Source organism: Candidatus Poriferisodalis sp. (assembly GCF_965237655.1).
Classification (GTDB): domain Bacteria; phylum Actinomycetota; class Acidimicrobiia; order Acidimicrobiales; family Poriferisodalaceae; genus Poriferisodalis.
This window is the reverse complement of sequence record NZ_CBDEGB010000002.1, coordinates 970703-1084416: the sequence shown is the minus strand read 5'-3', so window position 1 is coordinate 1084416 and position 113714 is coordinate 970703. Positions and strand designations below refer to the sequence as shown.

Annotated in this window: 115 protein-coding genes, 2 pseudogenes and 1 riboswitch (2 of these 118 running past the window's edge); of the genes and pseudogenes, 28 read left to right on the top strand and 89 right to left on the bottom strand. The window is 66.6% G+C overall.

Annotated features, from left to right (window positions below; genetic code table 11):
• The 34 genes from ACPXYO_RS13165 to ACPXYO_RS13000 form a co-directional block, all read right to left on the bottom strand.
• A protein-coding gene (locus tag ACPXYO_RS13165) for a dihydroorotate dehydrogenase (RefSeq protein WP_423921249.1) crosses the window boundary here: on the bottom strand, positions 1 to 264 show its start. Its footprint begins 714 nt before the window's first position; only the first 264 of its 978 coding nucleotides appear in the window; it begins with the start codon at positions 262 to 264; the stop codon falls past the left edge of the window.
• A gap of 7 nt (positions 265 to 271) precedes the next feature.
• Positions 272 to 3640: a carbamoyl-phosphate synthase large subunit gene (gene carB, locus ACPXYO_RS13160; RefSeq protein ID WP_423921246.1), complete on the bottom strand. Its 3369-nt coding sequence runs from the start codon at positions 3638 to 3640 to the stop codon at positions 272 to 274.
• On the bottom strand, positions 3640 to 4794 hold the full coding sequence (gene carA, locus ACPXYO_RS13155; protein ID WP_423921243.1) for a glutamine-hydrolyzing carbamoyl-phosphate synthase small subunit: 1155 nt from the start codon (positions 4792 to 4794) through the stop codon (positions 3640 to 3642). Before carA ends, carB begins: the two co-directional genes overlap by 1 nt.
• The gene (locus ACPXYO_RS13150) at positions 4791 to 6152 is read right to left on the bottom strand and encodes a dihydroorotase (RefSeq protein WP_423921240.1); all 1362 of its coding nucleotides are present in this window, start codon (positions 6150 to 6152) and stop codon (positions 4791 to 4793) included. Before ACPXYO_RS13150 ends, carA begins: the two co-directional genes overlap by 4 nt.
• Positions 6145 to 7206 carry an aspartate carbamoyltransferase catalytic subunit gene (locus ACPXYO_RS13145; RefSeq protein ID WP_423921237.1) on the bottom strand — a complete coding sequence of 354 codons (1062 nt, stop codon included), beginning with the start codon at positions 7204 to 7206 and terminating at the stop codon, positions 6145 to 6147. Before ACPXYO_RS13145 ends, ACPXYO_RS13150 begins: the two co-directional genes overlap by 8 nt.
• Positions 7203 to 7748, bottom strand: coding sequence for a bifunctional pyr operon transcriptional regulator/uracil phosphoribosyltransferase PyrR (pyrR, locus tag ACPXYO_RS13140; RefSeq protein ID WP_423923856.1), 546 nt, complete (start codon positions 7746 to 7748; stop codon positions 7203 to 7205). Before pyrR ends, ACPXYO_RS13145 begins: the two co-directional genes overlap by 4 nt.
• 199 nt (positions 7749 to 7947) lie before the next feature.
• Positions 7948 to 8319, bottom strand: a complete 372-nt coding sequence (locus ACPXYO_RS13135; protein WP_423921235.1) for a hypothetical protein — start codon at positions 8317 to 8319, stop codon at positions 7948 to 7950.
• Positions 8316 to 8738 (bottom strand): hypothetical protein, encoded by a 423-nt coding sequence (locus ACPXYO_RS13130; RefSeq protein ID WP_423921232.1) that lies wholly within the window; start codon positions 8736 to 8738, stop codon positions 8316 to 8318. The genes ACPXYO_RS13135 and ACPXYO_RS13130 overlap by 4 nt, the downstream gene beginning before the upstream one ends.
• A 47-nt stretch (positions 8739 to 8785) precedes the next feature.
• Positions 8786 to 9202: a hypothetical protein gene (locus tag ACPXYO_RS13125; RefSeq protein WP_423921230.1), complete on the bottom strand. Its 417-nt coding sequence runs from the start codon at positions 9200 to 9202 to the stop codon at positions 8786 to 8788.
• 51 nt (positions 9203 to 9253) lie between these two features.
• On the bottom strand, positions 9254 to 9457 hold the full coding sequence (locus ACPXYO_RS13120; protein ID WP_420626215.1) for a hypothetical protein: 204 nt from the start codon (positions 9455 to 9457) through the stop codon (positions 9254 to 9256).
• A 66-nt stretch (positions 9458 to 9523) separates the two neighbouring features.
• On the bottom strand, positions 9524 to 10291 hold the full coding sequence (locus ACPXYO_RS13115) for a type II secretion system F family protein (protein ID WP_423921226.1): 768 nt from the start codon (positions 10289 to 10291) through the stop codon (positions 9524 to 9526).
• Entirely contained in the window at positions 10288 to 11061 is a 774-nt protein-coding gene (locus ACPXYO_RS13110; protein ID WP_423921223.1) for a hypothetical protein, read from the bottom strand. Before ACPXYO_RS13110 ends, ACPXYO_RS13115 begins: the two co-directional genes overlap by 4 nt.
• The gene (locus tag ACPXYO_RS13105) at positions 11055 to 13127 is read right to left on the bottom strand and encodes an ATPase, T2SS/T4P/T4SS family (protein ID WP_423921220.1); all 2073 of its coding nucleotides are present in this window, start codon (positions 13125 to 13127) and stop codon (positions 11055 to 11057) included. The genes ACPXYO_RS13110 and ACPXYO_RS13105 overlap by 7 nt, the downstream gene beginning before the upstream one ends.
• 3 nt (positions 13128 to 13130) lie before the next feature.
• Positions 13131 to 13838, bottom strand: a complete 708-nt coding sequence (locus ACPXYO_RS13100; protein ID WP_423921218.1) for a hypothetical protein — start codon at positions 13836 to 13838, stop codon at positions 13131 to 13133.
• Positions 13835 to 16558, bottom strand: a complete 2724-nt coding sequence (locus ACPXYO_RS13095; RefSeq protein ID WP_423921215.1) for a hypothetical protein — start codon at positions 16556 to 16558, stop codon at positions 13835 to 13837. The genes ACPXYO_RS13100 and ACPXYO_RS13095 overlap by 4 nt, the downstream gene beginning before the upstream one ends.
• Positions 16477 to 18408, bottom strand: coding sequence for a hypothetical protein (locus ACPXYO_RS13090; RefSeq protein WP_423921213.1), 1932 nt, complete (start codon positions 18406 to 18408; stop codon positions 16477 to 16479). The genes ACPXYO_RS13095 and ACPXYO_RS13090 overlap by 82 nt, the downstream gene beginning before the upstream one ends.
• A 186-nt stretch (positions 18409 to 18594) precedes the next feature.
• The gene (locus ACPXYO_RS13085; RefSeq protein WP_423921210.1) at positions 18595 to 19047 is read right to left on the bottom strand and encodes a hypothetical protein; all 453 of its coding nucleotides are present in this window, start codon (positions 19045 to 19047) and stop codon (positions 18595 to 18597) included.
• Positions 19044 to 19835 carry an MFS transporter gene (locus ACPXYO_RS13080; RefSeq protein WP_423921207.1) on the bottom strand — a complete coding sequence of 264 codons (792 nt, stop codon included), beginning with the start codon at positions 19833 to 19835 and terminating at the stop codon, positions 19044 to 19046. The genes ACPXYO_RS13085 and ACPXYO_RS13080 overlap by 4 nt, the downstream gene beginning before the upstream one ends.
• On the bottom strand, positions 19832 to 20257 hold the full coding sequence (locus ACPXYO_RS13075) for a transcription antitermination factor NusB (protein ID WP_423921204.1): 426 nt from the start codon (positions 20255 to 20257) through the stop codon (positions 19832 to 19834). The genes ACPXYO_RS13080 and ACPXYO_RS13075 overlap by 4 nt, the downstream gene beginning before the upstream one ends.
• 38 nt (positions 20258 to 20295) lie before the next feature.
• A complete protein-coding gene (gene efp, locus ACPXYO_RS13070) occupies positions 20296 to 20862 on the bottom strand; it encodes an elongation factor P (protein ID WP_423921201.1) in 567 nt (188 codons plus the stop codon).
• 70 nt (positions 20863 to 20932) lie between these two features.
• Positions 20933 to 21421 (bottom strand): type II 3-dehydroquinate dehydratase, encoded by a 489-nt coding sequence (locus ACPXYO_RS13065; protein WP_423921199.1) that lies wholly within the window; start codon positions 21419 to 21421, stop codon positions 20933 to 20935.
• An 8-nt stretch (positions 21422 to 21429) separates the two neighbouring features.
• Positions 21430 to 22587 (bottom strand): 3-dehydroquinate synthase family protein, encoded by a 1158-nt coding sequence (locus tag ACPXYO_RS13060; RefSeq protein WP_423921196.1) that lies wholly within the window; start codon positions 22585 to 22587, stop codon positions 21430 to 21432.
• Between the two features lie 121 nt (positions 22588 to 22708).
• Complete coding sequence (locus tag ACPXYO_RS13055) at positions 22709 to 23380, bottom strand: prepilin peptidase (protein ID WP_423921193.1); 672 nt, start codon at positions 23378 to 23380, stop codon at positions 22709 to 22711.
• A gap of 54 nt (positions 23381 to 23434) precedes the next feature.
• Positions 23435 to 24373 (bottom strand): shikimate dehydrogenase, encoded by a 939-nt coding sequence (aroE, locus tag ACPXYO_RS13050; RefSeq protein ID WP_423921190.1) that lies wholly within the window; start codon positions 24371 to 24373, stop codon positions 23435 to 23437.
• A gap of 23 nt (positions 24374 to 24396) precedes the next feature.
• On the bottom strand, positions 24397 to 25746 hold the full coding sequence (gene mltG / locus ACPXYO_RS13045) for an endolytic transglycosylase MltG (protein WP_423921188.1): 1350 nt from the start codon (positions 25744 to 25746) through the stop codon (positions 24397 to 24399).
• Positions 25733 to 26149, bottom strand: a complete 417-nt coding sequence (gene ruvX / locus ACPXYO_RS13040; protein ID WP_423921185.1) for a Holliday junction resolvase RuvX — start codon at positions 26147 to 26149, stop codon at positions 25733 to 25735. The genes mltG and ruvX overlap by 14 nt, the downstream gene beginning before the upstream one ends.
• 46 nt (positions 26150 to 26195) lie before the next feature.
• Positions 26196 to 28829, bottom strand: a complete 2634-nt coding sequence (gene alaS / locus ACPXYO_RS13035) for an alanine--tRNA ligase (protein WP_423921183.1) — start codon at positions 28827 to 28829, stop codon at positions 26196 to 26198.
• A gap of 72 nt (positions 28830 to 28901) precedes the next feature.
• Positions 28902 to 29171, bottom strand: coding sequence for a hypothetical protein (locus ACPXYO_RS13030; RefSeq protein WP_423921180.1), 270 nt, complete (start codon positions 29169 to 29171; stop codon positions 28902 to 28904).
• Position 29172: 1 nt separating this feature from the next.
• Positions 29173 to 29586 carry a hypothetical protein gene (locus ACPXYO_RS13025; RefSeq protein ID WP_423921177.1) on the bottom strand — a complete coding sequence of 138 codons (414 nt, stop codon included), beginning with the start codon at positions 29584 to 29586 and terminating at the stop codon, positions 29173 to 29175.
• Complete coding sequence (gene aspS, locus ACPXYO_RS13020) at positions 29583 to 31397, bottom strand: aspartate--tRNA ligase (protein WP_423923854.1); 1815 nt, start codon at positions 31395 to 31397, stop codon at positions 29583 to 29585. The genes ACPXYO_RS13025 and aspS overlap by 4 nt, the downstream gene beginning before the upstream one ends.
• Before the next feature lie 31 nt (positions 31398 to 31428).
• On the bottom strand, positions 31429 to 32805 hold the full coding sequence (hisS, locus tag ACPXYO_RS13015) for a histidine--tRNA ligase (protein WP_423921174.1): 1377 nt from the start codon (positions 32803 to 32805) through the stop codon (positions 31429 to 31431).
• A gap of 128 nt (positions 32806 to 32933) precedes the next feature.
• The gene (locus ACPXYO_RS13010; protein ID WP_423921171.1) at positions 32934 to 33344 is read right to left on the bottom strand and encodes a type II toxin-antitoxin system VapC family toxin; all 411 of its coding nucleotides are present in this window, start codon (positions 33342 to 33344) and stop codon (positions 32934 to 32936) included.
• A 5-nt stretch (positions 33345 to 33349) separates the two neighbouring features.
• Positions 33350 to 33664: a type II toxin-antitoxin system Phd/YefM family antitoxin gene (locus tag ACPXYO_RS13005; RefSeq protein ID WP_423921169.1), complete on the bottom strand. Its 315-nt coding sequence runs from the start codon at positions 33662 to 33664 to the stop codon at positions 33350 to 33352.
• A gap of 112 nt (positions 33665 to 33776) precedes the next feature.
• On the bottom strand, positions 33777 to 36014 hold the full coding sequence (locus tag ACPXYO_RS13000; RefSeq protein ID WP_423921166.1) for a RelA/SpoT family protein: 2238 nt from the start codon (positions 36012 to 36014) through the stop codon (positions 33777 to 33779).
• Positions 36015 to 36270: 256 nt separating this feature from the next.
• On the opposite strand from ACPXYO_RS13000, the gene ACPXYO_RS12995 reads away from it, so the two are divergent.
• Positions 36271 to 36759: a DUF4143 domain-containing protein gene (locus ACPXYO_RS12995; protein WP_423921164.1), complete on the top strand. Its 489-nt coding sequence runs from the start codon at positions 36271 to 36273 to the stop codon at positions 36757 to 36759.
• Between the two features lie 228 nt (positions 36760 to 36987).
• On the opposite strand, the gene ACPXYO_RS12990 is transcribed toward ACPXYO_RS12995, so the two are convergent.
• Genes ACPXYO_RS12990 through ACPXYO_RS12980 form a run of 3 tightly spaced genes read right to left on the bottom strand, consistent with a single transcriptional unit; the run spans position 36988 to position 38367 of the window.
• Positions 36988 to 37380, bottom strand: coding sequence for a type II toxin-antitoxin system VapC family toxin (locus tag ACPXYO_RS12990; protein WP_423921162.1), 393 nt, complete (start codon positions 37378 to 37380; stop codon positions 36988 to 36990).
• A 20-nt stretch (positions 37381 to 37400) separates the two neighbouring features.
• Positions 37401 to 38009, bottom strand: a complete 609-nt coding sequence (locus tag ACPXYO_RS12985) for an HD domain-containing protein (protein ID WP_423921159.1) — start codon at positions 38007 to 38009, stop codon at positions 37401 to 37403.
• A gap of 31 nt (positions 38010 to 38040) precedes the next feature.
• A complete protein-coding gene (locus ACPXYO_RS12980; protein ID WP_423921156.1) occupies positions 38041 to 38367 on the bottom strand; it encodes a hypothetical protein in 327 nt (108 codons plus the stop codon).
• A 29-nt stretch (positions 38368 to 38396) separates the two neighbouring features.
• Here ACPXYO_RS12980 and ACPXYO_RS12975 point away from each other — a divergent pair, with 29 nt between their 5' ends.
• From ACPXYO_RS12975 to ACPXYO_RS12945, 7 genes are all read left to right on the top strand, one after another.
• A complete protein-coding gene (locus tag ACPXYO_RS12975; RefSeq protein ID WP_423921153.1) occupies positions 38397 to 39230 on the top strand; it encodes an IS5 family transposase in 834 nt (277 codons plus the stop codon).
• Between the two features lie 118 nt (positions 39231 to 39348).
• Entirely contained in the window at positions 39349 to 39471 is a 123-nt protein-coding gene (locus tag ACPXYO_RS12970; RefSeq protein ID WP_423921150.1) for a hypothetical protein, read from the top strand.
• The gene (locus ACPXYO_RS12965; protein WP_423921147.1) at positions 39468 to 39911 is read left to right on the top strand and encodes a hypothetical protein; all 444 of its coding nucleotides are present in this window, start codon (positions 39468 to 39470) and stop codon (positions 39909 to 39911) included. Before ACPXYO_RS12970 ends, ACPXYO_RS12965 begins: the two co-directional genes overlap by 4 nt.
• Positions 39912 to 40129: 218 nt before the next feature.
• A complete protein-coding gene (locus ACPXYO_RS12960; protein WP_423921145.1) occupies positions 40130 to 40405 on the top strand; it encodes a DUF1778 domain-containing protein in 276 nt (91 codons plus the stop codon).
• Positions 40402 to 40914 (top strand): GNAT family N-acetyltransferase, encoded by a 513-nt coding sequence (locus ACPXYO_RS12955; RefSeq protein ID WP_423921142.1) that lies wholly within the window; start codon positions 40402 to 40404, stop codon positions 40912 to 40914. Before ACPXYO_RS12960 ends, ACPXYO_RS12955 begins: the two co-directional genes overlap by 4 nt.
• A gap of 86 nt (positions 40915 to 41000) precedes the next feature.
• On the top strand, positions 41001 to 41291 hold the full coding sequence (locus ACPXYO_RS12950; RefSeq protein WP_423921140.1) for a nucleotidyltransferase family protein: 291 nt from the start codon (positions 41001 to 41003) through the stop codon (positions 41289 to 41291).
• 112 nt (positions 41292 to 41403) lie between these two features.
• Positions 41404 to 41622 carry a hypothetical protein gene (locus ACPXYO_RS12945; protein WP_423921137.1) on the top strand — a complete coding sequence of 73 codons (219 nt, stop codon included), beginning with the start codon at positions 41404 to 41406 and terminating at the stop codon, positions 41620 to 41622.
• Between the two features lie 73 nt (positions 41623 to 41695).
• Here the strand turns inward: ACPXYO_RS12945 and ACPXYO_RS12940 are convergent.
• Positions 41696 to 42655: pseudogene (locus ACPXYO_RS12940) on the bottom strand (IS3 family transposase).
• 111 nt (positions 42656 to 42766) lie between these two features.
• On the bottom strand, positions 42767 to 43084 hold the full coding sequence (locus ACPXYO_RS12935; protein ID WP_423921134.1) for a type II toxin-antitoxin system VapC family toxin: 318 nt from the start codon (positions 43082 to 43084) through the stop codon (positions 42767 to 42769).
• Positions 43085 to 43237: 153 nt separating this feature from the next.
• Here ACPXYO_RS12935 and ACPXYO_RS12930 point away from each other — a divergent pair, with 153 nt between their 5' ends.
• From ACPXYO_RS12930 to ACPXYO_RS12915, 4 genes are all read left to right on the top strand, one after another.
• Positions 43238 to 43528, top strand: a complete 291-nt coding sequence (locus ACPXYO_RS12930; protein WP_423921131.1) for a nucleotidyltransferase family protein — start codon at positions 43238 to 43240, stop codon at positions 43526 to 43528.
• Positions 43455 to 43889 carry a DUF86 domain-containing protein gene (locus ACPXYO_RS12925; RefSeq protein WP_423921129.1) on the top strand — a complete coding sequence of 145 codons (435 nt, stop codon included), beginning with the start codon at positions 43455 to 43457 and terminating at the stop codon, positions 43887 to 43889. The genes ACPXYO_RS12930 and ACPXYO_RS12925 overlap by 74 nt, the downstream gene beginning before the upstream one ends.
• Positions 43890 to 44208: 319 nt before the next feature.
• Complete coding sequence (locus ACPXYO_RS12920; RefSeq protein WP_423921126.1) at positions 44209 to 44616, top strand: prevent-host-death protein; 408 nt, start codon at positions 44209 to 44211, stop codon at positions 44614 to 44616.
• Positions 44613 to 45038, top strand: coding sequence for a cytotoxic translational repressor of toxin-antitoxin stability system (locus tag ACPXYO_RS12915; protein WP_423921124.1), 426 nt, complete (start codon positions 44613 to 44615; stop codon positions 45036 to 45038). Before ACPXYO_RS12920 ends, ACPXYO_RS12915 begins: the two co-directional genes overlap by 4 nt.
• A gap of 25 nt (positions 45039 to 45063) precedes the next feature.
• Here ACPXYO_RS12915 and secF read toward each other — a convergent pair whose 3' ends face one another.
• From secF to pdxS, 11 genes and pseudogenes are all read right to left on the bottom strand, one after another.
• Complete coding sequence (gene secF / locus ACPXYO_RS12910; RefSeq protein ID WP_423921121.1) at positions 45064 to 46185, bottom strand: protein translocase subunit SecF; 1122 nt, start codon at positions 46183 to 46185, stop codon at positions 45064 to 45066.
• On the bottom strand, positions 46182 to 47645 hold the full coding sequence (gene secD / locus ACPXYO_RS12905) for a protein translocase subunit SecD (protein ID WP_423921118.1): 1464 nt from the start codon (positions 47643 to 47645) through the stop codon (positions 46182 to 46184). The genes secF and secD overlap by 4 nt, the downstream gene beginning before the upstream one ends.
• A 119-nt stretch (positions 47646 to 47764) precedes the next feature.
• Complete coding sequence (gene yajC / locus ACPXYO_RS12900; protein WP_423921115.1) at positions 47765 to 48079, bottom strand: preprotein translocase subunit YajC; 315 nt, start codon at positions 48077 to 48079, stop codon at positions 47765 to 47767.
• Positions 48080 to 48246: 167 nt separating this feature from the next.
• Positions 48247 to 49482 (bottom strand): tRNA guanosine(34) transglycosylase Tgt, encoded by a 1236-nt coding sequence (tgt, locus tag ACPXYO_RS12895; protein ID WP_423921112.1) that lies wholly within the window; start codon positions 49480 to 49482, stop codon positions 48247 to 48249.
• Positions 49479 to 50669 carry a tRNA preQ1(34) S-adenosylmethionine ribosyltransferase-isomerase QueA gene (queA, locus tag ACPXYO_RS12890; protein WP_423921110.1) on the bottom strand — a complete coding sequence of 397 codons (1191 nt, stop codon included), beginning with the start codon at positions 50667 to 50669 and terminating at the stop codon, positions 49479 to 49481. The genes tgt and queA overlap by 4 nt, the downstream gene beginning before the upstream one ends.
• A gap of 276 nt (positions 50670 to 50945) precedes the next feature.
• Positions 50946 to 52022, bottom strand: a pseudogene (gene ruvB, locus ACPXYO_RS12885) (Holliday junction branch migration DNA helicase RuvB); the annotation flags it as partial.
• Positions 52019 to 52633, bottom strand: coding sequence for a Holliday junction branch migration protein RuvA (ruvA, locus tag ACPXYO_RS12880; protein ID WP_423921107.1), 615 nt, complete (start codon positions 52631 to 52633; stop codon positions 52019 to 52021). The gene ruvA and the pseudogene ruvB, both read right to left, overlap by 4 nt.
• Before the next feature lie 50 nt (positions 52634 to 52683).
• The gene (ruvC, locus tag ACPXYO_RS12875) at positions 52684 to 53250 is read right to left on the bottom strand and encodes a crossover junction endodeoxyribonuclease RuvC (RefSeq protein ID WP_423921104.1); all 567 of its coding nucleotides are present in this window, start codon (positions 53248 to 53250) and stop codon (positions 52684 to 52686) included.
• 94 nt (positions 53251 to 53344) lie between these two features.
• Complete coding sequence (locus ACPXYO_RS12870) at positions 53345 to 54118, bottom strand: YebC/PmpR family DNA-binding transcriptional regulator (protein WP_423921102.1); 774 nt, start codon at positions 54116 to 54118, stop codon at positions 53345 to 53347.
• 82 nt (positions 54119 to 54200) lie between these two features.
• Complete coding sequence (gene pdxT, locus ACPXYO_RS12865; RefSeq protein ID WP_423923852.1) at positions 54201 to 54824, bottom strand: pyridoxal 5'-phosphate synthase glutaminase subunit PdxT; 624 nt, start codon at positions 54822 to 54824, stop codon at positions 54201 to 54203.
• A 39-nt stretch (positions 54825 to 54863) separates the two neighbouring features.
• Positions 54864 to 55769 carry a pyridoxal 5'-phosphate synthase lyase subunit PdxS gene (gene pdxS / locus ACPXYO_RS12860; protein ID WP_423923850.1) on the bottom strand — a complete coding sequence of 302 codons (906 nt, stop codon included), beginning with the start codon at positions 55767 to 55769 and terminating at the stop codon, positions 54864 to 54866.
• Positions 55770 to 55970: 201 nt separating this feature from the next.
• Here pdxS and ACPXYO_RS12855 point away from each other — a divergent pair, with 201 nt between their 5' ends.
• The 3 genes from ACPXYO_RS12855 (at position 55971) to ACPXYO_RS12845 (ending at position 57420) form a co-directional block, all read left to right on the top strand.
• Complete coding sequence (locus ACPXYO_RS12855; protein ID WP_423921099.1) at positions 55971 to 56285, top strand: hypothetical protein; 315 nt, start codon at positions 55971 to 55973, stop codon at positions 56283 to 56285.
• A complete protein-coding gene (locus ACPXYO_RS12850; RefSeq protein WP_423921096.1) occupies positions 56285 to 56599 on the top strand; it encodes a hypothetical protein in 315 nt (104 codons plus the stop codon). The genes ACPXYO_RS12855 and ACPXYO_RS12850 overlap by 1 nt, the downstream gene beginning before the upstream one ends.
• Before the next feature lie 77 nt (positions 56600 to 56676).
• Positions 56677 to 57420, top strand: a complete 744-nt coding sequence (locus ACPXYO_RS12845) for a metallophosphoesterase family protein (protein ID WP_423921094.1) — start codon at positions 56677 to 56679, stop codon at positions 57418 to 57420.
• On the opposite strand, the gene ACPXYO_RS12840 is transcribed toward ACPXYO_RS12845, so the two are convergent.
• The 4 genes from ACPXYO_RS12840 to ACPXYO_RS12825 all read right to left on the bottom strand — a co-directional run bounded on the left by ACPXYO_RS12840 (position 57411) and on the right by ACPXYO_RS12825 (position 61034).
• Positions 57411 to 59102 carry a hypothetical protein gene (locus ACPXYO_RS12840; protein WP_423921091.1) on the bottom strand — a complete coding sequence of 564 codons (1692 nt, stop codon included), beginning with the start codon at positions 59100 to 59102 and terminating at the stop codon, positions 57411 to 57413. The two genes, ACPXYO_RS12845 and ACPXYO_RS12840, sit on opposite strands and share 10 nt — an antisense overlap.
• Positions 59099 to 59509: an IS607 family transposase gene (locus tag ACPXYO_RS12835; RefSeq protein ID WP_423921089.1), complete on the bottom strand. Its 411-nt coding sequence runs from the start codon at positions 59507 to 59509 to the stop codon at positions 59099 to 59101. Before ACPXYO_RS12835 ends, ACPXYO_RS12840 begins: the two co-directional genes overlap by 4 nt.
• A gap of 137 nt (positions 59510 to 59646) precedes the next feature.
• Complete coding sequence (locus ACPXYO_RS12830; RefSeq protein WP_423916777.1) at positions 59647 to 60708, bottom strand: integrase core domain-containing protein; 1062 nt, start codon at positions 60706 to 60708, stop codon at positions 59647 to 59649.
• Complete coding sequence (locus ACPXYO_RS12825; protein WP_423916776.1) at positions 60705 to 61034, bottom strand: helix-turn-helix domain-containing protein; 330 nt, start codon at positions 61032 to 61034, stop codon at positions 60705 to 60707. Before ACPXYO_RS12825 ends, ACPXYO_RS12830 begins: the two co-directional genes overlap by 4 nt.
• Positions 61035 to 61141: 107 nt before the next feature.
• Between ACPXYO_RS12825 and ACPXYO_RS12820 the strand changes: the two genes are divergently transcribed.
• From ACPXYO_RS12820 to ACPXYO_RS12800, 5 genes are read left to right on the top strand one after another with little or no spacing between them, the layout of a single operon-like run.
• Positions 61142 to 61432, top strand: a complete 291-nt coding sequence (locus tag ACPXYO_RS12820) for a hypothetical protein (protein WP_423921086.1) — start codon at positions 61142 to 61144, stop codon at positions 61430 to 61432.
• 20 nt (positions 61433 to 61452) lie between these two features.
• Positions 61453 to 62499 carry an integrase core domain-containing protein gene (locus tag ACPXYO_RS12815; protein WP_423921083.1) on the top strand — a complete coding sequence of 349 codons (1047 nt, stop codon included), beginning with the start codon at positions 61453 to 61455 and terminating at the stop codon, positions 62497 to 62499.
• A gap of 60 nt (positions 62500 to 62559) precedes the next feature.
• Complete coding sequence (locus tag ACPXYO_RS12810; protein ID WP_423921080.1) at positions 62560 to 62961, top strand: exonuclease SbcCD subunit D C-terminal domain-containing protein; 402 nt, start codon at positions 62560 to 62562, stop codon at positions 62959 to 62961.
• Positions 62958 to 64478 carry an AAA family ATPase gene (locus ACPXYO_RS12805; protein ID WP_423921077.1) on the top strand — a complete coding sequence of 507 codons (1521 nt, stop codon included), beginning with the start codon at positions 62958 to 62960 and terminating at the stop codon, positions 64476 to 64478. Before ACPXYO_RS12810 ends, ACPXYO_RS12805 begins: the two co-directional genes overlap by 4 nt.
• A 51-nt stretch (positions 64479 to 64529) precedes the next feature.
• Positions 64530 to 66011 carry an SbcC/MukB-like Walker B domain-containing protein gene (locus ACPXYO_RS12800; protein WP_423921075.1) on the top strand — a complete coding sequence of 494 codons (1482 nt, stop codon included), beginning with the start codon at positions 64530 to 64532 and terminating at the stop codon, positions 66009 to 66011.
• 138 nt (positions 66012 to 66149) lie between these two features.
• Here the strand turns inward: ACPXYO_RS12800 and ACPXYO_RS12795 are convergent, their stop codons facing one another.
• From ACPXYO_RS12795 to npdG, 7 genes are all read right to left on the bottom strand, one after another.
• Entirely contained in the window at positions 66150 to 66956 is an 807-nt protein-coding gene (locus ACPXYO_RS12795; protein WP_423921072.1) for a M48 family metalloprotease, read from the bottom strand.
• Between the two features lie 67 nt (positions 66957 to 67023).
• Positions 67024 to 68103 (bottom strand): glycosyltransferase family 4 protein, encoded by a 1080-nt coding sequence (locus tag ACPXYO_RS12790; protein ID WP_423921069.1) that lies wholly within the window; start codon positions 68101 to 68103, stop codon positions 67024 to 67026.
• Positions 68104 to 68216: 113 nt separating this feature from the next.
• Complete coding sequence (locus tag ACPXYO_RS12785) at positions 68217 to 69275, bottom strand: phosphatidylinositol mannoside acyltransferase (protein ID WP_423921066.1); 1059 nt, start codon at positions 69273 to 69275, stop codon at positions 68217 to 68219.
• Positions 69272 to 69865, bottom strand: a complete 594-nt coding sequence (locus tag ACPXYO_RS12780) for a CDP-alcohol phosphatidyltransferase family protein (protein WP_423921063.1) — start codon at positions 69863 to 69865, stop codon at positions 69272 to 69274. The genes ACPXYO_RS12785 and ACPXYO_RS12780 overlap by 4 nt, the downstream gene beginning before the upstream one ends.
• A 2-nt stretch (positions 69866 to 69867) precedes the next feature.
• Positions 69868 to 70443 carry a hypothetical protein gene (locus tag ACPXYO_RS12775; protein WP_423921060.1) on the bottom strand — a complete coding sequence of 192 codons (576 nt, stop codon included), beginning with the start codon at positions 70441 to 70443 and terminating at the stop codon, positions 69868 to 69870.
• 61 nt (positions 70444 to 70504) lie between these two features.
• Positions 70505 to 71623, bottom strand: coding sequence for a cysteine--tRNA ligase (locus tag ACPXYO_RS12770; protein WP_423921057.1), 1119 nt, complete (start codon positions 71621 to 71623; stop codon positions 70505 to 70507).
• Between the two features lie 30 nt (positions 71624 to 71653).
• The gene (gene npdG, locus ACPXYO_RS12765; RefSeq protein WP_423921054.1) at positions 71654 to 72460 is read right to left on the bottom strand and encodes an NADPH-dependent F420 reductase; all 807 of its coding nucleotides are present in this window, start codon (positions 72458 to 72460) and stop codon (positions 71654 to 71656) included.
• 142 nt (positions 72461 to 72602) lie between these two features.
• Here npdG and fabI point away from each other — a divergent pair, with 142 nt between their 5' ends.
• Complete coding sequence (gene fabI / locus ACPXYO_RS12760; RefSeq protein WP_423923848.1) at positions 72603 to 73382, top strand: enoyl-ACP reductase FabI; 780 nt, start codon at positions 72603 to 72605, stop codon at positions 73380 to 73382.
• A gap of 40 nt (positions 73383 to 73422) precedes the next feature.
• Here the strand turns inward: fabI and lysS are convergent, their stop codons facing one another.
• The 3 genes from lysS to ACPXYO_RS12745 are packed head-to-tail and all read right to left on the bottom strand — an operon-like array spanning position 73423 to position 77502.
• Positions 73423 to 74988 (bottom strand): lysine--tRNA ligase, encoded by a 1566-nt coding sequence (gene lysS / locus ACPXYO_RS12755; protein ID WP_423921051.1) that lies wholly within the window; start codon positions 74986 to 74988, stop codon positions 73423 to 73425.
• A 58-nt stretch (positions 74989 to 75046) separates the two neighbouring features.
• On the bottom strand, positions 75047 to 76156 hold the full coding sequence (locus ACPXYO_RS12750) for a hemolysin family protein (protein WP_423921050.1): 1110 nt from the start codon (positions 76154 to 76156) through the stop codon (positions 75047 to 75049).
• Positions 76153 to 77502, bottom strand: coding sequence for a hemolysin family protein (locus ACPXYO_RS12745; protein WP_423921047.1), 1350 nt, complete (start codon positions 77500 to 77502; stop codon positions 76153 to 76155). Before ACPXYO_RS12745 ends, ACPXYO_RS12750 begins: the two co-directional genes overlap by 4 nt.
• An 80-nt stretch (positions 77503 to 77582) precedes the next feature.
• Between ACPXYO_RS12745 and ACPXYO_RS12740 the strand changes: the two genes are divergently transcribed.
• From ACPXYO_RS12740 to ACPXYO_RS12720, 5 genes are all read left to right on the top strand, one after another.
• Positions 77583 to 79556, top strand: a complete 1974-nt coding sequence (locus ACPXYO_RS12740) for an ABC transporter ATP-binding protein (protein WP_423921044.1) — start codon at positions 77583 to 77585, stop codon at positions 79554 to 79556.
• Entirely contained in the window at positions 79550 to 81670 is a 2121-nt protein-coding gene (locus ACPXYO_RS12735; RefSeq protein WP_423921041.1) for an ABC transporter transmembrane domain-containing protein, read from the top strand. The genes ACPXYO_RS12740 and ACPXYO_RS12735 overlap by 7 nt, the downstream gene beginning before the upstream one ends.
• Complete coding sequence (locus ACPXYO_RS12730) at positions 81667 to 82494, top strand: ABC transporter ATP-binding protein (RefSeq protein WP_423921038.1); 828 nt, start codon at positions 81667 to 81669, stop codon at positions 82492 to 82494. The genes ACPXYO_RS12735 and ACPXYO_RS12730 overlap by 4 nt, the downstream gene beginning before the upstream one ends.
• A gap of 101 nt (positions 82495 to 82595) precedes the next feature.
• Positions 82596 to 83084, top strand: a complete 489-nt coding sequence (locus ACPXYO_RS12725) for a nuclear transport factor 2 family protein (protein WP_423921035.1) — start codon at positions 82596 to 82598, stop codon at positions 83082 to 83084.
• 7 nt (positions 83085 to 83091) lie between these two features.
• Positions 83092 to 83796: a PaaI family thioesterase gene (locus ACPXYO_RS12720; RefSeq protein WP_423921032.1), complete on the top strand. Its 705-nt coding sequence runs from the start codon at positions 83092 to 83094 to the stop codon at positions 83794 to 83796.
• Here ACPXYO_RS12720 and ACPXYO_RS12715 read toward each other — a convergent pair.
• The 11 genes from ACPXYO_RS12715 to ACPXYO_RS12665 form a co-directional block, all read right to left on the bottom strand.
• On the bottom strand, positions 83781 to 85172 hold the full coding sequence (locus tag ACPXYO_RS12715) for a hypothetical protein (RefSeq protein ID WP_423921029.1): 1392 nt from the start codon (positions 85170 to 85172) through the stop codon (positions 83781 to 83783). The two genes, ACPXYO_RS12720 and ACPXYO_RS12715, sit on opposite strands and share 16 nt — an antisense overlap.
• Positions 85173 to 85238: 66 nt before the next feature.
• On the bottom strand, positions 85239 to 86516 hold the full coding sequence (locus tag ACPXYO_RS12710; protein ID WP_423921026.1) for an acyl-CoA dehydrogenase family protein: 1278 nt from the start codon (positions 86514 to 86516) through the stop codon (positions 85239 to 85241).
• Positions 86517 to 86585: 69 nt separating this feature from the next.
• A complete protein-coding gene (locus ACPXYO_RS12705; protein WP_423921023.1) occupies positions 86586 to 87785 on the bottom strand; it encodes an ATP-binding protein in 1200 nt (399 codons plus the stop codon).
• 164 nt (positions 87786 to 87949) lie between these two features.
• Entirely contained in the window at positions 87950 to 88471 is a 522-nt protein-coding gene (locus tag ACPXYO_RS12700; protein ID WP_423921021.1) for a hypothetical protein, read from the bottom strand.
• Positions 88464 to 89393 (bottom strand): HAD family hydrolase, encoded by a 930-nt coding sequence (locus ACPXYO_RS12695; RefSeq protein ID WP_423921018.1) that lies wholly within the window; start codon positions 89391 to 89393, stop codon positions 88464 to 88466. The genes ACPXYO_RS12700 and ACPXYO_RS12695 overlap by 8 nt, the downstream gene beginning before the upstream one ends.
• A gap of 105 nt (positions 89394 to 89498) precedes the next feature.
• Positions 89499 to 89795 carry a DUF86 domain-containing protein gene (locus ACPXYO_RS12690; protein WP_423923846.1) on the bottom strand — a complete coding sequence of 99 codons (297 nt, stop codon included), beginning with the start codon at positions 89793 to 89795 and terminating at the stop codon, positions 89499 to 89501.
• A 47-nt stretch (positions 89796 to 89842) separates the two neighbouring features.
• Positions 89843 to 90133, bottom strand: a complete 291-nt coding sequence (locus tag ACPXYO_RS12685; RefSeq protein ID WP_423921016.1) for a nucleotidyltransferase family protein — start codon at positions 90131 to 90133, stop codon at positions 89843 to 89845.
• Positions 90134 to 90356: 223 nt separating this feature from the next.
• Positions 90357 to 91685 carry an HNH endonuclease signature motif containing protein gene (locus ACPXYO_RS12680; protein WP_423921013.1) on the bottom strand — a complete coding sequence of 443 codons (1329 nt, stop codon included), beginning with the start codon at positions 91683 to 91685 and terminating at the stop codon, positions 90357 to 90359.
• 1506 nt (positions 91686 to 93191) lie between these two features.
• Positions 93192 to 94136, bottom strand: coding sequence for a hypothetical protein (locus tag ACPXYO_RS12675; RefSeq protein WP_423921010.1), 945 nt, complete (start codon positions 94134 to 94136; stop codon positions 93192 to 93194).
• The gene (gene coaE / locus ACPXYO_RS12670) at positions 94133 to 94759 is read right to left on the bottom strand and encodes a dephospho-CoA kinase (protein WP_423921007.1); all 627 of its coding nucleotides are present in this window, start codon (positions 94757 to 94759) and stop codon (positions 94133 to 94135) included. The genes ACPXYO_RS12675 and coaE overlap by 4 nt, the downstream gene beginning before the upstream one ends.
• A 104-nt stretch (positions 94760 to 94863) precedes the next feature.
• Complete coding sequence (locus ACPXYO_RS12665) at positions 94864 to 95643, bottom strand: TIGR03084 family metal-binding protein (protein WP_423921004.1); 780 nt, start codon at positions 95641 to 95643, stop codon at positions 94864 to 94866.
• Between the two features lie 96 nt (positions 95644 to 95739).
• On the opposite strand from ACPXYO_RS12665, the gene ACPXYO_RS12660 reads away from it, so the two are divergent.
• The gene (locus ACPXYO_RS12660) at positions 95740 to 97815 is read left to right on the top strand and encodes an acetoacetate--CoA ligase (protein ID WP_423921003.1); all 2076 of its coding nucleotides are present in this window, start codon (positions 95740 to 95742) and stop codon (positions 97813 to 97815) included.
• 92 nt (positions 97816 to 97907) lie between these two features.
• Here the strand turns inward: ACPXYO_RS12660 and ACPXYO_RS12655 are convergent, their stop codons facing one another.
• From ACPXYO_RS12655 to ACPXYO_RS12640, 4 genes are all read right to left on the bottom strand, one after another.
• A complete protein-coding gene (locus tag ACPXYO_RS12655) occupies positions 97908 to 99470 on the bottom strand; it encodes an ABC transporter permease (RefSeq protein ID WP_423921001.1) in 1563 nt (520 codons plus the stop codon).
• A 113-nt stretch (positions 99471 to 99583) separates the two neighbouring features.
• A complete protein-coding gene (locus ACPXYO_RS12650; RefSeq protein WP_423920998.1) occupies positions 99584 to 100720 on the bottom strand; it encodes a thiamine ABC transporter substrate-binding protein in 1137 nt (378 codons plus the stop codon).
• Positions 100708 to 100816, bottom strand: a riboswitch (TPP riboswitch). (Overlaps the previous gene by 13 nt.)
• A gap of 82 nt (positions 100817 to 100898) precedes the next feature.
• Positions 100899 to 101966 (bottom strand): 6-phosphofructokinase, encoded by a 1068-nt coding sequence (locus ACPXYO_RS12645; RefSeq protein ID WP_423920995.1) that lies wholly within the window; start codon positions 101964 to 101966, stop codon positions 100899 to 100901.
• Positions 101967 to 102032: 66 nt separating this feature from the next.
• Complete coding sequence (locus tag ACPXYO_RS12640; RefSeq protein ID WP_423920992.1) at positions 102033 to 103235, bottom strand: CaiB/BaiF CoA transferase family protein; 1203 nt, start codon at positions 103233 to 103235, stop codon at positions 102033 to 102035.
• Between the two features lie 126 nt (positions 103236 to 103361).
• Between ACPXYO_RS12640 and ACPXYO_RS12635 the strand changes: the two genes are divergently transcribed.
• A complete protein-coding gene (locus tag ACPXYO_RS12635) occupies positions 103362 to 103802 on the top strand; it encodes a hypothetical protein (RefSeq protein ID WP_423920989.1) in 441 nt (146 codons plus the stop codon).
• Here the strand turns inward: ACPXYO_RS12635 and ACPXYO_RS12630 are convergent.
• From ACPXYO_RS12630 to ACPXYO_RS12585, 10 genes are all read right to left on the bottom strand, one after another.
• On the bottom strand, positions 103795 to 104658 hold the full coding sequence (locus tag ACPXYO_RS12630; protein ID WP_423920986.1) for an endonuclease/exonuclease/phosphatase family protein: 864 nt from the start codon (positions 104656 to 104658) through the stop codon (positions 103795 to 103797). The genes ACPXYO_RS12635 and ACPXYO_RS12630 overlap by 8 nt on opposite strands.
• On the bottom strand, positions 104658 to 105719 hold the full coding sequence (locus ACPXYO_RS12625; protein WP_423923844.1) for an ABC transporter ATP-binding protein: 1062 nt from the start codon (positions 105717 to 105719) through the stop codon (positions 104658 to 104660). The genes ACPXYO_RS12630 and ACPXYO_RS12625 overlap by 1 nt, the downstream gene beginning before the upstream one ends.
• Positions 105720 to 105813: 94 nt before the next feature.
• Positions 105814 to 106821: an ABC transporter ATP-binding protein gene (locus ACPXYO_RS12620; RefSeq protein WP_423920984.1), complete on the bottom strand. Its 1008-nt coding sequence runs from the start codon at positions 106819 to 106821 to the stop codon at positions 105814 to 105816.
• Positions 106818 to 107777 carry an ABC transporter permease gene (locus ACPXYO_RS12615; protein WP_423920981.1) on the bottom strand — a complete coding sequence of 320 codons (960 nt, stop codon included), beginning with the start codon at positions 107775 to 107777 and terminating at the stop codon, positions 106818 to 106820. The genes ACPXYO_RS12620 and ACPXYO_RS12615 overlap by 4 nt, the downstream gene beginning before the upstream one ends.
• Entirely contained in the window at positions 107774 to 108808 is a 1035-nt protein-coding gene (locus ACPXYO_RS12610; protein WP_423920979.1) for an ABC transporter permease, read from the bottom strand. Before ACPXYO_RS12610 ends, ACPXYO_RS12615 begins: the two co-directional genes overlap by 4 nt.
• Positions 108809 to 108909: 101 nt before the next feature.
• The gene (locus tag ACPXYO_RS12605) at positions 108910 to 110595 is read right to left on the bottom strand and encodes an ABC transporter substrate-binding protein (RefSeq protein ID WP_423920976.1); all 1686 of its coding nucleotides are present in this window, start codon (positions 110593 to 110595) and stop codon (positions 108910 to 108912) included.
• Between the two features lie 112 nt (positions 110596 to 110707).
• Positions 110708 to 111298, bottom strand: coding sequence for an integrase core domain-containing protein (locus tag ACPXYO_RS12600; RefSeq protein WP_423920973.1), 591 nt, complete (start codon positions 111296 to 111298; stop codon positions 110708 to 110710).
• Positions 111299 to 111375: 77 nt separating this feature from the next.
• Complete coding sequence (locus ACPXYO_RS12595; protein ID WP_423923842.1) at positions 111376 to 112026, bottom strand: hypothetical protein; 651 nt, start codon at positions 112024 to 112026, stop codon at positions 111376 to 111378.
• Between the two features lie 953 nt (positions 112027 to 112979).
• Positions 112980 to 113195: a hypothetical protein gene (locus ACPXYO_RS12590; RefSeq protein ID WP_423920970.1), complete on the bottom strand. Its 216-nt coding sequence runs from the start codon at positions 113193 to 113195 to the stop codon at positions 112980 to 112982.
• Positions 113196 to 113524: 329 nt separating this feature from the next.
• A protein-coding gene (locus tag ACPXYO_RS12585; protein ID WP_423920967.1) for a hypothetical protein crosses the window boundary here: on the bottom strand, positions 113525 to 113714 show its 3' end. 389 nt of this gene lie beyond the right edge of the window; the window shows 190 of its 579 coding nt (coding positions 390–579); its start codon lies beyond the right edge, outside the window; the stop codon is at positions 113525 to 113527.

Genomic DNA, 113714 nt, shown 5'->3' with positions numbered 1-113714 from the left:
CCACGCCTCGGCGCCGGGGTTCTGCAAACCCACCGCGTTGAGCATCCCGGCGGGCGTGCCCACAACCCGGGGCGCTGGATTCCCGGCCCAGGCGAACGGCGACAGCGACTTGGTCACCACAGCACCCAGTTCGGCAAGGTCGAAGTACGCGCGGAGTTCGGTGCCGTAGCCAGCGGTTCCCGATGCGGTCATCACGGGATTGGGCAGCTCGACGCTGCCGATCCGTACTGCCATATCGATTGGCGGGTCGCCCGAAGTACTCATTGGGGCCTCAGGCATGTTCGCGTCGCATCGACGCATCGAGGCTCGCGTGGAACTCCTGCAGCGGTCGCACTTGCAGGTCGCTCGCGAGCCATTCCCGCATGCCCGTCGCCACGGCTCGTGCGGCGGCGACCGTCGTGAAGCAGGGAATGTGATGGGAGCGGGCGGCCGCGCGAATGTGGCGGCCGTCGAGTTGGGCGCCACGGCCCCGCGGCGTGTTGACGACCAGGTCCACCCGGCCCGCTGCGATGAGCTGCACAGCGTCCTCGCCGGGCGAGGTCTCCTCGCCGTCGGCCGACAGCTTCGCCACCTCGACATCAACGGGCACGCCGTGGCTCCGCAAGAAGCTTGCCGTGCCGGCGGTGGCCGCTATGTCGAAGCCGATCTCAGCGAGCACCCGAGCCGCTTCCAGCCCCTCGGGTTTGTCTCGGTCCGCCAAGGTCAGCAGCACCGTGCCTTCGGAGGGCAGCACGTCGCCTGCGGCAATCTGGCTCTTCGCGAACGCCAGCCCGAATGTGGCGTCGATGCCCATGACCTCGCCGGTGGAGCGCATTTCGGGACCCAGCACGGTGTCCACCGAGGGGAACCGTCCGAACGGCAGCACTGCTTCCTTCACGGCCACGTGGCGCGGCGCTGCGTCAGCGTCGGCCTCACCGGCCAATGACACCCCACGGTGCAGCTGCCCGTCGCGAGCCCAGTCAGGCAGCATCCCGGCGGCCACGAGCTCGTCGAGTGTTTCTCCCGCCATCACCCGGGCCGCCGCCTTCGCCAGCGACACCCCGGTGGCCTTCGCTACGAACGGAACCGTGCGAGACGCCCGTGGGTTGGCCTCGATCACGAACACCTCGCCGGCTTTCACGGCGAACTGCACGTTCAGCAGCCCGACCACTCCCAGCGCTTCGGCCAACCGCTGCGTGTGCGACACGATGACCTGCTGGACCTCGCCGCTGAGGCTCGGCGGCGGTATTGCGCAGGCGCTGTCGCCCGAGTGCACCCCGGCCTGCTCGACGTGCTCCATGATGCCGCCGAGCATCCACGCCCCGGTGCGGTCGCGCAGCGAGTCCACGTCGACCTCGATGGCGTCTTCGAGGAACTGGTCCACGAGCACGGGCCGCTCGGCCGACAGCCCGCCTTCGCGTCCCAACGAGGAGAACAGGGCGAGCTCGGCCATGGTGGCGGCCAGCTCAGAGTGGTCATATACGACCGTCATGGCTCGGCCACCCAGCACGTAGCTGGGGCGCACCAACGCTGGAAAGCCGATCTGCTCGCAGATTGCGGCCGCCTCGGCCGGTCCGGCCGCAGTGCCGCCGGGCGGCTGGGGGATGGCGAGCTCTGTGCACAGCGCGTTCCAGCGCTCTCGGTCCTCGGCGAGGTCGATGGAGTCTGCGGGAGTGCCGCACACAAGCTCAGCCGGCAACTCGGAGGCCAGCTTGAGCGGCGTCTGCCCGCCCAGGCTCACGATGACGCCGACCGGCTCCTCGGCTTCGATGATGTTGTAGACGTCCTCGACGGTCAGCGGTTCGAAGTAGAGCCGGTCGGAGGTGTCGTAGTCGGTGGAGACCGTCTCGGGGTTGCAGTTCACCATCACGGTCTCGTAGCCGGCCTCGCGCAAGGCGAAGCTGGCATGCACGCAGCAGTAGTCGAACTCGATGCCCTGGCCGATGCGGTTGGGTCCCGAGCCCAAGATGATCATCCGGGGGCGGGTGCCGGGTCGGATCTCGTCCTCGTCTTCGTAGGTGGAGTAGTGGTACGGCGTGCGAGCGTCGAACTCGGCCGCGCAGGTATCCACCGTCTTGAACGTGGCGCGCACGCCCGCTTCGAGGCGCGCGGCCCGAACCTCGGCTTCGCTCACCCCCCACAACCACGCCAGTTGCGCATCGGCGAAGCCGAACTGCTTGGCGCGCCGCCAAGCGCGACGGTCCATCGAGGCCATTCCCCCGACGGCCTCCAGTACCTCGCGCTCATCGATGATGGCGAGCATCTGGTCCACGAACCAGGGGTCCACGCCAGTGTTGGCGCTGATGGCATCGGGGTCGGTGCCTCGTCGCAGCAACTCGCCCATCTCGAAGATGCGTTCGGGCGTGGGCGTCTCGATGGCCTCGAGCAGCTCAGCGGTGGAGCGTTCGGCGTACTGCGTCTCGCCCGCGTCGGCGTTCAGACCGAACCGGCCCTGCTCGAGGCTGCGCAGCGCCTTCTGCAGGCTTTCGGGGAAGGTGCGGCCGATGGCCATCACCTCGCCCACGGACTGCATCTGCGGGCCGAGCACGGGTGCCGCGCCGGGCAGCTTCTCGAACGCCCAGCGGGGGATCTTGGTCACCACGTAGTCGATGGTGGGCTCGAAGCTGGCGGGGGTCTCACCGGTGATGTCGTTGCGGATCTCGTCGAGCGTGTAGCCGACGGCGAGGCGGGCTGCGATCTTGGCGATCGGGAAGCCGGTGGCCTTCGAAGCCAGCGCCGAGCTGCGGCTGACCCGCGGGTTCATCTCGATGATGATTCGCTCGCCGTTGGCGGGATTCACCGCGAACTGCACGTTCGAGCCGCCGGTCTCGACGCCGATGCGGCGGATGCAGGCGAACGCTGCGTCGCGCATTTCCTGGTACTCGACATCGGAGAGGGTCTGTGTGGGAGCGACCGTGATGGAGTCGCCGGTGTGCACGCCCATCGCGTCGAAGTTCTCGATGGAGCAGATCACCACGCAGTTGTCGGCGCGGTCGCGCATCACCTCGAGCTCGAATTCCTTCCAGCCCCGCACCGACTGCTCAATGAGGATCTCGCTGATCGGGCTGGCATCGAGGCCTGCCGCTGCGGCAGCCTCGAACTCGTCGGGCGTGGTGGCGAAGCCCGTCCCCGCGCCTCCCAGGATGTAGGCAGGCCGGATGATGACCGGCAGGCCGATCTCGTCGATCGCTTGGCGGGCATCGTCCATGGAGTGCGCGATGGCCGAGCGAGCGCATTTCAGTCCGATCTCGGTCATGGCCTGACGGAAACGGTCGCGGTCCTCGGCAGTGGCGATGGCCTGCTCGGAGGCTCCGATCATCTCGACGCCGTAGCGATCCAGCACGCCGCTGTGGCTCAGCTCGGTGGCCAGGTTCAACGCCGTCTGGCCGCCGAGCGTGGGCAGCAGCGCGTCGGGGCGTTCACGGGCGATGATCGCTTCGAGCACGGCGGCGTCGAGCGGTTCGACGTAGGTGGCGTCGGCGAATTCCGGGTCGGTCATGATCGTGGCGGGATTCGAGTTCGCCAGGATCACCCGGTAGCCCTCCTCGCGCAGCACCCGGCAGGCCTGGGTGCCCGAGTAGTCGAACTCGCAGGCTTGGCCAATGACGATGGGTCCCGAGCCGATGATCAGGATCGAGGAGATGTCATCACGGCGGCCCATCAGCTGCTCCCCCGCAGGGAGCTGCCGGAGCCGTTGCGCGTGCCGACCCAGAACGTTGACATGAGGTCCGCGAAGCGATCGAAGAGGTAGTGCGAGTCGTGCGGTCCGGGGCTGGCTTCGGGGTGGTACTGGACGCAGAACGCGGGCAGGTCGCGGCAGGCGAAACCCTCGAGCGCTCCGTCGTTCAGGCAGACGTGCGTCTCGTCGACTCCCGGCACGGAGCCCGATTCGATGGCGAAGTTGTGGTTCTGGCTGGTGATCTCGATGCGGCCGGTGGCCTCGTCGCGCACGGGCACGTTGCCGCCGTGGTGGCCGAAGGGAAGCTTGTAGGAGCGGCCGCCGAGGGCAAGGCCGAGCACCTGCTGGCCCAGGCAGATGCCGAAGATCGGAACCTCTCCCAGCAGGTCACGCAGCGCCGTGGTGACGCCGCCGGCCATCTGGGGGTCGCCGGGACCGTTGGAGAGGAAGATCCCATCGGGTTCTCGGGCGAGCACCTCGGCCGCGGTGGTCCCCGCCGGCACGATGTCGACGGTGGCGATGCGGCCCAGCTTCGTGGCGATGGCGCGCTTGATGCCCAAGTCGTAGGCGACGACCCGCCACGGCCCGTCGCCCGCGGTGTACGGCTCGGCGGTGGTGACCTCGCTGACGAGGTCGACGCCTGCAGTGCCGGGCTCGGCGCGGGCGGCGGCTGCGAGACGTTCCAGCGCGTCGTCGTTGGGGGCAGGGCCGAACGCGCCACCCATGGCGCCGTAGTCCCGGACGTGGCGAGTCAGCCGGCGCGTGTCCACGCCGGCGATGCCGGCGACACCGTGGCGGACGAGGTACGAGTTGAGGTCTCCCTCGGAGCGCCAATTCGATCGACGCCTGGCCAGGTCGCGGATGATGACGCCACGGCAGAAGGGCCGGCTCGACTCGGCATCGGCGGCGGTGATGCCGTAGTTGCCGATGTGGGGGTAGGTGAAGGCGATGATCTGGCCCGCATAGGAGGGATCGGTGATGACCTCCTGGTAGCCGGTCATCACCGTGTTGAATACGACCTCACCGGAGGCCACCCCACCAGATGCTGTTGGGGGCGCGCCGATCATCTCGCCCTCGAAGACGGTGCCGTCGGTAAGCACGAGGGCGCTACGTGCGGGAGCGCTTGGCTGGTTCATAGTCCTGCCCCCGCGCTTCGGGCCGCGAACATCACGGCGGGCTCGCACGGCTGTCCATTGGCCACGACGAGGTGTCCGGCGACGACCGTCGCGGTCACCATGGCGCTCATCGACCGGCCTCGGTGCGGGGTATTTCGCGCCATCGACACTGAGCCTCGCTCAGCCAGCGTCCAGGTCCGGTCGAGATCAAGCACCACGAGGTTTGCCGGTTGGCCCGGCTCGATGAGCCCACCGCCGAGGTGTGCGGCGCCGGCCAGCTCAGCCGGTCGCCACGACAGCGCGTCCAGCGCTGCCTCAAGACCGATCTCGGGATGACCGAGAGTGAGTGCGGCGCAGGTTTCGAGCGAGGCAATGCCAGGCGGCGCTTCATCGAAGGGCAGATCCTTGGCTTGGGGCGGCACTGGCGAATGGCCGCTGACGATGGCGTCGATGGTGCGGTCGTTGACGCCGGCGATCAGCGCGTCCCGGTCGGCCGCAGTGCGGTACGGCGGCTCGGCGCGCATCAGGGTGTCGTAGCCGTCGGCGTGGGCATCAATGAACAGCAGGTGCTCCGCCGCAACCGAGACCGAGACGTCGAGCCCTTCGGCCTTGGCGGCGCGCACCAGCTCGACGGTACGGGCGGCGCTGATGCGGTCGAGGTGCAGGCGGCCGCCGGTGAGCCGTGCAACGCCGATGACGACGGCAGCTGCCAACTCCTCGGAGGCAGCGGGCTCGCCCGCCAGCCCCATCCGCGCCGAAACTGCGCCTTCAGCCATGGCGGCAGCGCCGGCGAGGTGAGCGGTGGCAGGGCGCACGGACACGACAGCGTCGAGGGGTCCTGCGTACTGCAGGGCGCGTCGCAGGAGGCCGACGTCATCGGGGGGCCCGACGTCGGTGAACCATCGAACACCGGCGTCAGCCAGCTCGGCCATCGGCGAGAGGCGGCACCCGGCCCGCTCGGCCGTGATCGTGGCGGCGGGAATGATGTGGCCGCGGGCGTGCGCCGCATTGCGGCGGAGCTCGGCTAGCTGTCCCAGACGGTCGAGCGGGGGTTCGGTGTCGGGCTGGGCCATCACGGCGGTGAAGCCGCCCCGCACGGCCGCCGCGCTGGCTGTGGCGACGGTCTCGGCTTCCTCGTTGCCCGGCTCGCCCAGGCGTGCGAACAGGTCCACGAAACCCGAGACGACCACGCAGCCTGAGGCGTCGATCAGGCGTGCCTCGCCATCGACGGTCACGCCCGGCGGATTCACTGCCGCTATCTGGCCGTCAACCACGGTGATGTCGGCACGGCGCCGCCCGGCACGCTCGACGATCTCACCGCCCGTGATGACCAGGGCCGCTTCGGCAGCCGGCATCGGGAGCGTCTGGGTCTCAGGCATCGCTCGCTCCCGAGGTGTCGGTCCCTGCCGATTCGGCTCCTGGCAGCGCAGTGCCCGATCCGATGAGACGGAACAGCACCGCCATGCGGGCCGCCACGCCGTGGGACACCTGCTGGGAGACCAGCAACCGGCTGGCAGCCAAGTCTTCGAACACGGCGCCCGCTATCTCGATGCCACGGTTCATCGGACCCGGGTGGGTGATGACGGCATCGGGGCGCAGACGCTTGGCTCGTTCGGCGGTGAGGCCGTAGTGGGCCACGTACTCGGTGACCGAGCCGATCAGCCCGTCGGCCATGCGCTCGCGCTGGCAGCGCAGCAGCCCCACCACGTCGAGCCCGCCGAGCACGTCGTCGAGGCTGTGGGTGATCTCGACACGCTGTGCGGCATCAGGCGGCAGCCAGCAGTCGATCCAGTCGCGGGGCTGTGCTGGGAGCAGCGTCGGCGGTGCGACCAGCACGATGCTGGCGCCGAGCGCGGCATAGGCCTCGATGTCGCTGCGGGCGACTCGACTGTGGACGATGTCGCCGACGATGCCGATGCGTCGCCCTGCCAGCGTGGGCTGTTCAGCCGCCTCGGTTCCTGGCGGGCTGTCAGAGGCGGGGCTGAAGTGCCGCCACAAGGTGTAAGCGTCCTGCAGACCCTGGGTGGGGTGGGCATGCCAGCCGTCGCCGCCGTTGAGGATGGAGACGCCTTCGTCAGCCCAGCGCGCGATCTGGGCGGGCACTCCGGCGCTGCGATGTCGCACCACGGCAGCGTCGATGCCCATGGCCTGGATGGTCTCGAAGGTGTCGCGAATCGACTCGCCCTTGGACAGCGACGACGAGGCCGCCGAGAACGTCATCACGTCCGCCGACAGGCGCTTGGCAGCGGTTTCGAACGCGAGACGGGTGCGGGTGGATTCCTCGAAGAACAGCGTGGCCACGGTGCGGCCGCGCAGGGCGGGCACCCTGGGGATGGGCCGGCGGCCGACCTCCACGAAGCGGTCGGTGAGCGCCAGCAGTTCGGAGATGCCTTCGGTGCCGAGCTCGCCCAGCGTCAGCAGGTGCCCGTTCACTTGCGCATCTCCCCCAATAAGACGCCCTCGAGCGACACGTCCACCATTTCCTCGCGGCTGGTGGGCAGGTTCTTGCCGACGAAGTCGGGGCGGATCGGCAGCTCGCGGTGGCCGCGGTCGATGACCACGGCCAATTGCACGGCGCGGGGCCGTCCGAAGTCGTTTACGGCGTCGAGCGCGGCCCGGATGGTGCGGCCGGTGAACAGCACGTCGTCGACCAGCACGACAGTCATGCCGTCCAGGTCGAAGGGGATGTCGGTGACGGCTTCAGCCATGACGGGACGCAGGCCGATGTCGTCGCGATGCAAGACGACGTCGAGCGTTCCGAAGGGCACGTCGGTGCCGTCGATCTCGAACAGCAGGCGCACGATGCGCAGCGCAATCTGCACGCCGCCGGTCTGGAGGCCCACCACCACGACGTTGTCGAGGCCCTGGTTGCGCTCGAGGATCTCGTGGCTGACCCGGGTGAGCGCCCGATGGACCCCGCTGGAATCGAGAACGGTGGTCCGGGCAACAAAAACGCCCCCATAGGGGGGCGTCATACGTCGCTCGCGGTCTGCCACGCGCAAGTCCTTCCTGTCCGTACGGGCCTCACAGGACCCGCTTCACGGTCAGATCCGCACCCTAGCGCGGGCATGTCGCGAAACAGCGCGCATTTATTGTCCCGAACGTGCCTGTGCACGCGGCGCGTCAGGGTGGCGGCGCCGTGAGCGCGCTGCTGGATGCAGTAGGGCAACGTGGCTAGATGCAGGAGGGCAGCGTGGTACCGGCCAGGTCATCCACGTCGAGTGCGTCGAGGCTGAGGGCGTGGAGACCGCGCGCCGGGGCGAGGCCGCGCAACAGCACCGGCGACCAGTCCAGCGACACGTCAGCCCGGATGGCACCGCCTCTCCAGCACACGGCGCAGTGCGGCTCGGTGCAGCTCTGCGGCGGTACGCATCGTCGGCGCTCGCCATCGCCGATCGCGCAGGTGTCGAGTGTGCTCACGGCGATCCGGCGGGCTTCATCCGCGGCCTGGTTTCTCAGGCCCATGACGTGCGCTGTGTCGGCGGCGGCTGCGCTGAACAGGGCGCACATCGCTGCAAGCGCCAACGCCAGCAGTGGTGCACTCATGGCCGAAGCCGCGGCGCGGGCGGTACCGGGATGGCGACGCGTGCGCTGACCGTGTCACGGAACAGCGGTGAGACAGCGAGCGGGCAGGTCACGTCGACGGTGACGGCTGCAGGTCCGGTTGCTGGAGTCAACCGGTGGATTCCCGCGGATACCTCGAAACGCTGATCTTCGGTATCGCACGTGCCGACGGCGGCCCCGCCCACCACCCGTTCGGCGATCTCGGCGGCGTGCGCGTCGAGCTTGGCATCGGCGATGTCCGCTGGCGGCGATGCAACGGCAGAGGCGACGTAGTGGGCGGCTTCGATGCTGGCTGTGTGCATACCGGTTGCGGCGCGAGTGGCGTCGCCCGAGTAGTCGACAAGCCAGATGCCCATGACCAGCACCGCCGCCACGCCCAGCATCCCGACTGTCTCATCCATCAGTGGGCCTCCCTGGTGCGCTCAGCACGGCGGTGCTACGGACTTGTTCAGCACGGCGGTGCCACGGGTGCTGCGAGCACAGCCCCCACGCTGGAAGCCGGGCGGCGGCAGGCGACGGCCAGCGCCGCGCCGGCCCCAAGCCAGCCATGGGACTCCACCCGCACCGAAACGATGACCGAGCATGTGCCGTCGGCGTGCACCTCGACCGCCGTGGGTTGGACGGCCGCGAGCTGCGCTGTGCGATCGACGGCCGCTTGCGCCGCTGTGGCTGTCGCATGAGGCGGCAGACCTGCGTCTGTGCAGTCCCAATCAGCCGGCACCAGATCAGTGACCGCGACAGCGGCGGCATCAGCCGCTCCTTGCGCCGCGGCCGCTCCCACCTGTCGGGCAAACAGCGAGATCACCAGCGCCAGGAACACCGTCAGCACACTGAACAGACGCAGGATCGAGAGTGAGCTGTCCATCGCCGTCGAGGTAGATAGGCCGTCAGAGAGTGATGTTGATTGGCAGAGCCATTAGCCCGTACATGCAGCGGGAGTACCGCCCCATGTGCCGCCCACCGCATCGCACAGGTTCTTTGACTCGATCTTGTCGTACTTGATGCTGTCGTCCGTCTGCGGAGCGTTGCTGCTCAGCGTCGTCCACATCACGGCGACGACCAAGGCGGCGGCCGCCACTGCGGCGGCGATGAACATGAGTTTGGTGACCGGTGAATCCATCTTTGTGCTCCTTGCCCTTACTGGCGGGCGGTTGGGGTCGTGAGTCCTGCAATGGCGCTGGCGCACTCAGTTCGACGGCAGTGTCATGACGATGGTCACCATGACCACACCGGAGGCCACCACGGCGAGCATCGAGGCGGAAGCGCCGACGCTGCGCCCGAGGCGGTCGATCGACTCGCGGCGTCGATCGTCGATGGCCCGCACGACGCGGTCCAACACCCGGTCGAGCAGCTGAGAGGCTGCGGCGCCCGATCGTTCGGCGACATCCACCGTGCGCAGCAGTGACGCAGTCGGCGAGTCGGACAGCAGCGCCGCAACTGCGGCGAGCGGGTCGCGCCCGCTGATCACCGCCGCGTTGACCGCGCCAGCCGCGGGCGCGAATGCAGGATCGGCCACGCGCTCGGCAGCGTCGAGCACCGCCACGCTGATCGGCCGTCCAGCTGCGACGAACAGGCGGATGCGTCGCAGCCATGACAGCACCGCTCCGTCCAAGCGGCGATGATGTCCTGACAGCATTGCGCTTGCCATCAGGGCCGGCACTACCCACGCGGCCGCAACTGCTACGAATAGCGACCATGCCAGAACGAGCCGTGGCGACGCCGCTCCCCCGCTGGGCAGCCGGAGCCCGACGACGAAACCGACGCCGATCATGCATGCCGCTACCACGATCGTGAGCGTGGCGAGTCGCGCCGGGCTCCAGCCCAGCGCTGCCAGCACTCGGCGGCCCCGGCGGCGGCGCTCGCTCGCCGCGAGCAAACGGACGGCGGCGAACGCTCCTGTCCCCGCCATCGCCCATAGGGCAAGCGAACTCGCGGGCGGCAACGGAACGCTCATCGCAGCATCTCCCACGCCGACGTGATGGGGCGGGCAGCGATCGCCACTGCAGCGGCGACCGCTGCAAGGCCAACACGCTGGCCCTCCGGTCCGGTCATCCATGCCCAACCATCAGGACTCACGAGCGCGCTGCCCACGGCAACGGCAGCACCAAGTGTCGCGGCGAGTCCGACCTGCGGCAGATTCGCCGCGACATGACGGTGGAAGTGACGAGCGGTCGCGGCGACTTCGGCTGCCTCGGCTTCCAGAACGCCCAAGATGGGCACCCACTGGCCGCCGCTGGATGCAGCGACCGCCACCACATCGGCCAGCCAGGCCGCGATCGTGCCCTCGGCGCCCGCCGCAAAATGCTGTGCAGCCGCCTCGACACCCACGTTGCGGCACTCGGAAACGAGGCGAGACGCTGTCTGCGCGATAGGTCCTGTCGCCAGGGGTGCGGAGGTCTCGAGCGCGTCAACCACCGTGCGTGAGACCTGCGCCTGGTTGGCCAGAACCGATGCGAACTGCGCGACCGACTCGGCAGCCACGACACGCCGCCGGCTGCGCACGACGTTGGCGGCGCACCACGAACAGATGCCGACAATTGCGCCTGACAACCCAGCGGCTGTCGGCCCGAGCGCCAGGCCTGAGACGAATGCAGCGACGCCTGTCGCCAGCCACGGCCACCGAATCGAGCCATCAACCGTGCGATCGGTGCGGGGTGCCGTGCCGAGCAGCGTCCACAGCGCGGCTCCTGAGCCAGCCAGACCGAGTGCCGCAACCCTCAGCACTTGATGCCCTCCGCGTCGGATTCCTCGCCAGCACTCGGACCTTCACGGGTGGACGGGCGACGTCCAGCGGCCGTGCATTGGCCGAGATTGGGAACTGCTGCGCGGCACGTCCACGACTCATCGACCAAAGGCTCGTACGGCGGTGCCTCGTCGATGGGAACGAGCGGCCCGGGATCCCACAGGACCTCGCGTGGCTTGGCACCATCGTGCAGCGGCGTCCCAAACAACAGCTCGCCGTGCTGTGGCTCGTTGCATTGCGACGGGATGCGGGATGGGGGTTCCGCCGGTGCTATCGCTCGGCCGTCATCTGGCTGCACCGAGGCGCCGTCATCGGCGGGCATGGCCTCGGAGACAGCCTCGTTGTCGCAATCCTCACCGATCGGCGCCGGAGAATCGGATGCAGCAGCAAGCACTCCGGAAGTCGATGAAACAGGCATGTCGACGATCTGCGTGAACGCCTCAGGCAGTTCGTCATCACCGCTCGACTCCGAGAGGCCGGCAGATGCATAGACCTGCGCGACGCGTCCGGTCGGGCGGCCCACTGGCGTCGCCCAACGGTCACCCGGTAGCAGCGCCCACAGGCACGTCGTGGAGATGACCCCTGTCAGCTCGCCGATGCCGGTCAACTGGGTTACGTCGGCGACGACACGCTCGCCCGCATCGTTGCGGCCCATCCAGACGCACAGATCCACGGCTGCGGCTATCTGCCGACGGGCGTAGTCGGGTTCCGCGCCCTCTGAACAGGCGTAGGCCACGAGCTTCTCGAGCACACCCCTGCCGGGCTGAGAGTGCAGCGTTACGAGACACCCATCGAGGCCCGACGACATCGCGTCGAGCAACGCCTCGCAGCCGTCACCGCGGATCTCGCCCACCACGAGCTTGCTGGCATTTGCGCGCTTGGCATCGCGGATGTGGTCAGCCATCGAATGCCGGCCATGGCCGTCCTGGTTCGGGTCACGTGTCAGGCGCTCGAAGGTGTTGGGGTGAATGCCGTACTCGCCGAGCCGCAGTTCGGGCGTGTCCTCGATCGTGTCGATGCGCTCGTGGTCGGGGACTGCCGCGAGCAATGCCTGGCACAGCGTGGTCTTGCCGCCGCCCATCGCCGCCGCCACCACCACATTGGCTCGGACCCGCCCGGCAATGGCTTCGATGAGCACGCTGCCGAGTGCCTGGGACACGATGCCGAGTTCGTCAAGTCGCATCCGGCCCGCCATGTTCGAGCGCAATACGACGTTCGGCGGGCTGGTCACGAACGCCTCGGCGTGAAGTCGCCAGCGATCTCCGACACGCACGTCGAGACGCGGATCCAGCTCGTCGAAGCGCTGCGGCCGATCGCCGGAATAGCTCGCCAGAAAACGCACGGCCTCGATGAGGTCTCCATCGGCAGCGAACGGCGAGGGTCGGCGCTCGACACGTCCGCCTGCGTACTGAACGAGCATCGATTCCCCGCCGCGTATCTGGAATTCCTCGACGTCAGGCTCGGCCAGCAGATCACTGAGTGCGTCAGTGGCTGCACGTGCTGCGTTTCGGCGTCGAACTGCACCGTCGGACCGGTCGAGCCGTTGAGGCGCGCATGCCGAGGTGACCAGCATGCGGCCGAGCCGGTGCAACTGCCGGTGCGCGCGTCGACTGCCGACGCGGCTGATGCGAACTACCCGCTGAACACCCAGTGCCGCCGAGAGCTCGCCAGTCGGGTCCGACCGGGCACCATTCGCTGCAGGGAGCCAGACCGCTATTCGCGGCGCTGTCACCGTCGCCACGGCGTGCCACACGTCTGCTTGGTGTTCTGCGCCGCCTGTGCTGCGGGCATGGCGGCCGGCAATTGCTCCGAGCAACAGCACAATCTGGCTCGATGCAGCGGCTGCAGTCTCAATGACGTCGCGTTCCGCGCTGCTGCCCAACCAGACCACACACGGATCGTTTGCAGCGCCCGGCTCGGGAACAGCGGCAACATCGCCAACCAGAGCGACCTGACCGGCGACCGACGTCAATCCCGTTCGCAGAGCGTCTCGGCACCACTCGCGTACCTGCGGCACGAGGGCGTCATCGCAGAGCACGAGGAGCACCGCTCAACTCCCTGCCGGATTGAAGCTCGGCAGCGGTGCGGGGGCGTCCGCGCCAGGTGTCGACGGCGCCAGGCGCGTCGAACGGCCCGAAGGGCACAGCGGCCAGCCATCAGGCGGCGCCGGCCAGACCACCAAGCCACCCAGCTCCGCGGCTGCCGCAAGACGGGCGGCAAAGGGCGCGTCCACTCGAACGACAATGCGACCGTCATCACCGTCGGCGAGCGTCGTCACATCGATCGCGCATCCGCCGAGCACCGTCGACAACACGGCCCGGCTTCCGGCGCCAGGCCCAGGTGCAGGCCATGCTCCCGTTTCGGCCGCGAACTGGATCAACGTGACAGCGCCCGCGACATCTTGAGGCGCCTTCAGCAGCGCAGGTGTGACGAAGGTGCCCGCAGGCACGTCGTGCGCTACTGCTCGTCCAACAATCGCGTCGGGATCGGCGAACCGGGTTGCAAGCGCCTCCGGTACTCCCACGACTTCGAACGCTCCGGGAGACTGACCTGCCATCCATGCCTCGAAGGTCACTGCTACGAGTGCTTGAGGTGGCGCAGTGTGCGGGCGGCCCCAGAGCCAGATCGCCAAGACCACGATGGCGACGATCGCCAGAGCAGCGCCGAGCCGCCAAGGTTCCGGACCTCGCTGAGGCAAGCCAGCCACCGCTGCCTGCTGCTCGTCGCCGAGGTAACCGGCGGGCGACGACAAGGTCACAGCCCTGCTCCGCTTGCGGTGACCGTCACTCGGCCGTCTGCGTAATCGCTCAGCGACCTAATCCAATCCACACCCGAGGCGAGCGTGACCCAGCACGCATCGTCGGCGGGCGGTTGAGCGCTTCCCGTGCCCGCCCACTCCGCCGCCTGTTGGGGCTCGAAGCACGCTTGGACATCCCAGGCATATACCCCTGGGTGACGGAAGAGCCATCCGCAGGCCGCCGCGGCTCCCGGGCCGGCGGCGTCTGCGGCCGGGCATGCAAGCTCGGCCGGATCCGCCCCCTGCTGGTGCCACTGGCGCAGCAACAATTGCTGGTCCTCGCCGAGTGCATCCCAGCGGTCAACGAGATGACGAGCGCCGGCATTGCCCTCCATGAGCCGGCGCTCGGCGGCGATCCACGGCCTCATCTCGTGCCAGTTCGAGCGCAACCAGGTTGCGACCCAGCCGCAGACTCCGTCGACGACATCCAGCGAACCGAGCGCCTGCATCCAGCCGCGGCCCGGCGCCACCAGCAGGAACTCTCCCCCACCGGGCATGTGCTGCTGGGGACTCGAGCCCCCAGAGGCCGCACGTACATGAGACGCCCACGCCAGCTCGTCGACGGCCGTTGCTGCGATCGCCGGAGTCGGCAATGCGGGGCATTCGTCGTTTTCTGGCTCAGTTGATCCGCCCGGTCCCGGTTTGTTCTCTGGGCGGGCGATTGGACCGGAGCCGGGGCCGTCAGGACGCCCGGGATCGTGGGGAGCGACTACCGGCCGATTGTTGCCGGGCCCGTCATCGTCCTCTTCGTCGCTGTCGTCGCCACCGCCGTCCTCGCCGTCCTCGCCGTCCTCGCCATCGCCGTCCTCGCCATCGCCGTCCTCGCCATCGCCGTCCTCGCCATCGCCGTCCTCGCCATCCTCGCCGTCCTCGCCATCCTCGCCGTCCTCGCCATCCTCGCCGTCCTCGCCATCCTCGTCATCGTCGCTGTCATCGTCCTCTTCGTCGCTGTCGTCGCCGTCGCTGTCGTCGCCATCGCTGTCGTCGCCGTCGTCGCCGTCGTCCTCATCGTTCCCATCGTCCGACGGAAGGCAGCCGTAATCGAACGAACCGCTGATGCGGCTCCGCACATAGGAGGGCAGCGCAGCGAAGTCTGAGCAGTCGAACACGCACACCCGGTACGTCTCGGGACCGCGATCGGCGTGAACGTGCTCTTGGATCTGCGTATGGGAGAGCTCACCGATCGCTGGGCAATAGGTGCGGATGGTGGTCTGTTCGCAGTCGCCCGGCGAGACGCACTTGTCGAGCAGGTCGCTTTCGGTGACGCAGCTGCCGCCGTGATCCGGTCGATACACCGTCCCGTCGATGCCATCGCATGCGTCGGAATCGGAGTCCCACACGCGTCCTGGAAGCTCGTCGCACGAAACGTAGGACAGCAAGCCGTCCGAGCAGCGATGTATCCCGAGTTCTGCGAGTCGCTCGTCATTCTCACCGGCAAGGTGATGCAGGGGCCGGGCGGTGCCGTCCGGAGTCACCGAAGACCCTCCGCCGGCATCCTGGTCGGTGCCAGTGTCCACATCTGAACCTGGACTCGGCGACTGGCACGACAGCACGCTGAGGCCCATTCCGCCCACGGCGTCCGAGTAGCGCGGCACTGTCCCAGACGGGCAGCTCTGTTGCGGCGGTGCTGACGGATTTCCGAGCCTCGTTCGTCGACACTGGCTCCCGGCGTTCTGCCATCCTGCGGCACACCGACCCAAGGTGACGGACCTGGTTTGCCATTCGGCCACGGTCTCGTAGATGGGCTCGGTCGTGTAGTGGATCGTCGGCACGCGGTCCCAGTAGCCGGTCTCCACCTCGCTATGGATCGGCTCTTCACGCCAATAGCCGGGAATGGTCACCGAGTGCGTCGTCAGAAGTTCGTACACAGGAACCTCGGTTGTCACGGTCTCTGTGATCGGCGGACCTGGAATGCAGCACTCGAGACGTGTGCGTGTCTCGGTGTGCGTCTCGGTGATCGTTTCGTTCCAGCACTGCTGACCCGCCAGTGGGTCGAACGAGCATCGCTGCACCACGCGCTTGGTCTCGACTTCCACCTCATAGCTGACCTCGTAGAGCACATCGGGACCTGGGCGAGTCACAACCTTCGACTCGATGCGGGTTCCGACCTGCACTCGGACGGGCGGCACGAGCGGCTCAAGGACAGTTCTTGGAGGCACCCAGATGCGATTCGTGCCTGACTGCACTCGCTCTGTACCGGTCGGGATCCAGACATCCTCGTAGGTGGTGTGGCTGTAGACCTGCCGGGTCCGGCCGGTATCCACCTGTCGCGACACCCGTCGCTGGCACTCGTGGCCGCCGAATTGCCCGGCGACACGGGTCCAACCCGACGGGCAGCTCGACGGGCGGAGCACTGTCTCGGTGTGGGGCGTACGGCATTGCCCGCTGCTGCTGTCGAGCACCATGGAGCCAGGACAGCTCAAGACCGGCGCAGCCGACGACCGTGCTCCCGCAGCACTGCCGAAACCTGCCGCCACTGCGACAACAGCCACGAGCGCTGTGGCAATCACCCCAAGCGCCCGCCATGCAGCCCGCCCGATCCCCAACCGAGCATCTGAGGGAGAGAGGGAGCGGCCGGATGCACGATCCTCGACCGCCGTCACTGCGCCAACTCCAGGAGGCTCGGTGTCAGCGGCCACCAGTACAGGTCGGTCTGCGGCGGCCAGCCGGCTTGCGGGCATGGCGGCATCGGTCGCGGGTAGGCGTGCTCAGCATCGGAAAGCGGCAGCGAGCCCGGCGGCCACGGCTTCTTGACCCGGCGTTCAGGCGGTCGTTCCAGCGCCTCGGCAATCACCGCGTCGTCTGGCGGGCAGCCGAGGATCTCGGTGAGCGACTTGAACGGAGACAGGTACATGCGCTCGTGCCAGATGGTGCCGGAATTCCACGTCGTGGAGGACAGCTCGGACGTCACGGCAGGAGCGTTCGTTGCGACCTCCCGCAGTGCCTCCCATTGCCTGGGCGTGCAGCGGTCCTCCAATTCGGGCCGATGCAGCTCGCCTTCGACCAGCACCCCGACGGGGATGCCCGTGTCGCACCAGTACTCCAGGTGCCAGCCGTCATGGCGATGCGCCCGCCACGCCTCCTGCTGGGGCACGTTGACCCACTCGCGGACAGCGATCCACTGGTTGCGAACCCCCGAACCCCAGGCCCCGGGCTCGGCCCAGTCGATCGTCGCCGCATGCGCTTGTTGGGCCTCGGCCAGCCACTGCACGGCCTGCTCAAAGGTCTCGCTGTCGCAGGGTCCATCGAACAACGCGTTGCGCAGGACGCGGTAGCTGTGACGGGACCAGGTGAGCCACATGGCTTCCACCTGTGCCCAATGTTCGGTTCCGGCGTCGAGCCGCTCCCCCGTTGATGCATCAACCAGGAACGACTGCCCCGGTGCATGGCAGACGACGGCGAGCGCATGACCGGCCGCCGACAGATCTGCAACCCACGCCCGCTCGACTGGTGGCGTGGTGAACGCCAAGCGCAGGCCGCGGGCCCACAGCGACTCCAGCTGCCGGGTGCGATGGGACTCGGTGTAGACGCCCGGCGTGACCGAGGCCAGATCGCTGCAGGCCTCCCAGATAGTGCCTGGGCCAGTGCTGACCACCGCGTGGCCGACGAGGGAATCGGTCACCGCCCCCTGAGCGGCCCGGCGAGTCAGCCACTGCTTGGCCTCGGCTGACCAGTCGCCTGGGACATACCCGAGATCGGTCAAGCTGTGACCACCGAGCGCCAGTTCCATCGGCTCTCCGGGGCTGTAGACCAACAGCTTGGCGATGTCGTTGACCGTGGTTCCCCACGCGTGCATCGGACGGCGCCCGGGAGATCGCATGCCTGCGATGAAGGCCTCAAGAGCGGCGCTGGCCCGATCCCTCTCTGCTGCGGCTTCGCCGACATCGACGCCCAGTGCCTGCGGAGTCGGGTGCGGGGGGCACAGCGACACGTGGTCGTAGGCGGATCTGCGATCTGCGACCAGACGTGTCTCGTGTTCGAGTCCCGCGGGGTCCACGACCAACTCCCAGGCCGTCTCGGTTCCAGCACGCCTTCGCGCAACCCGCGTGCCGCCAGCGAATGCAGCCTCCGCGGCCCGTACGTAGGGCGGCATGGCCTCCCAACGTGAACGCTGTGAGACGACGTGCCGGAAGCCCGCGTCCATGTCGGTGAGCAACGCCGACTGCGATCCGACCACTGCCACCGTGTCGTCCACATCCGAATCGGGATAGGGCGGCCACGGCACCCAGATGCGTCCGCCGCCGATCTGCATTTCCAACGGCAGCTCCAACGGCAGCTCGCGCAACCGCGACGTCGGGAACTCGCCGCTGCCAGCGACAATCGTGCGGGCTTCGGTGAGCGGCAGTTCGAACAGCGCCGGATCCGGCGCGTCGGCAGCCGGAGTGCTCGGCGAAGCCGCGATCGTCGGCCCTGGATCCGCTGGCACCGCCAGATCCCGACTGCACGCTGCGAGCACTGAGATGAGCACCAACGTCGGAGCGCCTGCCCGCAGGCAGCCCGACAAAACCTTTCGGCATGGGATTGTGACCATCGCACAGCTCCTACGGACTCCGGGCCCGCGGCCGCCTCGTTGAGTCGAGGCCGTCACCAACGGATCGTTGGGAGTTCTAGGCGCGTCGTGTTAGCTCATTCCAATGATTTTCAATATCTATGAAACTTGAACCATGACGCGAACGTCCCGATGCACGAAATAGTCCTTGGCAGGTCGCCCTCAGCGCTAGGCGGCGGGGTCTGTGATGGCCGACGGGGTTCGGTGCCGACGGGCCCACAGCGCGAATGCGAGGCCGACCGCGCCGTAGCCGGCATAGGCAACTGCCAGCGGCGTCACCGAACCAGCGATGGTGCGGTCGATGAGCATCGCAAGCAGCGCTCCGCCGCCCATCGAGATTGTGCCGATCACCGCTGATGCGGTGCCGGCCAGCTCGCCCATCGGCTCCATGGCCTGGGCCAGGATCAGCGGACTCGTGAACGTGCGCAGCGAATTGATCACCGTGATCACGGCGAACCAGCCGAAGAACCACGGCTGACCGCCGGCCTGCCACGACCACAGTGCCAGGACCGTCGAGAGGACCAGCGTGGTCGGAAGGAGCACCACGATCGCCCGGTCGGCACCGATACGTGTCACCTGCCGGCTCCCGGTGAACACCACCAGCCCCATGAACAAGCTCATCCCTGCGAAGTAGAACGCGAACACGTCGCCCCGGCCGTACACGTCGTCGAAGAGGAGTTGGCTGCTCCCCAAGAAAGCGACGAACGAGCCATGTCGAACATGACCGCCAGTGCCGAGCCGATGGTCACCTTGTTGGCGAAGACCGCGACGATGGCTTCACGGGTTCGGCCGAGGGTGAGCGGGCGGCGACGCGCGGGCGGGAGCGACTCGGGGAGCCGGATCACCCAGATCGCCAGCACCACCGTCAGCACGATCGGAGCGCCCATGACCCAGCGCCACGTCCCGACGGCCAGCACCGCCTTGCCGAGCAATGGCGCGATGGCGGGAACCAGCATGAACACCGCCGCAACCGCCGCCAGCACGCGGGCCAGCCGATCCCCCTCGTACAGGTCGCGGCCGATGGCCAGGGTGAGAGCCCGGGGCCCTGCAGCGCCGATGCCCCAGATCAGCCGGCTGACGATCAGAATCTCGAACGTCGGAGCGAGCGCAGAGCCCAAGGCGCCGAAGGTGTACAGAGCCAGGCCGGCGTACAGCGCAGGCTTGCGACCGAAACGGTCAGTGAATGGGCCATACACCATCTGCGCGCCGGCAAGTCCCAGGAAATACAGGGTGACGGTAAGTGCGACCCGAGGCGAATCAGCAGCGAGACCCAAGCCGATCCGGATGTCGGTGAAGGCGGGCAGCGCCATGTCGATGCCCAGCGCCGTCGTGGCGCTGATGGCGCCCAGCAGGAAGACGAGCTCGCGTTCGGCGATCCTGCGTGGCCGCTGACCGCCGTCCGCTGTCACGAACTGCCCATAGCGGTGGCGAGGACTCCGTTCACGAGGGCCCCGCTGCGATCGGTTGCGCCCAGTCGGTGCGCCAATTCGACGGCTTCGTTGATGACCACGGCGGCCGGAGCAGCCCCGCGTTCGAGCTCGAAGAGCCCCTGAAGCAGGATCAGGCGGTCGCAGATACCGAGGCGCTGCGGAGTCCACCCCTCGTTCAGCAGCCCAGCGAGACGCTCGGTGAGCGCCTCTTGCTGGGCGGCGATACCAGTGGCCAGCTCGTGCGCGAACGGGTCGAGATCGCTGATCTGCTCTGCGAGCACGTCCGACAGGTAACAGGACTTCATCTCGGCCTCGTACAGCAGTTCCACCGAGCGCTGGCGCGCCTCGCGCCGACGGGTCGGCTCATCGGGGGCTGCGAACGGGTCGCTGGAGCGAGTCATGGCAGTGGACCTGTGCCCGTCTCAGCAACCCTGCGGGGTCAGCCGCGGGCGCGCTCGACGTAATCGCCGCTGCGGGTGTCGACCTTCAACCGCTCGCCAGCCTCGATGAACAGCGGCACCTGCACCACCAGTCCGGTGGACATCGTTGCCGGCTTGCGTGCACCCGACACCCGGTCGCCCTGCACGCCTGGGTCGGTATCGGCCACTTCGAGCACCACCGATGCCGACAGCTCGACTCCCAGCACCTCGTCGCCGTGGCGCACCACTGTGGCCATCTCGCCCTCTACGAGGTAATTCGTTGCGCCCCCGGCGGCGGCACGGCTGACGGGAAGCTGCTCGTAGCTGTCGGTGTCCATGAACACCAGAGAATCGCCGTCGGCGTACAGGTATTGCATGTCGCGGTGGTCGATGAGCGCACGTTCCATCCGCTCGCCGGCCCGGAAGGTGCGTTCCACCACCGCACCGGTGCGCACGTTGCGGAGCGTCGTGCGCACAAACGCGCCTCCCTTGCCCGGCTTGACGTGCTGGAACTCGGTGACCTGAAACAAGCCGCCGTCGAGATCAAGCGTCATGCCGTTGCGGAAGTCGGCAGTGGAGATGGCCATATCAACCTCTTGGATTCAACCTGGGCGGATCACAGCGGTCGCAGCGGGACAGTACAAGCACGGCTCGCCTTTACGACGGGTCGCTGGCCTCGTCGCCGGGGTCCGGAGTCTCTGCCGCTGCGGCTGCCGCCTCGATGGCAAGCGCGACCGCTCGGGGGTAGCCAGCGCCTCCATCTCCCGCGACCCGGGCGCTCGCCAGCGGCTCCACCACCGACAGGCGCCGCCATGACTCGCGCTCGCGGGGCTCGGACAGGTGCAGCTCCACTACGGGTCCGTCGAATGCGGCGAGCGCATCGTGCAGCGACCAGCCGTAGTGGGTGAGCGCACCGGGGTTCACCACGATGGCCCCGACGCGGCCGATGCCCGAATGCACGGCGTCGACGAGGTCGCCCTCGTGGTTGCTCTGGCGGTGCTCGAGATCCCAGCCGAGTTCGGTTGCCGCTCGGCGTGCGGCCCGAACGTGGTCGAGCAGCGTGTCGGTGCCGTAGATCTCGGGTTCGCGGGTTCCCAACAGGTTCAGGTTCGGACCCGACAGCAGCAGTACGACGTGGCGAGCCATGGCCTCGATCACATCCGCTCAAGCGCGCTTCGCAGCACGCTGGGGTCGACGTTGGGCGCCACTTCGAGACCGTTCGGCCCGTCGAGCACGAACGTGATGCCGTCGGTGGCCTTCTTATCTCGGCCGAACAGCTCGATGATCTCGTCGTGATCTACGCCGGAGGGCAGCTTCGCGTCGAGCCCGTAGGACTCGAGCACCGATTCGTGATCGGCGACACGGTAGGTGTCGATCCGGTCCATCAATCGCGCCACCAAGGACGCGTAGCGCAGCCCGATTGCCACCGCCTCGCCGTGGCGCAGATCGAACCGGCCGGCGATCTCGAGCGCGTGCGCCAGCGTGTGGCCGTAGTTCAGCAGCGCCCGGCGACCGCCTTCGGTCTCGTCAGAGCTCACCACCTCGGCTTTGATGGCCACACATGCCGCAATCAGTTCGTCGCGCGCTAGCTCATCGAATTCGCAGCCATCGAGCAATCTCGACCGGAGATCATCGCCTCTGAATTGCCGCCGCAGTAACGATCGGTGGTCGGCGTAACGACGAACAACGCTGGCATCGTTGAACATCTCGAGGCGCGCACAGGCGTTTCCAATGAGTTCAGCCGCATCCGACCTGCCGCCGATGAAGTGGTACTTCGCCAACTCACCAAAACCGGCACGAAGTTCGCGCTCCGGCAGTGAGTCCAGCACTTCTGTGTCGCACAGGACCGCTGCTGGCTGCCAGAACGCTCCGACGAGATTCTTGCCCTCCGCGAGGTTCACGCCGGTCTTGCCGCCTACCGCAGCGTCGATCTGGCCCAGCAAGGTCGTGGCGAGATGCACAACGGCCACGCCCCGGTGGTACACAGCCGCGGCGAAACCAGCCACGTCGGTGACCACACCGCCTCCGACGCCCACCACTACATCACGGCGGGTCAGGCCGAAGCGGGCGAATCCGCTGCACAGCTCTCCAATGGTGCCCAACTCCTTGGCCTGCTCGCCGTCGGGGATCGCGAAGGTCTCAAATGGAACGCCCGGGTCAACCTCGACGCCGATGCCCGCCTGGGTGACCACGGCGGCTCGGCGCGCGCTGGCGGGCATCAGCTGCGCAAGGTCGCGGCGCACGCCTTTGCCTACGAGCACCGGATAGGTGCGTTCACCCATCGGCACGGTCACGATGAGGGGCTCGGACATCACGGGCGAGGGTACCGACGCGGCACGTGACGACTGCCTGGAAACAACACTGCCCACGTGCCCGACTGCCTAGCCATGTGTCCGCCCATCAGCGGCCTGCGACGTGCCGGTCACCCAGTGCTCATGTGACGAGGCCCGCCGGTGCGGACCACCAGATGACGGCGAGCGCGCCGGCAACCAGCGATGGGCCGAGCGCGAAACGATGGTCGCTGCCGCGGCGCAGCACCACCACGCCCACGGCGCCAACGAGCGCGGCAATGGCGAAACCGGCCAGCAACCCTTCCAGCACCGTGGTGAACCCGCCGAGTCCCAAGTGCATACCCAGGTACCCGCCCAGACGCACATCGCCGTAGCCCAGGCCGCCCCGGGCGGCAAGCCAGACGAGGTGCATCATCCCCCACCCGACAACTGCGCCGATGGCGGCGGCGGCAACGGCTCGTGCCACTCCTGCGAAGCCGGCATCGATCGCCGCAGCCCCGCACACCAAGGGAATGGCAGCGGCGGCAACCGCACGCAAGAGCCGCGTGGGTATCAGGTGGGTGCGCAGGTCGATGCCGGAGATGACCACACCTGCCCATCCGAACGCGAGCAAGGGCGCGAGGTAGGCGCTGTCACCGAGTCGCAACCCAAGAGCGGCCGCGATCGTGACGCACGACGCGATCGCCAGAGCCGGGTGCAGGTTGACGCCGAAACTGCGCTGAGCACAGCGTGAGGCGACGGTTCCCGCGGCTGTGCCGCCGAGCACGATCGCTGCAACCGCAGAAAGGCTCAGGTCTGCCGTTGCAATGGTCACGCCGATGCCTCTCCGGTCGCCGGCGGCCGCCGGGGCCGCATGCGGGCCGGGGTGCTACCCGGCGAGTTCCAGGCCCACAGCCGCAGCCATCACGTCGATGGGTGCGTCGCGGCCGGTCCACATCTTGAACTGCGCGGCGGCCTGGTACAAGAGCATTCCGACGCCGTTGAGCGTCATGGCGCCCGCAGTGGCGGCCGCTTCGAGCAACGGGGTCCGTTCGGGCCGGTAGATGAGGTCGGCGACGATCTGGCGTGACCGCAGCAACGCCGGATCGAACGGCAGCGGATCAACCTTGGACATGCCGAGCGGTGTGGCGTTGACCACCAAGTCGGCGTCGCGCACCGCCCTCGGGCCGCCGACCATGGCTGCGCGGGATGCAGCGACTCCTGCGGTCGCACCCGCCGCGGCGCCCAACGCGGCAGCGCGCACGGCCGCTTCCGCCGAGCGGTTCACCACGGTCACCGAGGCTCCTTGTGACGCGAGCGCCACGATCACCGCACGGGCTGCCCCGCCCGCACCGAACACCACGGCGTGCATGCCGGCGGGCTCCACACCCGCCTGGATCCTCAGCGACGCCAAGAATCCGTCGCCGTCGGTGTTCTCCCCGATCAGCCGGTCGCCGTTGCGACGCACGCAGTTCGCGGCCTCCAGCAGTGCAGCTGCGGGCGACAGCTCGTCGCAGGCAGCAGCAACGTCGTCCTTGTGGGGCATGGTGACTGACAGGCCTTCGATCCCCAGCACGCGCATCGCTGCCACCGCATCGCCGCCCTGCCCGGCGGGCACTGCGAACGCCGTGTAGACCCAGTCCAGGCCTAGATGCTCAAACGCTGCATTGTGCAGCGCCGGACTGAGTGAATGCTGGACGGGGTCACCGATCACTCCGGCGACCTTCGTGCGCCCATTTAGGCGCAGCATCGACTCAGCGCGACCACTCGGGCGCAGCATCGATTCAGCGCGCCCACTCGGGCGCTGGTGCGCCGCTTCGTCGCTCATCTCCCCACTCTGCCCGACGCCACTCACCCGCAGAGTCCCAATTCGACACACACGGCCTTGTCGCGCTGGAACTCCTCGTCGGTCTCGGAGAACGACAGGGTGCCGTCTTCCGACGTCAGCACGAAGTACATCCACGGCCCGTCCTCCGGATTCAGAGCCGCTTCGAGCGAGGCGCGCCCCGGAGCCGCAATCGGTGTGGGCGGCAGCCCCACGAGCACCCGGGTGTTGTATGGCGAGTTGACCGTCAGCAGGTCGGCGGTCAACTCCTGCGAGCCCACCACGTACACGACCGTGGCATCCAGACCCAGCGACCACCCGCGAGCGAGCCTGTTGTAGATCACCCGCGCCACCGTGGGACGGTCCTCGGTGCGCTGGGCCTCGCGTTCGATCATGCTGGCCACGATCAGCGTCTCGTACGACGTCAGACCGATCCGGCGCGGCGCATCTGCGTAGTCCAGTTCAGTGAGCACGGCATCGAGCCGATCGACCATGAGTGCCACCAGCTGCTCAGCGCTGGTCTGAGAGTCGTAGAAGTAGGTATCGGAGAAGAGCTGTCCCTCAGCTGGTTCGATCACGCCTTCGGGCAGGACCGGCGGCGTCGGCGCGACCAACGACAGCACTGGCCGTTCGCGCACCGCTGTCAGGAAATCTCTACCGCTGAAGCTCAGGCCCTGCACATCGTCGAAGAGGTCGGCCATCTGCGCCAAGGTCAGGCCTTCGGGAATGGTGAGCGGCTGCTGGGCGGCCTGCGCGACGCGGCTCGGCCCGGCCTCGAGCACAGCCAGGGTTTCCCAAACCGACGAGTTGGACTGGAACGTGTACTCGCCGGCTTGAAATGCGGGACCCCCTCGTAAACGCACATACCACTCGTAGGCCCGTGAACTCGGGATGACGCCTTCCGTTTCGAGCAGATCGGAAATGCTGGCCGTGCTGGAGCCCAACGGCAGGGTGAGCGCGATCTCGCCCGTCGGAGCGCCGGGCGGGTCGAGCTGTTCGGTCACCCAGCGGTAGGCGCGGCTGCCCGCCGTCCAGGCGATGAAGCCGAGCAACACCAGAACCAAGAGCGCGCCGAATGTGCCAGGTCCGCGTCGCGTGCTGACCACCTCGTAGTCGACGCCGCGGCGGCCACTGACGGGCTGCGAACCGCCAGCGGACCGTGCCCGGCTCGGCGTCGTTGCAGGTCCGCCGTCGGGCTGCGCTCGCTGTACCAGGCCCGGTTCGACAACCGAGGATTGGTCAGCCGAAGCCAGACCTACGAAGCGCGCAAGTCGATCCGCCATCTTGCGCATAGCCGGAGGAGTGCGCAGCGCCGTCGCCCGTCCCGATTCGGCCTCATCGGCTTCGAGTTCGGTGATGTCGTCAGTCACGGGCATCGAGCCACGACTGCAGGATGACCGAAGCAGCCACCTTGTCGATGACCTTGCGGCGGGCGGGTCCCCGCACTCCCTGTTCGGTGAGGATGCGCTCGGCGGTGACTGTCGTGTAGCGCTCGTCATGCAGGACCACCGGCACATCGAGTGCCGCCGCGATCTCGTCAGCCTCGGCCCGTACGCCAGCGGCGGCCGGTCCTTCGCTGCCATCGAGCGACGTCGGCAAGCCGATCACGACCACCTCCGCACCCACGTCAGCGACCATACCTGCGAGCGCTCGGTGGTCCCGGGCACGTTCGCCGCTGCGTTCGAGGACTTCGTAGGGCACCGCCACCGCAACATCGGCAGGCGCGAAGGCCACGCCGATGCGCTTCGAGCCGAGGTCTACGCCGATCGCCCGCTTCATCGGGCCCGACACAGCTGGCCTGTCTTGTTCCGTGGTACCCGGCGCCTCAAGCCCCGAGTGCCGCTACTCGGGCCTGGGCCAGGGCGTCGCCGATGCCGTCAGGATTGCGACCGCCGGCCACCACCAACGGCGGGTCGCCTTTCGCGCCAAATCCTCCGCCGACCGTCCGGGCAGCGTCTCGCAGAAGGTCGCCCGCCGACAGGTTGCCGGCCGGATCCACCGCCGCCACTAGGGCCACTCCCCCAGCGGCGGGCGCAGAGGCCAACACGACGGCCCGGATGCCCCCACGGTCGCGCACCGATACGGCGAGGTCCTTCAGCGCATCGCGCTCGAGATCGCCGAGGTCGGCGATGACCACGCCATCGTCGGCCATGGCAGCCAGTTCAGCGGCCCGCGACGACGCCATTGTGCGTTGCAGGTCGCGCACTTGCCGGCGCAGCTTCTTGGTCTCGTCCAGACGCCGCTGCACCGCAGAGGCGATCTCATCTGGCTGAGCGTTCAACATCTCAGCCAGCGAGTCCAGCGTGTCCTCGGCATCCGCGAGCCGCTCCACGGTGGCAAGCCCGGTCACCGCCTCGATGCGTCGCATGTTCGAGCCGATGCTCGACTCCGAGACGATCCGCAGGTGCCCGATGTCGCCGAGTGCAGCCACGTGGGTGCCCCCGCAGAGCTCGGTCGAGTGCTCCCCCGCTTCGAGCACGCGCACCACGTCGCCGTACTTGTCTCCGAAGAATGCAATTGCGCCAATGGCTTGCGCGTGGTTCATCGAGGTCTCGTAGTGCCGGCAGCGGCCGTTGGTGATGATCTCGGCGTTTGCGACGCGCTCGATCTCACGCAGCTGGTCGCGGTTGACGCCCTCGTAGTGGCTGAAGTCGAAGCGCAGTCGGTCTGGTGCCACCAGCGAGCCCGCCTGTTTGACATGATCGCCCAGCACTTCGCGCAGCGCCCAGTGCAGGATGTGGGTGCCGGTGTGGTTGCGTCGAATGGCCGCCCGGCGCTGGTCATCGATCTCGGCGCTGACCAGCGATCCGGACTCCACGCGTTCGCCATGAACGCGCCCGATGTGGCGGTGCAGATCGGCAAGCGCATACGTGCAATCGAGCACCTCGATGCTGCCGTCAGGTCCCGAGATCGTCCCGGTGTCACCGATCTGTCCACCGCTCTCGGCGTAGAACGGCGTGCGGTCCAAGAACACCTCGACGAGGTCGTCCTCGCCGTCCTGATCATCGTCTCGAGCCGACTCGAACACCGCCAGCACCCGTGTCTCGGACACCGCCGGCGTGTCCCGTACGAATTGAGTTGGCCCGAACTGCGCCAGGATCTCCCGGTAGCGCTCGTCGGCGAAGGTAGGTCCGCCCGAACGACCAGCCCGCGCCCGCTCGCGCTGGCGTTCCATGGCGGCATCGAAGCCGTCACGGTCGAGGCTCAAGCCGCGTTCGGTGAGGATCTCTTCGGTCACCTCCACCGGGAAGCCGTGGGTGTCGTGCAGCAGGAAGGCGACCTCGCCATCGAGCACTGTGTTTGCTGATTCCGGGTTTGCTGCATCTGCCCCCTCGAGCCCGGCGGTGGCTTCATCGAGGATCTTCTGGCCTGTAGCAAGCGTGGTCCGGAAGCGCTCCTCCTCGCGGGCCACCACGTCCGCGATGAATTGCCGGTTGGCGACCAGGTCGGTGTAGTGGTCGCCCATGACGTCAACGACGATGTCCACCAGCCGGGGCATCACCACCTCGTCGACCCCCAGCACCCAGGCGTGGCGCACAGCACGGCGGATAATGCGACGCAGCACGTAGCCGCGGTCTTCGTTGGAGGGGAATACGCCGTCGGAGATGAGCATCGCCGTGGTGCGGGCGTGGTCGGCGAAGATCCGCATTGAGACGTCGGTCTCGGGGTCTGCGCCGTAGGTCTTGCCGCAGATGCGCTCGGCCTCGGCCAGCAGGGGCGCAAACAGGTCGATGTCCCACGCCGCTGGCACGCCTTGCAGCACCGCCAGGATCCGTTCGAGGCCGGCGCCGGTGTCGATTCCGGGTGCATCCAGCGGTGTCATCTCGCCGGTGCCGTCAGCTGCGAACTGCATGAAGACGAGGTTCCAGATCTCGACAAAGCGATCCTCGCCGCCGTGCGCGGGGCCGCCGTCGGGGCCGTGGTCGGGTCCGATGTCGTAGAAGATCTCGCTGCAGGGTCCGCATGGGCCGACATCGCCCGCCGCCCACCAGTTGTCCTTGTCGAGTCGCTGGATGCGCTCGGCTGGAACGCCGACCTTGGTCTGCCAGATCTCGGCGGCATCGTCATCGCTGACGTGGACGGTCACCCAGAGCTTGTCCCGTTCGAGTCCGAGTACTTCGGTGACGAACTCCCACGCCCACGGGATGGCTTCGGCCTTGAAGTAGTCGCCGAAGCTGAAGTTTCCCATCATCTCGAAGAACGTGAAGTGCCGGTTGGTGCGGCCGATGTCGTCGAGATCGTTGTGCTTGCCGCCGGCCCGGACGCACTTCTGGATGGTGACCATGCGCCGCGTCGGAGGCACCTCGGAGCCGAGGAAGTACGGCATGAACGGCACCATGCCAGCCACCGTGAACAGCAGCGACGGCTCGTGCGGAATCAGGCTCGCGGAGGGGCGAACCTCGTGGCCTCGCTCTGCCCAGAATGAGCTGAACGCTTCACGCAGTTCGTCGGCGCGCATCGGAGCAAGGATACCGATGAGCCTTCGCGGCCTCCGTGGCCGCCGATGGGCCTCCGCCGGCTCAGTGGCGCCTCAGGCGGCCTCGCGGCGGTGACGGCGCTCAGCCCAGCGACGGTCACGTTCGTCACGCAGCCGCTGCTCGGCGTTTTGCATCTGGCGCTTGCCGTCCCGCCAGGCGATTCGCAGGTCGCGGCGCATCTGGCGTGCGGTGCCCAGCACATTGGCCGTGCCCCGTACTGGTGCGTAGCGGTCCAGGAGCACCCGCAGCCGCCGTTGCACCCACAGCGAGGCGCCAGCGCCCAATCCGGCGCCCAAGGTCAACCAGCGCATCCGCTTCAGCATCTCAGCGCTCCTCGCTCTCGCTGCTGGGAGCAGTCTCGCGCCCTTCGTCTGAGGGTTTGCCCCGGAGTCCTGTGCTCGATGTCTGCGCTCCGCGCAGCACAGAAATAGCCGAGCGAACCTTGTCGACCGGCAACGAAGCGGCCCGCGCCGTGGCTGCCCCGGCTGACTCAGCCAACCCTGCGACCTTCTGGGCAACGTTCAACAGGTCACGCAGGCGGCTGATCTCGGCCTGGGCCATCTCGGCGGTGTCCGCCAGCTGGCTCAGTGCCGGTCCGGCCGTGGTATCGAATTCCTCGAGCTTGCGCCGAAGCTCTCGCATCAGGGCGAACGCCTGAGTCAGCACCGCGATGAGCACTACGAGCGCGATCACGACGCAGACTGTCACCACCACGGCGGCAAGATCGCTGCTGCTCATGATTCGTCCTCTTCGTCGCTGAGCACGAGAGCGAGGCCCAGCTCGTCGAGTTGGACATCGGAGATCGCAGACGGGGAATTCGTGAGCGGGTCGGCGCCGGACTGGCTCTTGGGAAATGCAATGACCTCACGGATGTTCTCCTCGCCGCACAGCAACGCCGCCAGGCGGTCGATGCCGAAGGCGAAGCCGGCATGCGGCGGAGCGCCGAACCGGAATGCATCCAGCAGGAATCCGAATCGCTCCTTCGCTGCGGCGGGCTCGATGCCCAGCAGGTCGAAGATCTGCTGCTGGATGTCGCCCCGATGGATCCGGACGCTGCCCGAGCCCAACTCCCAGCCGTTCAGCACCAGGTCGTACGCCTGCGATCGCACGTCGAGCAGCGTGTCGGCGTCGAAGCCTCCACCGGCCGCCATCCGCGTCGAGGCCGCTGCGACCGTTTCGAGATCGTCGGTGTGGGGCATCGTGAACGGATGATGTGCCGGTGCCGGAAGACCGTCGGCGTTCACGTCGTCGAACAGCGGGAAGTCCACGACCCACAGGAAGTGCAGCCCGCCCTCGTTCACCGGCGGACGGCCCAGCTCCAGTCGCAGCAGTCCGAGCACTCCGCTGGCTCTGCGCCAGGTGTCGGCCACCAGGTAGCACATGTCCCCCGGCTCGGCGCCCAGACGCTCCAGAACGCCGTCGATTTCGGCGTCGGACATGAACTTCGCAACCGGCGACACGACGGCCAGCCGGCCGCCTGCCGCGCTGCGGGCTCCATCGAGGGGCGACTCGCCGGCGCTGACTCGCATCCAAACGAGGCCCTTGGCGCCCCAGCGCTGGCAGTGCTTGGTGAGATCGTCGACCGCGTTACGGCTGATGTCGCCGCCGCGGGGCACCCGGATGCCCCGCACGGCGGGCGCTTTGAACGCATTGAATCCCGTCTCGGTGAACAGGTCGCTGAGCTCGACGAGCTCGAGCCCAAAGCGCAGGTCCGGCTTGTCCGATCCATAGCGGTCAATCGCTTCGTGCCAAGTGATCTCGGGCATCGCTGCGGGGCGCACACCGGTGATCTCCTCGACAGCCTCTGCCACTGCGGTGCTGATCACGGCTCGCACCTCGGCGCCGGTGGCAAAGCTCATTTCCAAGTCGAGCTGGGTGAACTCGAACTGGCGATCCGCTCGAAGGTCCTCATCCCGCAGGCATCGAGCGATCTGGTAGTAGCGGTCGATCCCGCCCACCATGCAGAGCTGCTTGAACAGCTGCGGGCTCTGCGGCAGCGCATAGAAGCGGCCTTGATGCAGCCGGCTGGGCACCACGAAGTCACGGGCGCCTTCCGGCGTCGACGCCACCAGTGTGGGCGTCTCGATCTCGATGAACTCGGCGGCCTCCATCGAGCGCCGGATCGCTGCGTTGACACGCGCCCGTTTCACCAGGTTCGAATGCATGCGGGGGTTGCGCAGATCCAGGTAGCGATGCCGGATGCGCAGCATCTCGTCCACTTCGGTACGACCGTCGACCTGGAACGGCGGCGGCTCCGAGCGAGACAGCACCTCGACGGTTGCATCGCCGATCTCGATCTCGCCCGTGGCCAGGTCGGGATTGGCAGTATCTGATGGGCGCTCCCGAACTGTCCCGGTCACCGCCAGCACGTACTCCGAACGCAGATCGTGTGCGTGGTCTACGACGCACTGCACGAGGCCCGTCCGGTCGCGCAGGTCGACGAAGGCCAGGTGCTCGCCATGCTCACGACGCCGGGAAACCCAGCCGCACACGGTGACTTCCCGGCCGATGTCGGCGCGGCTGAGCCGCCCGCAATAGTCGGTACGCATGCCAGTGATCACTCGGTCAGTCCTTTGGGGTTCAAGCTGGGTTCGAGCTGTCAGCGGAAGCGGGCGCCGGGGCGTTCAGCACGTCAAAGACGGTTCGCAGCGTGCCAAGCAATTCCGACCGCGGCACGGTCTGCTGCGGCATGTCTGTACTGCCGCCGTCGGCGCGTCGCAGCGGCCGGACCGTGACCCTGCCGGCGTCAATCTCGTCGGTTCCCACGATGAGCGCGATCTGGGCACCGGAGCGGTCAGCGGCCCGCATCTGCGCCCGTATGGATCGGTCGTCGAAGGCACGGTCGGCTCGCACGCCGATGGACCGCAGCTGGTGTGTGAGGTCGCGTGCCGCAGCACCTCCAGCGGTGTCGATCACCCACACCTCGGCTCGCTGCGCTGACACGTCGAAGACGCCCTCGGCATCGCATGCGAGCAGCAGCCGCTCGATGCCCAGCGCAAACCCGATGCCTGGCGTGGGCGGCCCACCGAGTGCCTCGACGAGGCCGTTGTAGCGGCCGCCGCCGCAGATGGTGTCCTGGGCGGTGTCCAAGCTTGCGGCGCGGAACTCGAACGTGGTGCGGGTGTAGTAGTCGAGACCCCGCACCAGCTTGGGCTCGACTTCATGTTCGATCCCGAGAGCGCCGAGGCCCTCGCGCACCCGTTCAAAGTGGGCGGCGGTCTCGCCAGACAGGAAGTCTGTGATCTGCGGGGCCTCAGCGGCCACCGCTGCGGTTGCGGCACGTTTCGAGTCCAGGATGCGCAGCGGGTGGCGCTCGATCTTGTCCCGATCGGCGGGATCTACGTCGTCAGCCCGGCGTTGCAGGTAGGAGGTGAGTGCCTCGCCATACGCCAAGCGGGTGTCGGCGTCGCCCATGGAGTTCAGCAGCAGCGGCACCCGCTGCAGCCCGATGGCACCGAAGAACTCGGCCGTTAGAGCGATGATCTCGACGTCAGCGTCAGGGTCGTCGGTGCCCAGCGTCTCTGCGCCGATCTGGTGGAACTGGCGGTAGCGGCCCGCTTGAGGCGACTCGTAGCGGAAGAACGGTCCCTGGTACCAAACCTTCCAGGGCGTCGTCGGCCGGTGCTGGGCGAATGCCCGGCACACCGATGCCGTTCCCTCGGGCCGCAACGCGAGCCGTCGATCGCTGCGATCGGCGAATTCGTACATCTCCTTGCCGACCACGTCGGTGCCCTCGCCAATGCGGCTGAACACGCCGATGTCCTCGAAGATCGGCGTCTGCAGGTAACCGAAGCCAGCTCGGTCCGCTGCGCCGATGAATGTGCCCAAGAGCGCGACCCAACGACCCGATTCGGGCGGGGCCAGGTCGTGCGTTCCAATCGGCGTCCGGAAGGATTTCCCGGCTGTTGCCTCGTCACCGTCGGAAGGGCGCGCAGGCGTCGAAGGCGTACCGGACATGACCAGCGCAGGCTACGGCCCGACCAGCGCCAGTCCTAGCTCAGCTTGCATCGACCCGACTCGGTGAATGGCGGCGGGAGCGCCGATTGCATATCGACATTCGTGAGCGATGGTGTCGATTGACGAGATCAGGCTGCTGGATCGAGCAACTGGACGAGACGAGTCCTTTCGGCCCAGTCATGGATCGCTGCGTCTGTCGTCGCCAGCGTCAATCCGTGGAGGATGGCCGTGGCGACGATCACCTGGTCGGCGGGATCGCGGTGAAAACCCGAGTTCATCAGCAAGACCGACTCGACAGCGATGTCACCGTCAACGGGCAGCTCGCGCAGACCCGATGCGAGACGCTCCCGGCGCCATGTCGCCGGATGTTGGCCGAGGTTGATGCGGCCATGATGGTGCAGCCGAGTCGTCTCCACGAACGTGATCGCGGAAACCGCCACCTCGCCGTCATCAAGAGCGCTCTCCACCGCTTCTTTGAACCCGTCGCTGAGGTCGGCGCTGTCGGACACCAAGCGCAGCAGCACATTGGTGTCAAGCACGAGGCTCATTGCTGCGGGGCCGACTCGACCACCTGCTCGGGCCGGGCGATCATGTCCCAGTCCTCGGTTGGGATCGCCGGCTCGCTGTCGATATCGGCGAGGATTCGAAGCTGGCCCACACACGACCCCACCAGCTTCGGCCGTCCATCTCGGATTGCGCTCACTCGCACCACCGCACGCCGCCGTTTGGTGACGACGATCTCGGCACCGGTCTCGTGCACCTCGTCCATCAGGCGCAAACAGTTCGTCTTGAACTCGCCGGCTGGAACGACACGTCCAGCCAATGCGCCGTAGTGCCTGCCTGTTTCATCTCCTGCCATGAACACAGTCTAGTCACAATAAACACACCATGGTTACCAGTTAACGACTATACAACTAGCCCAAGGCGCACGGCGACCGCTGGGCCGGGCCCTCAGCAATTGGTGCGCACCCTCAGTATTCGGTGCGGGCTAGGCCTTCGATGGTGCGGTACGCGTCGAACACGCCATTGACGTCCCGCAATGCCGCCAGCAGCTGATCCAGCAGCACCGGATCGCCGACCTCGACCTCGAACTGCATCACTGCCACCTGATCGTCGCCCACAAACGTGTCGCAGCTGGCGATCGACAGGTCATGGCGGCCCGAGACCACGTTGACAACGTCGAGCAGCAGCCGGTTGCGGTCGAGGCCCCGAACCTCCAGCGCCGCGGCGAACTCGCCCGCCCAGCTCTCGTCCCACTCCACCTCGACCTGCCGGGCGTTCGACGACGTCGCCAGCTCGGCCGCGTTGGCACAGTCGGCGCGATGCACCGAGAGGCCGCGCCCGCTCGTGGCGAAGCCCAGGATCTCGTCGCCGCGCACCGGGCTGCAGCAGCGGGCGAGGCGCACCAGCGAGTCGTCGTGGCCGTCGACATGAACGCCGGCGGAGCGGCGACGGCGTGAGCCGCGCTGGCGGGCGGGGCGGGCCGGCAGTTGCACGCCGTCGCCCTCGTCGCGCAGGTTGTCGACGAGTCGCTTGGCCACTGAATGCGACTGAATGTCGCCCTTGCCAACCGCTTCGAAGAGCAGCTCGGGGTCGGCCCGGCTGAACTGCTCCGCCACTGCTTGCATCTCGTCGCCGTCGATGAGCAGCGACGCCTTGAGCCCTTCGGAGCGCAACTCGTCCGAGACGGCCTCCCTGCCGGCAGCCACCCATTCGGAGCGATCGGAGCGGGCGAACCAGCGCCGGATGCTGTAGCGGGCCCGGGGGGTGACCGCAGTCTCCAGCCAATCGCGCGACGGCCGGGTTCCCGGATCGTCTGACGTGAACGCTTCGATCGTGTCGCCCGAGCGCAGCGCCCGATCGAGCGGCACCAGCCGCCCGTCGATCTTGGCGCCGATGAGCGAGTCGCCGATGTCGGTGTGGATGGCGTACGCGAAGTCGATGGGCGTGGCGCCGGTCGGCAACGTCACCACGTGGCCCTTGGGCGTGAACACGTACACCTCTCCGTGGCCCAGGTCGCTGGCGATGGTGCGCATGAACTCGGCCGGGTCGTCAGACTCTGCCTGCCACTCGACCAGACGGCTCAGCCACGGCATGTCCGCCTCGGCGGCCGAAGCGCCATTGCGCTCCGCCTTGTAGCGCCAGTGGGCCGCCACCCCGAACTCGGCCCGCTGATGCATCTCGACAGTGCGGATCTGCACTTCCACCGCGGTGCCCGAAGGTCCCACCACGGTCGTGTGCAAGGACTGGTACAGGTTGAACTTGGGCATCGCGATGTAGTCCTTGAACCGGCCAGTCACCGGTTTCCAGGTCGCGTGGATCGAGCCCAGGGCCGCGTACGCGTCGCGAATCGTGGGGACGACCACTCGGATGCCCACCAGGTCGAAGATCTCGTCGAACGAGCGGTTCTTGATGACCATCTTCTCGTAGACGCTCCAGTGGTGCTTCTTGCGTCCGGTCACCGTGGCGTCGATCTTCATCCGGGAGAGCTGATTGCGGACCTCGATCAGCACCTGGTCGACGTATCGCTCCTGCTCGGGTGTGCGCTCGGCCAGCATGCGGTCGATCTCGGCGTAGCGCTTCGGGTACAGCGCTGCAAACGCCAGGTCCTCCAGCTCGTCTCGCACCTGCTGCATGCCCAGCCGGTTGGCGAGCGGGGCGTAGATGTCGAGCGTCTCACGGGCGATGTCGGCCTGCTTGGTGCCATCCAGAGCCCCGATCGTGCGCATGTTGTGCAGACGGTCCGACAGCTTGATCATCAGCACGCGCGGATCGTTCGCAATAGCCACCAGCATCTTGCGCAGCGTGGCGGCCTGCTGTGCCTGCTTGGAAGCGAAGCGCACCCGGTCGAGCTTGGTGACACCGTCCACGATGGCCGCCACCTCAGAACCGAACTCGTCGGACAGCGCGACCAGCTCGACGCTGGTGTCCTCGATGGCGTCATGCAGCAGTGCTGCGGCGATCGACGTGTCGTCGAGGCCGAGATCGGCAACCACTCCGGCCACCGCGACCGGGTGGGTGATGTACGCCTCGCCGGTCTTGCGCCGTTGACCCTCGTGCGCCTGCGCAGCAGCCTCGTAGGCACGGATCACGAGCTCAGGTGATCGCTTCGGCCAGAGTTGCCGGTAACGCTCGACGACCGGCGAGATGTCGGCCGCGACGGTGTTCGGCAAGCGCCGCCACGGCAGCACACGCTTCACCGCCGGCATGGCGCTACACCCGACGCCTGCGAGGCGGCTCAGCCGACGCCGGGCCAAACGGACTGAAACTCACACCCTCATTCTGCCTCGTGCCCACCACGACACCTGGCAGCTCGGCCCAGGTCGGCGCCACGCGTGCATTCATGGCACGAGCGGCCGTGCAATTCTCGAACCAGAATTAGTGCAAATCTGTAACTAGCGATCATGCGAATCTAGAACTAATGAAGGTGCAATTCAGCAAATAGCTGCTGTGCAGATCTGACATTTGCGGTCCGGATGGTTCGAGAGCTATGTCGAGACCGTCGTCGAGCGCGATATCGCAGCCCTCGCAGACATCCGACGGCTCGCCGCGCTCGCACCGTTGCTGCGCTGGACTGCAGCCCAGACCTCGCAGGAGCTGAACCTCGCTGCCGCATCGAGACGGCTGGCCATCAGCCAACCGACCGTTGTCAGCTATCTCGACTGGCTCCGAACCGTGTTCCTGATACAAGAACTCCCGGCTTGGTCGCGCAACCTGTCGGCGAGAGCCATCCGGCGTCCCAAGCTTCACATCGCCGACACCGGCCTCGCTGCCCACTTGCTCGGCATCGGGCCCGATGCACTGCTGGCACCGATGTCGCAGACGCTCGGACCACCAACAACTCAGTATCGCCCCTCCGTCGATCCTGTTGGTTCCACCACTACATCGGGCACTGAAGCTGGCACGGGTTGTCGACGGTCGGGGTCCTGTACGAAAGGAAGATCCTGTGGATGATGCGGGCTTTGGGCTTGTCGTTCAACACCGGGGGCGCCGCGCCGGGGGACCTCAGGGCGTGGGCCCCTTTGGATCGACGGTGCCGTAGGTGGCTCGACTACCGGGGGAGGCCACACCGCCGTTGGTCCGTTGCCGGGATGCCGCGGCGCTCCAGACCCTCCTTGATTGACAGACGGCCGAAGCCGCCATGCGGGCGCCAGGCGCCACGCACACTGGGGAGCCCCACAATCAGCCCGTCGGGGCGACGACGCTCAGCAGCCGTGTGCGGTTGGCCCACTCGACGATTCTTCGGTCGGAGGTGACCAGCGTGTGGTCGCCCGACATGGCTGTGGCGGCGATGAAGCGGTCCATCGGGTCGCCGTGAAAGCCCGTGGTCTCCAGCATCGACGCGGCAACGGCGATCTCGGCAGTGACCGATACGACTCGCAGCCCGTCGCGCAGCCGTTCTCGCATCCATCGCTCGGGCGACATCCCGAGATCCAGCCGTCCTGCGAGGTGCAGACGCGCCGTCTCGGTGAATACGACAGACGAAACAGCGAGTTCAAAGCGCTCAAGCGCCTCGCTCAACAGCTCCACGGTCGAGCTCCCGAGGCTGCTGTCGCCTGCGAGCAGCTGGATCAAGATGTGCGTGTCGGCGTGAATCAACTTGGGTCTTGCCAGTCGTGGCCTTCGGGGTCAAGGACACGTCCGGGACGAGACTCCATGTCGTACTCGTCGGAATCGAACGCCGGTGCGGTGATGTCGCCGAGGATCCTCAGCTCGCCAGCGCACCGTCCGAAGATCGGGACAGGTCGATCAGGTTCCGGTGGCATGATCCGGGCAATCGGAACCTTGTGCCGCGTCACGACGACGGCTTCGCCGCTCTCGCTGACCTCCCGAAGCACTTGCAGGCAGTTGTCCTTGAACTCTCGCGCCCCAATGGTCCGCTCCGGCAGCGGCACTGATCCGGCTTCGGGCCATGCCTTCATGCGGCCAGTATATGTGGCCGCATCTGGGATGCCTCCGTCAGCGAGACATTGGGCGAACCGGACTCGTTCGAGCTTGGTGACGCCGTCGACGATCGCCGCGACTTCGGCGCCGAGCTCGTCGGCCAGCCCGACCAGTTCGACGCTGGTGTCTTCCACCGCGTCATGCAGCAGCGCCGCCGCGATCGAGGTGCCGTCGAGGCCCAAGTCGGCCACCACGCCTGCGACCGTTGCCGAATGTGTGATGTAGGCCTCGCCAGTTCGGCGCCGCTGGGCCGCAAGCAAGTTGGTCTGAACACTTCAACGGTGAAGTCTCCTACGGCTCGGCGGTGACGACCGGCGCCTCCCGTGGCGATTGGAATTCGAATTGCTCACCGCTGCATCGAGTCAACTGCTTCTCGAGCGAACGTCGCTCGGCAGCATCCAGGTTCAGCTCCCAGCGAGCCTTGACGGCTATCCAGTCGGCCGCGTACTGGCAGACATAGGAACCGCTTGGCGGCCACCATTCGCCGGGATCTCGCGCACCCTTGCTGCGGTTGGTCGAAGCGCTGACGGCAATAAGAGGCCGCGCCGATAGGCGACCATCCACCAGTCGTCGGGTTGGGCCCGCTGTGATGCGGGCTGCTGTTCCAACCGACGACATGGTGGAGGTGCCTGTTCATCATGCGCGCTTTGAGCAAGGCTGTGGTGGATGTCGTCTGGGCGGCCGTGGAGGCGTTGGTTCCCAGGCTGGCTGAGGATCATCCGCTGGGCTGTCACCGGCCCCGAATATCGGATCGGCTGTGCTTGCAGGGGATCATCTGGCGGCTGGTGACGGGCTGCTCGTGGGTGAGCGTGGAGCACCTTTTGGGCTGTGAGGTGTCCGACACGACGCTGCGGTCACGCCGCGACGAGTGGGTCGCTGCGGGCGTTTTCGACCAGATCGCAGCCGAGGCGATCGCCGCATGGGACCGCATCATGGGCCTGCGACTCGGTGATGTGTGCATCGACGGGTCCGTCCACAAGGCGCCCTGCGGCGGCCCCGGGACCGGCAAAAGCCCTGTCGACAGACGCAAATCGGGCTGGAAGTGGTCCCTCGCGGTCGACGCCGAAGGCGTGCCGGTCGCGTGGTGCGCGGACGGCGCGAACCGCAACGACATCATGCTGTTCGAGCCAACCATGGCCGAGCTCGAACGACAAGGACTGCATCACGACATCGACACCATCCACCTCGACCGCTGCTACTGGGGCGCCCGCGTCGACGCCGCCGCGGACGCGGCCGGGATCTGCGACTTGGCGCGGCCGCCCAAACGCAAACCCAGCGCCGGCCCTGCCGAGCCGGCCACCGCCCCGCTGGGGCTGCGCTGGCATGTCGAGCGCGCCAACTCATGGCTCGCCGGCTACGGGCAGCTCAGACGCAACACCGACCGCCGACCCGAGCACCGCCAAGCCCAACTCGCCCTCGCCGTCACCTTGATCATCACCCTCAAACTCATCGACCACCACGACCGCTGGCAACCCCACTGACCCACCTATCCGCTCATCCTCTAAGTCACCGCCTAGTGGTTTCGTGCCATGCTGGGCGTGTGGCTACAGCGAACGAGAAAGCCTGATGGGGAAGCGTCGCAGGGTCACGAAGAAAACGATGGAACGCAACCCCGCTCCCGAACTCGGGGCGCTGCCCGTCACCCCTGAGCAACTGGCGAAAGCCGTGTTCAGCGGTCCGCCGAAGGACGACTGGGACTACGAGCAGCGAGATGCGACGTGAAGATTCTGCTTGTAGCAGCGCTCGTGCTGTTCGCCGCGGGGTGCAGCGCTAGCACGCACGCTGACTATCTCGAAGCTGCTGATGGCGACGATCTCAGAATGGCTGCGTACGAGTTCCTCAATGACGTGTATATCGAGCTTGACGCAAAGCACCATGAGATGGGCACCATCGACTGCACCCGGGACACCGGCTGTGTCGAGAGTGTTGGGCAGATGCTCACTGAGCTGTGCGACACGATCACCGCAGACGACGATGTTGATGCAGACGACGTCGCCTGGGATCTGGTCGAGCGGAACTATCCGGGTCTGTCGAAACGCGACGCTGATCCGATTGCCGAGGTGCTCACGTTCACTGGCAGCATGCTCGCTAACGGCGATTCAGACTGGGCTCGCGACCGCACCGAATGGTGCTCCACAGGCTCCGAAGACGACAGCCCCTAGCCATGCTGCTGTGTAGCCATCCGTATAAGTCCCAAAATCATTCGCCACTTCCGCGACCGCCGTTGCGTTGTCTTCGACCCCTTCGAGGGTGTCGAACGGATGATCGAGGCGCGTTCACGACGCCGAGTCGGGTGTCGATTTGGACCTGTTGTTCGCGATGTCCGGAATCGAACCCGAGATCGCCGCCATTGTACGTCGATCCGACGTACACTCGGTGCATGAGCACCAAGACCGAACGGTGGACGCTGCGGGTGACGCCGATGCAGGACGCGATTGTCCGTCAGGCACTGCGTGCGACCGGAAAATCGCTCAATGAGTATGTCGTGAGCTGCGCATTGGCCTCCGCCACCGACGATCTGGCCGACCGCCGCGTGTTCGCGCTCTCGCCCGACGAGTGGGACCGGCTCGGTGACATCCTGGACCGGCCGGTCGGCGACAAGCCCAGGATCGCGGCTCTGCTCGCTGAGCCGTCGGTGCTTGAACGTCCGGGGTGAGCGCTTACCGCGGTCCGGAACTGCTCTCGGCCGCGCACGATGTCGACGCCTTCGACTGCGGCGACGAGGTCCTGAACAACTGGCTGCGCCGCAGAGCTCTTCGCAACCAGCGCGAGGGCTCGAGCCGAACCTGGGTCGTCGCACAAGCGGACCAGGCGGTGGCGTACTACGCATCGGGCACTGCAGTCGTGGCCCGCTCCGAGGCGACAGGTCGAGCGGCGCGGAACCAGCCCGACCCGCTGCCCGCGATGTTGCTCGGTCGCCTCGCCGTCGATCTCGGGCATCAGGGTGAAGGCCTTGCCGCCGCCCTGTTGAAGCACTTCCTGCTCACCGCCCTCGAAGTGGCTGAACTCACCGGGCTGCGCCTCGCCCTGGTACATGCAAAGGACGACCAGGCAAGCGGCTTCTACCGGCACTTCGGCTTCGAGCCGTCGCCCATTGACGACCTCACGCTGATGCTGCTCATCAAAGACATCCGAAGCCAAGGCGGCCTCGCCAGCACGCGCTAGCACTCAGGTTCTTATGGCGAGTACGTACCCACCACGCCATCTGAAAGCCATTCGCCACTTCCGCGACCGCCGCTACGCTCGGGTACGTGTCCCGGCGCGACGACATCCTTGGGCGCCACCGAGCCGCCATCAGAGACGCTGCGGCTCGGGGCAAAGCCACTTCTATCGCATTGGCGGGATCGGTCGCGCGCGGCACTGACGGTCCCAACAGCGATGTCGATCTCATCTGCGAGTGGGCGCCAGACGCAAGCCTGTTCGATGCATCAGGTCTCTTGGTCGAGCTCGAAGAGATACTCGGCTGCACCGTCGACATCTCCTCCGCCCGCATGCTCGAACCGCCGTATGTCGCGATGTCGGAGGACGCGATCCAGATATGAGCCGAAGCGATGAGGACCGCATCGAAGACATCCTCACAGCAGCGAAGCGCGTCAACGAGATCGCAGAGGCTGGCGAGAGGGCAGTCCGACACCATCGGGAGGGCAGAACCACGTGACCTTGCCGACGCTCACGGCGGTCCAGGTGCTGCTGCACCAAGGCATGCGGGCACAGGGTGTTGGCAAGGCCGAACCCGCTCGCCGCCTTGGATGGCACATGCCCCAAGTCGATCGAGTCCTGGACATCAACCATCATTCCCGGTCAGACCAGATGGACGCGGCGCTCAGGGCACTCGGCTGTCGCCTCACGGTCGAGGTGACCAACCCCGCTTAGCGCTGGCCGATCAGGCAGCTCGTGACCACTACAGCAGATGCACCTGACGGGGACCCGATAGTTGGTCCGGTCGTTATGGGTGTTGGATTGTCGTAGTCGTCGGGTGTGTGGGTTGGTGGTTGGCAGCGTAGGCGGCGGGGGTGAGTCCGCCGAGTGATCGGTGTGGCCGGTAGTGGTTGTAGTCGTGTCGCCAGTCCTCGATGACGACGCGTGCTTCTGTGAGGTTGGCGAAGTCCTCGATGTTGAGGCATTCGTCTCGGAGCCGTCCGTTGAACGATTCGATGTGGCCGTTCTCCCACGGGGCGCCGGGCTCGATGTACGCGGTGGCGGTGCCTGAGAGGCGGCACCAGTCCCGCAAGGCGTCGGCGACGAGCTCGGGGCCGTTGTCCATGCGCAGATGCCCAGGGGCGACCCGCTCAGCGGCGATCGCCTCGACGACCCCGTCGGCGCCGATGCTGTGATCCACCCAGATGGCGAGCGCTTCGCGGGTGTGCTCGTCGATCACGTTGAGCAGCTTGAGGCGCCGCCGAGCGGCAGTCTCGTCGTAGTGGAAGTCCAGCGCCCACACATGGTTCGGACGCTCAGCGCGCAGCTTGGCGGCGGTGCCGTCGCCGAGGCGGCGGCGCTTGTGCCGGCGCTGCGGGGGACGCTGCAGATGATGGGCGCGCCACACCGCACGCGCGGCGCTCCGACACCCCGAACCGGTCCTGCAGGCGCACCACTGCGGCCCGCCGGCGGTCCGGGGTCACCATGTTCCCTCCGCGAGGTCCTTCAGCATCGCCTTGTCCAGCTCTGCCTCGGCCAACAGCTTCTTCAACCGGGCGTTCTCGACGCGCAGCTCCTTGAGCTCCTTCATCTCCGCGGCCTTCATGCCGCCATAGGTGCTCCGCCACCGACTCCAAGTGGACTCGGTGATCTCCAGCTCCCGCAGAACCAGCCCGAGATCCTGGCCCGAATTCAACAACCGCTCGCCCTCACGCAGCTTGCGGATCGCCTGCTCCGGCGTATGACGCCGTCTTTTCATGTCGGTCATCCTCCCATCCTCCGGGAATCAGACCCACAACACCTGGACCCAAATCAGGGTCCCCTGTCAAGATAGTCGTCTGCGGCGTGTACGCGAGTGGGATGCGCCTGAGGCGAGCCGTTACGCGGCAAGCGTCGAGATCGGGTAGGCGAGCACTTTCTCGTCGGTCGTGACGAGGGTGTGTCCCTCAATCATCGATTGGGCGACGAGAAGCCGGTCGAACGGATCTGCGTGCAGATCCGGCAGCGTTCGCAAGCCCATCGCATGGGCTGCAGTGAGATCGAGCCAGTCCGCGCCGAGCCGGGCGACCAAGGCCTGGCAGCTGTGTTCCAGTGCGGCCGCAAGCTGATCTCCAAGCGCGGGGTCATGCGGCCCTGGTGCAAGAAAGCCCGCGCCCGCCAGCGCACCGACTACCGCTGACCAACAGAGCCCCAGCACAGTCGCATTCCCACCCTGCAGACCCGCTCTCCCGCCGTCCCTTGGGGCACGTTCGTCGCCTTCCGAACATGCCCCGCAGCTCGGTCGCGGCTCCACAAGTTCGATGCCGCACCTCACCGAAGACACCCACAATTGATTGGGTACGATGACGGCATGTCCCGCCGCGAAGAGATCCTCGCACGCCACCGCAACGCGATCCTCGACGCTGCTCGCAGGCACAACGCGTCGTCGATCGCGTTGGCCGGTTCCGTAGCCCGTGGCACCGACCACGACGAAAGCGACGGCGACTTCGTATGCACATTCGACCCCGGGACAACCCTGCTTGATGTAGCTGCTCTGCAGCGTGAGCTCAGAGAGCTGCTGGGCTGTGATGTCGATGTGTCGTCAGCGAAAGCGCTCGAGCCCCCCTACACCTCGATGCTCCGCGATGCGATATCGCTGTGACACGCAGCGACGAAGCCGAATTCAGGACATCATCGAAGCAGCCGAGATGGCCGCACGCAGTACCGCAGAGGGCCGCTCAGCTTTCTACGACGACTGGAAGAACATGCCCGTCGCGGCACAGATGATCAGCATCATCGGGGCGGCGGCATCGCGCCTCTCTGATACAGCTACCGCCAGCTACCCCGACATTCCCTGGGACGACATCCGGGGCATGCGGAACTTCATCGCCCACGAGTATCACAACATTGAACCAGAGATCGTCTGGGAGACACTCCGGACCAGCATCCCTGAGCTCGTGCGGTCCCTCGGCGAAGAACCTGTACGGCGGCAGCCGTCGCGAGGTCCCGGCCTGGGCATGTGACGCAATACATCGGTACTGGGAGCGATCCATGCCGACGCCTGCCCACTACTCGCCCTGTACGGCCTCAACGCTGACGCGTCCCTGTTCGAGGTCCCGCACTCGGCTGCCAAGCCAGAAGCTGGCTGCCACGAATGCCAAAGTGAGGCCCAACTTGCGGAGGCGGGGCGGGGCGGTGCGCGTGTAGCTCTCTGCGGCAAGCGCCTGACGGGAAGCTGTTCGTCCACGCCTGCCAGGGCTGATAGATTGTCGCGTACTTTAAGTACTTGACGTACGCCCAGTGCGTATCGCACGAATCGTGTGGAGGCCCGGGAACACACCAATGACATTCCTCTCCTATACCGATACCCGCAACCGACTCAGAGAGGTGCTCGACACAGCGGACGGGGGCGTGCCGATCGGCATCGAACGCCACGGTCACCGCGTCGTCTTGCTGGACTTGGCACGGCTGCACGAGCTCTTGGCGGACTCGCCGAGATTGCGCCGTCCCGAAGCCATCGCCGACGGGGACGGGTGGTCGGTGTTCCTGCCCGACACGCCCATCGCCGCAGACGGAGCCGACCTGGACGAGGCCACCGAGGAGTTCGTGGTTGCCTTGCGAGAATATGCGCAGGACTGGGTCGAACGACTGAGATTCGCCCCGAACCACGCGCAGCATTGGCCGCTGGTGCACTTCGTGTCGCTGAGCTCGCATGCCGACCTAGCCGCATGGGTTCGCGGCGGCCGGTGAGCTTCCCGGCAGCCAGTCGCGAGGACCACTGCCGCTTCTGCGAGGTCGAGGGCTGGCGACTGGTTCGGTCGGCCACCGTAAAACACAGCACCCACCACGAGACTCATGAGCTAGAGCTGCGAACAGGAGATGTGCTGCGAACCCGCATCTCGGGGCCGCCAGATCGCACGGTCTATGGCAGCGGGCTCTGGTCGCACATCCTCCGGGACCAGCTCAGGGTGAGTCCCGACGAGTTCTGGAAGTGCGTCGACGATGGCATCGCGCCGCAGCGAAGCCTGCCCGCCGCCCCTGAACGCTCTATCCCCACTGAAGTGCTGTACCTGCTCAAGCGACGAGTCGGCCTCTCGGAGAGCCAGATCGCCGAAATGACTGCAGAGACGGCAATCGAGCGGTTGCAGCAGTACTGGACCTCCGGCCAATAGCGGCCGTGCCGCGGCGCTGGGGCCTCTAGCGGCGGCGGCCCAACTTGCGTGGACGGGGCGGTGCGGTGCGCGTGTAGCTCTCTGCGGCGAGCGCCTGCGCGGCAGCTTCCATCGAGTCGTGGCGGCCGGCGGCTTCGGCTGCCACTTGGGCGGCCGCCCATCCCGGCTCGTAGCTCTTGAGCAAGGCAACCGCCGGCATGGCCACGAAGATGGAGCTGTACGAGCCGACGAGAAGGCCGATCAGCAGTGCGATCGCGAACTCCGACAGCGTGCCCGCACCAAGGATTCCGGCGCCCACCACCAGCAGCGATACCACCGGCAGCACCGAGGTAATCGACGTGTTGACCGATCGCGTCAGCACCTGGTTGAGCGACACGTTCGCGAGCGCGTGATACGTGAAGTGGCTGCGCGCGGGCAATGACCGCTCGTTGGACTTCACCCTGTCGAACACGACAATCGTGTCGTAGAGCGAATAGCCCATGATCGTGAGGAACGCCACCACGGTTGCCGGCGTCACCTCAAACCCGAAGAGCGCGTAGGCACCCACGGTCAGCACGATGTCGTGCGCCACCGCAATCAGCGCGCCGACCGACATCTTCCACTCGAAACGGAACCACAGGTACAGCGCGATCAGCACGAAGAACACCACGAGCGCCCGGCGGGCCTTGCCAGCGACCTCGTCGCCGAAGGACGGGCTGACCTGGCGCGTCGACAGGCTCTCCACGTCGACTCCGACGGCGTCAGCCAGCGTCGCGGCAACCCCAACGGCCGATGCATCTGGTGCGAGCACGCCGCGTACCCGGAAGATGTCGTCAGCGCCGGTGACCACAACGAGCTGAACCCGGGCGTCGGGCACGCCGGCCTCCGCGGCTGCGGCAGCGACGTCGTCGGTCGTCGGACCGTCGCCTGCTGTGTCGCTGGATCCCGCGTCCGCGTCGTCCCCCTCGGTGCTCTGGGCGCCAGCCGGAACGGGAATCTCCCACACAGAGCCGCCCTCGAACTCAATGCCGAGGTTCAAACCCCGCACTAGCAACGCCACCACGCAGATGAGCACGGCCACCGCTGAGCCCACGAGCACTTTGCGCGACACACGCAAGATGTCCCAGCTGTTCTCGCCTCGATAGAAGGTGCGCAATGTTGCGATCACGCTGTGCCTCCCGTCAGCGCGGCCACCGGGACGTCGTCGTCAGCGGAGGGCAGCACTCCCAGCCGCCGGGGCTCCTCGTTCACCAGCCTGCGAGCCACGAGTACCACCAACGGCCGCATGAAGAAGTACGACACAGCCAAGTCGATGAGCGTGGCCAACCCGAGATACAGGGCGAAACCGCGGACGGTGCCGCTGGTGAGCTGGTAGAGAACGCCTGCGCCGATGAGCGATGCCATGTCGGCCCAGACAATGGTCGCGAATGCTCCCTTGAAGCTGGCGTCGGCGGCCGAGCGGACCGCCCGGCCGCGCCGCACTTCTTCCTTGATCCGCTCGTAGTAGACGATGTTCGAGTCGACCTGGACGCCGATCGACACGATGATGCCGGTGGTTCCAGCCAGCGTCAGCGCGAGCCCGCGGCTCTCACCCAGCCAGCTGATGAGCGACCACAAGACGGATCCGCTGATGGCCAGGCTGGACACTGCAACGAGGCCGAGCAGCCGGTAGTACGCCAGCATGTACAGACCGACCAGGATCAGTCCGACGATGCCCGCGATCACGCCCGCACGCAGCGTTCCTTCGCCGAGGGTTGCCGACACGGTCCGCACATCGTCCTGCTCGAACTCGACCGGCAACGCGCCGAACCGCAGCGCTACGGCGAGATCGCGCGCCTCGGGCTCGCCGAACGTGCCCGAGATGACCGCAGTGCCCTCGAACTCGGTCGCGCGGATGACGGGGGCGGACTCGACAACGCCGTCGAGAACAATCGCCACCTGCTGGCCGAAATAGCGAGCGGCAATCTCGTCGAAGCCAACAGCACCCTCGTCAGTGAGGTCCAGGTTCACAACCCACTCGTTGTTGAACGTTGCCGCAGCCTCGGAAACGGCTTCTCCGGTCAGCTCGGCAGGACCGAGCACGTAGCCGACGGGCTCGCCCCGACCCGGCAGGACCACGGCCCGGTCGGCGACGTCGTCCTCGGGCAGCGTGAAATCCGGGAGTTCTTCGATCTCGATGACGTTGGGGTCGGCGGCGATGTCTTCGCCTTCGGGATCGATCGCACCGTTGTACGCATCCGCGAAGTCGATGGCCGCGCGGAACTCGGCCTCGTCAAAGAGGCTGAAGTTCAGCAGCACGGGACGGAACCGGAGTTCCGCTGTCTGGCCCACCAAGTCGACAGCACGCTGCTTGTCCTTGACGCCGGGCAGCTGAATCACGACTTGTTCGCCCTGGCGGGTGATGTCGGGCTCGGCCACGCCCAAGGCGTCGACGCGCGACCGGATGATCTCAATGGCGCGATCCATTTGCTCGTCGTCGGTCGGTGAGGTCGGGCGCAGCAGCACCTCGACGCCCCCCTGCAGCTGCACGCCCAGCACGGGTGCCCAGCCAGCAGCCAGCACGCCCGCGAGCGAGCCAAATCCGATCAGGATCGCGACAAGGAGCGAGACGATCTGCGAGCGGCGCACGTCAGACCTCGGAAACCACGCGCAATCGGGTCGTCAACAGGAACCTGCCGCTCTCAGGCTTACGCCGGCACTGCTGCCGGCATCGCGGCACCTAGCAGCGCAGTGCGCTCGGGTCAGGCTCATTCCGGCGCGTCGAAGTCGTCCGATGTGGGCGGCTCGGCCGTGCCGTCACTGCGAGCGTGCGTGATGATCTCGCCGATGGCGCGGCGCTGCACTCGCAGCTCCACGTCACTGTCCACCTCGATGCAGACGACCTCACCGGGCTCTTCGACCGCCACGATCTTGCCGATGACCCCGCCGACCGTGGCGATCACGTCACCAATGTCGGCACGGCCCAGCATTGTGGCGCGCTCCGCGGCGCGCTTGCGTTGCGGCCGGATCATCAAGAAGTACATGAGGCCAAACAATGCGACGAGCAGGATGATCGAGCTCATGATGTGCTCCTCAGTGCAGGCGAGTCTCGGCGGAGCACTCCACCAGCGTGTGCCGGCGATGTGCGCCGTGCGGGGGCCCCGGAGTGCTGCACCCTGCGTGCAGCGTGCAGGCGATCCGAGGCCAGTACGGCGGGTCAGCGTACCGGGCCACTGCGGCTCGCACTGACTCAGCCCCAGACTTCGTTGACCTGCTGGCGGAAAGCATTGAACCGTCCCGCCTCAATGGCAGCGCGGGCGTCGGAGACCAACTCGGCCAGGAACGCAATGTTGTGCAAGGTCAAGATGCGACCTGCAGTGGGTTCGTTCACGCTCATGAGGTGCCGGAGGTACCCGCGACTGAAGCGAGCTCCGGGCTGCGGGCGGCCGTCGGGTCTGGCCGGACGGGGATCGAGTGGCGTTTCATCGCGGGCGAAACGGGCATTGCGGATGTTGATGCGGCCCTGCGGTGTAAGCGCCGTGCCGTGACGGCCGAGGCGGCTGGGAAGCACGCAGTCGAACATGTCCACGCCTGCTGCGATGGCGTCGACGATCCGGGCCGGGTCGCCGACGCCCATCAGGTAGCGCGGCCGGTCTGCGGGCAGCACTTCGGCCGCTGCTGCGAGGGCCGGGGCCATCTCGCCGCGGGACTCCCCCACCGACAAACCGCCGATGCCGTAGCCGTCGAAGCCGATCGATGCCAGCGTCTCGGCGCTGTGGCGGCGCAGCTCTGGATCGATCCCGCCTTGACAGATGCCGAACAATGCCTGCCCGCCGGCGGTCCCGTCCCGGCGCGCAGTCTCCATGGCCGCTGCCGCCCTGGCCGCCCAGAGGTGCGTGCGCTGCGTCGCGATGCGCACTTCGGTGGGCGGTGCTGGCAACTCTGGACAGATGTCGAGCGCCATCTGAATGTCGGACCCCAAACGGCGCTGCGCGTCGACGGCGTCTTCGGGCGTCAGCCGCATCTGCGTGCCGTCATAGGTCGAGCGGAACGTCACGCCCTCGTCGTCCACCTTGGATTTCACATTCTGGGAGGGATCGGGGGGATCGTCGCCATCGGAGGCGTCTGAAGATCCCTGACGGCGCCCCAGCGACATGATCTGAAAGCCGCCGGAGTCGGTGAGGAAGTGGCCGTCCCAGCCGACGAAGCCATGCAGGCCACCGAGCGCCTCAACGACATCCACACCCGGCCGTGCCGACAGGTGGTAGGTGTTCGCCAGCACCACCTCCAGACCCAAGTGCTCGTAGTCGGAGGAATCGAGATGGATGACGGCGCCGCGGGTCCCCACCGGCATGAAGACCGGCGTTTGAAAATTGCCGCGGGCGGTCGTGACCTGTCCTCGCCGGGCCGAGCCGTCCGATGCCAGCAATTCATATGCGGCCCTCGAGGCCGTCCCCGCCCGCGGCACGCCTTCGGAGGCGCTCATTGCCCACTGCTGCGCTGGAGCAGCATTGCGTCGCCGAAGGACAGGAAGCGGTAGCCATTCGCCAGCGCCGTCTCGTACAGGTCCCGCCAATGCGGCCCGATGAACGCGTCGATCAGCAGGAGCAGCGACGACCGGGGCAGGTGGAAGTTGGTGAGCAACCCATCCACCACCAAGAATTCAGCGCCCCGCCGCAGGAACAGCTCGGTCCAACCGCAGATGTCGCTCGTGCCCGTCTCGGCGACGGGCTGCCGCGCCAAGGCGGCAGACTCCAGCGCCCGCACGGTGGTGGTGCCCACTGCGACAACACGCTCGGCTGCGTCGCAAGCCGCGAGCGTCGCTGCGGGCACCCGGTAGTGCTCGACGTGCATCTCGTGCTCGTCGGCATGTTCCGCGGTCACCGGCGCGAATGTTGCCAGGCCAACCGTCAGGTCCACAGTTGCGATCTCGACGCCATTTGAACGCAGCGCATGCAGAACACGCTCTGTCAGGTGCAGACCTGCGGTCGGCGCTGCGGCAGAACCGTCCGTTCGTGCGTAGACCGTCTGGTAGCGATCTGCGAGCGCCGCCCGGGCCGCGTGGCTGTCGGCAGCGTCGACACCGATGCGTTCCGCAATGGCGCTGCGCGCCGTGTTCGGGTCGATGTAGGGCGGCAGCGGCGCCTCCCCGGCGCGTTCGAGCAGCGGAGCCTGCGATACGTCGACGAGAGGTACCCCATCGACGAGGACGTCCACAGCGCGGCGCTGCCGATCCAATCGCTGACGCACGATGACTTGGACGTTCGGGTCCCTTTCCGAGACCAGCACGGTGCCGTCGGCAATCCGGCGCGAGGGCCGCACAAGCGCAGCCCAGGCCCCGTGCCCAACCTCTCGCGCGTCACCCCCTGCGTCTTCCCCGGCCGCCTGCATCTCGGAGGTGAGCGGTTCAAGCAGCAGCACCTCCGCGACCCCGCCCGTGCGCTTGCGCAGCGGAAGGCGGGCGGGCATCACCCGCGTCTCGTTGACCACCAGCACGTCCCCAGAGCCCAGCAGGGAGGGAAGGTCGCTGATGTGCCGGTGCTCAGGCGGTATGCACGGCCCCCGGTCCGCCAGCAGCCTGGCGGAGTCACGAGGCTCGGCGGGCACCTGCGCAATGGCTGACGATGGCAGGTCGTATTCGAATTCGCCCATCAGTAGCCGCTGCGAGTCCATCGCAGATCGAGGCTATGGCTGCCCGCCGCAATCGCTCACGGCTTCGCCGACGCCTTCAACCGCAGCACGCGACAGCAATTGAGAGCGACGGCCGGGCCAGTGATCTCACCACGGCGCTTCGTCGACCTGCACCTTCGGCGTCAACCGGGTCCCTTCCTCATCGACCGTGCGCTCGGACCGGTCCGCAGGCGGCGCTGTCGTCACCTCGGGCTCCGGTCCGGTTTCGGCGGCATCGAACAGCGTGTGTCCTGCATCATCGCCGCCGGCTCCACTGAGCAGACCCGCCTCCGCAGGAATCTCGATGCCCAGGTGCGCGTACGCCGCCGCGGTAGCGATGCGGCCACGCGGCGTGCGCTGCAGCAGCCCGCGCTGGATCAAGAACGGTTCGTACACGTCTTCCACCGTCTCGGTCTGCTCTCCGACGGTGATCGCCAGTGTGGAAAGGCCCAGCGGCCTCCCGGAATGAGTCACAGCCAGGGCGTCGAGAATTGCCCGGTCCAGCTTGTCGAGCCCGAGCTCGTCGACCCCGAACACAGCCAGTCCCTCACGGGCCACCGACACGTCGACGGCACCGTCGGCGCGCACTTCTGCGAAGTCGCGGACGCGGCGCAGCAGCCGGTTGGCAATGCGCGGTGTGCCCCGGCTGCGGGAGGCGATCTCCGCAGCGCCATCGGCATCAATCTGCACGCCGAGGATTCCGGCTGCTCGGGTCACGATCGCGGTGAGGTCGCCGGTGGAGTAGTAGTCGAGTCGTTCCACCAAACCGAAACGGTCACGCAGCGGCCCCGAGATCAGCCCGGTACGGGTCGTGGCACCCACCAACGTGAAACGAGGCAAGTCGAAACGGATCGAACGCGCAGCTGGACCCTTGCCCAGCACGATGTCGATAGCGAAGTCCTCCATGGCGGGGTAGAGCACTTCCTCGACGATCTTGGGCAGGCGATGGATCTCGTCGATGAACAGCACATCGCCGTCGGCCAGGTTGGTGAGGATCGCTGCCAGATCGCCTGCACGTTCCACGGCAGGCCCCGACGTGAGATGCAGCGCCGCGTCCAATTCGACGGCGATGATGCTTGCGAGCGTCGTCTTGCCCAAGCCTGGCGGGCCGGCGAACAGCAGGTGGTCGGGCGATTGGCCGCGGGCCACCGCGGCTCGCAGCGTGATGGCGACGTGTTCTCGCACTTCGGGTTGGCCGACAAATTCATCCAGCGAGCGGGGCCGCAGCGTGGCCTCGGCGTCGCCCTCGTCTGCCGCCGAGCGCGTCGGATCGGTGGCATCGCTGCGGCTTGACCCTGAGGGCGCCGTTGACTCCGCGCGCCGATAGCCCTCGGTACGAGCCCCTCCGGCGCTCATCGCGGACCGAGCTCCTGCAATGCCACGCGCAACAGCGCTCCGGTGTCGGCCGTTGCGTCACGCCCCGCTGCAATAGCGACAGCGGCCATGGCCTCACGTACTTCTGACGGGCTGAATCCCATCTGGCCCAGCGCAGCCCGCACTTCCGCCACGGCAGAGCCAGCGCCGTCGCCGGTCGGTCCAACCGCAGCACCGACGGTCTCAGGTGCACCCAGTCGCGACTTCAGGTCAAGCACCATGCGCTTGGATGTCTTGGCGCCGATGCCGGGCACGAGTTCGAGCACAGCAGCATCGTCGGCTGCCACGGCTCGCCGCAGCTCGTCGGGCGGCAGATGACTCAGCACTGCCAACGCCAGCGCGGGACCCACGCCATGCGCGCTCAGCAGCGCCTCGAAGCAGCGCCGCTCATCGAGTTCGGTAAATCCGTAGAGGTCGGAACTGTCCTCGCGCACGTGATGGTGCACATACACGAAGCACTCGTCTCCTACCGGGCCGGCTCCGGCCAGCGTCGAGGGCGCAACGGTGACGCGGTAACCCACCCCGCCAGCCTCGATCAGCATCTCGCCGGCAGGATCCTTGTCGAGCAGGCGACCGCGCACTGATCCGATCATTGGAGACCGATCATCGCGAGCCGTTCATTGCGGCGGATTCTCGGCCGGTGTCACGGCACAGCCGGCGGGGGCACCACCCCGACGGCGGGAAGCAGCACCCGCGCTCGGCCGTGTGTCGCCGCGCGGTTCCATGGCGCCTGGGACAGGTGGCACAGTGCGACCGCAGCCGCATCGGCAGCATCTGCCGGCTCGGGGGTTCCGGGCAGTGCGAGCAGTTCGCCGACCATGCGCTGCATCTGGTCCTTGTCGGCCCCGCCCCAGCCGGCAACGGCTTGCTTGATCTGCGTCGGCGTGTATTCGACCACCTCTGCCCCCGCTGCCGACGCAATCGCCATGGTCAGCCCGGCCACCTGCGCGACACCGATGGCTGTGCGGACGTTGACCTGGAAGAACACTCGCTCCACGGCGACCACCGAGGGGCCGAACTCCTCGATGAGCGCCCGCAGCTCGCGCATCTGCGTCGCCAGGCGTACCGCTTGCGGCTCGGCGGGATCGGTGCGTATCACGCCCAAAGCCACCGCCTCGTTGCGAGTGCGCTGCGAACCGGAGCCCGGAATCTGCTCCACCACGCCGTAACCGCAGCGCGACAATCCAGGGTCGATCCCCAGTACGAACATCAGTACGAACCGTAGCCCTTGGCACAGTTCCGGCTGGGTATGCGCGAGCCTTCGAGCTCTGCACGATCGACGCTGTTTCGCTCAACTGCTCGCCTCAGTTGGCGATCGTCTCCAGCAGTGATTCGCTGATGTCAAAGTTGGCGTACACGCCCTGTACATCGTCGTGGTCGTCGAGGGCATCGAGGACCGCCATCACCTGCTTTGCGGACGACGCATCGGTCAGCTCGATGAGGTTCTGCGGCGCGTAAGTCAGATCCGCCGCCTTCACCGCTATACCCGCCGCCTCGATCGCGTCGCGCACCGCCATGGTGTCGGCCGGCTCGGTGATGACTCGCCAGGAGTCGCCCTCGCGCTCGATGTCCTCCGCGCCCGCCTCCAGCGCCACCAGCATCAGTTCGTCTTCGTCTGGCTCAGCCGCGTCAGGCTCGGATGCCACCGCAGGCACTACCACCACGCCTTTGCGCTCAAACTGCCATGCCACCGCACCTGGCTCGGCGAGCGAGCCGCCTGCACGTGTGAACAGGCTCCGGATCTCCGAGCCGGTTCGGTTTCGATTGTCGGTGAGCACATCCACAAACATCGCCACGCCGCCGGGCGCGTAGCCCTCGTAGGTGACCTGCTCGTAGGACACGCCTTCCAGCTCGCCGGTGCCGCGCTTGATCGCCCGCTCGATGGTGTCCAATGGCACCGAGTTGTCGCGGGCCTTCTGGTACATCGTCCGCAGCGTTGCGTTGGAGTCCAGGTCGCCCCCGCCCTCGCGTGCCGCCACCTCGACCTGACGGATCAGCTTGGCGAACAGCTTCCCGCGTGCCTTGTCGGCAGCGCCCTTGCGGTGCTTGATCGTCGCCCACTTGGAATGACCGGACACGGACCCCCTCCCGAACAAAGCGTGCCAAACGACATGCGCCAAACGAGGTGCACTCGTGAGGACAGTCTGCCGGACGCGTCCCTCAGTGGTTTGTCGACGCGCCGACCATGTCCAAGAAGATCCGGTGAATGCGGTCGTCGGCGGTCAGCTCCGGGTGAAAGCTCGACACCAGTATCGAACCCGACCGGCACAGCACCGGGACCAATGCAGGGTTGCCGATTCCCGACGAGTTCACCGCGGGCCGGATCTCCGCCAGCACTTCCACGCCGTCGCCGGTGCGCTCCACCCATGGAGCTCGTATGAACACCGCGTGGAATGGCTCGTCGAGGCCCTCGGTGGCTAGATCTGCCTCGAAGCTGGCGACCTGACGGCCGAAGGCGTTGCGCCGCACCGAAATGTCGATTGCGCCGAAACATCGCTGATCCCCTCGGCCGTCCAGCACTTCGGCAGCAAGCAGGATCATGCCCGCGCAGGTGCCGAACGCCGGCATGCCATTGACGAGACGCTCTGACAGCGCGTCGAACAGCCCGCTCGTGCCGAGCAGATGCGACATCGTGGTCGACTCGCCACCAGGAAGGGCAACAGCATCGACGCCGTCGAGGTCGGCGGGCGTACGTACTTCGACAGCCCTCGCCCCGACTCGGCGGAACGCGGCGACGTGCTCGGCTGCCGCGCCCTGCAGCGCGACGACGCCGACTAGCGGCAGGCTGTCGCTCGTGCCCGGGGATGCGGGGCAGCTCAGCGCTTACCAGCCGCGTTCGGCGAGCTTGGTTTCGAGGCCTTCCATCTCGAGACCAGGCATGGCGGTGCCGAGACCCCGGCTGACTTTGGCCACCACCGATGGATCGCGGTAGTGCGTCGTGGCTTCCACGATCGCCTCGGCGCGTGGTCCCGGGTCTTCGCTCTTGAAGATGCCCGACCCGACGAAAACCGCTTCCGCACCGAGTTGCATCACCAGCGAAGCGTCAGCCGGCGTGGCGATGCCGCCAGCGCAGAACATGGGGACCGGCAAACGGCCGGTCTCGGCAATTTCCTGCACCAAACCCAGCGGCGACTGCAGCTGCTTCGCCCAATCGAACAGCTCGGCGGAGTCGGCCTGGGTGATCTTGCGGATATCGCCCGTAATGGACCGCAGGTGGCGGACGGCTTCGACAATGTTGCCGGTACCGGCCTCGCCCTTGGACCGAATCAGGCAGGCGCCTTCAGAGATGCGCCGCAGCGCCTCGCCCAAGTTCGTCGCACCGCACACGAACGGCACAGTGAACGCCCACTTGTCGATGTGGTGGGCCTCATCGGCGGGTGTGAGCACTTCGGATTCGTCGATGTAGTCGACGCCCAGCGCTTCGAGGATCTGGGCCTCGCCGAAGTGGCCGATGCGAGCCTTGGCCATGACCGGGATCGTGACTGCTGCCTGGATGCCTTCGATCATCGCCGGATCGCTCATGCGAGCCACACCGCCGTCTCGGCGGATGTCGGCCGGTACCCGTTCGAGCGCCATGACGGCGACAGCTCCGGCGTCCTCGGCGATCTTGGCCTGCTCGGCCGTGACGACGTCCATGATGACGCCGCCCCGGAGCATGTCGGCAAGCCCGCGCTTGACCCGCACTGTCCCGACCAGATGGGACTCTGCTTGCTGCGCGTCGGTGGGCATCGAGGCGCCAGTTTGGCCTGTGCTCGTGGGGCCTGAATTCATGGGCCCAGTGTACGGACCGGCCCCCGAAGCGCAGGCGGGATTGTCGGGTCCGAACGCTGTGGGGTCGAGCACGGTGCCACAGGCGGAACAGCGACGCTGGTGCCAACCGGATCGAGGCCCGGGGCGACCGTCACACACCCGCTCCCTAAACTTGGTGTCGTGGCCACGACCCGCTTCTCGCGACCTGTCGAGATCCCCGACGATCTCGGGGACGTCTCAGTCGCGCCCGTGACTGGCCGGGTGACGCTGCCGCTGCATGTCGCATGGAGCGGGCAGGGCGACTACGACATGTCGAATGAAGACCAGCTGCGGTCTGTGTATGAGCTCGTCATGACCGAAGGCACCGAGGACGACGTGCTTCAGTACATCGACCTCAACCAACTGCTCGACGTCTGGGAAGACCTCTGGCTGTCGCCGCACGTGCGGGAACGCTGGACGGCGTGGCTGCGAGGCCGCGGCCTGCTGCCTGAGTAGTGCTTACTGACCTGCAGCGCCGCGTCTGGCACGTCGTAGGTCCACTGCCGGACAGCGAATCGGTCGCGCTCGCTGGCGGCGGCACGCTCATCGTGCTGGGGATCGTCGATCGCGCCACGTCGGATCTTGACTTCTTCGCAGCCTCGGCCTCACAAGCCGAGCGGTTCATTCCGGCGGTCGAGGCCGCGTTGGCGGCCGATGGGCTGCGCGTCGACCATATCCAGACCGGACCGGGCTTTGCACGCCTGCGAGTTTCTGACGACACGAGAACCAGACCTGTTCGAACGACGGATCTCCGCAGGGGCCATAGATAACCGCAGAGATCCACAGGTCCTCTCCGGCAGCGCTACCGGGGGTTGTCGCAACCGCTGTGTACCCTGCCGCAGCGCGCTTGCTCCACACTTCCGACTGGCACTTGGGCCGAAACTTCCACGGTGAGTCGCTGCTTTCCGAGCAGCAGGAGGCCGTCGACCGTCTGGTCGAGCTTGCGTCGAGCGCCGAGGTCGACCTCGTCGTCATCGCAGGCGACCTCTACGACCGAGCCATCCCGCCCGCAGACGCCGTCACCCTCTTCAACGAGGCCTTGGTGCGCCTGCATGACACCAGCGCCAAGATCGTCGCCATCGCCGGCAACCACGACTCGGCCGCTCGCGTGGCGGTGGCCGACCAACTCCTCGAGCATGCCGGCGTGACCATCCGTGGCGATGTCGCCCGGTGCACCCGGCCGCTCCGGTTGGACCCCGACGACAGCGGGCCGACCGTGGCTGTCTTCCCGGTGCCGTACCTTGAACCCTCAGTCGCCGGGCCGGTGCTCCGTCGTCTGGACGACACTGATGGCGCTGAAGCAGCCGTCGCCCCACGCCGGTTCCGCCACCGCGACGTCACCGACCACGCAACCACTCCGATCCGGCGCTACGCGGCCTCTCTCGGCCCGGTTCGCACGGTCGTCGTGGCGCACACCTTCGTAGCCGGTGGTACCACGTCCGATTCCGAGCGCGAACTCACCGTCGGCGACATCGATCTCGTCGACATGTCCGCCTTCGACGGATTCAACTACGTCGCCTTGGGCCATCTCTATCGCGACCAGGCCTTCGACAACGGCCGTGTGGCCTACTCGGGCACCGTTCAATTTTGATGGAAGGTTGTTCCGTCTCGGCGTCCTGAACGGTTTAGGTCCGCCTGTGCTGTTTGGGCGACTGTCCGCTGCGGAGTCCGCACGCCATCCATATTGGGTGGCGCTCGTCGCGCAGCGTTGCTCGCTTGGTCAGCCATGCCGTGGGCAGTCGTGCTCGGCTCCGCGGTAGTTCCCACTGGACGATCCTTCGGCTCGTTTCGTGGATTGCCGTTTCTGCGCTTCGCGTGGTGTCCTTGGCTTCTTCTCCCGATCACAACAGCAGCAGCTTCGTGCCGGTTGCCTTTTTGCGTGCGGGACTGGTTGAGGGGCTGGTGCCAGTAGCGGCTGCCCCATCGGCTGGTGTAGGCCGGGTCGACAGCGACCATGGCCATGCTGTGCTTGTCGGCGCTGGATGTCATCGCTGCCATGAATTGTCGTGTGGGGATGCCGGCGGTCTTTCGCCTGGCTGTGCGGCCGGGTCTGCCTCGACGTCCTCGTTGCCTTCCCAGTGTTCGTATATCGGAGAAGTCGAGCTTCTCGACCGCTGAGAACGTCGCCCCGTGCTGTGATCCCCATGTGTGCAGACTGTCGACGGCTTCGCGTACCCGACCGAGGCGTTGCGCGCTGCTGCCGTGCTGAGGAATGTCGACTGTGAGCGGGGCGCCGATCGGGTTGCCTGAACGGTCCAGCACGCGTGCGGCGACGTTCCCTGCGTTGAGGTCGATCGCCATGCAGTTGCCTGAGCGGGTGATTTTCTCGACGGTCGGCGGGTCATCTTCCCCGGAGGGGCGCAACACCCACGAGCTGGTGATGTACCAGCGCTGCTTGGACGTGTCGTAGGTGATCTGGTAGGTGAGCGCCTCTCCTGCTATCGCACGGTTGCGCCACTGCCCAGCACGATGATTCCAACGCAGCGGCGAGCTGATCTTCAGATACGGACCTGATGGAGTGTTCGACAGGTGCTCCATGTCCTTCGGGAGCCGCAACAGCAGCTCGCATTCGCCGTTGCCGGCAGGGATGACACGGATCGTCTCGTTGCCGTGTCTTTTGCCTGTCTCCCCGTCAGCGGCCAGGAACAAGCGGCGCGCTCGCCATTCCTGTTCCCATTCTTCCAAGCTCAGCCCCGCTGCTTGCAAGTTGTGCCGTTTGCGGAGCAGTTTCTTGCCGCCGATCACAACCCGCGGACGCCCCTCGCTCAGCCGTTGCCGTGTTCGTGCTGCACGGCCGCGGAGCTTCTGCGCACGACGCTGCTTCTGGAACCGTTCATCGCGCGACACATACCCGACTCGCTTGCGGCCCCGCCGTGCCGTGCCCTTCCGCGAACCGCCGCCGAGCGTGTCCAGCGTCGGCAGCGCTGCACGGGCATCGATCTCTGACACCTCGCGAAGATCTCGGTCCAGCAGCTGTTCGTCGTTCAGCACGCCACGCTCGTACAGGTCAGCAGCCCGACGAGTGATCGCCCCGGCTTGCCGCGCAGTGACAGACTTCGTGAGCTCCCGCTTGATGTCAGCGCGCCACAGATGCTTATGCCCCGGCCCGAGACGCAACCTGTGAGCCAAAGCGGCCCCCACCATCGAACCGAGCCGCTCACCGACCGACCGCAGCACCGCGTCCTCATCAGCAGACACCCGCAACGACGTGCGAATCGACACCGCTGACGGGCCCGCAGCCACGAACGGATCGCTCAACGCATACCGAGTCACCCAGCTGCTGCCTCCAACGCACGCTGCGCACGTCTCGCAGCCGAACGCTTCCCATACAACCGAGCGCACATAGACGTCAGCACCTCAGTCACATCACGAACCAGGTCATCCTCGATCTCGTCCGGTTCGATCACCACCACCTCACCGCCAGAACCACGGACACACGCCTCGACCATCTCGAACCCGAACCGGGCCAACCGATCACGATGCTCCACCACCAACCGCAAACGGCCTCCCTGCCCCAACACCCGCAACAACTTGCGGCGCTTCCCGTTCAAGCCAGAAGCGGTCTCCAGCACCACCTCATCGATCGCCCACCCATGACCGCGAGCGAAACGCTGCAACCGATCCGCCTGTGTGTTGAGGCTGATTTCGTGTCGTTGTTTGGGGTTGTTTTCAGCCAGCATGGGAGGGTTCTCGATCGAGCCTTGAGGAGGCCCGTTGAGCTATCAGCCTGCCAAGAAGTGAGGTGTGTCTGACTCTTCGCGACAGATCGCCGGTTTTTTCAGGCCGCATCGGCGGGTGGGCGGTGGTGGTTGGTTGGTCATGGTAGTGGTCGGTTTCGGTGCCAGGCTCGGCGTTGCCGGTCGGCGTTGCGCATCCCTTGTTGGCGGGCGGTTCGGATGGCGTCACCGCGGCTTTCGTGTTCGTCGTTTGGGGTCACGTAGCCGATGGCTTCGTGCAGCCGGACGCTGTTGTGGCGGGCTCGGGCCCGTTCGAGCTCGGCGGCGAGCAGGGCGGGGTCGGTGATCGCGGTGAGGTGGGGGTGCTCGTGTTTGACGTGGCCCCACAGCGACTCGATCCAGGCTTGGTCGGTCGGTGTGGAGGGGCGGCCGAAGTGCTGGGCGATCGAGCACAGGGCCATGAACCGGCGGGTGTCGTTGGCGCGCATCTCGGTGCCGTTGTCCGAGATCGCCAGCAGCAGCGGGATCTCGGCTCTGTCGTCGGGGGGTTCGGCGTCGGGGTCGTCGAGGCGTGCCCGCAGCTCGTCGGTGAGCAGCCCCTCGTTGTCGAGGCCGCGCATGAACAGGACCCGAGCGGCGACCGAGTCGGGGTTGGCGGTGAGGTGGGTGCAGATCCATTTGCGGCTGACGAGGTCGACGATCGCGTACGCGTGCTTGGCTGGGCGGCAGGCCGGGAACTGGGTGCCGTCCCAGCACCACAGCTGGTTCGGGTGCCATTCGCACCAGGCCGGCCACGGCGTCTTCGCGCTGCGCGCTGGCCGCGGATCGCCTTGCAGGGCAAGGCCGTGACGGCTCAGCACCCGATCCACTGTCGAGGGCGACACCCACACTCGCTGCTCGTAGGAGCCGCGATGAGCGAGCTTGCGGTGCGAGCGGTCGATGTCGCCCCAGTCGTCGAACAGCGTCACGATCTCGGCTTGTTCCCACTCGAGGAGCCCATGGATCGGGTTCCCGCCCGGGGCGAGGTCCTCAAGACCGCCGACGGCTCGGCGCTGCCGCCAGCGCCACACCCTGCCCCGGTCCACTTCGAGGACCGCGCAGGCCCGGGCCGCACTCCAGCCCGCAGCCGCTGCGTCGCCGATCAAGCCGAGCAGCGCTGCCTTGGCGGCCCCGTCGACGCGGGCGGGGATCGGGCCGCTCATCCCCAATGCGATTTTCCCCGCAGGACCGCCAGCTCGACCGCCTGCTCGACCACCGTGGACTGGAGCCGCTCGACCTCGGCGCGCAACGCCGCCGCCTCGGTCGCCTCTGCACGGGACCGGCGCGGCCGCCCCGGCCTGGACGCCTGCAAAGCGGCGATCGCCCCGTCGCGAGCCACCGCACGCAGCCGAGAGATCACCGAACGATCCACCCCCGCCTCCGCCGCCGCGTCGGCCTGGGTGATCTGCCCGGTCAGCATCCGCAGCCACAAGTCGTACTTCTGCTCCGCTGTCAGCACCCGCTTCGCTATTCGGTCCTGCGAACTCATCGGCCGCAGCCTCCTCCTCTGAGACCGCCAACCCTGCCCGACGCTGCCTGAAAAAACTCAGAACCTGTCGCGCTAAATCAGACGCAACACAGAAGAGGAAGCGGTTTTTGGCGCCGCAGGAGAAGTACGAGATCTGGATGCAGCTCGTGCGCGGGGAGATCACGGTCGCGGAGGCGGCCGGGAGTGCCGGGGTGGATCGCTCGACGATCGCGAAGCTGCGCGAGGTCGCCCGGCAGGGCGCGCTCGATGCGTTGGCGGCGTCGCGTCCTGGGCGTCGGGACTCGGTGCGCGATGTGGAGCTGGAACAGGCTCGGGCCGAGGCGGAGCGTCTTCGTGCGGCGTTGGCGGAGATGGCGGTGAGGCTGACGCTGTTGGAGGGAAAAGGGCATTGGGGCTGAGCGGCCGGGTCCCTGCCAGGGTGGACGCGGCCGACAAGGCAGCACTGCTGGGCCTGGTCGGGCGCGCTGAGGCCGCGGGATGGAGCACCGGTGCTGCATGCGGGGGCTTGGAGCTGTCGGTGCGTCGCGTCCAGCGGTGGCGGCGCCGTGTCGCCGACGGCTCGGGCCTCGACGGCTCAGCGCCGGGCGGGAACCCGTCCCATGGGCTGACCCCGCACGAGGAAGACGAGATCGTGGCGGTGTTCGACGAATGGGCCGACATCGACCGGTCGCATCGCAAGCTCGCCCACCGCGGGTCGTGGCTGGGCCGCTTCTGGGCCGACCCGTCCACGGTGCGGCGTGTGCTGGAACGCCGTGACCTGCGCTTTCGCGGCCCCAAGCGCAGCCCGCGCGTTGCCCGGCGGCCGTGGCCGGCGTGGGCCGAGTCGGCCCCGAACCGGATCTGGACCTGCGACACGACCCACTGGCCGCGCGCCCAGGCAGCCACGACAGTGATCTGCGACGTGATCTCGCGCAAACCGATCGCCGACATCACCTCCCGGGACGAGACCAGCATCGAGGTCCAGGCCGTGTTCGGCCGGGCCCTGCGCTGGGAGGGCATCGAAGACGTCATCGACGAGCGCAACCCCGACGCACTGAGATGGGACCCCGACAGCGACGACATCCCGGTGCTGCTCGTGCTGTGCGACAACGGCCCCCAGACGGCCTCGGGATCGACACGGGAGTTCATGGCCCTGTGCTGGCTCGCCACCCACTACCGCCGGCCCGGCACACCCACCGACCAAGCCTGGACCCAGAGCCAGTTCGGGCACCTCAAAATCGAGCAGCCCCACCTGGAGCTGATCAGCGACATCGACGTGCTGCGCGCCGAGCTCGAACACCAGCGCAACCACTACAACACCGTCCGCCTTCACGCCGGCATCGGCTACCTCACCCCCGACCAGGAACACAACGGCCACGCCGACACGGTGCGCGCAGCCCGACGCCACGGCCTCGACCGCGCACGCGAACAACGCATCGCATACCATCACAACCGACAATCACAAGAACCCGACCATGCTGGCTAAACCCACCCAAAAAAGCGACATTAAGTCAGACACACGTCAAAATCCGTCCGCATCGTCGAGATGGACACCCGAGGGCGCTGTCGCACCGAGGTCGTGCCGCTGGAGGTCGGTCGCCCATTGCGCACCCTGCGAGGCGCGTTCGACGATCTGCTCGTCAATCCCGAATTCGCCGACGCCGAGCGGGCGCGTGTCCGTATCCAACTCACCGACTTGGACCTCCCGCTGCAGGCCATGCCCCGACTGCAGCAGCGCTTTCCCCACGCTGTTGTGCTCGATCACCAGCCCGACGGACACGTGGCGGCTGACAGCGGTGACGTCGCATCGGCAGTGCGCAGCGGCATGGGGCCGCTCGACCTCACTCTGCGATTCTGGTCCGAGCTGCACGGGGCCGACGCCTCCGAACCGCACCAAGCCGTGCTCAGGGAGGCGCTCGCAGCCACCGGCACGGAGGATGACCGGTGAAGCCGCACCGCCTCGCCTTCTGCGCCCTCGGCCCGTACGCCGACGAAGTAGAGATCGACTTCGACCCGCTCGTCGAGGAGGGACTCTTCCTCATCCACGGCCCCACCGGAGCAGGCAAGACCTTCCTGCTCGACGCGCTCTGCTTCGCTCTCTACGGTGACGTGCCAGGCGGGCGAGCCAAACACACTCTCCGCTCCGACCACGCCCCGCTCGACGTGAACCCGTGGGCAGAGTTGGAATTCACGTCGCAAGGGCATCGGTGGCGGGTCCGGCGAAGCCCGGAGCACGAATCGGCCAAGGTGCGAGGCGAGGGCACGACTCGCCGTGCGGCAGAGGCAACGCTCGAACGGCGCGAAGGCGACGAATGGCGAGCCGTGGCAGCGAAGATCCGCGAGGTCAATGATGAGATTGCCGGATTGCTCGGACTGACCGCCCAACAGTTCCAGCAGGTGATCCTGCTCCCACAAGGTCGCTTCGAGCGGGTCCTCCGATCTAACTCCGAGGACCGCGAGAAACTGCTGCGCACGCTCTTCGACACGGCCGTCTTCGGGGCAGCATCGGAGTGGCTCGACAATGCTGCCAAGAGCCGCCGGGAAGCGGCGGCCGAGCACGAACGTGAACTTGCGAACCTGCGTCGACGGGCCGCCGAACGGTGGCGGTCCGTGACCGACGACGCCGAACAACCCCTGCCCGCTGATCGCTTGGACGACGAAGCCGACACCAACGACGCCTGGCCAGCCGATCAGGCCGCCCTCGACGAAGTCGTTCGCAACGCAAACTCGCTGATGAACAACGCCGACACCGCTGCCGGGTCCGCCGACGCGGCGCTAGCAACGGCCCTTTCCACTCACATCGCCATTAAGCGGATCGCCGAGAACTGGGACCGGCGCGCCGGACTCCGCAAGCGCCGGGACGAACTCGCCGACGAGCGGCCGGCCGTAGATGCCCACCGTGACACCCTCCACTTCGCCGACTCAGCCGAGCATCTACGCCCCCTATTGGACACCGAACAGCGCCACCAGGTCGAACTCGCACGGTGCACCACCCGGATGAACGAACAGATCGCTGCCGTCGTGGATCATTGCAACGAGGCACCGAGCCTGCCCGAGGGCCTCGCCGTGCCCTCTGCCGACGCGACGCCGACAGCTCAGGACCTAGACGCCATCGGTACCGCACTCGCCATTCATCGCAGCAAGCTCGACGACCTCGCCACACACGCTGCCACGGCCGAGGCACGAGAATCCACTGCCGCCTCCGAGCGGGGCGCCGAGGCTCGCCTTCGACTGGTCAAGCAGCAGCAAACTGCGGTCGCCGCGACGCACGAACAAGAGCGCCAAGTGGCCGAGAACAAACTGATCGGGGCACGGACGGCCGCCGACCAGGTGGCCGCTCTGCGAGCAGCGGCCGAACTGGCATCCCAGCGAGCCGATGCGGCGATCGAACTGGTCTCGAGGGGATCTCGCCTGACTGCGGCAGAAAGAGCGGCCACCGTGGCCGAGCGAGCGACGCTGGACTGACGCCGCGAAGCGCTGGACCTGCGACAGCGGTACCTGGAGGGCATTGCTGCTGTGCTGGCGGGAACACTCCAGGACACCGAGCCGTGCCCTGTCTGTGGATCGACCGATCACCCTTATCCGGCCGAGCCCGCTGGCGATGCCGTCGCCATCGAGAATGTCGAGACCGCGGAGACCGTCGCCGCCGGAGCCGAGCGGGCCGAAACTCGAGCGCGGAAGACATTCAAGCTACTTGCCGAGAAATCCGCCGTGTTGCGGGGGCGTGCCGGCGACACAGCCGATGATCCCGAGGGCGCCGCTGCGCTGGCCCAAAAGGCCAGCGCACTGCTGCAAACCGCCACGGAACTGGCGGGGCAGGTCGAAGGACTCGGCAAGACCGTGACAGCGCACCGCGACAACGCCACAACTGCGGCGGAGGCGGCCAAGCAAGCCGCTCTCGACGCCACTGCGGCCTCGGAGCGTGCCAAGGCAGCCGAGAACGAAGCGTCGACCCTGCGGACGGGCATCGCCGATCAGATCGGCGACATCGATCCCGTTGCAGCCATTGAAGCGATCACACTCATCGAAGAGGCCGTCGAAGCGTTGTCCGCGGCCGAGCGCGGCCTGACGGCGGCCGAGACCACGCTCCGGGCGACGGCCGCCGCTCTCGACGCGCAACTCGCTCCGTCACCCTTTGCCACGCCTGACGGGGCACGCGCCGCACTGTGCAGCCTTGAAGAGCGCGGCGAGATACGACAGCGTGTCACCACGTACGACACGGCGAGTCGGAACGTCCACCGTGACCTCGAAGCCGATGCACTGCAGGGCGTGCCCGAAGAACGAGCTGACACGGACGCGTCGGCTGACGCGCTCGCCGATGCCGACGCAGCTGCGAGAGCCGCCAATGACCGTCGGACGATCACCGCCGATGCCCACATCGCCATCAGCGGCTGGGCGGCTGACTACCGAGGCCGCAGCAAGACTTACGCCACCGCCCTCGCCGAGGCGGAGCTGTGGTCGACGGTGGCCGGCCGGTGCAACGGTCGAATGCCGCCGAGAGTCTCATTGCAGCGCTGGGTGCTCTCGGCGTACCTGGAGGAGATCTGCACCTTCGCCAACCGACGGCTCGGCTCTATGACCGGTGGGCGTTACCGGCTCAGCGTCCATCGCGACCGCGAATGGGGTGGCGGCAAAGCCGGCCTGGGCCTGCGGGTACACGACGTTTACACCGGACGTGAGCGCGAGGTCTCCACTCTTTCCGGCGGTGAGACCTTTCAGGCGTCGCTGTCGCTGGCCCTCGGCGTCGCCGACGTGGTTACCTCCCATGCTGGCGGTGTGCGTCTCGACGCACTGTTCGTCGACGAGGGATTCGGCACTCTCGACAGCGAGGCACTGCAACTCGCCTTGGACGAATTCGACCGCCTGCGAGAGGGCGGCCGTACCGTTAGCCTCATCAGCCACGTGGGTGGACTGCGTGAGCGCATCCGCACCGGCATCGAGGTCTGCCCCACCGACCGCGGCTCCACCGTGAGCGTTGGCACCATGTCCCCCGTCTGAACTACGCCACAATTCAGCGAGTCCCCAGAAGCTTGTGTCACTCAGACGGGCGGCATCCTCGCCGAAAAACTCGCAACCACGTCACCAATACGACTGCTACGACGATGGGTGTTCCCACCCCTGAACACCGCGCTCACTTCAGAATTCGCGCAGCACCGCGACACGCGTCTCAAGGTCTGCCCGGTAGTCGGGCAAATCGTCCGGGAGCTGGGTCTCGGCAGCTCTCGGATCGGCCAGCCACAGCGGCCACGTCACTCTCGGTGCATCGGTACGCACAACCGCTCCCGACATCGTTTCGAGCGCGTCGGCGAGACCTGGTGGGTAGCGGGTCAGCCTCACGGCTTCGGCGTCGTCGTCGAAGTCGTTGCCGGTGCTGGCCTCGCGCTCCAAGCGGGCCTGAACGAACGGCCACAGGGAGGTCCACAGCAGCGCGGGCAGCCCCACCGTCGTCACCGCTGTGGTCAGGTAGGCACTACGCCCGTCACGAATCTGTGCCAGCAGCCGCGCAACGACGGCCTCCAGCTCGATGCGGTTCAGCGAGTCGAGCAAGCCCTGTGTGACGACAACCGTGGACCGCTCGGATTGCCGGCCAAACGCAGCGGCGTTCGCCCCGCTGCTGGGAGCGACAACGAGCGCTGGCGCTTGAACCCCCACCAGCAGGCAGACGCCGTCAACGACGTTCGCCAGGCGGGGCTCATCGTCAAAATCACACACCTTCGAACTGGCACCGAACAGCGCATTTCGCAAGCGTCGCTCTCCGACCGCCAGCCAGGTAGCGGCGAGTCCGCAGGCCGCTGCGAGCGCGATCGGCATCACCCACCAGCCCAGAGGCGTGAACAGCGCCACCAGCACGCCCACGATCGCCCCCGCAACGAGATGCACGGCCCAGAATTCCGCCAGCAGCTTGTCGGCTCGACTGCGGTAGATGGCGAACAGCGGGTCCACCCGCTGCATTCAAGCGGCCCCAATCACTATTGGCACAGCACAGGTGGCACAGCTTGACGGGCAGACCTCAGCTGGCACGGCGTCGCGCGATGGCACGTCCGTAGATATCGAGGTAGATCTCGGCCAGCCGAGCCATCGAGAACTGCTCGGCGCGCTGGCGGCCGGCCGCCACGAGGTCCGCGGCGCGGTCGGGGCGCCTCAGCAAACGCAGGAGCGCCGCTGCCAACGCTGCCGCATCGCCAGGGGCGACAAGCTCGGCTTCGTCCCCAATGCGAACGACGTTGCGGTATCCGGGCAGATCGCTCGCTACCACCGGTGTTCGTGCAGCCATGGCTTCGATGAGCACCACGCCGAAACTCTCGCCATGCAATGACGGCACGCAGAACACGTCGGCGCCCTTGATGCGAGCCAGCTTCTCGGCCTCGCTGACCCGTCCGAGCCACTCGATGCGCGTGTCGCGCTGGTATCTGCGCTGCAACTCCTCGGTCTGCGGGCCGCGCGACATCACCCACAGACGCACTCCTTCAGGCAGTCGCGACATGGCTTCGAGCAGCACCGTGAGGCCCTTGCGCGGCTCGTGGCGACCGATGTACGCGATCGTGGGTGCGGGGCTGCGCATGGGAGCGACTTCGTCGAAGCGATCCAGCTCGACACCGTTGAAGACCAACTCGTAGTCGCCGCCCACGCCATCACGGGCCATCTCGGCGGCATCGACCGAGACAGCGGCCCGAATGTCGATCCTCGTCGCCAGCCACCGTGTTCCCGGCACCAAGTACGCAAGGCTGCCCCCCGCTGCATGCCACGTGCCGACGATCGGCGTCGAGCCCAGGAACAGAGCTGTCTGCGTCGGCCCGGGACACAGCGGCTCATGCAGGTGCAGGACATCGAACTGCTCGTCACGCAGCGCCCGAACCGTGCGCAACGTGCAGGCGAAGTCGGGCGCAATCGGGGCGACCGATCCGTTCGTGAAGGTAGGAATGCTTGCGCCCAGAGGTGTGACACCGGTCTGGGGCGGTGCGCCGTCGCAAGGAGCGAGCACTCGTGTCTCGTGGCCGCTCGCAGCCAAAGCTCGAGCCAAACCCAGCACCTGCATCTGGACACCGCCAGGGCTGGTCAGGCTGTAGGGCGAGATGATCCCGATTCTCACGGGCAGAACCTCATAGGCCGCACCTCACTGACGATCTGCGCAGCAATCTTCACTGCCGCCCAGACGCTAGGCGCGGTATGCGGGTCGCACAATGCGCTCTCTTGACGCTTCCGCTAGTCGCCGTCGGCTGCGTCGCCTGACACGGCTGGTCGGTCTGACGGCCAATTGGGACCGAAGAGGTGCCACTGATGCGGTTCTGCAGCGATCAGCGTCACCAACTCGTCCGCGAGCCGCTGGGTGACCGTAGCAACATCGTCACGGAGGCGCCCGCGTCGGGTGACGTCTACCGGCGGCCGAACCGTGCCGAGGTGCCTGCCCCGAGGTCGGAAGTACACGGCGGTCGGCAGCAGGGCCGCACCTGATCGCAGTGCCAGCAACGCCGGACCTGCCGGCAACGTCGTCTGCTCGTCGCCGAAGCTGACCTCGATGCCGTCGCTGGTGAGGTCACGGTCGCACAACAAGCAGACGATCTCATTGCGTCGAAGCGCGCCCAGCACCTCGCGGCCCGCGTCTGGTCCGAGCGGCACGACGCGCATGCCCAACCGCTCACGGAAATTGGCGAACCACTCGAAGAGCTCCGGCGGATGCAAGGGCTCGACCACCACGCTGATCGGCAACCGGTTCACGGTCGCCATCCAGAATCCGGCCCACTCCCAGCCCCCCAGGTGCGGCAGAGCCAAGATGACGCCATTGCCGCGCTCGAGGGCCTCCTCGACATGGTGGTAGGCCGGAACATCGATGCCGCGGTCCAGGGTGCTCTCACTCAGCGCGGGCAGCCTGAACGACTCCAGCCAGTAGCGGGCATAGGAGCTGAAGGCCCCGGCGGTGGCCTGCTGCACGGCTCGCTTCGCCGCCATTGCGTCTGCGCCGGCTTCGCCGGCATCCCGTTCAGACCCGCCGGCACCCGCCCCCGAAGCAATCCAACGCTGTGCCCGTGCCTGGTGCCGGCGCACCATGTCGGCCTTGGCGGGCATCAGCCGCGCCAGCACGGGGCCCGCAAGCGCAGCCAAACGCTCACCCAGCCACAGCGGGACCATCCGGGCTGCGGTCGCTCCCGCTTGGTACCCCAGCACAATCGCCTTGTCCCGCCCTTGCAGGCGGCGTGCCTTGTCCCGCCCTTGCAGGCGGCGTGCCTTGTCCCGCCCTTGCAGGCGGCGGAGCACTGCGCTCACTGCGACATTCGCGCGCTGGCCTGACGCCACACCTTCACAAAGCGCATCACCGCTGTCACGGTTGAGAGCGCGAGCAGCACCCACAGCAACGGAATGAGCAACACCTCGAAGGCAACCGCCACGGCAATCACCACTGTGCGTTCGGCACGCTCCATCAGCCCGCCCTTGGCCACGAAGCCCAGCAACTCAGCCTTGGCACGCTCGTAGGAGATCACCGCACTGACGCCGAGCACCGCCATGGGCAACACGGCCCAATGCGCGCCGTGCTCAGAGGCGAGATACCAAGCGATGCCACCCAGCAGCAGGCCATCGGTGACCCGGTCGGCCGTCGAGTCGAAGAATGCGCCCCGGCTCGACGAGGTGCCCCGCGCTGCCGCGACCGGCCCGTCAAAGAGGTCAGCGAGCGCAGTCACCACCAGGAACACGGTGCCGAGACCCAGTCGGCCTGCACCAATGGCAATGGCGCTCGCCGCTGCCATCACGAGCCCGAAAGCAGTGAGCACGTCAGCGCTCAGGCCGATCGCGGCGAGTCCACGCCCGATCGGCGCTGTGACTCTGTCGACGCCCTTGCGGAACATGCCGTCAAACATCGTCAGCTCCCGTCGCCGGGCTCCGGGATTGCGCTCGTGTGCACACCAGCGCCGTCGGGAGCCTCTGGCGCTGAGCTGGGCACCGTCTCAATCCAGGTCTCGGGATTGTCCTCCACCCAACGCTCGAGCACGGAACCGCTCAGCGCATCCACGAGCACCAAGCCTCTGCGCTCAGGCGGGTCTTCCGCCGAATACACGAGCACTCGCCATGTAGGGCGGCTCATCCAGCCCCGCCAGCCGAGCTGCGCGCTGGCGTGCCCGACAGCAAAACCGACGTCGGTGACTGCGGCGACCAACGCTTCGTTCTCATTGACAGCGAATCGACGTCCCGCTGCGAATTGGTAGAGGCCGGCGAGGGCGAGCAGTACACCGCCTACCGCCACACCTTCGTTGAGCAGGACCGATTCGCCCTCAGCAGCAAGCGCCGCTGTAGCAGCCCACACACCCGCTGCGAAGCACAGTGCGCCGGTGATCTTGCGCCGCGAGTTGTCGGGGAACTTGTACGCGCCGACAAATCCTCGGTCCAGGTCAGCGGGAAGCGCGTCGCGTACCTCGCCGAGGTCGTCTGGCTCGGCCATCGAGGCCAACGCTACCGGCGCCCTCGCAGGCGCTCGCGGCTGCTTGCGCTTCTCGCACGAACTAGAGCACGACGCCGAGCAGGGCAGCTGCGTCGCTGGCGGACTCACCGTCCGCGACGGCCGTGTCGATTGCTGCGAGCGCGCCCGGCGTGTCGAGATCGTCGTCCAGACGCTCGCGGACGCTCGACAGCGCTCCGTCGCCGGGACCCGCCGCCCGCCAGCGCTCGAGTCGCCGGGCCGCATCGGCCACGCGGCGCTCATCCCAGTCCCAATCGGCCCGATAGTGCGCACCCAGCAGCGCCAACCGCAGCGCCATGGGCTCCCAGCGCTCGCGCAAGTCGGACACAAACACGAGGTTTCCTGCCGACTTGGACATTTTGGCGCCGCCCTGTCGCACCATCGAGGTATGCATCCAGTGGCGCACGAATGGTCCACCGGTGACAGCTTCGGACTGTGCCCGGGAGCACTCGTGGTGCGGGAACACCAGGTCGCTTCCGCCACCGTGCACATCGATCGTCTGACCGAGGTGAGCGAGCGCCAGAGCAGAGCACTCCACGTGCCACCCGGGGCGGCCCGGACCCCACAACGACGACCATTCCGGTTCGTCGGGAGCTGCACGTTGCCACAGCACGAAATCCAGCGGGTTGCGCTTGTCTGGATCGTCGGGCCGACCGCCACGCCTGCGGGCCAACTCGATCATCTCGGTGACGCCGAGGCGGCTCAGCTCCCCGAAACCGGGTGCCTTCGAGACGTCGAAATAGACACCTTCGCCACTGCTATATGCATGTCCGCTGTCGAGCAACTGGCCGATCACTCGCCGGATGTCGGAGATCGCTGAGGTGGCTCGGGGCTCGCTGTCGGCCCGCAGCAGCCCCAGCGCCTCCATGTCTGCGTCGAACGCAGCCAGCGACCCCGCCGCCAGATCCAGGTAGTGCACGCCCATGGCACGCGCCCGCGCCAGCAGGTCGTCGTCCACGTCGGTGATGTTGCGGACGCACCGGGTGCGCCAGCCGAGATCCCGCAGTCGCCGCTGCAGCACGTCGTAGGCCAGGAAGGTGGCGGCGTGGCCCACGTGGGTGGCGTCATAGGGCGTGATCCCGCACACGTACATGCGCACCGTGTTGCCTGGGCGCACGCTGAGCGGCACGATGGCCCGCCGCTGCGTCTCGTACAGCCTCATCGCTCTGCGCTCAGAGCACCAGCCATCGGCTCAGTCGGGGACGGTCTCGACGCTCGGCTGCGCTGCGTCAGGGCGGCTCGGCCCGCCCCCGAGCACGCTGATCGGGACGTGATCCAAGCCGACCAGCCGAAGGGCCACACGGGTGCGGTACCGCGTGTTGAGCTGCATCAGCACTGCAGTGAATGCCTCGATGGCTGTTGCATTTGACAGGTTCCCGCAGTCGAGCGCTCGCGCGCCGGGCATGCGGTCCACGATCTCGGCGATATGCCAGGTGGCCTCGCGGTGATCGCTGCAGATGAGGATGTCGCCGTCCACCGGCTCGTCGAGATTGCCGAGCTCGGTCGCAGGCACGTGCTGCAGGGCAGCGGCGACTCGGGAGTCCGGCAGCGACGCCTGAACCGAAGCCGCGACCGAGCCCCTGGGCGGGATCAGCGGCACGAACTCGTCGTCCACGCGGGCCAGCGCGTTCGACATCGTCGCCACCACCTTGCCGCGCAAGTGCTCGGCGACGCCCCGAGCTGTGATTGCTGCCGCGTCCCACGGAGTGGCGATCACGACCGTGGGCTCCTCCGCGGCGAGGCTGTTGGCACCGGGGTGGATGCGCAGGTGCCGCCCAGGCCAGCGATCCAGAATGTTGTCGACCACTTCCATCGACCGGTACTTCGAACGAGATCCCAGCGTCACTTCACAGCCGATGTCGGCCAGCCGGGTCGCCAGCGCCGCGCCGGCTGGGCCGGTGCCGCCGATGATGCCAATGCGGGTCGGCTCGCCGGCACCTGCAGAGGCAGCTGCTGCGACCCCATCTACGGTCCCGTTGGGGGTCGCATCTGCTGACACGACCGCCACGGTACGGCGAAGCGCGCCATAGAGCAAAGAGGGGCGGCAATGTGTGCGGACACCAGAAGGGCGCCAGGCACGGCGGTAGCGTCCGGCGGTGGGCAGCGTTGCAGGCTGCCGTGCCGACAAGGAGGCAGCGCCAATGGCCGGCAGCGGAATCGTGGAAGGCAAGAAGCTCCTCATTACTGGGGTGCTGACCGACGCCTCGCTGGCGTTCAACGTGGCCCGGCTGGCCCAGGAGCAGGGCGCGGAGATCGTGCTGACCGGCGCCGGACGGGGCATCCGGCTGACCGAACGGACCGCCCGCAAGCTGCCTACCCCGTGCGATGTGCTGCCGCTCGACGTCACCTCGCCCGACGAGATCTCCGCAGTGCGCGACGACCTGACGCAACGCTGGGGCCGCCTCGACGGGCTGCTGCACTCCATCGGCTTCGCACCCGCGAGCTGTTTGGGCGGGAACTTCCTTAGCGCACCGTGGGAGGACGTGTCCACCGCAATGCACATCTCGGCATACAGCCTCGCCGGGTTGGCGTCACCGTTGGCGCCGCTGCTGGCCGAGGCGAAGGGTTCGGTCGTGGGCCTGACGTTCGATGCCAGCGTCGCGTGGCCCTTCTACGACTGGATGGGCGTTGCGAAGGCTGCCTTCGAATCGACGGCGAGGTACCTGGCGAAGTCGCTCGGACCGCAGGGCATCCGGGTGAATCTGGTCTCGGCCGGGCCCATCCGCACCATGGCAGCCAAGTCGATCCCCGGGTTCACCGACTTCGAGGAGGCGTGGGAAGCCCGCGCTCCGCTGGGCTGGGACATCGGTGACAGCGAACCGGTCGCGCGCAGCACGCTCGCGCTCATGTCGGACTGGTTCGGGAGCACCACCGGCGAGATCCTTCACGTCGACGGCGGCTATCACGCCATCGGCGCCTAGCGGCCAGAGGTCCCGCAGACCCGTCGCGCACGTCGGCTGCTCAACCCAGCCGCCGCAAGGTTTCTTGACGACCCAAGAATGCCAAGTAGCTGCCCGCACGCGGCCCGGTCTCGGTGCCGAAGAACACTTTGTACAGGGCCCCGAAGGCCAGTGCAGCATCGGTACGCGGGTCGATGCCGACATCACGGGCTGCTTCGAAGATTGCGTCTTGGATTGCTCGGGCGTCCCATTCGGTCAGCTCATCTAGACGCTGCGAACACCGCCTGAGGAAGTCGCGCTGGCGGTCGTCGAGCCCTCGACGCTGCTCATCGATCTCGGCGACATCGAGCATCGCGAACGTGCCGGCGAGTTCGGGGCGGCTTTGCATCAGCCGCTGCGCGGTGGCCTCCTTTCGATCGAGCCACTCGGCCTCCTCGGTGGACAGATCGACTCCGAGCGACTCGACATGGGTCGCTAAGTCGATGTGCGGTTGCTGGGTGAGGCTCAACACCGAGTCGAATGGCGGGCTGAAGGCGGGCGACTGTGGCACCGTGCCGTGGCCAGCGACCTGCGAGATGAAATACAGCTGCTGCTGATTCGGCTCCGCATCGCCCGTAGCCATGGTTCGCCAGAGCCGTTCGTACTCGACGAACGCCTTGGTGAGGCCGGACACATCGAGCGCAAAATCGATCGCTCGCTTCGGTTGGGTGCGCAACACGACGTAGCGCAGCAGCTCGGGCGGCAGCATCGTGGCCAGCTCCGACGCCGTCATGCCGATGCCTTTCGAGGAGCTCATCTTGGCGCCGCCGAGCGTGAAGAACTCATATGGCACGGCCACCGGCACCGGCCACCGCAGTACCTGGCGAGCCAACGCCGAGGAGACTTCATGCGAGCCGCTCGCGGCCATGTGGTCCTTGCCGGCACCTTCGATCGAGACTCCGAAGAGCTTCCACTTGGCGGCCCATTCGAGCTTCCACGGCAGCTTGCCATTGCCTCCGAATGGGCTGACACGACCGCTGTGGCCGCATCCCGTTGCCCACTGCACCAGATCAGCCCGGCATTCGTAGCGGACGGTCTGCCCGTCGTAGTCGGAGGCGTAGGTAGTGCCGATGCGGCCGCATTCGGAGCAGATGGGCTGGAAGGGCAGCCAGTCCTCGGGCCGCCCTGCACCGCTGAGACGTAGGTAGATCTCCCGCACCGTTTGCGCGGCGCGCAGGAAGGTGTCGATGATCTCGTCGAGTCTGCCCGCCCGGTAGATGTCGCTCATGAAATAGAAGCTCGTCTCGACACCGAGCGGCTCGAACGTTGAAGTGAACTCGCCGAAGTACGCCTGCGCCATCGACTCGCCGTCGAGACCGGCAGGCGGCGGTGCCGCCCACAATGGCTTGCCGAGGTGCTCGAAGAAGTGGTCTCCAGTTCCGTGCGGGATCTCGTCGACTGCGTCCATGTCGTCGCAGCCGTACATAAAGGTTGCGTCCAGGCCGCGCTCGCGCGCCGCTCGAGCCAGAGCGTCGTGAATGAGCACGCCACGCAGCGAGCCGACATGGGCACGGCCGCTGGGCGTCTTGGAATCGTTGACTACGACCTGGCCAGGGCAGCTGTCGAGCGCTTTGTCGATCCAAGTCATGGCGTGATGCGCAACAGGCCGCTACGGGTCTGACGACGACCACGGCAGCCTAACTGGGTCACCCTGCTCCGCCGTCTGCGATTTTGCTGTGCGTGCCTTCGTCGGCTGCAGCGGGATCACCGATCAGGCCGCGTAGCAGATCGTCGAGTGCGACCACGCCGAGCGTCCGGTTGTGCTCGTCGGCCACGACGGCAAGATGAATGCGTGTGCGCTGCATCCGGCGCAGCGCCTCGTCGAGCGCTGTGTCGGGATCGAAGCGGAGCATCCGGCGAACGAGGCCGCTACCGAGACGCTGGCGAGCCGCAACTCGACGGTCGGCTTCGGCAAGGTCGGGCGCATCCCGCTCGGTCGACGCTGCCAGGTCGTTGCTGTGGAGCATGCCCCGGACGTCGTCGGGTCCATCGCCGAGCACGACGAGCCGTGAGCGGCCCGTGCGGGTGAACTGCTGCTCGGCCGCTGCGATCGAGTCGGCGAGCCGTACGGCGGCAACATCACCCGCCGGCGCCATGATCTCGCTCACCGTGGTGGCTTCGAAGCGCATCGCCCGCTCGAGCAGCGCCACATCGCCAGCCTCGATGTGGCCTTCAGCGAGCGAGTCGCGAGCCATGAGGCCCAGCTCGGCCGGCGTCGCCGTGTCGGTCAGCTCGGTGGTCGGCTCCACGCGAAGGGCTCGCAGGACCCCGTTCGAGACGGCGAGCAGGGATCGCACAACGGGTCGGGCGACGACGAGATATGCGGCCATCGGGCGGGCAAGCACGAACAGTGTGCGTTCAGGGCCGATCAGCGCCAGGTTCTTGGGGACCATCTCGCCGAGCACCATGTGAACGACCGCGACGAGCCCGAGGCCGATTCCGAAGCCGATGGAGTGCAACACGGCGTCTGGCAGCTCGACGATTCCCCCGATGGCACTCTCGATGACCGCAGCGATCGCCGGTTCGGTGAGGCGACCGACTGCCAGCGAGCACAGGGTGATCCCTAGCTGCGCGCCGCCAAGGGTGGTCAGCACATCGGACTGCATGTGTTGCGCCGCAAGGGCTGCTGATCGTCCCGTTGCGGCTTGGCTGTCCACGACTGCACGCTTCGAGCCGATGAGGCCGAACTCCATCGCGACGAAGCCGCCGTTGAATACGATCAGCACCGCGCCCACCGCTATCGCGAGCGCCGTCACGACGATGCCTCGTTCGAATCGGTGCCTTCGCTGTGCGCGGGGGTTTCGGCGCTAACGGCTACCTCGGCAATGCGCAAGCCGTCGAGCTCGCTCACCGCCAAGCGCCAACCGTTCCAGGAGACCACCGTGCCCACAGACGGGATCTTGCCAAGGCGCTCCAGCACGAATCCGGCCAACGTCTCATAGGGACCTGGGGGTGCGGCCAAGCCGGTGGCCTCTTCCAGCTCATCGAGCGTGGCGGTGCCCGCCAGGGTGATCGGGCGGCCAGGCCGGCGAGGTGTCAGGGCGGGCGGCTCGTCGAACTCGTCGGCAATGTCGCCCACAAGCTCTTCGGCGATGTCCTCGCGTGTCAGGACACCGGCAGTACCGCCGTGCTCGTCCACCACGACGCACAGCCGGCAGTCGGCCTCGGACATATCGGCCAGCACGCCGTCGAGCTTGCGGCTCTCGGCCACCGCAACGACCGGGCGCATGATGGTCTCCACCGGAGTGCGGTCTCGCTCGGACGCGTCCACACTGAACACATCGCGCACCTCGGCGATGCCGAGCACGTCGTCGGAACTCGACCCGAGTACGGGGAATCGCGAGTGGCCGCTGCTGCGGGCCAGCTCCACCAGATCGCCGAGAGTTGCGCCGGCTCCAAGGGCCGACATCGCAGTCCGTGGCGTGAGCGCGTCAGCTGCGTCCTTGCGGCCCAATCGCAGCGTTCGCACCAGCAGATCGGCCTGCGCGTCGCTCAGGGTGCGCTGGCGCGACGAGCGGACGACGTACTCCAGCTCGTCGCGGGTGCGCACGATGCGCAGTTCCTCGGTCGGCTGCAGGCCCAATCCCCGCACGGTGGCGTTGGCGATGCCGTTGAACAGCAGCGTGACCGGGGCGGCGATGACGCCATAGATCCGCAGCACGGGTGCCAACCACATGCTCACCCGAAGCGGACGCGATATAGCCAGGTTCTTGGGTGCCAGTTCGCCGAACACCATTTGGAACACTGCGGCCAGCGCTATCGCAACGACCGCGATGACGCCGGTCGATGCCGCCGTTTCTGCCCAACCGCCCAGCGCCCGTTCGATCAACTCGCCGATGGTGCCCTCAGCGATGATGCCGAGCACCAATGAAGTGAGGGTGATGCCGAGCTGCGCTCCGCCGAGATGGAAGCTGAGGCGCCGCAGCAGCGCTCGCACGCCACGGGCGCGTCGGCGTCCCTGCGCTGCCAAGACATCAACCTGAGAAGTGTCAACGGCGAGGAGCGAGAACTCCCCTGCCACGAACACACCGTTCAAGGCAATGAGCACGACAACGATCCCAAGTCCTGCAATGAGTCCCAGCGTCATGCCGGTGTTGCGCACCCCCGCGAAGCCCAATGGCTGCGCCCAAGGTATCGGGTCCTTCCGGCCCGCAGACCAGGGTCAGCGGTAGCCTCGCCGGGATGCGGGTAGCTGAGACATCTGCGCCCGCGGAACCAGCGCCGCAACTCCGCACTGCCGGCTCCGGTGCGTCCGAGGGGGCGCCGTTCGACCCCGCGTCGTTCGACGCCGAACCCTCTGACGCAATCCGTGCCGACCGCTCGCTGGGTTGGATTCGGCGACTGGGACCGCTGCTGGCACGACACCGGGTGCGCTTCGCCATCGCGGTGCTAGCCGCGATCCCCGCGATGATCACGCAAGTCGTCGCGCCACGGGTCGTCGGATACGCCGTCGAGGCTGCAGTGCCGAGCGCGAGCGATGGTCAGTCGGGCGCACTGTGGCCCTTCATCGTCGCGCTCGTCGCTCTCGGCGTGGCACGCGGCGTCTTCACCTTCATCTACCGCAATGGCCTGTACTCCATGGGCCACCGCGTCGAGAACGATCTGCGCGCGCTGCTCTTCGAGCATCTGAGCCGGCTCTCGTTTGCCTTCTACGACCGGGTGCAGACCGGCGAGATCATCTCCCGCTCGAATTCTGACATCCGCTCGGTGCAGATGTTCCTGGCGTTCGCTCCGATCATGTTCGTCCAGCTGCTGAGCTTCGTCGTGGCGATCGCGCTGATGGCGTGGATCAGCTTGCCGCTGACCGCCATCACCATGCTGGCCATGCCCGCGGTCTACGTGCTCGGACAGCGCCTGCGAAAGATCATGTTCCCGCTGTCGTGGATCATCCAATCCCGCAACGCAGAAGTCGCGACGGTGACCGACGAGAGCGTGAGCGGCGTCCGGGTCGTGAAGGCGTTCGCCGCAGAATCCCGCCAAGTCGAAGCGATGGCTCAGGCGGCCCAGCGGCTCCGGTGGGCCAACATGCTCCAGCACAATTCCCGAGCTCGGTACACGCCTGCGATCGAGAACCTGCCGAATCTCGCACTGGCGCTCGTTCTGTTCGTGGGCGGTCACCAAGTGATCAGCGGCACGCTCACCGTCGGCGACATCACCACCTTCTGCCTCTACATCCTCTTGCTGCAGGCCCCGTTCCGATTCATCGGGATGCTGTTCATCTTTGGCCAGCGTGCGAAGGCCTCAGCCGAACGCATCTTCGAGGTGCTCGACGAACCCCTGCTGTCCGCAGATCGCCCCGGCGCCATCGACCTGCCACGACCGGACACAACCGACGGCAGTGCTGCAGGCGTTGAGGTCGAGTTCCGTGACGTGCGTTTCGCCTACGGCACCGAGACGGTGGGCGGAGTGGCTGCGCCGGATCAAACCGCGCCGCTGGTCCTCGACGGCATGAGCCTGCATATCGGCGCTGGCGAGCGCATCGCAGTGGTGGGCCGCACCGGTTGCGGCAAGACCACGCTGGCCCGGTTGCTTCTGCGCTTTTACGACCGCCAGAGCGGCGTCATCTCCGTCGATGGGCATGACATCGCAGACGTCACCGCCGACAGCCTCCGTCGCGCTGTCGGATTCGTGCCCGACGAGCCGTTCCTGTTCTCGGCAAGCATCCACGACAACATCGCATATGGACGGCCAGACGCCGACCGGGCCGACGTCGTGGCCGCCGCGGTGGCTGCCCAGGCGCACAAGTTCATCTGTGAACTCGACGAGGGCTACGACACCGTCGTCGGTGAGCGCGGCTATGACCTTTCGGGCGGTCAGCGGCAGCGAATCGCCATCGCCCGCGCATTCGTGGCCGACCCTGCGGTGCTGATCCTCGACGACGCCACCAGCTCAATTGACGTGGCACACGAGACGAGGATCCACGAGGCTCTGCTCGAGCTGCTGGCCGGCCGCACCACCATCGTCATCGCCCACCGTCTGTCGACAATCAGCCTGGCGGAGCGAGTGGTGCTGATGGACGGCGGCCGGATCGTGGCCGACGGCACCCACGCCGAGCTGATGGCAACCGAACCTCGCTACAGCGAGGTGTTGGCTGCAGGGGCGAGCGACGAGAGTGCTGATGACGGCAGACAGACTCAGGACGGCACGTCATGGTGATGGTCGGCGGCCATGGGCACATGGGTCCGACTTCCACTCAGTCCAGCGCCGCAGCGGGACTGCCGTTCGCCGGAGTGCCAAGCGAGCTACAGGAAGGGGCGAACAAGCTCTTGGCGCTCGAGCCCGAGCACCCTGCGCCGCAGGTCGATTTCGACCAGGTTGCCGACCGATCTCCCGATGGGGCCGAACGCAAGTTCGGGCTCCGGGACATGCTGGTGCCACACCGCTGGGCGGTGCTCGCCGGAGCGGTGCTGCTGTGTGCGGAAACAGCCGCTATGCAGGCGGGCCCCGTGCTCGTCCAGCAGGGCATCGACAACGGCATCGCTGCCGGAAACCGATCGACGCTGAACCGTGTCGTGCTCGTCTATCTCGCTGTCGTGGCCATCTCCATCGTGCTCAGTCGCGTCCGCCAGCGCCACAACGGTCGCATTGCCGAGCAGATGATGTACGACTTCCGCCTGCGCCTGTTCAGCCACTACCAGCGCCTCTCTCTGGACTGGTACACGAACGCCAAGTCCGGCGTGCTGCTGAGCCGCATGACGTCGGACATGGAATACGTGGCGATGCTGATCAACGAGGGCCTCGTCAACCTGATTATCCAAGCCCTGACCGTCGCCGTGGTGGCCACGGTGCTGTTCACCTACAGCCCGCTGCTCGCGGTGGTGCTGCTGGTGGGCATCGTCCCACCGCTCGCGGCGCTCACCTTGTGGTTCCGTGCCCGCAGCGACGCCGGTTATGGCGAGGTCAGAGACCGTATAGCGGACGTGCTCGCGGACCTGTCCGAGAACCTCGCCGGCATCAGAGTTATTGCGGCGCTGAACCGTCGCAGGCTGAACGTGACACGGCACAGGCATGTCACCACCCGCTACCGCGACGCCAACCTGGCGATGTCCAAGGCACAGGCGATCTACGGTCCCTCAACCGAGGCGATCGGCATCGCTGCACAAGGCCTGGTGCTCGCCGTCGGCGGCCTGATGGTGTTGCGTGGGGAGCTCGCGGCCGGCGTGCTGGTGGCGTTCTTGCTGTTCGTGACGAGGTTCTTCGCCCCCATTCAGCAGCTCGTGCAGCTTTACAGCCTCTACCAGCAAGGTCAGTCGGGCCTCAAGAAGATCGGCCAGATCCTTGCCCGGCAACCGTCAGTTCCCCAACGCGCCGATGCCGCCGAGTTGCCGCCGATCGAAGGTCACATCCGACTTGAGGGCGTCTCGTTCTCGTACGACGATGCGGTGCACGAGACAAATGGCTCGGCGACCGAGCGCGCCGGGCGCCTGCACACGGGCTTTGACCCCTTGGCCGTCACGGTTCTCGGCGTCGATCTCGACCCGAACCGCAACGGCACCGCCCCCTTAGATGGAGCGGCGACCGACCTCGACGAAGACATTCCCGCTGTGCTGAGCGACGTCAGCCTCGACATCCGGCCCGGCGAGACGTTTGCGCTGGTGGGGCCGACTGGTGCCGGCAAGAGCACCATTGCGAAGCTCATCATCCGCTTCTACGACCCGACGCAGGGGCGGGTCACGATTGACGGCTGGGACCTGCGCGACCTGACGCTTTCGTCGCTGCGGAACCAACTCGGTGTGGTGCCCCAGGAGCCATTCCTGTTTCACGGCACCATTCGAGACAACGTGGCGTTCGGACTGCGCCACCGCGCCGACGGCACCAGCGGTGGACAGCTCGACGCCGACATCGATGCGGCGCTCGACCTGGTGGGCCTGCGCCGGCTGATCGACAGCCTTCCCGACGGAGCCGACACCCAGGTGCACGAGCGGGGCGTGTCGCTGTCAGCCGGCGAGCGGCAGCTGCTAGCGCTGGCTCGGGCGTTCGTGGCGCGACCCAGGGTGATCGTGCTCGACGAGGCCACCTCCAGCGTCGACCTCAGCACCGAGGCGGAGATCGAGAGTGCGCTGGACCTGCTGCTCGAGGGCCGCACGGCAGTGCTCATCGCGCATCGGCTGGCTACGGCCATGCGGGCCGACCGCATCGCCGTCATCGACGAGGGCGGCGTGGTCGAGCTGGGCAGCCACGACGAGCTGGTCGCGCTCGGCGGCCGTTACGCGCAGATGTACGCCACGTGGGTGTCCCATGCTGGCGAGGGCCGCCGCGACGACTCATGAGCGAGGGCGGGGAGCGGCCGGTGCCATCGTGCGACGGCCCGGTGCCGACTGTCTCGGTTCGAGGGGTGTCGGTCGTCTACGACGGCAACACGGTGCTGGGGCCGCTCGATTGGGATATCGCTGCGCACGAGCGGTGGATCGTGCTCGGGCCGAACGGGTCGGGCAAGACGAGCCTCATCAAGGTCTTATCGCTGTACCGCTTCCCCACCACTGGCACGGTGGAAGTGCTCGGCGAGCGTTGGGGAGCGGTCGACGTGCGCGAGCACCGGCGACGGATCGGGCTTGCGAGCTCGTCGCTGCGGGATCAGTTCCGGCCGAACATCTGCGCTCTCGACATCGTGATGACGGCCCGTTACGCGGCACTGGAAACTTGGTGGCACACCTACACCGATGCCGACCGGGCAGCAGCGCTGGCGTGCCTCAAGCGGGTGGATGCAGGCCAGCTGGCCGAGCGCGCGTTCGCCACGCTGTCGTCGGGCGAGCAGCAGCGGGTGCAGTTGGCTCGCACGCTCATGAGTCGTCCGGAGCTGTTGCTGCTCGACGAGCCGACCGCCGGGCTGGACTTGGCGGGTCGGGAGCAACTGGTGGCCAGCCTGGAGTCGCTTGGCGCCGATCCGCAGACTCCCGCAACCGTGCTGGTAACCCACCACACCGACGAGATCCCTCCGTCGTTCACCCATGGGTTGCTGTTGCGAGACGGTGTGCCGCTGGCGTGCGGCCCGTTGGGTGAGGTGCTCAACGCGGAGTCGCTGTCAGAGTGCTTCTCGCACAAGCTGCGGCTGGAGCGGCGAGATGGCCGGTGGCTGTCCTGGGCCGTGAACTAGATCCCAACCCGCAGGCAATGACGTCGGTCCGGGCGAGTCGGGACCCTTCGCCACCGACTCCCGCTGAGAACGCTCGTGCCCGGGCCTGCGAGACTGACGAAATGGGCGAGCACAGCAACACAACGATGGGCGCCGCTGCCAGCGAGATCGAGGCGCGGATCACCGGCTACTTCGAAGCCTGCACCGCTGGCGATGCTGAGGCCGTGGCGGGGCACTTCACCGATGACGCCGTGGTCTATGACACGAATCACGCACCGGTTCAGGGAGCCGCCACGATCGGGCGGTTCTGGGCACGCATTGCCTCGAAGTGGCGAGGCGCATCGTGGAACTGCGAGCGGCTCGTGACCGACGGTGACACCGCAGCGATCGAATGGAGGATGACCGGAACGATTGCCGGGCCCGCTGGCCGGCGGGACAACGACGTGCCGTTTGCGGTGCGCGGCAGCGAGCACTACGACTTCGACCTGAGCAAGGACTCGGGCGAGCGGCTGATCGCGGAGATCCGCCAGTACTGGACGTTTGATCTCGAACACCCGTCTAGCGAGTTGGTCGACTATCCCTACGGCGAGCCCGGACGGCTCGGCAGCTGACGGCCTCTTGGGACCCACGTTGCCGCACAGCGACACCAGCAGCGACTCAGGCGACGACCTGCATCTGATCTATCCCGATCCGCAGTTCGCCGAACGCAGCGCCGCGGCGGGTGCGCTGCGACGGCTGGCACATGCCTTTGTGCGGCACCGCACCGACCCCGAGACGTTGGCCGAGATCACCGCATGGGCCGACGTGACCGCCGAGAGGCTCGAGGCTGCCTCGGAACCTGTCCCCCGCCCGCAGGACTACTTCGCCCGCCGCTACGTCGACCTGAGACCGTCCGATGGCTCCGAGGTCATGGCGTTTGGCGACCGCGCATTTAGCGGCCCGGCCAATCCCACCGCCATGGAGGTCGACATGCGTCGCCACGGCGAGGGCGTACGCGCAACCGTGAGCTTTGGCGCCGCGTTCGAGAGTGCCCCGGGTCGGGTGCATGGCGGGGCGGTGTGCGCTGTGGTCGACGATGTGCTCGGCTACCTGATGATCTGCTTGGGGATCGCCGCGTACACGGCGCGTCTCGAAATCGACTACCGAGGTGGCGTCCCGATCGATGAGCCAGTGATCTATGACGCCCGCGAGATCCGGCGCGACGGCCGAAAATCACACGTCGAATTGGCTGTGCGCGCAGGCAACGCTCCGCCGGACGCTCTCCCGCTCATCGAGGCCGCCGGCCTGTTCGTGATCGTGACGGCAGATCAGCTCGGCAGTTGAGGCTCACGCAGGATGAGGTACCCCAGCGGCTCGCCGATGTGCGCACGGCCCGACGGGAGCTCCCCCGGCCCAGCTTCGACATCCCACACCATGACGTCATCGTCGAACGTGTACAGCAGGAACCGGCTGTCGGGTGCCCAAGCCATGGACCCGAGGTCGACGCCGATCTCGGGGGAATGGCGGCCCCATTTCTCGTCGAGATCGACGACCACCACACCTGCCGGCATGCCGGTGCCGTGCCGGAGCCGTAACGCGATGCGGTTGCCGTCAGGCGACATCAATCCCTGCTCGCTCCAACGGTCCGGCCGCGCCGCGAGCAGCTCTGCCGGCAATTCCACTCTGCGCTCGTCGATCGCCCCGGTGACAATCGGGTAACCCTCGCAGAACGTCTTGCAGTCGGAGGCCATCTCGTCCTGGTCGTCGCGCTCGCCGAAGCGGCCTGATGCCTCCTCACAGATGTCGGTGCACCATTCGTCGCGACGATCTGCACCCACACTGGCACTGAAGGCGGTGTCGGTGATCTGACAGCCGTACGCCTCGCACTGCAGTCGCACGACATGACCGTCGCCGACAGCGAGAACCCGACCGGCGCCCAGCCGGAGCGCCGAGTTTCGTCCGTCGAGTGCCATGACACGGCCTGCCATGGACACAACGACGTGGTCGCCGAGAGCGCCGTGCACGATCGCCTCGTTGGGCATTTGCACCGCAGAGCGGAAGACGCCGTCGGGGCCGATCACTCGGGCGAAGAGATGCTCGGTGCCGCGCACCACGGCGACGATCCCCGGTGGGCTGTAGGCGGGCAGCACTTGGGTCACGTCTTCAGCGATGACGACAGTGTCTCCGGTCTGGGGATCTACTCGCATCACGTTGCGTCCGATGCCCACAACGATCGCTCCGTCGAGATCAACCAGCGTGTGCGGAAGCCCAGGCAACGGCACGTATCTCGCCGCTCCGGTCAGCAGGTCGAGTTGATACAGGAAGCCGCGAATGTTGCCCGTGGGATCGCCGGCCAGCGTGGCAATCATCTCTGCTGCGGGCCGCGCGGGCGGCAGATCGCCCACGGTCGTGTCGAGCGCCGTCGGTGGGGGAAGCGTTGTGCGTGGCGGTCGCGAGGGGGCCGCCGTCGTGGTGGTCGCCGGGGGCTCGGACGTGGTGGTCGCACCAGCTTCGACGGCATCGGGCTCGCCGCCACCGCCGCGCACCCAGGCCACAATCAACGCAGCGACGGCCAATGCCGCGACCAGCGCCACCAACGTGACCAAACGCGGAGGCGTTGAGGACGGTTGCCGCTCGATCACAGATTCCTGCACACCGGCGAAATCGGCTCCGCCTTCGGGCAGGATCTCCAGTCCCCGTGGCGGCTCAGGAATGCTCACCGCTTCACATTCTGCGCCGCATGCTGGGCCCCCGCGCCCCAACGTCGGTAGCCCGGGGGCGAATTGCTACCAAGAAGTGGCGTTCTGGGGAAGTTCCCGGAAGGGTATGGATGGATCGGGACCGGGTTCCCTGGGGAGTCCCAGCACCCGTTCGCCCAAGATGTTTCGCTGGATCTCGTCGGTGCCGCCGTAGATCGACGGCGCCGGTGAGAAGACCGTCATCTCCTGCAGCACGCCGTCGGTAGCCGCGTCGGCCCCCCACAACGTCATATCTGCGCCGAGGATGGTGCTGGCGAGCGACCGGGCCCGGCGCAGGGCGGCCGTCATGCGCAGCTTCGCCAGGTTGCCCTCGCCGCCGGTGCGCTGAGATCGCTGTCGCCCGCGCATTGCCGATAGCCGCATCACCTCGAGATCGGTGTGCAGAGCCGCGAGCTCCTGTCGGACGACTGGGTCCGCGGCACGGCCACGCTGGCGTGCCTCGGAGGTGAGCTGCCCCAGTGTTCCGGGACCCACACCGCCTGCGGCGAGCGGCAGACGCTTGCCGCGGAAGGCTCCCGCCGGTTCGTCCAAGTGTCCTGCAATCGATCCAGGGTGTGCGGCTGCATACGCAAGGCCATGGCTGCCACCGATACCTGCTCGCTCGACGGCCAGCGTGGTGTTGGTGACGCGCCAGCCGTCGTTGAGCTCGCCGATGATGTTGGCGTGGGGCACCCGTGCCCCATCGATGAACACCTCGTTGAACAACGACCGGCCGGTCATCTCGCGCAAGGGCCGGACTTCGACGCCTTCGGTGGCCATGTCGAAGGCGAACCACGTGAGCCCGCGGTGTTTGGGCGACTCAGGATCGGTACGAGCAACGAGCATGCCCAGGTCCGCGTGCTCGCCTTCGGAGGTCCACACTTTCTGGCCGCTGACGATCCACTCATCGCCGTCGCGAACCGCCTTGGTTTGGAGTCCGGCGAGGTCGCTGCCGGCTCCAGGCTCGGAGAACAGCTGGCACCACGAGTCGGTCCCATTGAGGATGTTCGGCACAAATCGCTCAATTTGGTCAGGCGTCCCGTGCTCAAGAATCGTCGGGGCGGCGAGCAGCATGCCCAGCCCTGCCGGTGAGCCGATGGCACCTGCAGAGCGAATGGCTTCGACCAGCACACGTGTCTCGCTGCGGCCCCAGCCTCGGCCGTAGGGCTCACCGAGGGTGGGGTTCGACAGTCCGGCGGACGCGAGCCACTGCCACCACTCCCGCACGCTGATGTCGGGATCCCAGTTGTCCGCAAGCCATGCGTCGAGCTCGGCCCTGAGATCGCCATCCGAGGTTGCGCCAACCGTTGCCTGCCGCTCGCCCATGGCGCCGAACACTACCGTCGGCCCTTGTTCGGATCGCCGCCCTCTTCGAACTCGTCCCCCGAGAGACGTCTAGCGATCCGGACTCGTTGCCGGCGTGGGTCTCGCGAATCCGATTGGGTCCCCGTCCGCGAGCCTCAATGACTCGCAAACGAGGGGAAACTCGTCAAGTCCTCTGATCCACTGCCGTGCAGCGGCAAGCACGAAGTCGAGCCTGCCGTGGCCTTCTGGAGTGACCATGCCGGCCTTGATGAGCCGTTGCCGGTACACGCTCGCGTACCCGCTGCTTGCCCCGAGTCGCTTGGCGATGGCGGCCATGCGTGAGACAGCATCGTCGACGGCCATGGCAACCAGGAACCTTCTGGCGCCGTCGGGCAAGTCCTTCCACATCGGGGCCACGACGAGCTGTCCGACCTGCCTGAGTGCAGTTGCGGCGCCTGACGTGACGTCTTCGAGCGTTACCTCTGATGTCGGATCCTCAGCCGCCTCCCAGGCGTGGAAGCCGACGAGCTGGATCAAGAACGGGTACCCCTGCGAGGTGTTCACGGCGTGATCGACTGCTCCCGACGACATCTGGCCACCGCGCTGGCGGATCGGCTCTGCCAGCGCCGCAGCTGCTGCGGGAGGCTCAAGGAAGCCAATGTCATAGCGAGCACATCGCTGCAGGAACGTGATACTCGAGTCGGCCAGCAGCGTGTCCTCGAGCGTCGGCAACCCCGCGCCGACGAAGGCCAGCGGCAGCTGTTCCACCCGTGTGACGTCCTGCACCGTGACTCCGAGCATCCTGAGCTCGCCGACCTCACCAGCGTGCAGCTCGTCCACCGTGACAACGAGGCCGGCACCGGTTGCTGCGAGATGGCTTGCCAGCGCGCGCAGCACGTTGGTCAGCCGCCTCGACAAGTCGGCCTCGGGGTTGTAGTCGGGGCCGACTCCGATGCCCGCTGCAGCGAGGTCACGGGTCGTCTCGACGGTCAACTCATCCAGGATCTTGTTCAGGTGCTCTGCGGTGCTGTGAGCCAGCCGGTTCAGAAGTCCGCGGGTCACCGCCGCTTCGGAGATCGTCAGCCAGCCGTTCTCCTGTGCCGAGGATCGGAGAGCCTCCAAGGCCACGGTCTTGCCGGATCCGCGCCGCCCCAGCAGCAGAGATGTGTAGCTCGGGTGCGTCGGCCCCGTCGTCAAGGCGTCCAACACGTCACGCAAGATGCCGTCTCGTCCCGCCAGCACAGGCGGAGCGGCACCGAACGTGGGGGCGAAGGGGTTGAGCGGTCGCATCTGTCGACTCGGCTTCTCCAGGGTCAGCGACGACTCACACTAGCTGCTGCTGATAGCGCTTGTTGGCTTTGTTAGTTATTGTTATTTTTGTTGCTCATGGTTCGCCGAATAAACGGCCGCGCAGGACTGGTCGGGTGTCCGCGCAGCATGATCGAGGCCGTGTCTCACACTTCCTCAACGAATCTCAGGAAGATGGCGGTAGTAGGAGCGAAGAACAGCCGCCAGGCCTGCATGATCCCGCCGTTGGGACCGCAGATCATCCGCGTCTGCCTTCCCGCAGGCAGTTCCACGACGACTCTGGGGCTGAAGATCCACAGCAGCTGCAGCTTCAGCGTGTAACTGCCGGGCCGCAAGAGGTAGCTCTCGGTCTTGTTGTCGCGGATCTGTCCGACTCGCTGGCCCTCGATGACGACCTGGTAGCTGCGGATGGTGTCGCGGTAGTGATGGATGCGCTCCAGCACCAGCTCAGCAGTTGCCCCCTCAGCCGCGTCGGACTGATCGTCGTTTGGCGCATCAGCCTCAGCGGCCTCGGGAATGCCCATCGGCCCCCTGGGGGCCTTGGCGTTGTGGTCGGCCATGGCCCGACGAGCCCGCTCCCACACCGGCGCGCGGCGAGACCGGTCGCTGCCTGAATCGTCTTGCGCAGCCAGTCCATCCGTTGGCGTATTGCCGTCCCCCTCAGCCATCGAAACCCCCGCGTTGCGGCATCGCTGCCGACGCACTTCCGACCGTGTCAGCCCCGATGTCAGGAGGCCAGCCCCCGCCGGTCAGCATCGCCTCCACGACAACCGCGACGCCCTCGGATTCATTGCTCGGTGCGACAAGGTCGGCCACAGCACGCACCTCGGGCGGAGCATTGGTCATTGCGACCGAGCGACCCGCCCAGCGCAGCATGTCAATGTCGTTCAACCCGTCGCCGAATGCCACTACGTCGGCCGGTTTGATGCCGTAGCGCTGGCACACAATCTCCAGCCCGGTCGACTTGTTCACTCCGGCGGCGGCAATCTCGGCGAGGTCGAGGCCCGACGGTCGGATCTCGGTGCCCAGCGGCATCTCCGGTGCCAGCTCGCCAACGGCGGTCATCATCTCGGTGCCCGGCGTTTCGACCAACCACGTCAGCACGGGTCCGTCGACGGCGGCAATGGCGTCGTCCACTCGGTCGATCCGCAGATCGGCCGCAAGCCCAGCCGGCATGTCTGGCACGAAGTTGTGCTCCCACAGATGCCGACCATCGGCCATGTCCAGCCCCAATCGCACCTCCGGCAAGAGCTTGCGAGCGATCTCCGCCGCCTCGATGGCCTCGGAATGGGTCATAGAACGATCGGCCACCTGCTCTGCCGCCCGGGCGTCCATCACCACCGCACCATTGAGGCAGACGGCATACGACACCCCGCGAGCGCGCCGCGCCAGCGGCTCGACCTGGGGCCAGGGACGGCCGGTCGCGATCACGGTCATGACCCCTGCGGCGGCCAGTGCGTCCAGCGCATCGATCGTCCGGCTGGTCGGCACGCCGCTGCGGCCGATGAGCGTTCCGTCGATGTCGAACGCCGCCAGCCGTGGCAAGCCCGCCGATGGGGCCATCGCGCTGCTGCGGGGTGCACTGGTCATGGCCTGCACGGTAGAGGGCGGGTGTGACAGCAAGGCATGGCCCGGGGCAACAGAGGTCGCCGGATTGATCAACAGTCCCGCTGGCCCTCGCAGCGACGTGTGCGCCTATCCCGATGGCGGCGACGCTTGGGGGCCTTCCCGAATCGTTCTGACCAGTGTCGGCACACTCTTCTCCAAGGTCTCCCAGAGCGCCTCGTGGTCGACCTTGTGGTACTCGTGTGTGATGAGCGTGCGAAGCCTCCGGATCTGTCTCCACGGCACATCGGGGTACCGGGCGGTGGTCTCGTCCGAGAGCTTGGTGGCGGCTTCGCCGATGATGTGCAGAGCGCGTTCAGCGGTAGGGATGTTCTTCCAGTTGCTGAGGAAAGCCTGCCTGCCTTCGGCTGCGACTTTGCTTGCGATCTCGGCTGCGGAGAGGATGTCGCCGATGCGCTCGGAGTCGCTGCGGCTTATAGCGTGATCGCGTCCCCCAGCATCAAGTCATAGGGGGCCTCGAGAGTGCGAACTGAACAGACGTCGACCTCGCATCCGAGCAGGTCGATGAGGTCGAGCTCCAGCCCGGCGATGTCCAAGAGCGTCGTTCCTGAGGCGAACTCGCACACGAAGTCGCAGTCGCTGTCCGGGCCGTCGGTGCCGCGCGCGACCGAGCCAACCAACGCGATCGAAGACGCGTTGTTCCGGTTCGCCGCCACTCGGATTTCCTCACGGTGGCGATGAAGGATCGCGTCACGGCGAGACATGGACCCAGCGCAACGTCGGCCGGGTCACGGCTGGGCTCAAGACTGACTCAGCCTGCGGTTGCCCGGTAACGCTTCTTGAATACCTCTCGGGCGGTGGCTCGTGCTCGGACGGGCCGGGGTTGCGCTTGCCCCAGGTGTGGTTATGGGCTGCGGGCGGTGGCTGGTGCTCGGGCGGGCCGGCTCGTGCTCGGACGGGCCGGGGTTGCGCTTGCCCCAGGTGTGGTTATGGGCTGCGGGCGGTGGCTGGTGCTCGGGCGGGCCGGCTGGTGTTGTGGGGTTCTGGCGGCAGCAGCCGGGGGCGGCCGTCGGGTGGGGTGTGGATATGGCGGTCGTGTTGGTGCAGGTCCAAGTGGCACGGCTCGCACATCGACGCCAGATTGGGAATCTCGGTGAGGCCGCCGTTCTCGAAATAGTCGATGTGGTGAGCTTGAGTGTGCTCGCTGGTGAGCTCACAGCCGATGCAGCCCCCGTCGCGGACAGCAAGCACGAGCCGCTGGGCGTCGCTGGCGTTGCGAGCGCGACCCAGGGCCAGCTCGGACCAGTCGGCCTTGAACACGGCAGGCAACACCTTTGCGTCAACGGCGTGCTCAGCGAGCATCCGCGCTGACAGCGGCGTGCCGTCGTCAAGGCGGGGGTTGGCGAGCCGATCGTTCACGATGTCGTAGTCAGCCACTATCACCAGGCTCGTGTTCGCCCGCCGCACCTTGGCGGAGCCGGTGATGAGCGCGCCGATCGCATCGGCAGCGAGCTGAGCACTCGTCGGCTCGATGTCGCTGCCGAGGCTGCCGTCGACGTCGATGCCGGCACGGCCGGTGCCGCTGGCGTCATCGGTGGCGCGGCGGCGCAGCGTTCGCATCGCGGCTTGGATCGTCGCGTTGAGGTGACGGCCGGTGATGAAATCGAACGTGGCCCACAGATGCCACATGCCGTCGGCGCCCAGCCGCATCGATCCCGAGCGCTCGGCGCGCTGCAACTCGAGCTCCGCGTCGACCGGGCCAAGTCCCTTCGCAGTGGACTCTGCCTCAATATCCGCGTACACCTGCTGGCTCACATAGGCAAACGGGTGACGCGCAACCGTGTCAGAGGGATACGCCCCGCACAGCTCCAAGAACTCTTCTTCGCTGCGACGATGCTTCTTAGGAGCCTCCCGTGCGATCACCTTCGCGTGAGACGTCTGGATCTCCCCGCACTTGAGCGCATCGAGCGTGGCGGTCATGTCGTGCTCGACGAGGCTCTCGGCGAGCCGGGCTTCGGTGCGTGCCTGAGGGCCGTTCATGCGGGTCAGCTCCCGCAACTGGTACGCCGCAGACTGAGCGCCATTGCGTGACGCCAGCTCACCCAAAGACGCGAGATACTCCCCCTCGATACGGTTCCGCTCAGCCACCAGACCCACGACCCGGTCCATCAGATCGCGAGCACTGAGCTCGCACAGATTTACATCGGCAACGTCGTCGAACGCAGCGTCGACACCGTCGCCGTCGCCGGTCGAGTTGACTGTGCCGTCAGCCGATCCGTTGCCGTAACTGCGATACACAGGCGGGTTGATGAACATAGATAAAGCATACACTTGTACGTCATCAATTGCAAACACTCGCGCGCTTCAATTTCAGTGAATCTTCGAGAATGGAGGCGAGAAATGGGTCCACGGCAAATTGGTCGTAGCTCAATTCATATGTGCGTCAAAATGTGGCTCTCAAAGGATCGAAAGTGCTTCAGCGAAAGCCGGACGATGGCGCACGACCCCAGGGCATTCGTTTACGCGATGAACTGGATGTCGCGTATAACCAGACTTGATGGCGATCACCGAGACATTGACAACTCACTGAACTTGCGCGACAACCGAGCTGCATGTGAATACGCCAGCGAGTCGCCGCCACTCACAGCTGAACTCCCATAGACCATCTCAACACTTTACTTCACAGTCTTGATTCAGGCCCGCCACCCCGTCCTCGGAGAAGGGGTGGCGGGCCTGTTAGAGCTGTTCTGCTACCAGTTGAGGCTATGAGGCTTTATTCACCTCCACCTTTCATGTATCGGGTGGTCAGGGTGGAAACACAAAGCTTCATTGCCGTATTTCTCGGGGTCGATTGACGGGATCCAACCGTCAGAACACATCAGGGAGTGAATCAGATCTGTGAAAGCACTAAAGCGATAGCCTCTGCATTGTCCGGCTCTCTTGTCGAACTCGCAGCCGCAGAAATCAGATTGCATCTGAATCAACTTCTGAGTGTCTTCAGGATCTTCGCATTCCTTATATGCAGAGTTTGTGGTCATTCCTTATATGCAGAGTTTGTGGTGTCGTAGTATCCACATTCTTCAACCAGCTTGAGAGTTGCTTCCTGATGCGCTATCCAAGAAGAATTCAAAGCAACAGGCTCTGGAAAAACTTCCTCTTCCTCCTCGGTCACGGAGCCGGTCTCGTCAGGTTGAGTAGTAGCTCGTGCAGTGCTGGTCGTCGGCACTGTCTCGACTGCTTGGGAGGTGGCCGTCTCGGCTTGCTCACTCAATGTGGCCGGAGCCACGATTGTCGGAGCTGGGTCGGGCTGGGTGGTCGTAGCAAGAGGCTCAGTGGCAGCCGGCGCGGTCGGCACGGGCGACCCTCGGGCTCCATCGACCTCACTGCTCCCCGACGACCGCGTAACCACCACAGCGACTACAGCCACGGCGACCGCTGCGACAACAACACCCGCAAGAACGATCTTCCCCGCGGCTCAGCTGCCCTTGCTCGCAGCGTTCACAGGTCCCCGCCGCGACGTTCGTTTCGACTGATGCCTGCGCATCCTGCCCTCCACCGCTCTCGCCTATCGCCAGCCACGCAGCCGGCTCAGCGCTGCCGGCATGCTCAGATGAGCAAGCCTAATTCTGTGGCGTGACCATCACGGGGTGGGGGGCCAGCAGCCCGACAAGCCCCAAGTTCTTAGAGGCCGCGCGGATAGGTGACGTCTCGGAAAGTTGCTGTCACGCTGTCTGTGTGCAAATTTGCCGTCTGTGGCGGCATTTCTGCGCAGAGTCCAGGACATCGGGGCTGCCGGGCACTGCCGCCTATCCGCTAAGGCTCTCAGTCCAGGAATTCAGCAGTGGCAGTAGCGGTCTGCAGCAGGCGGTCTGAGTCGCCGGCCGTCTCGAAGATGCGGGTGCGGCTGGTCACCACATGTCCGGTTCGGGCCAACACCTCGCCGTCGACGCGAAACGGCCCGCCACGTGCCGGCGCCAGGTAGTGCATGTCTGCGAACACACAACGGGCCCGGCGCCCGCCCCCATCGCACATCCCAGCCAGATGTGTCGCCATGACCTCGGCAACCACGATCGAAGCCCCGCCTTGCAACGAGCCGAACGAGTTGCGGATGCGGTTGTGCATCGGCAGCTCGATGCGCGGCTCGCCGGGCACTGGCGAGATGCGCAAGTAGTCGTCCAGCGGCGGCCGGGGGTTCACCTCGTGATCTTCCCGGTAGTGGACGGTGTTGTCTCGTGCCGTCGAATCCACCACCGGCGTGTCGTCGCGGCGGGGCAGCCGTGCGTACGTACACGTCGAGCGTGCGATTTCCGTTCCGGCCTCGTCGGTTACCGAGGTCTCGGTGACCACCTGGTTGCGCCCTATTCGCAGCGGCGAGCACCGGGCGGTCACCATCGAACCCTGCGCCCGTGCTGCGAGCACCGTCGACAGGTGCAGCGTGGCGGACCAGTCCGGGGACACCACGAGGACGGCGTGGTGACCGGCCACCGAGTCAACCAAGGTAGCGACGGCGCCGAGCCGCAGCCAGCCCCCCTCGGCCAGCGGACCGTCGGCCAGATCGTCCAAGATCGGCATAGTCGCGGTGAGCGAACCGTCGGACGACATCTGGTGGCTGAGACGCAGATGTCGCAGAATGTGGTTCTGAGGCGGGTAGCGGACCGGCTGCTCGCTCCCTCGATCGCCGGCGGACCCAACGCCGCCTTGTGGCTGATCGCCGGGCTGACCATTGCGGGCTGGCCGGCCCGAAGGTGACGCCGCTGCTGCGCTCATGCGGCACGCTCGTCCGCAAGACTGCGCAGAGCGTCCCACAGCTGCCTTGCCGCATCGGCCAATTCGTCGGTGCCGCCACCGTTACCGATGACGAAGTTCGACGCTTCGCGCCGTTGGTCATCGGCGGCTTGAGAGGCCAAGCGGGCCTTGGCGTCGTCGGCTGTCATGCCGCGGCCCGTAAGTCGTTGCAGTCGTACATCGGACGGCGCTTCGACCGTCACCACCACTTCATAGGGATACCGGGTGTCGCGGCCCAAAGTGCTCTCCACCAATACCGCCATGTCAAGCACGACGACATCAACTGCGCCCTTTGCCGCAATCGTCTCGATCCGCTCGTCGAGGAGGCTGTCGATGGCGGGGTGGCTGATCTCGTTGAGCGCGGCGAGCTCCGAAGGATCGTTGAATACGATCGCTGCGAGCGCCGGCCGGTCGATGCCGCCGTCAGGTCCGCGCAGGTGGTCGCCGAAGCGCTCGACTACCGGATCGACCGCCGATCCCCCTGGGGCGATGACCTCGCGGCCCAGGCCGTCCACGTCCACGACAGCGGCTCCGTGGAAGGAAAGCAATTCCGCGACGGTGCTCTTGCCCGCGCCGATCCCCCCAGTCAGCCCGACGATCAGCACAGCGACCCCCTGGGAGCGACGATCAGCACAGCGACCCCCGGAGCGACGATCAGCACAGCGACCCCCTTGGAGCGACGATCAGCACAGCGACCCGGCGGCCGGGGCTAGGCCGTGCGGCGGTTCGCTGCGTCGGTCGGAGGACCGGCAAAGGCCTGCGCAATATCCATCCAGCCCACCGCCAGGGGACCTTGGATCTCAAGATCGGTCTCGGAGTGGTGGCGACGCTGGGTGGCCACCAAGCAGAACTGATAGGCGTCGCCGCTCACCTTGTCGACAGCGTCTTGCGGCCCCCAGGTCCACACAGCCCCACTCGGGGCATCAAGTTCTACCCGTACCGGTCCGGCGGGCACCTCAAGGCCCCGGTTCATGTAGCTCCAGCCGCGGGTGCTCACCCCAATGTGCGCTACATGGCGCAGCCGATCAGTGCGGGGCAACTCCCGACCGTGTGTGTCGGCCACGTCGTGCCCGTGCGACCACGTCTCCATGAGTCGGGCGGTGACAAACGACAGGGCGCCCATCGAGGGGCCGAACCACGGAATCCGGTCCTTGGGGTCCAGCGGCCGAACCGCCGCCACCATCTTGGCTCGCTCCGTGCACAGCCAGTCCCAGATCTGCGCACCAGACATGGAAGCAAAGTCGATTCCCGCTGCCGTGTGCAGATCCATCTCGCCCCGCGCGGCGGCGGCCGTGAAGCCACCAAAGCCCTCGGGATCGACGACGGCGACTGTCGCCACCCAATCGGTCATGCCCAGATGCACCATCGTCTCGCGGCTGTCCCAGCCCTCCGCTGGCGTGGGCAGGCGCCATTGCTCTTCGCTGATGTCGGTGACCACGTCGCCGAGCGCTTCGGTCTCAGCTTGAAGGTCGTCGCAGATCCCGTCCATGACGGTGGACCCTACCCGCGCCCCTCAGTGTGATTCTGGGGTGCCAGGGACCTGCGCTGGCCCGATGCGCAGCGGCAGATGAGTAACTTGCGCTCGATGAGCAGCACAACAGACAGTGGCCACGGGCCGGGGTCCGACGAGGGCGTGCTGTGGCGGCCAGATGCGCAGCGGCGTCGCTCAACTCAGCTGTGGCGCTTCGCTGCCGACGTCGGTCTTGGGCTCGATCAGCACACGTACCGGGAGCTGCACGAATGGTCGGTTCGCCAACCCAGCGAGTTCTGGCGGGCCGTGTGGGACTTCAGCGACGGCATCGGCGAGCTGGGCGCAGAGTTCTTGAGCAGTGACGCTGGCGGCGGCGCTCCAGAGCCCCAGCCCGGTCTCGAGTTCTTCGCCGGATCGAACCTGAACATTGCCGAGAACTACCTGAGGCCAACTTCTTCCGGGGGGCCTGCTGCGGACGACAGTGCTCTCATCTTCATCGGCGAGGACGTCGTAGAGGCAACGATGACGCACGGTGAGCTCCGGGCGGAAGTGGCGGCCTGCCAGCGGGCGCTGGCCGCCGACGGCGTAGGCGTAGGCGACCGGGTGGCCACCATGCTTCCCAACGGCCCCGAGGCGGTCATCGTGTTCCTGGCGACAGCATCGCTGGGCGCCGTGTATTCGTCGGTCAGTCCAGACTTCGGCATCGACGGCGTGCTGGACCGCTTCGGTCAGATCGCCCCGGCCGTACTGGTCGCCGTCAATGGCTACTACTACAACGGCGTCCGGCATCGCACCGCCGCCAAAGCAGCCGAAGTGGCCGCCAGCCTGGCGAACGCCGGCGTGCCGCTTCGCCGGCTCGTGATCGCGCCATACGACCGCTCCGCGGGTGTCGTCCACGACGCCGCTGGAACTCATGCATTGACGGAGTGGTCGGCCTGGCTGGAGCCGCACACGTCGGCAACCGGCGACGACCTCACATTCACTCGGCTCGGATTCGACCAGCCGGTGTACATCCTGTACTCGTCGGGAACCACCGGAAAGCCGAAGTGCATCGTCCACCGGGCCGGCGGCGCGCTGCTCAAGCTGTGGAGCGAGCAGCGCCTGCACTTCGACGTCCACCCCGGCGACCGGGTGCTGTACTTCACGACCACGGGCTGGATGATGTGGAACTGGCTCGTAGCCGGGCTGGCCAGCAGGGCATCGCTCGTGCTGTACGACGGATCGCCTTTCCACCCAGGCCCGGCCCGGCTCTTCGATGTGGCAGACGACTGGGGTGTGACGCTGTTCGGCGTCAGCGCCAAGTTCATCGAGGGAGCTATGAAAGCGGGTCTGCGGCCGGCCCAGACCCATGCGCTTGAGGGCGTGCGCGCCATTGCATCAACAGGCTCGCCGCTTGCGCCCGAGGGGTTCGACTGGGTGTACGAACAGGTGAAGGCCGACGTTCACCTGGCGTCATTTTCGGGAGGCACCGACATTTGCGGCGGCTTCGTGATCGGTGACCCGATGGGCCCTGTCCGCCGTGGCGAGATCCAGGTGCCGGCGCTCGGCCTGGCGGTCGACGTGGCTGACGCCGACGGCGCCTCGCTCAGTGCCGGGACGCAGGGCGAGCTGGTGTGCCGAAATGCGTTCGTGTCCATGCCGCTGCACTTCTGGGACGACCCTGACGACATGCGCTACCGATCTGCGTACTTCGATCGCTTCGAAGGTGTGTGGCATCACGGGGACTTCGCTGAGTGGACGCCGAGCGGCGGGATGATCATCAGCGGACGATCGGACGCCACGCTGAATCCCGGCGGCGTACGCATCGGCACGGCGGAGATCTACCGCCAGGTCGACCGGATCGACGAGGTGCTCGAGAGCGTGGTCATCGGTCAGCGGGTGACTGCCCCCGAAGGATCGACGACCAGCACCGACACCCGTGTCGTGCTGTTCGTGAAGCTGCGCGAAGGGCTGACGCTCGACGATGAGCTCACCGGCAAGATCCGCTCGCAGATTCGCTCTGGAGCGTCGCCCCGGCACGTGCCCGCGGTGGTCGCCCAGGTGCCCGCGATTCCCCGCACGCGGTCAGGAAAGCTGGTGGAGCTCGCCGTTCGGGATGTCATCGAAGGCCAACCCGTCGCAAACGTCGAGGCCATCGACGACCCTGATGCGCTAGTCCACTTCGCCGGTCATCCCGCCCTCGAGCTGTAGGGGCAGGGACATGATCATGGGAGCGCGGGACACTCCATTGGAGGTCGGCGCCGTGCCGAATCGATCGCGATGCCGCCGCGGCGCGCCGCTCGCTAGAACAGTGATTCGTCGGTGCGGCGAAGTCCTTCGATGACGAGCACCGAAGCGGCGGTCGTGGCCATGAGCACCACTGCGAGCGCCATCGCCTGTCCACGCAGGCTCTCCCCCGGCGTGCCGAGCAAGCGGAACAGCGCCAGCGGTGCGGTCAGCGTGTCGGGTCGCCGCGGCAAGAACGCCGTCGCACCGAACTCGCCGAGCGACACAGCGAAGGCGAACGCAGCACCGACCGCGACCGCTCGTGACGCAATCGGCACGTCAACCTCTCGGCGCGTTCGCAGCGGGGACGCACCGAGCACTGCGGCCGCCTCCCGCAACCGATTGTCGATTGATCGCAGCGTCGGCACCAACGTCCGGACGACGAAGGGCATCCCCACCAGGGCGTGCGCGACGGGAATGATCCACCACGCCGTGCGGAACTCCAACGGGGGCGTGTCCAGCGCCAGCAGCATGCCGAGTCCCACCGTCACTGCAGAAACACCGAGCGGCAACGTCAACCCGACATCGAACAGGCGCCGCAGCCACGCCGCGCCCCGTGCGACGGCCAACGCCCGAGCGCGGCCCCCCACGACGACGATCGACGCGAGTGCACCCACGACTGTGGCAATCGCCGTCGCCAGCGCCGCGAATCCCAGCGAGTGCGCCAGGGCGGCGAGCGCCGTCGCCGGCAGCATCTGCACACGTTCGGTGAGCGCCGTGAAGTTGGCGAATCCGTAGCCGTCGCCGGTCGCAAACGCCCGCTCAACCAATGTGCCGATCGGCACGCCGAGCAGCAGCACTGCCACAGCAGCATTCACGGCGATCACCCCGTGGCGACGTCGGGGTGCCGTGCGTCCGGGCGCCCGCCGAGCGACTGCCCGTCGCCGTTCGGCCACACCCGCCAGCGTGACCAGCGCTGCCACGGCGACAAGCTGGCAGAGCGCCAGCGCCGACGCCGTAGCAAAGTCGAGCCGCGTGATGGCATACCGGTAGATCTCGGTCTCAACCGTGGCACGCGCCGGGCCGCCGAGGATCAGGATCACTCCGAACGAGGTGAACGAGAACAAGAACGTGACAGCCGCCGATGCCGCGACTGCGGGCCGCAGCAGCGGCCAGGTGACGAATCGGAAGGTGCGCACCGGCGTAGCGCCGAGCACAGCCGCCGCGTCAGCGTTGCGACCGTCGAGGCCGGCCCACCACGAGCCCACGGTCCGCACCACCACGGCGTAGTTAAAGAAGACGTGAGCGGCAAGGATCGCCCACACGGTGTGGCGCAGCGACAGCGTTCCTTCATCGAGACCGAACCGGTCGAAGGTTGCCTCGAAGGCGCCGGCCACGACCACCGTCGGCAGCACAAACGGCACGGTGATGACGGCTCGGACGATCCGCCGAGTCCTCGGCCGCAGGCGCGCCAGAGCTGCCGCAGCAGGAATCCCGACAGCAAGGGTGAGCCCAGTCGAGGCGACGGCCTGCCAGACCGTGAACCACAGCACGCCGCGAATCGCCGAACGCCCCAGCAGGTCCCCGAGGCCACTGAGTCCGTCCGCGACGACGGTGAGGACGGGGTAGGCAAAGAACACCCCCACGAACGCGAGGGGCGCGGCAGCAGCGATTGTCCAACCGAGAGCCGGTGCTGCGGATCGCCGCCTCAGCGACCGGGCCACTGTCACATCTCTCTGAGAGGGCGGCGCGCTCAGCGCAAGACAATCTCCACCCAGCGCTCGGTCCACGCATCGCGGTTGGCTTCGATCTCAGCCGGGTCGAGCATGAGCGGATCGTCAGGCACCGCCGTGTGCTCGACGAATTCGGGCGGCAGTGTCGCGCCTTCGATGACCGGGTACACGAACATGTTGAGCGGTACATCGTTCTGCCAGGTCTCGCTGAGCATGAAGTCGATCAGCGCACGTGCCCCAGCCTCGTTGTCGGTCCCGGCGAGGATTCCGGCGAACTCGATCTGGCGGTAGCACGACTCGGTGATGACCCCAGTGGGTGCCACGTCTGTCGGAGGGTCGGCGTAGATCACCTCAGCCGGAGGGCTGGAGGCGTACGACACGACCACCGACCGGTCGCCGCCGCCGGCAGTGAACTCGCCGTAGTAGGCGTCCTCCCAGCCCGCGGTCACCGTCACGCCATTCGCACGCAGATCCTCCCAGTAGAGCTCCCAGCCATCGCCGAACGCCGCAATAGTTGCCAACAGGAACGCGAGGCCCGGCGAGGAGGTCTCGGGATGCTGCACGACGAACTGGTCGGCGAATTCGGGGAATGTCAGATCATCAAGGCTCTCCGGCACCCGCGGCACTGCGTCCTTCCAGTAGTTGACGCACACGTCGCCGTAGTCCACGGGAGTGACCCGATGTCGCGGATCCAGCTGCAGGTCGTCTGGCACGCCGGCGAGTGCCGGGGACTTGTAGCGGACGAAGATGCCCGCGTCGAGGCCCCGCTGCAGGAAGGTGTTGTCGATACCGAAGAGGACATCGCCCAGCGGCGCATCCTTGGTGAGTATCGCCTGGGCCACGAGCGTGCCCGCATCGCCCACCTCAAGCAGTTCCACCGTCACACCGGTCTGTGCGGTGAACTCCTCCAGCGTTCCCTCGGACAGGTTGAACGAGTCGTGGCTGATCAGCGTGACCGTCGTTCCAGCGATCGATAGCCCGTCGTCGGCCGGCTCCTCGGTGGCGGGTGCCCCCGCAGCCGACGGCTCGTCGGTCTGAGGCGGAACGGGTGTGTTGGTCTCAGGGATTTCGCCGTCGCCGCACGCTGCCACCAGCAACATCGCGGCTGCAACGGCGACAGCGAGACGGAACGGCCTACAAAGCAGGTGGGTGGTCATATGCTTCCTCCGCTGGCATTACCCAGATCAGGTTCTCGGGTCGGCGACGGCACAGGTGTCGCCCTCTCAGCCCTATGGGCTCCCCGGTTTGTGTTGTTGACGTCACCCTACCGTGCGATGCCGTTTGCTTCGTCGTCGCCGCACCCAATCCGGCGCCGAGAAGCGTGATCTGAAGCGCTCAGAACCAGCGACGCGACTTGCTGTGCCGGGTCAGCACCGGCGCCGTCGAGATGAGATCCAGCATCTCGAGTTGGTCTTGGCTGAGGTATCGAGTGCGACCAGCCACCTCAGCGAGTGGTCGCAGCGCGATCCCGACCGAGTGCACGCCCACCATGCAGCCCGACTGTCCTTCCATGAGGACTTCCACCGCACGAGCCCCGAGCCGGCTGCCAAGAAGCCGATCCGCCGGTGAGGGCGGCCCGCCTCGCTGGATGTACCCCAGCACAGTCGTGCGAGTGTCGAAGCCGGTGCGTTCGGCCAGTTGCTCGCCGACGAACTGGCCCATGCCGTCGAGGATGCGATTGCCCCACTCGTCGGCGCCCGTATCGGGGATCTCGACACTGCTGTCGGGAATGGCGCCCTCGGCGACCACCACGATGGACGCATTGCGGCTTCGGTGGTGTCGCGCGACGAGGCGCTCGGCGATCTCGTCGATGTTGAACGGTGCCTCGGGAACGAGGATCGCGGCAGCACCCCCGGCGATGCCTGCCCCGGCCGCAATGTGTCCGGCCTCGCGTCCCATCACCTCGAGCACCATGATCCGGTTGTGCGACTCTGCCGTGGTGTGCAGCCGGTCGACCGCCTCGGTCGCGACACCCAGTGCCGTGTCGAACCCGATGCAGATGTCGGTGCCGAAGACGTCGTTGTCGATCGTCTTGGGCACAGCGACGACGGGAAACCCCGCTTCGGACAACCGGCCTGCGGTGATCAGCGTGCCGTCCCCGCCGATCGTCACCAGTGCCTCGACGTCGTCACGCTCGAGCTGTTCGATCAACGGCGCCGTGCCTTCGGATTCCAGCCGGCGGCTGCTGCGCGAGGTCCCGAGCATCGTGCCGCCTCGAGGCAGCGTGCCCCGCATCGCCTCGGCATCGAGTGTGATGCTGTCGCCGTCGAGCACTCCGTTCCAGCCCCGCCGATACCCGACGACGCTGCGGTCCAGCTCGTGACCGGCCATGCGCACGACGGCCCGGATAGCCGCGTTCAACCCTGCGCAGTCGCCGCCTCCGGTGAGCACTCCGATTCGCACGGGCTCAAGCTACGCGAGACGGCACGATGGCTCGATCCTCGTCGGCTTGACACTCGATGGGTTGGCTCAGTCCGTGACCAGCACCCCGGCGGCCTCGAGCTCGTCGAGCCGGGTGTCGTCCAGCCCGAGCAGCCCGCCGATCGCCTCGCGGTTGTCGGCACCGCGCCTCGCGACGTGTCCATTGGTGCCGATCCCGTGGCCCAATGCCGGCCGCGCAGGCACGGCGTAGCCGGCACTGGTCTGTGCCAGCAGTCCTCGATCGGCCGCCCAGTCCGTTGCCGCCAACTCGGTGATCGAACGCATTTCGGCCACGCTGAACGCTGTGCCGTCCTCGAGAACGCGCCGGAACTCGTCCAAGTCAGCGAAACCGGCAGCCCATTGGGTCATTTCCGCGTAGAGCTCATACCGGTTCTCCATGCGAGCTTCCGGTGTCGCGAAACGGGGGTCGTCAGCCAGATCGGGCCTGCCCATCACGGCCATCGTGTCGTCGAACCACGCCGCCGGGTTGCCGGCGATGGCCCACACCCGACCGTCGGGCAGGACCAGGATCGGGCACTCGTGACCGCTGCCGGCATTTGGTCCGTCCCAGCCGCCCGCCAGCTCGAGGGCGGACCATTCCTGGATGTACACCATCGCCTCGACCATGCAGACATCGATGTGCCCGCCCCGGCCGCTCCGCGCTGCTTTGAGCAGCATCGCGTTGATAGTGCTCGCGGCGGACATAGCGGTCACGATGTCGCCCACCACCAGCGCCGGGTTCTCAGCTGCGGCGGCTGTCTTGCGCATGCTGTACTCGATGAAGCCCGACTCCATATGACCGACGGGCGCGTAGGCACGCCGTTCGGCCCAAGGACCGGTCTGGCCGAATCCGGTCACCGAGCAGTACACGAGCGCCGGGTGCGTTGCGCACAACTCGTCCGGACCGAGGCCGAACTTGGCCATGACACCTGGTCGGTAGTTCTCCACGACCACATCGCAGTGGCTCACCAATTCCCGCACGAGCTCGCTGGCTCCCGGTGCGCGCAAGTCCACTGAGCAGAACCGCTTGCCGGCGTTCTGCTGGCAAAAGTACGGGTTGAGGCCGTCCTCGACATACGGCGGGAACGTCCGGCACAGATCACCGTCGACCGGTTCGATCTTGATGACCTCGGCTCCCAGATCGGCCATCATCCGCGTTGCGAGCGGCCCGGCCACGACGCGGGTGAAGTCCAACACCCGGATGCCCTCCAAGGGCCGCTGATCAGCGCCGTTCGCACCCGATTCCGCCATTGCGCAGCGAAGTCTGACACGCAAAGCCAGCCCATTTCAGAGCCAGAGCGAATTCGAAACGAGTGCCCGGCGCTTGCGGCGTGGCTTCATGGCGAGTTAGCACTTCATGTGCGCTGACCTACGGTCTTGCACGCCCGGGAGTGCCGATACAGGTGGGCTCCACATTTCAAATGGGGGGTACTCCACATTTGGATTCCGCTCGACCGGGTCCACGGTCGCACTCGGAGCGCCTGCGACTTCGCCACCATCGACATCGTCACGCTGTGCAGGTTCTACCTGCTGTTCTTCATCGACATCCCTACCCGGACCGTGTACTTCGCAGGGATCACGGACCACCCCACCGGCGTGCGGGCCACCCAAGCGGCGCGGAACCTGTTCCTGCGCTATGCCGACGGACTCGCTGGGACGCGTGCGCTCGTGCGCGACCGCGGCAACCAGTTCATCGACGCCTTCGACGAGATCTTCAGAACCGAACGTATGAAGATCCTCAAGACACCTGTACGCACCCCCGTGGCGAACGCGTTCACCGAACGCTGGATCGGCACCCACAGGGACAGACCTAGTTGAGCTTGAACCACGTTGGCTGGTGGTCCGACCCGACCGCGTCGACGTCGATCCACGCTGACTCGACCCTTGATGCTAGGCCCGGCGTCACGAATCCGTAGTCGAGCCTCAAACCGACCGCGAATCCTCGACTCTCGTCGTACCAGGTGATTCCCTCGTCGAGGGAGTTGCCGGCCGCAGTCCATGTGTCCACGAGCCGGTCACCGGCGAGAGTATGGCCGTAGTAGTAGTCAGCCTCGCCGACGATGAGTGGATACTCGGTTGGCGTTGGAGTCAGGTTGAAGTCGCCCATCACCACGAACTCGGTTGGCGCAGGGCTCTCGCCGATGCCCATCCATTCGATTCCGGTGACTGACGCCCCATTGAAGGGGACCCCAAACATGAGCGGCAGCAGATACTCGATCTCTGTTCTCCGCAGCCGGGAGTTGACAGGATTGAGATGGACTGAGTAGCACCGAAGAGGCCCAGACGGAGCATCTATGATTGCTTCGAGCGCGCCAGACTGTTCGCCATGGGCATCGATGACCCGTACTCTCGGCAAGAGCAGGTTCCGACACGAGAGGATCGGCCAGCGGGAAAGGACCATATTGCCGAACTGAAGTCGACGATGCTCGATTGACCCATCGGGAGTTCTCGAGTTCGCGTCAAGATCGACATTGGGTCCGTATACCCAGTGATGCTGAGCGAGCAGCTCGCCTATCCGGGCTGGTTGATCCTTGTCAGGAAGCGCCTCGACATTGCGTACGACTTCCTGTAGTGCGATCACGTCGGCGCTACGTACCGCGTCGGCGATCCTCTCGAGGTCGTAGCAACCGTCCTTGCCCTTTGAGTACTGGATGTTGTACGACACGAACCTCATCAAGGGTCCGTTGGGAAAGTGGACTGCGCTGGAAGGGTCAGGTGATGGCTCTGGGCTGTGGGCGACGCGGTGAGGTCGCCGTCGTGACCCGCCAATCTTCCTCGAGACTCGCCGACGATCGACGAACCTTTCCCATCAGCGAGATGACACGCAACCCAGTGGTTGGGGGTGATCTCACGCAACTCGGGCACCTCAGCACGACAGCGGTCGACAACCAAAGGGCAGCGGGTCGAGAACACACAACCGGGTGGTGGTGCCGCAGGACTCGGAACCTCTCCGACGAGAGAAACACGGGTCCGACTGGCCTCGGCCACGGGATCTGGTATCGGAACTGCCGACAGCAAGGCCTGCGTGTACGGGTGAAGCGTCGCCTCGAACAGAGTCTCGGTCTGGGCGAGTTCGACGATGTGTCCGAGATACATCACCGCGACTCGGTCGGAGATGTGCTCCACCATCGAGAGGTCGTGGGCCACGAACAGGTAGGCGATTCCGAACTCGTCTTGAAGATCAGCGAAGAGGTTGATCGTCTGCGCCTGGATCGACACATCGAGCGCGGAGATGGGCTCGTCGCATACGATCAGGTCGGGGCTGAGGCCGAGCGCCCGGGCGATGTTGATGCGCTGGCGCTGACCACCGGAGAACTCGTGGGGGTAGCGGGTGCGGTGGGCAGCACGCAGGCCGACCAAGTCGAGAAGCTCAACCACCCGGTCGCTGACCTGTTGCGTTGTCATCTCCGTGTGGACCCTCATCGACTCGCCGATGATTCGGCCGACAGTATGCCGGGGATTGAGCGACGCATACGAGTCCTGGAAGATCATCTGCATCCGCGGTCGGAGCTTGCGCAGCTCCTTTTCGCCGAGGCTTGTTAGCTCGATGTCGTCCAGCCAGACCTGCCCGGAAGAAGGGCGGTGGAGCTGGAGCACGGCCCGTGCGGTGGTGGACTTGCCGCACCCGCTCTCGCCGACCAGCCCGAGCGTCTCGCCGGCGAAGATCTCGAAGCTCACGCCATCGACCGCCTTTAGCGGCTTGTCGCTCGACTTTCCCGGGAAGTACTTTCGCATGTTCACGACCCTGAGCACGGGCTCAGCAGAGTCCCTGGCCGTGGCTGGCGCCGCCGTCTTGGCGACGGGCCGGTCCACCTCAGCCGAGCCGCGCCTAGCCATGTCGTGGCGTCCCCGCCTCGATGTCGTAGAAGCACGCGACGTATCGGCCATGGACCGGCTCGATCAGTGCCGGCACCTCGCTTCTGCAGCGGTCGAACACATGGGGGCAGCGATCCGCGAACGGGCAACGAGTCGGCTCTTCAGCTAGATCGGGCGGCAGACCGGGGATGCTGGTCAACCGGTCGGCTCGGTCGCCCATCTTGGGCAGAGCGTCTAGGAGCCCGATGGTGTACGGGTGTAGTGGCCGCGTGTACAGGCTGCCCACATCGGAGATCTCTACGAGCTTGCCGGCATACATGACTGCTACCCGGTCGGCCAAACCGGCAACCACGCCGAGGTCGTGGGTGATCCAGATCAAGGCCAGCCCGAGCTCTTCACGTAGGTCGTGCATAAGCTCCACGATCTGGGCCTGGACCGTCACGTCGAGTGCCGTGGTTGGCTCATCGGCGATCACTAGCTGGGGGTTGCATGCCACTGCGATAGCGATCATGACACGCTGTCGCATGCCTCCCGAGAACTCGTGAGGATAGGCATCGATGCGGCCCGGGGCGTCGGGTATCCCGACTCTCTCCAGCAGATGGATGGCGCGGTTGCGAGCCTGTCGCCTCGACAGACCGAGATGGGTGCGGATCACATCGATGAGCTGGGTGGAGATTCGCATCGTTGGATTGAGGGAACTCATGGGATCCTGGGCAACGAACCCGATCTCGGCCCCTCGAACCCGTCGCAGCCGGCGCTGAGACTCTTGAAGGAGGCCGACCGTTCCGTCGCTCGTCTCGAGCGTCGCTGTGCCGTTGGATATTCGTGCCGGGGGCTCGGCGAGTAGCCGCAGCAGGGCGAGCATCGTCACGGATTTCCCGCTTCCGCTCTCGCCCACGATGGCCAGAGTCTCACCTCTGGCGACGGAGAAAGTCACGCCGTTCACCGCATGCACAGTGCCTTCCGGGATGTCGAACCGGACCTCAAGGTTCTTCACGTCGATCAGTGCTGGCGCGTTCATTGCTTCACTCGCTGAGATCGAGGATCGAGCACGTCGCGCAACCAATCGCCGAGCAAGTTGAGCCCGAGCCCGGCAAAGACGATGGCAACCCCCGGTGTGAGCGAGATCCACGGCCGAATCGTGAGCACGCCTCGGCCGGCGTTGATCATGTTGCCCCAACTCGGAGTGCTAGGCGGCACCGAAAGACCGAGGAATCCGAGGCCGGCCTCGTAGAGGATCATGGCCGACATCTCGAACGTGGCCAGCGTGGCCAGTGGGCCGATGAGGTTGGGCAACAGGTGCAGCCGCAGGATCTGGCCCTCCGGTACTCCGACATTTCTTGCTGCCTCTATGAACATGCTCTCCCGTAGCTTCAAGACCTCGCCCCGCGTCACACGGGCAAACACGGGAATCGACGTGAAGCCGAAGATGAGAATCACGTTGATGAGGCTTCGCCCGACGACCGCGGCAAAGAACACCACGAACAACAGGTAGGGCAGCGACAGGATCAGGTTGATGAAACCGACGATGATGGCGTCGATCTTGCCGCCCCGGTAGCCGGCGATCAGACCGATTGCCATTCCCAGAATGATGGCGATTCCGACGCCACCGAGAGCCACACCAAGCGAGACTCGGGTTCCGAAGATGATGCGACTGAGCATGTCGCGTCCCAAGGTGTCGGTGCCGATCAGGTAGTCATTGGAGCCCCCATCGGACCAAAACGGCGGAGTATTGGCATCACTCAGTGTCTGCTGGAGAGGATCGTGAGGAGCGATCCATGGAGCGAACGTCGCGAGGATGAGCAACATGACGAATACGAAGGCACCGAACATGCCGCCCTTGGACCGGCGAAGCAGCCGCAGGGCCTCACGAATCCGAGCCCGGAACCGCAAATCCCTTTCGATGTCGATTTCATGGCCGGCTTCAGTCTCGCCAGCATGGAAATCGGCGCCACTGGGAGCAGCATGATCAGTCATGTGATCCCCTCTCCGTGTGGCTTCGGTATCGTCGCCGACGCACCGTCCGCAGATGATCTAGGCCGAGGGGTCCGCGTCTGGCGCAACGTCCCCACTCTGATCCGCGGGTCGGCGACTGTGTACAGCACGTCAGCAAGAAGCGAGAAGAGGATAACGATGAGCGCGCCGAAGAACGCTATTCCCTGCACGAGCTGGAAGTCACGATTGCTCACCGCTTCGGCCAACAACCCTCCGGCGCCCGGCCAGGCAAAGACAGCTTCGATGTACAACGATCCACCCAGCAGCGCCCCGATCTGCAGGCTCATTACGCTGATGAGTGGAATGAGCGCGTTGCGCAATATGTATCGACCGTAGATGACTGGCGCTCTGAGGCCCTTACTGCGAGCGATGCGCACGTACTCCTCATTGACGATCTCCAGCACCGACGATCGCGTGAACCGCAGAAGCTGAGCCATTGGAAACAAGCCGAGAGCAACCGCCGGCAAGACTATCGAACTGTCAGGAATGGTGAGGAACCACATCGAAGTCGTGCTGCGCCCGAACGACGGGAACCACCCTAACTTGACCGCGAACACCACAATGAAGACCAAGGACAGCCAGAAATTCGGGATCGTCTGGCCGAGCAGGCCGAACCCGCGCGCCGCACCATCCCAGCGGCCGCCCGCCTTGACGCCCGCCAAGATCCCGAGCGGTACTCCGACTGCGACCGCGAAGGCCATCGCCGCGATGCCAAGCTCGATCGTCGCTGGCATACGGTCGAAGATCACTTCTCGAACCGGAATCTTGTACCGAAGAGAATTACCGAAGTTGAGACGGGCCGAATCGCCCACGAAGCTGACAAACTGTTCGGCAACGGTCTTGTCCAAGCCGTGCGCCTCTCGTGCCGCTTCTCTTTGCTCCTGGGTTGCCTCCCTGGGAACGAGCAGGTTGGTCGGGTCCCCTGACACCCGCAGCATCGCAAAGACGATGACCATCACGCCGAGCACGAGCAGTAGCGACTGACCTATGCGCCCAACCAAGTACCTCGTCACCGACTCTCCGTTCTGCTCGCTCTCCTTGCATTAATTACCGGTGGGCCGAGGTGTAGTACCTCGGCCCACCAGTCGACCATTGGCTTACGAGCCAGCGTTTGTCAGCGAGCCACCGCTAGGTCCCAGAGCCAATATTCCTCGGCCGAGCGCGGCTTGTAGTTGGAGACTCGATCGCTGGTTGCTTCGAATGAAAACGGCACGTAGAGATAGATGAATGGCGGGTCATCGTACATCCGCTGTTGCAGCTGTCGGTACAGATCCGCACGCTCGTCGTCGTCGGGGGTCGCGAGTATCTGAACGAGGAGATCGTCAACCACGGGGTCAGACCATGCTGAGAAGCTTGCAGCGTTGCCGCCCATGGCCCCCTGCAGGCGGTCCCATCCCTCAGGATTGGCGTTCGACCAGCTATCGCCGAATAGCGGCGGTAGCTGCTTATCCGCCTCCAGGTCCCAGTAGGCCCCGGACTCGATGATCTCAAATGACGCATTGACTCCGACCTCGCCGAGTTGGGCCGCGACGGCTTCGCACACCTGCTCGAAGTTGGTGTAGGCAGCCGACGGGCACGCGAATCCAATGTCGAACCCATCGGCGAACCCGGCTTCGGCCAACAGCTCCCGCGCCCGATCAGGGTCGTAGGGATACGGTATGAGCTCGTCGTTGTAACCGAAGTCGGCCCGCGTCATCATCCCGGTGGCTTGGCTGCCCTTGCCGTTGAACAGAGCGCCGATGATGCCTTGGACGTCGACCGCATAGTTGAGGGCCTGGCGCACGCGGGGATCTTCGGTTGGTTCGCCCACACCAGTGGTGAGGTTGTTGAACGCGATGTAGTACACGCGGTTGGTTGGGTACTCGATGACGTTGACCCCGTCGATGCCCTCTAGCGATGCAGCTTCGTCGGGGCTGAGGCGGCTCACGATGTCGACCTCGCCCGTCTGGATCGCTGAGGCCCGGGTGGAGGACTCGGTGATCGGCCGGAATATGAGCCGGTCAAGTTTGGGGAAGCCCTCACGCCAGTAGTTCGGATTCCGGTCCAACACGATGCGGTCACCTTGGACCCACTCGGTCAGCATGAACGGACCGGTGCCTACCGGCGCTTGGCCGAACCCCGTGAGCCCGACCTCAGCGTAGTATTCAGGAGGAACAAAGAACCATATACCAGCCGTGAGACCGAGGAATAGTGCATTGGATTCCGGTGCGACGAGTTCGACAGTGAATTCGTCGATCTTGTTAACCTCGGACGCTCGTTGGTAGTAGTTGAAGTACTGATTGTCCGGGGTCCTTTGTACCTCCCACGAGAATACTACGGCGTCCGCGTTGAACGGTTCGCCGTTATGGAACACCACGTCCTCACGTAATTTGAAAGTGTACGTTAGACCGTCGTCAGATACTGTCCACGACTCGGCGAGAGCTGGCTCGAACTCCAAGTCGTCATTGATCCACACCAACGGATCGAATATCTGGTTGGCCACATTGCCTGCGTTGCGTTCGGCCGCGTTCGCGCCGTCGATCGCGTTGGGCTGCGTCGTGAGCGCGATGATCAGCTCGCCGCCCTCTGCTGCGGGCTCGTCGGCTGCGGCCTCGTCGGCTGCAGGCTCGTCGGCTGCAGGCTCGTCGGCTGCGGGCTCGTCGGCTGCAGGCTCGTCGGCTGCGGGCTCGTCGGCTGCGGGCTCGTCGGCTGCGGGCTCGTCGGCTGCGGGCTCGTCGGCTGCGGGCTCGTCGGCACCGCCGCCGTTATCGTCACCACAGGCCGCCGCGACCAAAACGAATGCACTTAGCAGCAACCACAACGGCCTCATCTTGGATTTGCGTAGATGTGTCACAGATTTCTCTCCCTTAGGTAATTGCTATACCTACACCTAGCCCCTGCGCCAGGTTTCCCTCAAGGCTTGGCCGACAACACTATCGACCCTGTCGGGATAGGCAGGCGACAAACACGGCGATCACGCCTCTGACTTGGGCTTTCGCGCCCACGAGCCCAAGAAACGTTCCAGGATCGCGCGAAATCCGTTCCAAACTGTCCCGTGTCATCGTTTGTTGCTCAGTCTCGGGTGCGTCTTGTTTGAGGGTCGGGGCTTGGGGGTGCGCGTCGAGGGGGCGTGCCCAGTCGAGGTTCTCGTGGGGCCTGACGCGGTTGTATTCGTCGATGTAGTCGGCGGCGTGGGCGGCGAGGTTGATGCGGTCTGCGATGTCGTGGCGGCAGGGCCGCTCGTATTTGAGGGCTTCGAACCAGCGCTCGATCACGCCGTTGGTGTGCGGCGAGCGATGCCGGGTGCGCACGTGCGCGAAGTGCGGCCTGGCGGCGAACCAGCGGGCCGCGGCTGCTGATTTGGTGGCGGGGCCGTTGTCGGTCACGATCACGACCGGGGCGGTCTCGCCGGTGTCGGGGTCGGTGCAGTCCTCGATGAGAGCGTGCCCGAGCAGCTCGCCGGCTCGGGCCCCGGAGGCATCGAACGCTGCGCACAGGTCCCCGGCGGTCCCGGTGGCGCTCACCGGGCACGCCAGCCACTTTGGCGGCATAGTCGACCACGCCGCCGAGCTGGCGGGTGCCCTGCGCTGCGGTCTCGAACTCAGAGACCTCGGCCTGCCATACCCGGTTCGGTCTCGACGGGGCGTCGGCGAAGACCGCTCTGCGGGCCCTGGCGAGCTGGCGCCGCTCGGCCTGGCAGCGGATCGGCTGGCCCAGGCCCCGGCGGGCCATCGCCCGCCTGACCGACGACTGGGACCCGAAGTCGTGGCCGTCGTAGCGGCCCATGGCCCAGATCTTGCGATGCCCCCACCCCGGCCACTCCCCAGCCAGCTCGGCAACTGCCGGTTCTATCCGATCCACCACGGGCGCAGGCCACGGCCCTTTCGGCGGGCCACCGGCGCGGCGGGTGGCCAACCGGTACTGGCAGGTCCGTCGGGGCACGCCGACCACAGCCGCGAACCTCGTGATGGGCATGCCCGCGTCGGTGCGGATCATCTCGAGGTCCCCAACGGGGGGAGATACTCCCCCCCTTGCGCCACACCCGCAGCTCCACATGGGCTTCGCCCAGTGCCGCTTTCAGCTCCTCGTTCTCCGCTTCGAGCTCGACCTCACGAGACGTCCGGCGCCTACGGCCCCCAGCCAGGCCCTCCCGACCCGACTCCACCAGCAAACGCTTCCAGTTGTGCACCGACTGCTCACCGGCCCCAGCCTTGCGGCCAGCCTCAGCAGCGCTCTGCTCACCCCGCAGCACACTCAGCACCACTTGGAGCTTCTGCTCCGCGGACTTATTCGACGGTCTCGGCACCTGTCTCTCCTTGCACGGGCATCAAACCCGAACCTGAGCAACAAACGATGACACGGGACACGACACCTCAACGCCCGCAGACCCAAAAATTCCACACGCGCGCGCCCGAACGCCCTCAACACGCGCAAATTCGGCTAGCCCGCAAACACCAGACCCCACAACGCGCAAATACGCCCTGCGTGGCTTGTTTGCGAGTTAGCGCCCGGTACTCCTGACCTGCGGGTTTGCTCGCCGCAGAGACCCTCAGAATTGAGGCTCCACATTTGAAATGGGGGGTACTCCACATTTCGGATCGGCGCTGTCGCGCTGCCCTTGTGACGGTTCAGCGCAGCGTTTGTGCAGGTCAGAGGCGCATTTTGCAGCATAGCGCTCCTCCGGGCTGGCATCGGCGTGTGACGGCGTACACCTCATCGTGTCCCCGAGAGAGCCGAATTCGCTCGGACTTGATGCCAGCGGGAGTTGTGACGGCAGGTGTTTGCGCTGGTCACAGCATCGCGGAGGCAAATGTGGAGCCATTCCAAGGGGTTATGTCGGTGAGCGACGACGGGCTTGAGTTTGGTGGACTGGGGCTTGTGGATCAGGGGCCTGCAAAGCGATTGCCCAAGCGAGAGGGCTAATGCTGCTCCCACCATCTAAACCAAGCCCGCAACGTGGAATGGACGTTCCTCTTGGTTGACTCCGCGACGATTCGCTGTGGTTCTGTCAACGTGCGCAGTTGCTCTAGGTAGGCGAGCACCAACGTTTCGTCGTTGACCGTCGGATCGCGGCCCTGTTGGCGCGCGTAAAGAACCCAACGTTTGGCCCGACGCCGCGCCTCGCTCACTCGCCATCGATGGGAGTCGCTGTGTGCGAACTCGTCAATGACAACCAGCCAGCGACCGAGACCGTCACCCATCTGTTCAACGACTTCCTCGTAGGGGTCGGTCCGCTGGCATGCCGCGCAGAGCCGAATTTCGGTCTTTGTCGTCAATCGACTTGCGGTCTGTGTAGCGCCACTCGTCGGGCTTGAAGGGCGGGCGCGACATGAGCGCGCGGGCGATGTTCTTCGGGGCAGCGGGGATCAGCTCCGAAGAGTCGGGCTTTCGACGCGGTTTGCCGTGCCGTCGTGCTGCCATGCCCGCCACGGTAGCGCTACATCAAGCGCCAGCCCGAAACTCGCTGCCGCGAGTCAGAGGGTCGCAAGTTCGCCGCTCGCCAGTGGTCTCGCCCTGATTTGCAAGGATTCTCACCGATCCGGAAGCACACCTTGCGGGCATTTCGTACGGACTCGCCCGCCGAGGTGAGCGCTTGTCGACGCAGCAGCGCCACGGCGAAATCTGCACGATGCGTTCGCAGACGTTCAGTATGCGCCCGGCAGTCCTGTTCGATCCCTCTTGGTCCCGGCGAGCACTTGTCAGTATTCCTGGTCAGGTCGAGCGTCGGTCTCGGCGAGGACGCACTGTCGCTATGGCCGGACTCCGGGATCGGTGCCGTGCGCAGCGAGATGCATGAGACGCTCCGCAGCGTGCTTGGCTTTTCGAGGACGGAACACGGTCGGCTGTGACTGCTTGATCGATCCCACCAGGTCAGGCAACGCGCTCGACTCGTCCGCTGCTGTTTGCAGCCACTTGACGCGTCGAAACAGGTATGCGCCT

What these genes read in the sequence shown, in the direction of transcription:
- carB (WP_423921246.1), bottom strand. Translation starts at nt 3,640, where the DNA reads ATGGGCCGCCGTGATGACATCTCCTCGATCCTGATCATCGGCTCGGGA.
- carA (WP_423921243.1), bottom strand. Translation starts at nt 4,794, where the DNA reads ATGAACCAGCCAAGCGCTCCCGCACGTAGCGCCCTCGTGCTTACCGAC.
- ACPXYO_RS13150 (WP_423921240.1), bottom strand. Translation starts at nt 6,152, where the DNA reads ATGCCTGAGACCCAGACGCTCCCGATGCCGGCTGCCGAAGCGGCCCTG.
- pyrR (WP_423923856.1), bottom strand. Translation starts at nt 7,748, where the DNA reads ATGACGCCCCCCTATGGGGGCGTTTTTGTTGCCCGGACCACCGTTCTC.
- ACPXYO_RS13135 (WP_423921235.1), bottom strand. Translation starts at nt 8,319, where the DNA reads ATGAGTGCACCACTGCTGGCGTTGGCGCTTGCAGCGATGTGCGCCCTG.
- ACPXYO_RS13130 (WP_423921232.1), bottom strand. Translation starts at nt 8,738, where the DNA reads ATGGATGAGACAGTCGGGATGCTGGGCGTGGCGGCGGTGCTGGTCATG.
- ACPXYO_RS13125 (WP_423921230.1), bottom strand. Translation starts at nt 9,202, where the DNA reads ATGGACAGCTCACTCTCGATCCTGCGTCTGTTCAGTGTGCTGACGGTG.
- ACPXYO_RS13120 (WP_420626215.1), bottom strand. Translation starts at nt 9,457, where the DNA reads ATGGATTCACCGGTCACCAAACTCATGTTCATCGCCGCCGCAGTGGCG.
- ACPXYO_RS13115 (WP_423921226.1), bottom strand. Translation starts at nt 10,291, where the DNA reads ATGAGCGTTCCGTTGCCGCCCGCGAGTTCGCTTGCCCTATGGGCGATG.
- ACPXYO_RS13095 (WP_423921215.1), bottom strand. Translation starts at nt 16,558, where the DNA reads ATGCCCGCAAGCCGGCTGGCCGCCGCAGACCGACCTGTACTGGTGGCC.
- ACPXYO_RS13090 (WP_423921213.1), bottom strand. Translation starts at nt 18,408, where the DNA reads ATGGTCACAATCCCATGCCGAAAGGTTTTGTCGGGCTGCCTGCGGGCA.
- ACPXYO_RS13085 (WP_423921210.1), bottom strand. Translation starts at nt 19,047, where the DNA reads ATGAGCTTGTTCATGGGGCTGGTGGTGTTCACCGGGAGCCGGCAGGTG.
- ACPXYO_RS13075 (WP_423921204.1), bottom strand. Translation starts at nt 20,257, where the DNA reads ATGACTCGCTCCAGCGACCCGTTCGCAGCCCCCGATGAGCCGACCCGT.
- efp (WP_423921201.1), bottom strand. Translation starts at nt 20,862, where the DNA reads ATGGCCATCTCCACTGCCGACTTCCGCAACGGCATGACGCTTGATCTC.
- ACPXYO_RS13065 (WP_423921199.1), bottom strand. Translation starts at nt 21,421, where the DNA reads ATGGCTCGCCACGTCGTACTGCTGCTGTCGGGTCCGAACCTGAACCTG.
- ACPXYO_RS13060 (WP_423921196.1), bottom strand. Translation starts at nt 22,587, where the DNA reads ATGTCCGAGCCCCTCATCGTGACCGTGCCGATGGGTGAACGCACCTAT.
- aroE (WP_423921190.1), bottom strand. Translation starts at nt 24,373, where the DNA reads ATGAGCGACGAAGCGGCGCACCAGCGCCCGAGTGGGCGCGCTGAATCG.
- mltG (WP_423921188.1), bottom strand. Translation starts at nt 25,746, where the DNA reads ATGCCCGTGACTGACGACATCACCGAACTCGAAGCCGATGAGGCCGAA.
- ruvX (WP_423921185.1), bottom strand. Translation starts at nt 26,149, where the DNA reads ATGAAGCGGGCGATCGGCGTAGACCTCGGCTCGAAGCGCATCGGCGTG.
- alaS (WP_423921183.1), bottom strand. Translation starts at nt 28,829, where the DNA reads ATGCGCGCCGACGAACTGCGTGAAGCGTTCAGCTCATTCTGGGCAGAG.
- ACPXYO_RS13030 (WP_423921180.1), bottom strand. Translation starts at nt 29,171, where the DNA reads ATGCTGAAGCGGATGCGCTGGTTGACCTTGGGCGCCGGATTGGGCGCT.
- ACPXYO_RS13025 (WP_423921177.1), bottom strand. Translation starts at nt 29,586, where the DNA reads ATGAGCAGCAGCGATCTTGCCGCCGTGGTGGTGACAGTCTGCGTCGTG.
- aspS (WP_423923854.1), bottom strand. Translation starts at nt 31,397, where the DNA reads ATGCGTACCGACTATTGCGGGCGGCTCAGCCGCGCCGACATCGGCCGG.
- hisS (WP_423921174.1), bottom strand. Translation starts at nt 32,805, where the DNA reads ATGTCCGGTACGCCTTCGACGCCTGCGCGCCCTTCCGACGGTGACGAG.
- ACPXYO_RS13005 (WP_423921169.1), bottom strand. Translation starts at nt 33,664, where the DNA reads ATGGCAGGAGATGAAACAGGCAGGCACTACGGCGCATTGGCTGGACGT.
- ACPXYO_RS13000 (WP_423921166.1), bottom strand. Translation starts at nt 36,014, where the DNA reads ATGCCGGCGGTGAAGCGTGTGCTGCCGTGGCGGCGCTTGCCGAACACC.
- ACPXYO_RS12980 (WP_423921156.1), bottom strand. Translation starts at nt 38,367, where the DNA reads ATGTCGTCGGTTGGAACAGCAGCCCGCATCACAGCGGGCCCAACCCGA.
- ACPXYO_RS12970 (WP_423921150.1), top strand. Translation starts at nt 39,349, where the DNA reads ATGGAACGCAACCCCGCTCCCGAACTCGGGGCGCTGCCCGTCACCCCT.
- ACPXYO_RS12960 (WP_423921145.1), top strand. Translation starts at nt 40,130, where the DNA reads ATGAGCACCAAGACCGAACGGTGGACGCTGCGGGTGACGCCGATGCAG.
- ACPXYO_RS12930 (WP_423921131.1), top strand. Translation starts at nt 43,238, where the DNA reads ATGTCCCGCCGCGAAGAGATCCTCGCACGCCACCGCAACGCGATCCTC.
- ACPXYO_RS12925 (WP_423921129.1), top strand. Translation starts at nt 43,455, where the DNA reads ATGTCGATGTGTCGTCAGCGAAAGCGCTCGAGCCCCCCTACACCTCGA.
- ACPXYO_RS12920 (WP_423921126.1), top strand. Translation starts at nt 44,209, where the DNA reads ATGACATTCCTCTCCTATACCGATACCCGCAACCGACTCAGAGAGGTG.
- yajC (WP_423921115.1), bottom strand. Translation starts at nt 48,079, where the DNA reads ATGAGCTCGATCATCCTGCTCGTCGCATTGTTTGGCCTCATGTACTTC.
- tgt (WP_423921112.1), bottom strand. Translation starts at nt 49,482, where the DNA reads ATGAGCGCCTCCGAAGGCGTGCCGCGGGCGGGGACGGCCTCGAGGGCC.
- queA (WP_423921110.1), bottom strand. Translation starts at nt 50,669, where the DNA reads ATGGACTCGCAGCGGCTACTGATGGGCGAATTCGAATACGACCTGCCA.
- ruvA (WP_423921107.1), bottom strand. Translation starts at nt 52,633, where the DNA reads ATGATCGGATCAGTGCGCGGTCGCCTGCTCGACAAGGATCCTGCCGGC.
- ruvC (WP_423921104.1), bottom strand. Translation starts at nt 53,250, where the DNA reads ATGTTCGTACTGGGGATCGACCCTGGATTGTCGCGCTGCGGTTACGGC.
- pdxS (WP_423923850.1), bottom strand. Translation starts at nt 55,769, where the DNA reads ATGCCCACCGACGCGCAGCAAGCAGAGTCCCATCTGGTCGGGACAGTG.
- ACPXYO_RS12835 (WP_423921089.1), bottom strand. Translation starts at nt 59,509, where the DNA reads ATGCTGGCTGAAAACAACCCCAAACAACGACACGAAATCAGCCTCAAC.
- ACPXYO_RS12830 (WP_423916777.1), bottom strand. Translation starts at nt 60,708, where the DNA reads ATGAGCGGCCCGATCCCCGCCCGCGTCGACGGGGCCGCCAAGGCAGCG.
- ACPXYO_RS12825 (WP_423916776.1), bottom strand. Translation starts at nt 61,034, where the DNA reads ATGAGTTCGCAGGACCGAATAGCGAAGCGGGTGCTGACAGCGGAGCAG.
- ACPXYO_RS12810 (WP_423921080.1), top strand. Translation starts at nt 62,560, where the DNA reads ATGGACACCCGAGGGCGCTGTCGCACCGAGGTCGTGCCGCTGGAGGTC.
- ACPXYO_RS12780 (WP_423921063.1), bottom strand. Translation starts at nt 69,865, where the DNA reads ATGTTTGACGGCATGTTCCGCAAGGGCGTCGACAGAGTCACAGCGCCG.
- ACPXYO_RS12775 (WP_423921060.1), bottom strand. Translation starts at nt 70,443, where the DNA reads ATGGCCGAGCCAGACGACCTCGGCGAGGTACGCGACGCGCTTCCCGCT.
- ACPXYO_RS12770 (WP_423921057.1), bottom strand. Translation starts at nt 71,623, where the DNA reads ATGAGGCTGTACGAGACGCAGCGGCGGGCCATCGTGCCGCTCAGCGTG.
- fabI (WP_423923848.1), top strand. Translation starts at nt 72,603, where the DNA reads ATGGCCGGCAGCGGAATCGTGGAAGGCAAGAAGCTCCTCATTACTGGG.
- lysS (WP_423921051.1), bottom strand. Translation starts at nt 74,988, where the DNA reads ATGACTTGGATCGACAAAGCGCTCGACAGCTGCCCTGGCCAGGTCGTA.
- ACPXYO_RS12740 (WP_423921044.1), top strand. Translation starts at nt 77,583, where the DNA reads ATGCGGGTAGCTGAGACATCTGCGCCCGCGGAACCAGCGCCGCAACTC.
- ACPXYO_RS12735 (WP_423921041.1), top strand. Translation starts at nt 79,550, where the DNA reads ATGGTGATGGTCGGCGGCCATGGGCACATGGGTCCGACTTCCACTCAG.
- ACPXYO_RS12730 (WP_423921038.1), top strand. Translation starts at nt 81,667, where the DNA reads ATGAGCGAGGGCGGGGAGCGGCCGGTGCCATCGTGCGACGGCCCGGTG.
- ACPXYO_RS12725 (WP_423921035.1), top strand. Translation starts at nt 82,596, where the DNA reads ATGGGCGAGCACAGCAACACAACGATGGGCGCCGCTGCCAGCGAGATC.
- ACPXYO_RS12710 (WP_423921026.1), bottom strand. Translation starts at nt 86,516, where the DNA reads ATGGGCGAGCGGCAGGCAACGGTTGGCGCAACCTCGGATGGCGATCTC.
- ACPXYO_RS12705 (WP_423921023.1), bottom strand. Translation starts at nt 87,785, where the DNA reads ATGCGACCGCTCAACCCCTTCGCCCCCACGTTCGGTGCCGCTCCGCCT.
- ACPXYO_RS12700 (WP_423921021.1), bottom strand. Translation starts at nt 88,471, where the DNA reads ATGGCTGAGGGGGACGGCAATACGCCAACGGATGGACTGGCTGCGCAA.
- ACPXYO_RS12695 (WP_423921018.1), bottom strand. Translation starts at nt 89,393, where the DNA reads ATGACCAGTGCACCCCGCAGCAGCGCGATGGCCCCATCGGCGGGCTTG.
- ACPXYO_RS12685 (WP_423921016.1), bottom strand. Translation starts at nt 90,133, where the DNA reads ATGTCTCGCCGTGACGCGATCCTTCATCGCCACCGTGAGGAAATCCGA.
- ACPXYO_RS12680 (WP_423921013.1), bottom strand. Translation starts at nt 91,685, where the DNA reads ATGTTCATCAACCCGCCTGTGTATCGCAGTTACGGCAACGGATCGGCT.
- ACPXYO_RS12675 (WP_423921010.1), bottom strand. Translation starts at nt 94,136, where the DNA reads ATGAGCGCAGCAGCGGCGTCACCTTCGGGCCGGCCAGCCCGCAATGGT.
- ACPXYO_RS12665 (WP_423921004.1), bottom strand. Translation starts at nt 95,643, where the DNA reads ATGGACGGGATCTGCGACGACCTTCAAGCTGAGACCGAAGCGCTCGGC.
- ACPXYO_RS12660 (WP_423921003.1), top strand. Translation starts at nt 95,740, where the DNA reads ATGAGCAGCACAACAGACAGTGGCCACGGGCCGGGGTCCGACGAGGGC.
- ACPXYO_RS12650 (WP_423920998.1), bottom strand. Translation starts at nt 100,720, where the DNA reads ATGACCACCCACCTGCTTTGTAGGCCGTTCCGTCTCGCTGTCGCCGTT.
- ACPXYO_RS12640 (WP_423920992.1), bottom strand. Translation starts at nt 103,235, where the DNA reads ATGGCGGAATCGGGTGCGAACGGCGCTGATCAGCGGCCCTTGGAGGGC.
- ACPXYO_RS12630 (WP_423920986.1), bottom strand. Translation starts at nt 104,658, where the DNA reads ATGAGGTTCGTGTCGTACAACATCCAGTACTCAAAGGGCAAGGACGGT.
- ACPXYO_RS12625 (WP_423923844.1), bottom strand. Translation starts at nt 105,719, where the DNA reads ATGCGAAAGTACTTCCCGGGAAAGTCGAGCGACAAGCCGCTAAAGGCG.
- ACPXYO_RS12620 (WP_423920984.1), bottom strand. Translation starts at nt 106,821, where the DNA reads ATGAACGCGCCAGCACTGATCGACGTGAAGAACCTTGAGGTCCGGTTC.
- ACPXYO_RS12615 (WP_423920981.1), bottom strand. Translation starts at nt 107,777, where the DNA reads ATGACTGATCATGCTGCTCCCAGTGGCGCCGATTTCCATGCTGGCGAG.
- ACPXYO_RS12590 (WP_423920970.1), bottom strand. Translation starts at nt 113,195, where the DNA reads ATGGCAGCACGACGGCACGGCAAACCGCGTCGAAAGCCCGACTCTTCG.